A 115,343-nucleotide genomic window follows, 5' to 3' on the forward strand; every position below is an offset into this window, starting at 1 on the left:
GTTGATTAGTAGTTTCCGTACATTTTCATTTTAGACATCTAAAAAGAATGGTGTTTAGAATGAATAAAGCAACTTTATATAGAAAAACAGGAACTAGCTCATGTGTGATATATATTAAAGACAGCAATACATTCTAGCGATTTAAAATAGGTTGACGGATATACATCATAAAAAATGAGCAGTGCCTAGAAAAAGATACTCGTTTTTTGCTTAAAGATAAGCGATCAATGCCTCAACATACTTCTCAAGATAATGTTTATCGGTTTCGTCAAAGCGGTCTTTAATTGGGCTATCGATGTCCAGGACACCATATATTTCTCCGTTTCGTAAAATCGGAACAACGATCTCAGAATTACTCGCTGTGTCGCAAGCAATATGTCCAGGGAATGCATGGACGTCTGCAACGAGTTGGGTTTCTTTCTCCTTGATCGCCGTGCCACAAACTCCTTTACCATATGGAATTCGTACACAAGCCGGTAATCCTTGGAATGGTCCTAGTACGAGTTCATCGTTCTTCCAAAGGTAGAATCCGACCCAGTTCACTTGATCTAGAAACTGATTCAATAAGCTCGACGCATTAGCAAGCAGCGCAGTCTCGTCTTTCTCATCCTCAGAAAGTGCTTGAAGCTGTTTGATTAATAATTCATATGCTTTTATTCGATCTGTTGAATAAGTAAGTTGTTCAAACATCATAATCCCCCTCAATTTCTCGTTATTCTATTTGCCGATTGAATGGACTTGAGCTTTGCACTTCATTTCCAGTAAGATAGATGTATGTAACTATCAGTAGGTTTCGACATGGATGAAATTCCTGTCGAACGAAAGTTACAGGATTTCCAGCAAGTTTGTCGTATTGGATAGGTAAGGAGCTGAGTATATTGAAGAAAAATCTATCCAAACAAAAAGTAATCCATGCTGCTTCCTCCCTGTTTTTTCAAAAAGGCTTCCATGGCACGTCTGTGAGAGACATTGCCCAAAAAGCAAAAGTGAATGTATCTTCCGTCAGTTACTATTTTAACGGGAAACAAGGCTTGCTTGAATATGCCGTTACAAAATATTATGAAGAGTATCTGAAAACAATAGAGGCTACACTGGAAGCAGCGGAGAATTGGTCTGCTATCGATCGGCTAAACGAATTGATTTTCACAATTATACAATATAAACAGTCGAAACTTCAATTGACTTGTTTTATTCAGCGTGAACTAACTCTTGATTCAGTGTTCGTGCGGGAAATGGTAATCACCTATCTAGCGAAAGAAAACTTTCATATTCGTACGGCGTTTTATAATGTTCTAGCGGGAAAGAAATTGCCCGGGGATGAGAAGGATTATTTGCTCATGCAGCTGAAAGGGATGTTGATTACGCCATATATTTTACACAATGAATGGAAAGACCGGGTAATCGGTGACTATTCGCATGAAGTTTTTGTCAATAAATACGTAAAAACCATTCAAAACTGGCTAAAATTTATTGTCGAAAACTAGGATTTGACAGACAAATTTCACGGGGAATAATAAAAATTAGACAAAATTTTCTTTTTCTTAGCCAAAGTGACTGATTACATGCTATATTAATACTATATCATAACAGATTTAATGAAATATATTTAAATACATGTTAGAGGTTGTTCAAAAGTCGGTAAAAATGACACATCAAACTTCTGCGTTGGTTCGCTTTTCCGCTCCTATGTACCCATTGATGTACATTCCGGTGCGGAGAGCTTCGCCGCATTCGAATTCTTGCGCACAGGAAGTGCTCATGTCGGCGTTGTGATACGAATCGCGAATTTAGCCGACCTCGGTCCTTTTTATCCTCCTTTTTGAACACATACTGTTACTTGTATAAATCCTCTTGTTGAAATGGGGCTAGGAGGTACGCTATGGAATTATTCATTGGAATTATTTTGGCAATTATTGTGTTAATCGTCATCGGTTTAATATTACGGAAACGCGTGTACGATCAGGTGGATCGCTTGGAAGCGTGGAAGTTAGATATTATGGCGAGAAATGTAGCCGGTGAACTCAGTAAAATTAAAAATCTCACTTTATCCGGTGAGACACAAGAGAAATTTGAAACATGGAAGGAACGCTGGGATTATATCGTAGGCAAAGAACTTGCTGATATTGAAGAACACTTGCTGGATGCAGAAGATGCAGCGGATAAGTTCCGAGTTTCTAAAGCGAAGAAAGTGTTAAAGGAAACAGAAGAAATCCTTCAATCGATTGAGGGAAGTATCGACAATATCTTATCTGAACTTGAGGAATTACTCGAATCCGAGAAGTCGAGCAGAATGGAAGTGGAAGAAGTCGAGCCGGCAATTCGTGAATTACGCAGGCAAATATCACAAAACCGCTACCAATATGCAAAAGCGGATCGGTATTTCGATGCAGAGCTGGACAAACTGGAAGCAGCTTTAGAGAATTTCCATGAAGAAAGTGCTGCCGGTAACTATATGGAAGCGAAAAGAATCGTCGATGAGTTGAAAGTTGAGTTAAAAGAACTGGATGAGAAGATCCACGCATTTCCTGAAGTGTATAAGAAAGCGAAGCACGAACTTTCTTCCCAACTGGATCAACTGCTGTCCGGTATGAAAGAAATGAAACAAGATGGTTTTTATATCGAACATCTTGATTTTGAAAACGAAATACGTACATATCAGCAACGAATTATCGATGTGATGGCAACGCTTGAAGAAGGTAACCTAGAGGAAGGTACAAAGGTTCTCGATGAAATGGAAGAAAGAATCTCTGAAATGTATGAATTGCTTGAGGAAGAAGCTTTGGCGAAGAATTATCTGGACCAAAATGTTCCCTCTTACAAAGAGGCAATCATGACACTACATACATCCTTTACAGAAACAAAGGCAGAAGTAGAGGAACTAAAGAAGGCTTATTATGTAGAAGACGAAGAACTGGAAAAATTCCTTGCAGTTGATAAGAAAACACAAGCTTTAAATAAAGAATTGACAGAAGTGTTGGCAGGTCTTGAGGCGAATGATGTTGCACATAGTGAATTACGCGGTAGAGTTGAAGCGGCCTTGGGACAGATTGATGACTTGAAGGAAAAGCATGATACATTTAAAGAAGCGATTCAGACATTAAGGAAAGATGAGCTGCTGGCAAAAGATAAGTTGGCGGAAATGTATGGACAGATTAAAGAATTGCACCGCCGCTTGCGTAAAAGTAATATCCCGGGAGTGCCAACCTTTATCTGGACGAGCTTAGAAGAAACACAACAGAGAAATAAAAAAGTATTAGAGGCGCTGGAACAACATCCATTAGATACAGGTGCGGTCCACCGCTCATTGTTAGAAGCGGAGAGTGCAATCGAACAAGCTAAAGAAAAAATCGACATGATGCTTGATCAGGCTTATTTAACAGAGCGTGTGATTCAATATGCGAACCGTTACCGGAGTAAAAATCCAATGCTTGCTGCTGAATTAGTAGAGGCGGAGCGATTATTCCGCGCATATGAATATGAGCTTGCTTTAGAAAAGGCGGCAAAAGCGATTGAACAAGTTGAACCAGGTGCCTTAAAACGCATTGAAGAAACCCAACTAGTTGTGAATGATTAATATAAGCAAAAAGGCTGTATAAAAAGGATCTCCTTTTATACAGCCTTTCATTATGTAAAAGAATCACCCGCAAGAATCCACAAACCTAATATATGTCCCCATCTCGAACTTAAATGAACTACTTATTGCTTTCATTCAGCGTAAGTGTGTGCAACTTACTTCTGGGGGTCCGCAGTCCAGACACCTCTCGCACCTGCTGAGCGGCTGGTGAGCCTCCTCGGGCTTAGCACTAAGGGGTCTCACCTATGCCTATCGACTAACAGGAGGTTTTAATGCCGGCATTGGTCACAGGACGTGACCGTACTTAGCCGGCCTCCTGCTGGAGTCTCGAGGTGTCTGGACTGCTCCGAGGGGAAAAGCCAAATTTGGAACACTATTTATTAATTTAGGAATAGAACTCTCATCATGATGGGAAAATTTCCAATAATAATAACGCTCTCTACCAGTTCAGTTGCCCGGTGGACGGTGACTCCTGCGGGAATAGCACGAGTCTGGAGACCCCGCAGGGCGGTAGCCCGAGGAGGCTCCAGCTGTGCCCGCGGAAAGCATCCGTCCACCGGGCAACTGAACGGCGATTAGAGATCTAGCCAAGAGAACGTGCTAAACGTTTACGTTGAATGAAAGTGATTAATTGCTATAAGCGTTATGGACTGTGGGTTTTCTAAAATTCGTAACGGTATATTCCGATTGTGGATTCGGGAGGGCTTCTTTGAATTAACAAGCAAAGGGCTTGTTTTTTAAGACTGAATGCAGTAAGATTCTTAAGGAATTATTTGGCGTAAATCTAAATCAATATAGAATAAATAATAAGGAAGGGAGGAGTTTTTTGATGATTTATTTGGATAATAGCGCGACAACAATCCCGGATCCCTCCGTTGTCGAAAGCTACCAAAAAGCATCAGAGAAATTTTTTGCAAATCCATCATCAATCCATCAACTCGGAGGTGCAACCGAAAAACTTCTACAGACAGCAAAACAGCAAGCAGCATCAATCCTGCAAGTTGATGCAAATGAAATTATTTTCACGTCAGGTGGAACAGAAGGGAATAATATTGCGATTAAAGGCATTGCTTTAGAACATCAAAATCGCGGAAAACATATTATCACTACAGCGGTCGAACATCCATCTGTTGACGAGGCGTGTCAAAGTCTTGAAACCCTAGGTTTTGAAGTAACGGTTCTTCCAGTGGATGAGAAAGGGCTGGTCGACGTAAGAGATGTGAAAGAAGCGATTCGAGAGGATACGATTCTTGTAAGTATTATGCATGTGAACAATGAACTCGGTACCATCCAACCGATTGAGAAAATAGGAAAATTATTAAGCAATTATCCTAAATTATATTTCCATGTCGATGCGGTTCAAAGTCTTGGGAAAGTTCCGCTCGATATTCAGAAAGCCCAAATTGACCTTTGCAGTTTTTCCGGGCATAAAATCCACGGTCTAAAAGGGACGGGGATCCTATATGTAAGGAAGCAAGTCTCGCTTTTCCCGCTTTTCCATGGGGGAGGACAAGAGAACGGCCTTCGCTCCGGAACCGAGAACGTCGCTGGGGGTGTATCGATGGTTCGAGCATTGCGCTTGATAAAGGAAAAGCAGCAAAATCAAACGAACCATCTACAAGCGATGCATGACTATTTATGGGAGGAGCTAGAAAGTATAGAGGGTGTCCAGATCAATAGCCCTCATAACGGAGCACCACATATTCTTAACCTGTCCGTACCGGGGATTAAACCGGAAGTGATTATTCATATGCTTGGTGAAAAGGAGATTTATATCTCTACAAAATCAGCTTGTTCCTCAAAAGAGAAAGATGAGAGTAAAGTTCTTGCTGCTTGCGGGTTACCGAGAGAGATCACAATTTCTGGATTACGGATCAGCTTGTCCTATAACAATACCCAGGAAGAAATGGAACGTTTTGTTGCTTCATTTAAAGAAGCAATACATCAATTTAAGGAAGTTTTGAGGTAGATTACAATGCAATATGATCATATATTAATACGTTACGGGGAAATGGCATTAAAAGGAAAGAACATTCGGAGCTTTATCCAAGCACTTCAGGAAAACCTTCAAGTCAAACTGAAAGATTTCCCTAATGCAAAAGTAAAACGAACACAAGGTAGAATGTTTGTCCTCCTAAATGGCCATGAGCCGGAACCGATTATCGAGATTTGCAGAAAAGTATTTGGAATTCACAGCTTATCGCTTGCTCTTAAAGTGAAGAATGATGTGGAGGAGATTAAAGAAGCGGCGCTTGAAGCATTGAAGAAAGCGGACGCTCGTACATTTAAAGTAGCAGCAAAACGAGTGGATAAAAATTTCCCGCATGGTTCTTTAGAAATGAATCAGATAGTAGGCAGCCATCTGTTAGTGAATACAGAAGGTTATACCGTTGATGTTCATGAACCGGATGTGGAGATAAAGGTTGAAATACGTGAGGAAGCGACATACATTACATCGGAAAATATTTCCGGAGCTGGTGGATTGCCTGTAGGAACTGCAGGTAAATCGCTGCTGCTGCTCTCAGGGGGAATAGATAGTCCCGTTGCAGGATATCTCGCCATGAAGCGTGGTGTGCAACTTGAAGCCATTCATTTCCATTCACCTCCTTACACGAGTGAACGAGCAAGACAAAAAGTGCTTGACCTTACGAAGAAGTTAGTTGGTTACGGGAAGTCGATCAAGGTCCATATCGTACCATTTACAAAATTACAACAGGAAATTTTCCGTGAAATGCCGGATAGCTATGCGATGACGATCATGCGCCGGATGATGTTCCGAATAGCTGAAGCAGTTTGTGAACAAGAAAATATTCTATCCCTCACGACAGGGGAGAATCTTGGACAAGTTGCGAGTCAAACAATGGAGAGCATGCATGCAATTAATGAAGTAACCAATTATCCAGTTCTTCGTCCTTTGGTTGCGATGGATAAGGCAGAAGTCGTGGACATATCAAAAGAGATTGATACCTATGAGATTTCAATTCTTCCGTATGAAGATTGCTGTACAATTTTTGTACCGAAATCACCAAAGACGAGACCTCGCCGTGATAAAATTAATGCACTGGAAGCACGCCATGATTTTGGTCCGTCCATTGAAGAAGCAATTGCAGGCATTGAAACGATCCATATTACTGCAAAAAGTGAAGATACAGAGTTTGAAGATTTATTATAATGCAATTTTGTAAGCCTGAAATAGCTAGGTATACCTTTGTAAAAATTTATGAGAAACCGAGCATTACTATCATTTTAGCTTAAGTGCGGCTTCCGTCTGGACTGTTCTGAGGGAAGAACTAGGGCATTTACCAGGAACTGTTAATTTTAGTTGTGTATGATAATTCTCCAAGTAACACAATCTATAGTTACCAAGGAGGTGAGCTAACATGGCTAACAATAATTCAAATCAATTAGTAGTCCCTGGTGCACAACAAGCGTTAGATCAAATGAAATTTGAAATTGCTCAGGAGTTTGGTGTTTCACTTGGTGCAGACACGACTTCCCGTGCTAACGGTTCAGTTGGAGGCGAAATTACAAAACGTCTTGTAACAATAGCACAACAGCAATTTGGCGGTCAATAATTATATAGTTACGTGAAAAACAAAGCCTGTAAAAAGGCAAAAACAGGACGCAACTTGCATGCGTCCTGTTTTTATTAACGATAAGATTACAAGAATGTCCGTCTTACCCGGTCCCAGAAGGAATTATTTTTTAACTTCACCGTTTTGATGACCGTTTCGTCCATGTCAACTTCGAGTGAAGAAATTTTCGTTATTGGATGTGCTTCATTATCTAGACTAATAATCGGATGGTCATTGCCGGTTGGCTGAACATTTAGGGTTAGCTTCCGGTCTTTACTTAGAACAAAGGAAGAGCCTAGTGTACGATATTGATTATTATTTAACGAAGCAACTTCTGAGACTTGATAACTTGCAATGAGTGGATCAATAACTGCACCATAGGCAGATTTATTATATCCCGTACTTCCGGTCGGCGTAGAGACGATTAGTCCATCCCCACGGAATGTCTCAAAATATACATCATCAATCAAAACATCAATGACAATCGTTTTAACAATTGTGGAACGGATACTTACTTCGTTCAAACAATGATACTCCGTTCCATCATTGATTTGTGCTTTAATTACTGGAAATCTCCGCACTTCCAATTCTTCATGCATCAAACTATGTAGCATTTCATCGAAATTATCGAGGTCAAAATCACAATATAGGCCAGATTCCCCGGTCCGCGTAATTCCGACATAGATAGCATCCTGGCGGAAACCGCTTTTTCTTACAGCTTGGAGAAAAGCGCCATCACCACCGACGCTTACAATAATACTTGCGTTATTCGGATGACCTGCAATCTCAAAGCCATTATCCCTGGCAATCTTTCCTAACACATCTACTTTTGCATCTGTTTCGTCATCTTTTAAATAGAAGAAATATAATTGATTTCGTTGCACCAATGTATGCGCCTCCCGTTCTATCTTCATAATTTTATAATATCATCAGGCAATCGTATAATCCAATTATATTCCGAATGATGATTAAAAAAATAATAATCGAACAAGCTAAGAGTAATCACTGGAAAAGAAAAAGGAAGCATCCTTATGTTCTGGATTATACTATTCTCCTTGCTATTGTTTCTATTTACCCTTTTTTTACTCTTTATCACATGTTCAAAAATAAATATTGCATTTTCCTATCGATTCGAGTTGGCAGTTGTTCACAAACTCGATCTATTTCTGTCTGTCATGAACATCCGCATCTGGCAGCGAACGATTGACTTGCCACGTCTAGATCTAAATGGCACTACAGAATCGGCTAAGGTCCATTCGTTAGAAGTAGTCGATTGGAAACGAATCTTTCCATTTATAAAAAAGATAGAGGTGAAAAGATTTGACTGGGAGACGGGAATAGGTACTGGGGAAGCTCATATTACTGGGATGGTCGCCGGATGGCTTTGGGCAGGACAGGAACTTGTGGTAAAAGTGTTGGGGCAGTATTGCAAGCTCAATTCCGAGCCAATCGTTTCCGTACAAACCAATTATCAAGGAGAAGGGTTATATTCACGACTCGACTGTATTTTCCGTTTGCGCTTACACACCTTTTTAAAGATTTATCGGGTGATCAATAATCAAAAGTAAATAATTTGGAGGGACTTGTTATGGAAGAACATCCAATTCAGGGTTTAATGACAACGGCAATGGAAAGCCTGCAATCTTTAGTAGAAACAAATACAATCATTGGGGATTCAATTGAAACACCTGACGGGAGTACAATTATCCCCGTATCGAAAGTAGGATTTGGCTTTGCGGCTGGAGGAAGTGAATTTAGTCCCCAGTCGACGGAAGGAGACGCAACACTACCGTTTGGCGGCGGAAGTGGTGGAGGAGTTTCCTTAACTCCGATCGCCTTTCTTGTTGTGAAGAATGATGAGATAAAAATGGTGCGTCTCGATCAACATACACAGCTTTATGAAAAGTTCCTCGAAATGACACCGCAAGTCATCGACAAGGTAGAAAAAATCATGAAAGATAAGGGCTCTAAAAAAGATAAAAAGGAAAAAGTGAAAAAGACCAATCCGCTAAATTTTGACATATAGAACGAAAATTCATTCCGCGGAATGCTAGTTGAGTTAATCAGGGTGTTAGCGTCCGTTATCTCCCGCCTAATTATATTTGAAACTATTTGGGAACGGGAGGTTTACGGACGGTTGCACTGTGGGAGGAATGAAAACGGTAACGACAATTTTTATCGCTTTTTCCTAAGTGAAAGATTGGACAAGCGAACGAGGATTATTCATAATAGAGACAAGAGAACTAAATTGGGAGGAAGGATAATAGTGAAGCAAATTACATTCCATAATGATCCAGTAACTTTATTAGGAACAGAAGTGAAAGTTGGGGACGAGGCACCAAACTTTACAGTTCTAGCTAATGATTTGAAAGAAGTTTCCTTAGATGATTATAAAGGGAAAATCAAATTGATAAGTGTAGTGCCTTCCATTGATACAGGAGTATGCTCTGATCAGACGAAACGATTTAATGAAGAAGCGTCTAAGCTTGATAATGTACACGTGTTAACGATTAGCATGGACTTGCCTTTCGCTCAAACACGCTGGTGCGCTGCTGAAGGTGTTAAGAACTTGGACACATTATCTGATCATCGAGATGCTGACTTCGGTGAGAAGTACGGTGTCTTGATTAAAGAACTGCGTTTACTAGCAAGATCAATCTTTGTTGTCGATTCAAACGACAAAGTGACCTATGTAGAATATGTTGATGAAGTTTCAAACCATCCTGACTACGACGCTGCTTTAGAAGCTGTGAAACAAGCGAATTAATCGATATCTCTCTCTGGCGGGAGCCCGAGAGAGATTTTTCGTGTGAAATATATACTATACATGTATGGAGGAAGGGAATGGAAAAGTCAGCCGTAGAGAAACTCTTTGAATGGTTCGACGAGACAACCGAAATCATTCAAGCTCATGTGGATGAGCCGTATTTGAATAGTCTCACTGAAACAATGGATACTATTTTTTATGAAACGCCACATGAAGATTTTGATGATATTTTACGTAAAAAGTTGGACAAGAAAATAGATGAATTCAAGCATATCAATCATTCCAAGCAAGATTTGAAGAAAGCAATCCAGCTTGCAATCTTGAACGGAATGAAAGGATCGGTTCAGGAGCAGCATGTGATGACCCCAGAATCCATCGGTATGATTGTCGCTTATTTGGCAAGTCAATTGATGAAGAACAAAGAGAAAATTCGTCTCTTTGATCCGGCAAGTGGTTCAGGGAATTTGCTCCTTACCGTCATGGAACAATTAGAGCAAGAGTTGAAAGTTTATGCTAGTGAAGTGGATCCGACGCTTATTCAGCTTGCAGTGGGCAGCGCAAATCTTCTCCAGCAGGAAGTTGAATTTTTCCATCAGGACAGCCTCGCACCATTACTCCTCGATCCAGTTGATTTGGTCGTTGCTGATCTCCCGGTTGGATTTTATCCAGATGATATCCGGGCAGGAGATTATGAATTAAAAGCGGAAGAAGGACATTCCTATGCTCATCATTTATTCATTGAGCAAAGTATGAAGTATACGAAAGAAGCTGGATATCTTATTTTTGTTGTGCCTGATTTCGTATTTGAGAGTGATCAATCCGAACAATTGAACCGCTATTTGAAAGAGCATGCACATATTGTCAGTTTTCTTCGTTTACCGGAATCAAGTTTCAAATCATCACGGAATGTAAAAAGCATTTTAGTTCTTCAGAAAAAAGGGGTAAAGACTAATAGTCCGAAGCAGCCGTTATTAGTACAGTTGCCGTCGTTAACCAGTCATAATGCCATGGCAGACATACTTGGACAAATAAATCGTTGGTTTCAAACTTATAAAAATTAAACTTTATATGGTGGAGTGATGGTATGAAAAACGTATTGGCTATTAACGCTGGAAGCTCATCTCTTAAATTTCAATTGATTGAGATGCCTAAAGAAAAAGTATCTGCAATAGGAGTTGTCGAAAGAATCGGCTTGCCTGATTCTATTTTCCAAATAGAAGCCAATGGAAAAAAAGACAAAACGGTTCAAGATATTGTAAATCACGAAGTTGCAGTTAAAATGCTTTTAGAAGCGCTCATCAAAAAAGGAGTTATCCAATCATACGATGAAATCGATGCGGTCGGACACCGTGTTGTGCATGGCGGAGAATATTTCAGTGATTCTGTACTTATTACAGATGAAGTGATTGAAACGATTGAAAAGGTATCTGAACTTGCACCACTGCATAACCCGGCGAATTTAACCGGAATCCGTGCATTTAAGGAAATCTTACCAAATGTGCCGATGGTTGCTGTATTTGATACAGCCTTCCATCAAACAATGCCGAAATCATCTTATTTATATAGCTTGCCGGAGAATTATTATACAGATTACGGTATCCGTAAATATGGATTCCATGGCACATCCCATAAATATGTTTCTGAACGGGCAGCTGAATTAATCGGTGCACCACTTGAAAGCTTGCGGTTAATTTCTTGCCATATCGGTAATGGAGCGAGTGTTACTGCAATCCAAGGTGGAGAGTCGATTGATACATCAATGGGATTCACGCCACTTGCAGGTGTGACAATGGGAACCCGCTCAGGAGATATTGATCCTGCATTGATCCCATATATTATGGAAAAAACGGGGAAATCAGCGGATGAAGTGATTAATGTTTTAAATAAAGAAAGTGGAATGCTAGCATTATCCGGCTTCTCCAGTGACTTACGTGATATTGAGGAGCAGTCAGAGACAAATGAACGAGCAGCACTTGCGCTTACCGTTTTCGCGGAACGTATCCACAAATATCTTGGTTCATATGCTGCGAAAATGTCTGGTGTCGACGCGATCATCTTTACAGCAGGAGTCGGGGAAAACAGTGATACAATCAGAGAGAAGATCTTAACAGGACTTGAATTCATGGGTGTTTACTGGGATCCAAAGCGGAATGATGTACGTGGAAAAGAACAGTTCATCAACTACCCGCATTCCCCGGTAAAAGTAATCGTAATACCGACGAACGAAGAAGTAATGATTGCCCGCGATACAATCAGATTAAGCAGTAACTAAAAAAATGGGACGAGAGGATGAGAAAATCCTTTCGCCCTATTTTTTTACGTTTAAGAAATTATAAAATGAAAATACTGTTTTTGTTTCTTTTGTTTTTTTAAATTACCTAATCACTAATACGTCACATTTTGCATGTCTTGTGATGCTTTCTGAAACGCTACCGATGAGGAAACGTTCGACCGCGTTCATTCCTGTAGCGCCGCAGATGATTAAATCTGCTTTGAAATTCTCTGCAATATCACGCGGGACTTTTACTTTTGGAGAGCCGTATTCGATACATCTTACTAAATCAGTAAGCCCTTCATTTCTCGCTGTTTCAATGTAATTATCCAATAATTCCTTCGCATATTCCTCAGCACGCTCAGAAAGTGTACGGTCATATGCCTCAGCTGTTGCAAAAGTGCGGGAATCGATAACGTGTGCGATAACAAGGCGTGCATCATTGTTTTTAGCGATTTTGATTGCTTTCTTGAATGCTTTCTCAGCAGCTTCAGAACCATCTACAGCGATTACAATATTTTGATATTTCATAGTTATCTCTCCTCTCTACTTTAATTATATACCCTTTCTCGTAACGACACAATCAATAATTGCCAATAAAAATTACAACATTGTTACATTCTTTTGGGCAAGCTAGCAGTAAGGAGGTGATCTTTTTGGATAAAAAAAATAAACATCCGAAGCTGTACACCGATCCAAAAGGTATCGAAGCGGTCAAGAACCAGTTGAATGAAAGTTACCAAAGTGGTGTCATCGAAGACCAGCTCGAAAACAACCGGGGAATACACCATTTCAATAATAAAAGCAGATAAGCATGGATAAATTAATTTAAAACTAAACGAAAATGACTGCGATATAACTATTCTAGCAAGGATTAAATCCCTAACCAGCCCCGTATATTCTCGGGGCGATGTATGAATTTGGTTTGGATTACTTTTCTAGGAGGTTTTGTCGCAGTCATTTTCAAATTATTTTCTGTCTGTTTGATTATGTTAATGCTTTAAAACAATCTTTTTGATACAATTAAATTGTATTGAATAAGCTTACGCAGGAGGTTGCGGGGAATGAGAATCGGTATACCGAAAGAAGTACTTAATAATGAAAACAGAGTCGCTATGGCACCATCCGGCGTCTATTCCTTAATTCAGGCAGGACACCAAGTATTTATTCAACACGGTGCAGGAGAAGGTTCAAGCTTCACGGATGAAGCTTACAAAGAAGTAGGAGCAGTAATTGTTAATACTGCGGAAGAGGCTTGGACACAGGACATGGTGCTCAAGGTAAAAGAACCCCAAGAAAATGAATTTCAATACTTCCGTGAAGGACTCATTTTATTTACTTACTTACATTTAGCAAATGAACCTGAATTAACAAAAGCACTTACAGAGAAGAAAGTGACCGCGCTCGCATATGAAACTGTACAGCTCTCAAATGGTTCCTTGCCATTACTTACTCCGATGAGTGAAGTTGCTGGACGAATGGTTACCCAAGTCGGGATGCAATTCTTAGAAAAAATTAAAGGCGGAAAAGGGATTCTCCTTTCCGGGATTCCTGGAGTTGCTCGAGGAAAAGTTGCAATTATCGGTGGTGGGGTAGTGGGTACGAATGCTGCTAAAATTGCGACTGGCTTAGGTGCAAAAGTTACAATTATTGATTTAAATCCGGATCGATTACGCCAGCTGGATGATATTTTTGGAAATTCCATTACGACCTTAATTTCCAATCCACATAATATCCAAGAAGCAGTGAAAGAAGCAGATCTGGTCATTGGCTCCGTACTTATTCCCGGTGCAAAAGCTCCGGTTCTTGTCACAGAGCAGATGGTGAAGGAAATGACACCGGGTTCGGTCATGGTTGACGTCGCAATTGATCAGGGTGGGAACTTTGAAACGAGTGACCGGATCACGACACATGACGCCCCAACCTTTGTAAAACATGGAGTCGTTCATTATACAGTTGCAAACATGCCAGGAGCTGTTCCGCAAACAGCGACAGTAGGTCTTACGAACGCGACTTCGCCCTATGTACTGCAGATTGCCAATAAAGGATACAAACAAGCGGTGCAGGATAATGAAGCTCTTCGTAGGGGAGTAAACACACTCGGCGGCTATATCACGCACGAAGCTGTTGCCAAAGCCCATGGTATGGAATATAAAGATGTTCAAGAGGTTTTAGATAATTAAAGAAAAAGCACTGGATCCCCCAGTGCTTTTTCTTTAATCGATAATCTGTAAATTTTTCGGGTATGCTGTTAATATCTCGGCACCGTTTTTCGTCATGAACATCATATCTTCAATACGAACACCGCCAGTACCTGGAATATAGATTCCTGGTTCGATGGTGAAGCACATTCCTTCTCTCAAAGCGAGCGTATTATCACTGCTCATCGAAGGATATTCATGGACTTCAATTCCGAGTCCGTGACCAACCCGGTGATTGAAATATTTACCGTATCCTTTCGATTCAATATATTCACGTGCTGCTTGATCGACTTTATTTACTGGCGTTCCGAGCTTCGAAGCTTCAATAGCTTTTTCATTTGCTTGGAGCACCGTCTGATATATTTCTTCTTGTTCCGGTGTAACAGACTTATAGGCAACCGTACGTGTAATGTCTGAGCAATATCCATCAAAAATAACGCCGAGGTCGAATAAGACCATGTCACCTGCAGTTATTTTCTTCTGACCAGGTGTTCCGTGAGGGGAAGCGGTTTTCGCACCGGAGAGGCATGTCGTAGTAAATGACATCTCCTGGATACCTTGCTTTTTCATTTCATATTCAATTAAAGCGATGATATCCAGTTCCGTAGCACCCTCTGTAATAGCTTCTACACCCGTTTTAATGGCGAGATCGGCAAATTGTGCCGCTTGCTTCAACAGTGTATATTCTTTTTTACTTTTAATAACCCGAATATCAGCAAGTATGTTTTCCAAATCGAAGAATTCTACATTTTGGAAGCAAGACGTCAGATTATTGTATCGTTCCAACGTGAAATGGTTATGCTCGATGGCCATTGATGCCGGTAATTTTTCCTGCCCGCGGAGGAAATCATTTAATAACTGCCAAGGGTTTTCATGGTCATGATAACCGATGATCGTATCGTTCCAGCCGGCAGCTTTCGCGTCTTCTACTTCCATGGCAGGAACAACGATTATTGGGTCGATTGTTTCACTGACATATACTGCAATGACCCGCTCATGGGGATCCGTGTAATAATTGCTTAAATAATAGAAGTTAGCTGTAGAAGTTACCAAAGCACTATCAAAGTTATTCCGTTTTAGTTCTTTTATCAATTCTTCTATGCGTGTATTCAAGTAAATCACCTCAAGTAACATATATTACTATCTAGTATAGCACTCTGAATTATTTTTAGCATTTTATATTTTTCTTGAAACCTTTTTTATTCCAAACTCGTATTAATAAGCAAACAGTTCCATATGGATGTTGACCCAATTTGGCTATTCAATTTTAACAATATTTCAAGGAGGAGATTATATGTTTCAATTTTTCAAGCGAATGAAGACGGTAGTAAGTTCAGAACTGAATGCGATGATTGACCGGGCAGAGGATCCGGTTAAAATGCTCGATCAGTTCCTGCGTGATATGGGAGAAGATATCAGAGAAGCGGAGCAAGCTGTTGCCAAGCAGATTGCAAACGAAAAGATGTTAAAGCGGAAAGTAAATGATACACAAGCATTAGTGGACCGTCGTCAGGAACAAGCGGAAAAAGCAGTAGAAGCGGGGAATGACGACTTGGCCCGTCGTGCACTTCAGGATAGACGGGAGCATGAAGGAACACTCGCAACGCTCACCGAGTCTTGGGAAAAAGCCCAAGCAGATGTAGAGTCTCTACGTGATAAGCTTGACGAAATGAAGCGGGAATATAATGAAATGCGATTGAAGAAGGATTCCCTAAAAGCCCGTGCGGAATCTGCGAAAACAAGAACAAAAATGAATCGTACAATGTCATCCATCAGCAGTGATGATTCCCGTCAAGGATTTGAGCGTATGGAAGAGAAAGTATTACGTTTCGAAGCGGAAGCAGAAACGTCCGAAGACCTTTCTCAAGCAAGCCGTACTTTGGATGATGATTTCAGGGATTTAGTTACGAATGATGTAGATGATGAACTTGCAGCGCTGAAGCAGAAAATGGGTAAGGGCGACAGCGAAAAAGGTGAATAAGGAATAGAAGGCACCGTTTAATGCGGTGCTTTTCTTATGGATAACTTGTTATCGCTTAACATTCTTTAGACAGTATGTTTTAATTTTAGTATAGATAGAATTTTTTCTAAAAGGGAGAGATAGTAAATGAAAGTATCTTATCATGGTCATTCCGTCGTTAAAGTTGAAACAGGAAAACATACGCTATTAATCGATCCATTTATTACGGGAAATGAAGCTTGTGACTTAGATCCGAATACTGTAGAAGCAGATGCTATTTTACTAACTCACGCGCATAACGATCATGTAGGGGACACGCTTGAAATTGCTAAACGGACGGGAGCATTAGTCGTTGCCCCGAATGAACTCGCCGTATACTTAGGAACAAAAGGAATTGAAACCCATCCTATGCATATCGGTGGATCCCGGGAATTTGACTTCGGTAAGGTGAAATTTACCCAAGCATTCCACGGTTCGTCTTACACTGACAATGATGGTTCTATCATTTATGGCGGAATGCCAGGAGGAATTCTATTCACCGCAAACGGGAAAACAATTTATCATGTTGGAGATACAGCGCTATTTACCGATTTGAAGATGTATGGTGAAATGAATGATATTGAAGTTGCATTTATTCCAATCGGTGATAACTTTACGATGGGGCCGGAGGATGCACTTATTGCAGCGGATTGGATCAATGCAAAAGTAAGTGTGCCAGTCCATTACAATACGTTCCCGGTGATTGAACAAGACGCGGACGCTTGGGCAAGCAAGGTGAAAACTGGAGAAGGACGAGCCTTGAAGGTTGGAGAGTCTATAGAACTATAAACTTCTGAAAAATAGTAAACATAAAGACTATATAAATGCTCAGCATGCGTTTATATAGTCTTTTTTTATCACGCATTAACGATCTACAATACCCCCGCCTCTAAACAGGAGGTAAGCCTAACATGTGAAGGTGGGGGATATATAGTCCGCAAATCCCTGATTCTGTTCAACTAACATTCAGTGGCGGAGGTAAGGAAACCCCCACTGAATGAAGTTTCACTTTATGTTTTTTGCTAAATTTACTAATTAAGCTAACTATTTCTATGGATTGGTGCTATAATCACAGGCATAAAGGTTTATTTTTTTTATGATTTAGGGGAGTGCACATAATGGAGTTATTCTTATCAATTATATTTTTTCTGTTTGGTGCGACTTTCGGGTCGTTTTTTAATGTGGTAGGGATTCGCTCACCAAAAAGTGAAACGTTCGTTAATGATCGGTCTTACTGTCCGAAATGTAAGAAAACCTTGACGTGGTATGAACTAATCCCAATTATATCTTACCTATTACAACGAGGGAAATGCCGAAATTGTAATGAAAAGATATCCGTAATTTATCCTGTTGTAGAGAGTCTTACTGGTGCTCTGTTTGTACTTAGTTACCTAACGATAGGATGGAACGCTGAGCTTGTAACCGCACTGTTACTCGTCTCGATGCTGATGATTATCTTCGTCTCAGATATCCATTATATGATCATTCAAAATAAAATTTTGTTGTTTTTTCTTCCGCTGTTTATTATTTTGCGCTTTATTGTGCCACTCGACCCTTGGTGGTCACCGATTGCAGGAGCAGTTGTTGCTAGTGTACTCCTAGCATTGATTATTTTAGTTAGCAGGGGCGGAATGGGAGCAGGGGATATGAAGTTATTTGGGGTACTCGGGATTGTTTTAGGCTTACATAATGTGCTGCTCGCTTTCTTTTTAGCCTGTCTGATTGGAGCGATCGTTGGAAGTTTATTGATCGCTTTAAAGATTGTAAAGCGAAAACAACCGATTCCTTTTGGACCTTATATTGTGGTGGGAGCTTTGATTGCTTATTTTTATGGGGAAGAAATTATTCAACTATATACCAGCTTTTTCTAGTAGATGGATCCCTATAACAAGTGCATTCATAAAATATACTAAATTCTTGCTTCTGTTCTTTTAAATACTTAAACCTCATAAACTAATAGCAACGAAAGGAGGGGCCACACATGAAAAACCAACCAATCCTCCGACTTCTGCTTGCAGGTTTCATGCTTTATTTTGCCTGGCCGAAAATCCCACAAGCGACATCAACCCTTGAGATGACTTATTGGGCGATGTGGCTGTTGTTCTTTCTTGCAGTAGTTGGAGCTAATTTTGCAAATCTTTTACAAATGATACAACCACCAGTAATGGAACAGACAGTAGAGGAAAACAAAGTTCGTGACAAACATTGAGTTATTACGCCTTAAACTGTATAATTGAATTAAAACTTTGGTATAGTACAGATGAGGCGGTGTTAACAATGGCTACAAAGCACGAAATGATTTTACAACACATTTTATCGTTGGAAGTTGGCCAGAAAATCTCCGTACGTCAAATAGCGAAAGATCTGGATGTTAGTGATGGAACCGCATATCGGGCAATTAAAGAAGCGGAAAATCAAGGACTCGTAAGCACGATTGAGCGGGTAGGAACTATCCGTATTGAAAAGAAGAAAAAAGAAAATTTCGAGCGACTGACGTTTGCAGAGGTTGTTAATATAATTGATGGACAAGTTTTAGGTGGCAGGGAAGGGCTGCATAAAACACTTAGTAAGTTTATAATCGGTGCCATGCAGCTGGAGGATATGATGCGTTATACCGACGCAGGTTCCTTACTTATTATCGGGAACCGGGTGGAAGCGCATTATAGTGCGCTAAAAGCTGGAGCGGCTGTGTTAATAACTGGAGGATTTGATACAGACGAGAAGAATAAAAGGCTTGCGGATGAAACGGATTTACCAATCATCTCAACAAGCTATGATACGTTTACCGTAGCATCGATGATCAACCGAGCAATATATGACCAGCTCATTAAGAAAGAAATTATTTTTGTTGGAGATATTGCGACACCATTGGAAGAAACATTTTATCTTAAAACGAGTGACAAAGTGAAAGATTGGTATAAGCTGAATAAAGAGTCAACGCATACACGTTTCCCTGTTATTGATAGCAAAAAGCAAGTTGTCGGTATGGTTTCGTCTAAAGATATTGTTGGCCAAGACGAGAACTTGGGGATTAATAAATTGATGAGTAAGAAACCCCATGTTGTCCAGTCCAAGACATCACTTGCTTCAGCATCCCATACGATGGTCTGGGAAGGTATTGAGCTATTGCCTGTAGTGGATGAATCAAGGGAATTGACCGGTGTTGTATCACGGCAGGATGTGTTAAAGGCGATGCAGCAGATTCAGCGGCAGCCGCAAGTTGGGGAGACGATCAGTGATATTATTAATAGTAATATCGTCGCTAGTGAAGATAATCCCCATGTGTTTATTTCAAAGGTTGTCCCACAGATGACGAATCATCTCGGTACATTAGGTCATGGTGTATTTACCGCGCTAATTATTGAAGCGAGCAGCCGACTATTGATGGATACTCGGAAAGCAGATCTTTCCATTGAAAATATAACGGTTTACTTTACCAAGCCGGTACAAATCGATAGTGATTTAAGTATCCACCCAAAAATCCTTGAAATCGGCCGGTTGTATGCGAAGATTGATGTTGAAGTATATGATGATCGTATATTAATTGGTAAAGGGCTTTTGATGGCTCAACTCATCAGTCGATAAAACAATGCCGGAAGAAGCTTACGCAAGCAGTAAGCCATTTAGGCTATGCCAGGTGCAGATTGGACGTGGCTAGTACAGGCAACTTTAGTTAACCATAGCACCTTAATTATATAAATTTCTGAATGAAAAATGCCCCCACTTGCTGGGTGCACTTTTCATTCAGATGGATGGAGTCTGCGATATTCATTCTTGTAATGTTTCGATTCGTTATATCCACGGACAATTTGCATACCGCCCAAGATGGCGAAGACGATTCCGATGATTATGGAAAGTACACTTTCGTAAAAGAAATATTGGTTGATACCGAAAAGAAGAATGAACGCACCGAGACAGAGGCGGGATCTTCCATTAAAATATTTCTGCGTTAAGATATCTTTGCTTTTCACAATTGCAACCTTATAATAAACATATAAGACAATGGAAATAACAATACCGATAGGGAATATAATCATTCAATCTCTCCTATATATGCATTCTATGAAACCATACATTGCGATCACAAGTCTATTTTAACTTGTTTTCATTTATAATGCCAGTTCGTTCCGATTAAAAGAGAGAAGAATGCTTAACAAGATGGTAAGATTGGAGCTGTAGTATGGAGAAGCAAGCAATTATTAAAGAAATTAAACAAAATGACACGATAATTATCCACCGGCATGTTCGACCGGATCCGGATGCTTTAGGTTCGCAGGCGGGGTTGAAAGAAATCATTCAATCTTCTTTCCCGGAGAAAGAGGTTTATATCGTTGGGGAAAATGATCCTGAATTCGACTATCTTGTGAAAATGGATACTGTTCTTGATGCGACATATGAAGGGGCGCTTGTTATTGTTTGTGACACAGCGAATACACCGCGAGTTGATGACGGGCGTTACGTGAAAGGGAAAAAAATAATAAAAATCGATCATCATCCGAATGTTGATCATTATGGTGATATTCAGTGGGTAGATACAACAGCAAGTTCAACGAGTGAGATGATTTATGCGTTATACGAAGCAGGGAAAGAGGATGGACTTGTTTTAAATGATGAAGGAGCGCGAATGCTGTATGCAGGGATTGTCGGAGATACGGGCAGATTCCTTTTTCCAAGTACAACGAAGAAAACATTCCAATATGCTGCGGAACTCGTGACGTATCATTTCAACCGCTCGGAATTATATGAGAATCTCTATAGTGTAGAGACGCATATTCTCCGCTTGAGAGGATATATTTTAAAAGAATTTGAAATGTATGATTCAGGCCTTTGTGCTGTGAAATTAACGAAGGAGTTGCTTGAAGCGTTCCAAGTTTCACCAGATGAGACTGGGCAGCTTGTTCAAGTCTTCGGAGATGTAAAAGGGATTAAAGCATGGGTCATTTTTGTTGAAGAAGATGAATTGATTCGGGTTCGTCTCCGTTCGAAAGGACCGATCATTAATGATATCGCAGCTAAGTATGAAGGTGGAGGGCATCCGATGGCGTCTGGTGCAACCATTTATAATTGGGAAGATGCTGATCGGGTCATCCATGATCTAGATGAAGCTTGTAAAAATTATTCGAAATAACCCAGACTTCTTTACCGTCTGGGTTATTCCCAATTCTTTGGATCCTCACGTTGGGGGATAATCCAACAGCCAGCAGGAGTCTTATCAAACACCACATTCAAATTTTCCTTTGCAACATCCCGTTCGAGTAACCGAATAAGTTCTGGGGATTCAGCAAATGCATTTTCCCCGTTTTTCAACTGTTCAATTTTTTGATTTAATAATGACTTTGTAGGTATGACCATTGCGCTTATCCTCCTTTACCACGTATTAACGGTCTGTAATATCCCCACATCTAAACATGTGGGAACCCAAAATGTCAAGGTGGGGATAAACAGTCCGTAAATCCCTGATACTGTTCAACTAACATTCAGTGGGGAGGTAAGGAATTCCCCACTGTAATGAAGTTTCACTTTATCATTCATCCTATGGGCTTTTGACAAATAGGTTCCTATTCTTCTCGAAAAATGTTCAATTCGCTATACTAGCGTCAGCAACGATTCTAAGCTTCGGGGCAAAGATTAAGCGGGTAATGGAGAAATGGTACGTGACATTATCTATTGTGAAGGCTTTGTTCTCAATTGCCGAGATGAGCAATTCTTCATTAGAAGATACGATAAGAATATCAGTGCCAATTAGGTGGCTGATTTCTTCCTTGATTAATGTTTTCAGCTGGGAGACGAGCAAGCTGTCATTCTTCAACACATCCGGATTGGAAATCGTAATTTCAATTTCTTCTATCGCTAGTTCGGTGTCCTGATCTTCCTGGCTCTCAAGCAATACTTTATTCTGTTGCCTTAAGTCGATAATTTCCTCGCCTAACTGATAATTCTCTGCTAGTAAGTCTTCATACATGACACCGTACATATAAATTAAAACGAAATAACTAATAAGGCCGCCGGCAAGAACACCGATGAAGAATCGTTGCCATTCCGGGCGTTTATAATAAGGGGGGAAGTGCATTTACGACATCCCTTTCTCGGTAAGCCATTCAATAATTGTAATGCCAACCTTTACTCCTCCCATTGCTGAGATGATGAGGAGAACCTGTTTCACTAGGTCAAAAGTTGAACCATCGAGTAAACCTCTCTCTACATTCGCAATTGCATCGAACGTTCCACCGATTGCTGCTACAATCGCCCAAATACGCAGCCGGTCCGCGATTCTTGTCATGGATGATAACGGGGCTTCCCCGGTTGCAAAGTCGCCGATACTCCCGATAACCGAACCGCCAAGGATTACGCCAAGTGCGATGAAAAAACAATGGATAAATGCTGCGAAAAACCGTTCCTCCATGATGCGCTTCACTCCTTTTAGCATGTCCTTTAATATTTTATGTGCCGATTGTTGCGTTTATGAACCTCCTGAGAATAACGGGAGAAAAATACGTAAGCGTATGCTTGTTCTTATATTATTGTTATAATAGAAGTCAGTGAAAAGAAGGTGGGATTGTATGTCTTACATACATTTACAAGTTAGAAGCGGCTATAGCCTGATGAACAGTACAATTACCATTGAAAAGTTACTAAATAAAGCGAAAGAGCTACAATTTCCGGCACTTGCCCTCACGGATGAAGGAGTACTTTACGGCACGATTCCTTTTTACCGGGCATGTCAGAAGGCAGGAATTAAGCCGATCATTGGCTTGATTGTACCGGTTGCAACGGATGAACAAGGATCGGTTTCGAAGCTTACCTTACTTGCAAAGGATAATAATGGGTATCATCAGCTAATGCGTTTGAGTACATTTCTGCAAACGGGAGATAGAGCGGCACTCTCCTTGGAAGATCTAGCAAATCATTCGGCAGAACTTATAGGTATCCTACCACTTAAGGATACGGAACTTTCTTCTAAATTGAGTGAGAATAGTTTCCAGGATGTAAAAGAGTATTTGCATGCATTTGAAGGGTTATTTGGAGCGGAAGACTTTTACATTGGTATCGAAGAAGGTGGGAGATCCACTACGCTACTCAAGGCTTATGCTGATACATATCCAACCAACATTACAGCTATCACCGACGTCCATTATCTCGAGGAAAAGGATGTATACAGTTATGATTGTCTTCTTGCTATGAGAAGCAGCAGGCAGTGGGATATGCAATTGTCAACTCCGGCTTTACAGAATAAGCATTTACGCACTGTGCAGGAAGTAGAGCTAGAACTTGGAGAAATTTTCCCTGAAGCAATTCGTGAATCGGTAAAAATTGCAGAGAAATGTTCGGTTGAAATTGATTTTACGAAACGATTCCTTCCAACTTATCCGCTCAAAGAAGGGGTAGATGTACATACCTATTTAAAAGAACAATGCTATTTGAAACTAGAGGAAAAGTACGAGAAAACGACGCCAGAAATTAAAGAGCGTTTAAATTATGAACTAGCTATCATTAAGGCGATGGATTTTAGTGATTATTTCTTAATTACAGCTGATATTATTGCTTATGCCAAAGAAAAAGGAATCGTTGTCGGTCCAGGGCGGGGTTCTTCAGCAGGCTCCCTTGTTGCTTATACGCTCGGGATTACGGCTGTCGATCCTATAAAATATGATTTACTGTTTGAACGTTTCTTAAATCCGGAAAGGCAGACGATGCCAGACATTGATATCGACTTTTCCGACGAGAGACGTGATGAGGTCATTGCGTATGTCAGGGAAAAGTATGGTAAGGAGCATGTTGCCCAAATTATTACGTTTGGTACATTTGCAGCAAGATCATTAATTAGGGAATTGATAAAGACGCTTGACGTGGAACAACAAGATGCAAGATTTATTTTAAAGGAAATTGCCACCCAGCCGTCGAATTCTATAGTAGAGATGATGAAAGGTCTCCCGGAATTAACGGATTATATTAAGCAATCCACTAAGTTGAAGCTATTATTTTCTATAGCTGTCCGTTTGGAAGGTTTGCCACGTCACATCTCAACCCATGCGGCAGGTGTTGTTATAAGTGAACGGCCATTACGTGACCACGTCCCACTTACAACTGGATCAGGTGAAACTTATTTAACTCAGTTTGCCATGAATGATCTCGAAGCAGTTGGTCTTTTGAAGATGGACTTTCTCGGTCTAAGGAATCTGTCTTTACTTGAAAAAGTCATTCAATCGGTCAACTATACGCGGAAAGAACCACTCCGTTTAGAAGCAATCCCTGTCGAAGATGCAGAAACGTTTAAACTCCTGCAGGAAGGTCGGACGAATGGAGTTTTCCAATTGGAGTCAGCTGGGATGAAGCGAGTATTAAAAGAGTTACAGCCGACCGATTTTGAAGATATTGTTGCGGTCAATGCCCTTTACCGGCCAGGTCCAATGGATTTCATCCCGACTTATATCGCAAGGAAAAATGGACAGCAGACTGTCGAGTATCCCCACCAAGACTTAGAGCCAATCTTGGAATCGACCTATGGTGTGCTCGTTTATCAGGAGCAGATTATGCAAATCGCAAGCAGAATCGCTGGTTTCAATCTAGGGGAGGCAGATATTCTACGGCGGGCCGTCAGTAAGAAAATTTATGCAGTCATGGAAGAAGAGCGCCAGGCATTTATTGAAGGTTGCTTGAACAATGGTTATACAAAGCAAGTGGCTGAGGAAATATTCAGTTGGATTGTCCGTTTTTCCAATTACGGATTCCCGCGTAGTCATGCGGTTGCTTACAGTAAGATTTCATATCAATTAAGCTACTTAAAAGCAAATTATCCTGCAAGCTTTTTTGCCGAAATTCTAAGTGCAGCTCGGAATCAGCAGGATAAAATTCAGCTTTACTTAAAAGAGATGCATGAGATAGGTCTGGAACTTTTGCCACCATCGATTAATCAGAGTTTCGGTAAGTATTCAGTGGAAAAGGGGCGGATCCGGATGGGACTGCGCTCGATTAAAGGAATAGGTGGGGATGCAATTAGGGCTATTATCGAGACGAGGAGAAAGGCACGTTTTAAAGATTTGTTTGACTTTTGCCTAAGGGTGCCAAGCGAAACAGTGAAGCGTTCCACGATTGAAAACTTGATCCTTGCCGGCGCCTTTGATGACTTGTATGGCAACCGTGCAAGTTTACTTGCCTCCATTGATCAGGCGATGGAGCAAGGAGAATTATTCCGTGAATTTTATGACCAGCCCAATCTTTTTGAAAACCAACTTAGTCTAGAAGGAAATTATGTAGACATAGAAGATTTCACTGTCGCGAAGAAGCTTCAAGATGAGAAGGAATTGGTTGGGATGTATATTTCCAGTCACCCGCTGAAAAATTATCGTACCAGGCTTCGTGCGAGTGGTTACATGCAACTCGCTGCACTAAAGCATCTCTTAAGAAAGAATGATACGAAGATTGTTGTGATCATTCAGGAGATAAAGCAAATTCGAACGAAGCGCGGTGAACAGATGGCATTTCTTGTGATTGCGGATGAACAGGATACACTGGATGCTGTCATCTTCCCTGATACGTATAGGGAAGTAAAGCGCTGGCTTGAGGAGGAGCAGCTTGTAGCCATTACGGGTAGAGCGGAAGAAAGAAATGGTCGCTTACAATTTGTTGTGCAGAATATGGAACTTTTCAATGAAGAGAATCTTGAACAAAAGTCAGAAAAAATTATTTTCATCAAATCGACGAAAGAAACGAATCCGGATGCACTTAAAGTCATTGATCGAATTGCTAAAGAGCATCCAGGGGGTACAGCGATTATTTTATATAATGAAGCACAGAATCAATCATATAAATTAAAGGAAAATTATTTCCTCCATCCATCTAGCGCTACCTTGAACAAGTTACGGACTTATTTCGGAAAAGACAATGTCGTCATGAGAAAAGTCTAGTCTTGTACGAAGCTTTACAGAAGTTTCTCATTTGATATAATATAGAAGTTGCAGGTGGTCTGACCACTAAAACGAACCGTTAACCGTCTAAATATGGGAATATTTAAAGGGGAGATTATAATCATGGCAAGCCTAAGAGATGAAGCATTACATATGCACAAAGTGAATCAGGGTAAGTTATCGGTTGAGTCGAAAGTTCAGGTGAACGATGCAAAAGATTTAAGTCTCGCCTATTCACCAGGTGTAGCAGAGCCTTGTAAAGAAATTTACGATCGTACGTCTCGTGTATACGACTACACGATGAAAGGAAATATGGTTGCTGTCGTTAGTGATGGCTCAGCAGTGTTGGGGCTTGGTAATATCGGACCGGAAGCAGCACTTCCTGTTATGGAAGGGAAAGCTGTCTTGTTTAAGAGCTTCGCAGGGGTTGATGCGTTTCCGCTTTGTTTAGCAACTCAAGATGTGGATCAGATTGTGAATACAGTAAAACTGCTGGAGCCCACTTTCGGTGGTGTGAACCTGGAAGATATTGCTGCACCAAACTGCTTCATCATTGAGGAGCGCTTGAAGGATGAAACGAATATTCCGATTTTCCATGATGATCAACATGGAACAGCAATTGTTACGGTTGCAGGCTTAATTAATGCACTTAAACTTGTCGATAAGAAATTTAAAGACATTAAAGTCGTATTAAGCGGAGCAGGAGCCGCGGGGATTGCGATTGCCCGATTATTAGAGAGCTTTGGTGTACGCAATATGGTAATGACAGATTCCCGTGGGGCAATTTATGACGGCAGAAGCTATGGAATGAATGAGATTAAAGAAATGGTTGCCCAATTTACAAACCTTGACAAGGAGGAAGGCACGCTTGAAGACATGCTGAAAGATGCCGACGTATTTATTGGCGTTTCTGTTGCGGGTGCTCTTACAGAAGGAATGATTGCGAAGATGAATAAGAATCCAATCATCTTTGCTATGGCAAATCCAGAACCGGAAATAATGCCAGAGGAGGCAAAGAAAGCAGGCGCGAAAGTGATTGGCACTGGTCGCTCTGATTTCCCGAACCAGGTGAACAACGTATTGGCATTTCCGGGAATTTTTCGTGGGGCACTAGAAGTACGTGCAACAAGAATTAATGAAGAGATGAAAGTAGCTGCGGCAGAAGCAATTGCTTCTCTGATATCGGACGAAGATTTGAATGAGGACTATGTGATTCCTGCACCATTTGATGCACGTGTTGCTCCAATTGTAGCAAAAAGTGTTGCGAAAGCTGCAATGGAATCGGGTGTTGCCCGTATTCAGGTCGATCCGGAAGAAGTAGCAGAGAAGACGAGAGAACTAACAGGGAATTATGAATAAGAGATGAAGAAGCTTGAGAAGGGATAGATGTTTAAGGTGTCAAATCCTTCCAAACCAAAAGTATATCAAGGTGTGCTAGAGGAATTACGGGTCTATATTAAAGACAATCATCTATCACCTGGTGATAAACTGCCTTCGGAACGAGAATTAGCCGATAAATTACAGGCAGGCAGATCTTCCGTCAGAGAAGCATTACGTGCACTCGAATTATTAGGGCTGATTGAAACCCGTCGCGGTGAAGGTACATTTTTAAGATCCTATCAATCGTTACAGTCTGTGGAATTATTATCTTCATTTATTTTATTAGCAGATAGGACAAGAGATGAACTCCTTCAAGTAAAAACTATGATTGAAAAAGAAGCGGTGAAGTTAGCATGCCCGAATATGGATGAAGTTGCAAGGTCCAAGTTGAACGCTTCGATCAACCAGACAACTGTACTTGAGGAAAAACATACAATTTTTTTCACTTATTTACTTAAAAAAGCGAATAATCAATTATTGCTAAAAATCTGGATGCTGTTGGAAGAATTCTCAAGTTCCATCACAAAAGCTCATTATGATGAGCATTTTTATAACCAATTAATGGAACTCTTGGCAAAAAAGGATTACGATGCCATAGAAGAGTTATATAAACAGCAAGATCATCAATTATATGACTAAATCCGAATAGCTTACAAATTATGACAGTATTTTCTTCTTGGATAAGCTATGATGTGGAAGAGATATGCAAAGCACGCTGTTAGAAAGAAGGAGGTATGATCTTGCTAAAAGATATATTTGGCAAGCGCAGACGATATGCATCGATACCCAGTGAACAAGGGAAGATGGATGTTCCGGAAGGTCTCATGCAGAAATGTAGAGGATGTAATAAAATCTTTTACAGAAAAGAAGTGAAGAAATCCCTTCATGTCTGTACGAACTGCGGCTACCATCATCCACTTACCGCTTGGGAGCGGATTGATAGCCTCTTTGATGTAGACACATTTGTTGAATGGGATGCAGAGATCTCTTCTGCCAATCCGCTAAACTTCCCGGATTATATAGAAAAAATAGAAAAAGACCAAAAGAAAACGGGCTTAAATGAAGGGGTAGTAACTGGAAAAGGTTTAATTGACAGCCATCCAACTGCCTTTGCCGTAATGGACTCGAACTTCCGAATGGGAAGTATGGGTTCAGCAATTGGTGAGAAAATTGCCCGCGCGGTTGAAAATGCAAGAAAAGAAGAAATTCCGTTCATTATTTTCTCAGCATCAGGAGGCGCAAGAATGCAGGAAGGTGTTCTAAGCCTTATGCAAATGGCTAAGACGTCGATTGCTATCAAGCGATTCAGTGATGCAGGAGGATTAATGATTTCTGTTATGACCCATCCGACTACAGGAGGAGTGTCAGCAAGTTTCGCATCTATCGGTGATTATAATTTCGCTGAACCAGGTGCATTAATTGGCTTTGCAGGCAGAAGAATTATTGAACAAACAATCAGGGAAAAGCTTCCCCAGGATTTCCAGACCGCCGAATTCCAGCTGAAGCACGGACAATTGGATAAAGTAATCCACCGGAAAGAAATGCGTAATACGCTTGCCCAGTTGCTGAAGTTGCATGAGAAGGGTGGAGAATAAGAAATGAAGCACGTATTGGATTTTGAAAAACCGGTAGTCAATTTAAGAGAAAAAATTGCCGAGTTGAAAAAGATCACACAAGATAGCGAAATGGATTTAACGGATGAAATCTCAACCCTTGAAGAAAGATTAAAGGTGTTGGAAGATGATATATATGGGAATTTGAAACCGTGGGAACGGGTGCAGATGGCAAGACATGGCGAGCGTCCGACGACACTTGATTATATCGAACGTTTATTCACTGATTTCATCGAATTCCATGGAGACCGTTTATTTGGAGATGATGCCGCTATTGTCTCTGGTATTGCTTTTTATAAAGACAAGCCAGTTACCATCATCGGACACCAACGTGGTAAGGATACGAAGGAAAATATCCGTCGTAACTTTGGGATGCCACATCCAGAAGGGTACCGGAAGGCATTACGCCATATGAAACAAGCCGAGAAATTTAATCGGCCAATTATTTGTTTTATCGATACGAAGGGGGCTTACCCTGGAAAAGCAGCAGAAGAACGTGGGCAAAGTGAGGCAATCGCAAGAAATCTAATGGAAATGGCAGGTCTAACCGTCCCGATTGTATGTATTGTCATCGGGGAAGGCGGTAGTGGAGGAGCCCTTGCTCTTGGTGTTGGAGATTACATTCACATGCTTGAGAACTCAACCTATTCCGTTATCTCGCCTGAGGGAGCAGCGGCGCTCCTTTGGAAGGATGCTAGTTTAGCTAAACACGCGGCGGAAACGATGGGAATTACTTCCTACGATTTGAAGAAACTTCATGTCATAGATGAGATTATTCCGGAACCGCGGGGTGGTGCACATCGTGATGTCGATGAACAGGCAAAATTTATCGATACAGTCCTATCAAAATCCCTCAAGACACTAGCTACATACGATGAAGAGGAATTATTAGAAAAAAGATGGGAAAAATATAAACAAATTGGTGACTACATGAATCGATAAAAAATAGGCGGTGCTTTGTCTTTTTAGTGACAAGCGCCGCGTTTTTTGTTATTTTGGCGGTGAAATAATTGCTATTTTGCCGTTTTTTATTTATCTTTAATGTAGTGAGGTAAAATGATACAGGGTATACAAAATTAATAGTACAGTTTTTCCTTGCTTGAGAATAGATGTAAAAGTTGAACTCATGCTTGTACTCATAAAACCTATATTCGAGGTGAAGAAGATGAAACGAATTGGAATATTAACAAGTGGAGGCGACGCTCCGGGAATGAATGCAGCAATCCGGGCAGTCGTACGTAAAGGTATTTATCATGGACTGGAATTGTACGGCATTAAGTACGGTTACCAGGGATTGATGGAGGGACGAATCGAAAAAATGGAAATCGGCTCGGTTGGAGATATTATCCAGCGGGGTGGGACGATGCTTTATTCAGCCAGAAGCGATGAATTTAAAACTGATGCAGGCCAGGAAAAGGCAATTGAGCAGCTGAAGAAATTCAAAATTGATGGCCTCGTTATTATTGGCGGAGATGGAAGCTTCCTTGGTGCGGAGGCACTTACTAAAAAAGGCTTCCCTTGTATTGGAGTCCCTGCGACGATTGATAATGATATAAAGGGTACAGATTTTACAATCGGTTTTGATACAGCACTGAATACCGTTATTGAAGCAATTGATAAAATCCGTGATACAGCTACTTCGCATGAACGTACCTACATAATTGAGGTAATGGGTAGAGACGCGGGCGACCTTGCATTATGGGCAGGGCTAGCTGGTGGAGCAGAAAGTATCCTTATTCCTGAAAATAGGGAGGACTTCGATAGTATCGTTGATCGTTTGAAACGCGGCCACCAACGTGGGAAGCGTCATAGTATCATTCTCCTCGCTGAAGGAGTAGGTAGCGCTTTTGATTACGGTAAAAGAATTGAAAAGGCGACACAACTCGAAACACGGGTAACGGTTCTTGGCTATATTCAACGTGGAGGCTCGCCTACCGGAGCAGATCGTGTGCTTGCAAGTAGACTAGGAGCTCGCGCAATGGAGCTTTTAATGAATGGAAAAGCGGGTAGAATGGTTGGCATAGAGAATAATCATCTCGTTGACTATGCCATTCATGATATCTTTGACAAGCCAAGTACAGTTCATGAAGAAATGTACACTTTATCGAAAGAGTTGTCGATTTAGCATATACAAGGAGGAATTACATTGAGAAATACAAAGATAGTATGTACTATTGGTCCTGCTTCTGAATCGGTGGAAACATTAGAGCAATTGATGGATGCAGGTATGAACGTTGCAAGATTAAACTTCTCCCACGGTGACTATGAGGAACATGGTGCCCGTATTAAAAACATCCGTGAAGCAGCAGCGAATCGAAATAAAAATGTTGCAATTCTATTAGATACGAAGGGGCCAGAAATCCGTACAAACCGCTTCAAAGGTGGTAAGGCGGAAATACAATCTGGCAGCACTGTTTATATTGCAATGGATGAGGTCGAAGGAAATGCGGAACGGTTTTCTGTTTCTTATCCAGGATTGATCAATGACGTTTCAGTTGGTTCGAAGATTTTACTAGATGACGGTCTGATCGAGCTAGAAGTTGTTTCAATCGATAAAGAAAATAATGAAATTGCAACAAAAGCTCTAAACTCGGGAGAAATTAAAAATACAAAAGGTGTGAACGTACCAAACGTATCGTTGAACCTTCCGGGTATGACGGAAAAAGATAAAGAAGATATTATTTTCGGTATTAAAAACAATGTCGATTTCATTGCGCCATCCTTTATCCGCCGAGCATCTGATGTACTGGAAATTCGTCAAGTGCTGGAAGAACATCTTGGCAACAGGATCAACATCATTCCTAAGATTGAGAACCAAGAAGGTGTAGACCGCATTGAAGAAATTTTAGAAGTAAGTGACGGCCTCATGGTTGCGCGTGGGGACCTTGGTGTAGAGATTCCTGCTGAGGATGTGCCACTTGTACAGAAGGAATTAATTAAAAAATGTAATCTTGTAGGTAAACCAGTTATCACTGCTACACAAATGCTCGATTCAATGCAGCGTAACCCGCGACCTACACGTGCAGAAGCTTCAGACGTAGCAAATGCTATCTTTGACGGAACGGATGCAATCATGTTATCTGGTGAGACTGCAGCAGGTATGTATCCTGTTGAATCAGTCCAAACGATGAACAATATCGCACTAAAAACAGAATCTGCACTCCAGCATAAAAATATTTTAAGCGAGCGCTCGAAGCTTGTTGAAATGACAATTACAGAGGCAATTAGCCAGTCGGTAACTCATACGGCGATGAACTTAGATGTCCAAACAATTATTACTCCAACAGAAAGCGGTCATACCGCGCGTATGATTTCCAAGTATCGTCCGAAACAGACGATTTTAGCTGTTACGTTTAATGAACGTGTAAATCGCCAACTCGCACTTGTGTGGGGTGTACACCCAGTTCAAGGGGAGAAGACAGATTCCACTGACGAAATGCTAGATGTTGCGATTGAACGTGCATTATCAGCCGGTATTTGCAGTCATGGTAACCGTGTAATTATTACAGCTGGTGTTCCAGTAGGTGAAAGTGGTACGACGAACTTACTGAAAGTCCATATCATTGGAGATGTGCTTGCAAAAGGTCAAGGAATCGGCCGTCAAAGTGCTTACGGTAAAGCAGTAATTGCGCTTAACAAAGAAGAAGCTATTCAAAAGGTTTCTTCCGGCGATATTCTCGTTACTTATGGTACAGATCGTGATATGATGCCAGCAATTGAAAAAGCCGGCGGAATTATTACAGTAGAAGGTGGATTAACTTCACATGCTGCAGTAGTCGGTCTAAGTCTTGGCATTCCAGTCATCGTTGGAGTGGAAAATGCTTTAGAATTGCTGAAAGACGGTCAAGACATAACAATTGATGGTACAAAAGGCGATATTTATGATGGCCATGCAAGCGTACTGTAATTAAAGTGATAAGCAATGTTTTTCTAGTGAAGAGAAGCATTGCTTATTCTTCTATAATTAACTTCTACACAAAAAATCAAAATAGAACACTTTCACTCAGCATAAGTATTTTGTGCATTAAACAGTAATCCAAATCACGCCTTTCCTCGGAGCAGTCCAGACACCTCGAGACTCCTGCAGGAGGAAAGGCATAGGTGAGACCCCGCAGTACGCAAAGCGTACGAGGAGGCTCATCAGCCGCCTGCGGAAAGCGAGAGGTGTCTGGACTGCGGACCCCGGAAAGAGAGTTGCACTTACGCTGAATGAAAGTATAAACGATTCTGGATAAGTTCCATAAGGATTGGCTGGAAGGTTAAGGCTGTAAAAGCTGGTTCTATATCATAAAGTTAGCGTGAAAGGTTGTGAAGGATATGCGAAATTTTTTAATTGGCTTTCTTTTATTCAGCTTGCTCGAAATCGGTTTACTCGTTTGGGTAGGCAGCCATATTGGAGTCTGGTGGGTGTTGTTCCTAATTGTGGGCACAGCTGCACTTGGACTTATTTTTGGTAGAATACAAGGATTTGAAACATGGAATCGGGCGCTCCGTTCCATGGAGAGACAAGAAGTACCGACCTCCGAAGTTACGGATGGTCTCTGCATTATTATTGGAGCTATTTTGCTAATTACACCAGGCTTTATCTCAGATGTAATCGGGTTGATTCTACTTATACCATTCACAAGAAATTTTCTTAAACGCAAAATTGCGAACATCCTTAATAAAATGGTGCAAAAAGGGGTCATTATTTATAGGAGGTTCTAAGTTTTCCCATTGACATAATGGATCAGCCAGCGGAAAAATCCGGAATCATACATCCCTTTAAACAGCACGATAAAAATCGGTGCAAGGATCAATCCGGCAATCCCAAACATTTTAAGTCCGATAAAAGCGGCAATTAGCCAGGCGAGTGGATGGATTGCTAAATTCACCGAATAGACTTTCGGTTCGATTAATTGTCTTACAACGATTACGATGCCATAAACAACTGCAAGCCCAATCGTCAGACTATAATTTTCCGATAAAAAAGAATAGCCGATCCACGGAATGAATAAAAGGCCTGTCCCAACGAAAGGAACCAGCTCGACTAATATCATAAATAAGGCAATCGTTAAAGCATGCTCGACTCCGATTAATAATAATCCGAAGAAAATGATATGAAAAGAAATCGTAATTAGAATGATTTGTGCCTTCACATAACCTAATGTTGATCGTTTCATATAATAAACAAGATGCTGCAGCCATTCACTCCATTTTTTCGGAACATGCCCTGCAAAGAATTCTTTCACACGAGGGAAATCTGCTGATAATAGGAAACTTGCAAATAAGATGAAGAAAGCGATGGCTAGCGATTCTGGGATTATCGCAAGATTCCGCGGCACGGACAATAATAATTGTTGGAAGAAAACGCCAACGAGACTACCGAAATGTTGAAATAAATTGCTGAAATAATCTTGAATGAAGAGCTGGTCACTTGGGGAAAGTTCATTAAAAAATCGAAAGACCTGTTCATAAAGTGGTAAGATTGTCGTTTGGAAGTAATATTCCACAATCGTACCAAACTGATGAAACCGTTCTGGCAAAATTTCCGCTAGATAAGCAATCCCTTCATAAATCTCCGTTACAACAAGAAACAGTATTCCCACCAACAGAAACAATAAAATAAATAGAATAACGATACTAGCAAGCGGGCGAGGGAATTTAGCCTTTTGTTGTAGAAATTTTACAGCTGGTTCCATGGAAGATGTTAGCAAAAGAACGAGCGTGATCGGGAGAATGATTGAAAATGAGTAGCGGATAAGAAAAAAACCACCGATACAAACTAGTAAAATGATGCAGATTTTAAATATTTTTGTTAGTATTGACTTGTCCATAGAAATCCCCCAAATCATTCTTTCTTTAAGATACTATGCCAGCAGGTGAAAAAATAAAACTGCAAAACGAGGAATTTAATGGCGTTTTTAAGTATTTAAGCACTTTCAATTCACTTTAACCGGCAATTACTATATAATTAATCTGGGGAAGACAATATTATATCGAATCAGCAATAGATAGGGTTCGGAAGGACTAGCTAAGCAAAAGAAAGCCATTACATATAATATTGTCATGGAGTGTATGAATATATAGAAAAGGAGAGGTTTAAGTATGACAACTACAAAGGGGTTAGAAGGTGTAGTAGCAGCCGAATCATCAATTAGTTCTATTATTGATGACCAACTTACATATGTTGGTATTCCAATTGATGACCTAGCAGAAAATGTGATCTTTGAAGAAGTGGTTTATCTACTTTGGCATTTAAAACTACCAAATAAGTCAGAATTAGAAGAATTACGTAAAGAACTAGTCGAGCATATGAAAGTTCCTGAAGGCTTAATTAATCATTTTAAATCTTATGACTTGAAAGCTGTTCATCCAATGTCAGCGCTCCGAACGGCAATTTCTTACATGGCGCTCAGCGATCCGGATGCCGATCAAGTTGACGCGGAAGCAAATATGAAGAAAGCAATTCGTATCCAAGGGAACATGGGCGCAATTGTGACAGCGTTCGCAAGACTCCGTAAAGGGGAAGAACCTGTTCAGCCGAAACCGAAGTATACATTTGCTGAGAACTTTATTTACATGCTGAATGGAAGAGATCCGAAAGATATTGAAATAGAAGCAATTGACAAAGCGCTTGTTCTTCATGCTGACCATGAACTTAATGCATCGACATTTACAGCTCGTGTATGTGTGGCTACGCTATCTGACATGTATTCCGGTATCACTGCAGCAATTGGGGCACTAAAAGGACCACTTCACGGCGGAGCCAACGAAGCGGTAATGAAAATGCTAAGTGAAATCGGAGAAGTCGATAATGCGCTGCCGTATATTAAAGAAAAACTTGCTAACAAAGAAAAGATTATGGGAATGGGCCACCGTGTCTACCGTAACGGGGACCCTCGTGCAAAGTATTTGAAAGAAATGTCCAAACAGCTCACCGGATTAATCGGCGAAGAGAAATGGTATAAGATGAGCGTTAAAATAGAAGATTATATTAAAGAAGAAAAAGGATTGCCTGCGAACGTTGACTTCTACAGTGCATCCGTTTACCACAGTTTAGGGATAGACCATGATTTATTCACTCCGATTTTTGCAGTAAGCCGTACATCTGGATGGCTTGCACATATTCTAGAACAATATGAAAATAACCGCCTGATTCGCCCACGTGCAGATTATGTTGGTCCGAAGCATGCGAAGTTTATCCCACTTGAAAATCGCGAGTAATTAAGTTATAGATAGTTAATAGGAATAGCTGGATATCTTTCCAGCTATTCTTGATGAATACATATAGGAGGTTGTTGTAATGACACAGGGAGAAAAGATTGTAGTAGAGAACGGTGAATTAAAAGTACCGAATCAGCCGATTGTTCCATTTATCGAAGGAGACGGAACTGGTCCAGATATATGGGCAGCAGCGAGCCGTGTAATTGATGCTTCTGTAGAGAAAGCATATAACGGAGAAAAGAAGATCGAATGGATGGAAGTATACGCTGGGGAAAAAGCATACAATAAGTTTGGCGAGTGGCTTCCTCAAGACACACTTGATAAAATCGACGAATATAAAATTGCAATTAAAGGGCCATTAACAACACCAATTGGCGGAGGATTCCGTTCCTTAAACGTTGCTTTGCGTCAAGAATTAGATTTATATACATGCTTACGCCCAGTTCGTCACTTTAGCGGTGTTCCTTCACCTGTAAAACGACCTGAAGATGTAGATATGGTTGTGTTCCGTGAGAATACAGAAGATATTTATGCAGGTATCGAGTGGGAAAAAGGCACGGACGAAGTAAAGAAAATCATTGATTTCTTACAAAACGAAATGAGTGTTAAAAATATCCGTTTCCCGGAATCTTCCGGTATTGGAATCAAACCGGTTTCTGAAGAAGGGACAAAGCGCCTCGTTCGTTCTGCAATTGAGTATGCAATAAATGAAGGACGTAAGAGTGTTACGCTCGTCCACAAAGGTAATATTATGAAGTTTACAGAAGGTGCCTTCAAGCAGTGGGGTTATGAAGTAGCTGAAGAAGAGTTCGGCGATAAAGTATTCACTTGGGATGAATATGACCGCATTGTTGAGAAAGAAGGAAAGGATGCTGCAAACAAAGCGCAAGATGAAGCATTAGCTAGTGGCAAAATCTTGATTAAAGATGCAATAGCAGATATTTTCTTGCAACAAATTCTAACTCGCCCACGTGAATTTGATGTTGTAGCGACAATGAACCTGAACGGAGACTATGTTTCTGATGCGCTTGCTGCACAAGTAGGAGGAATCGGAATTGCTCCAGGAGCAAACATCAACTATGATACTGGCCACGCAATCTTTGAAGCAACACATGGTACAGCACCTAAGTATGCAGGCTTAGACAAGGTTAACCCTTCGTCCGTAATTCTATCCGCTGTTCTTATGTTAGAACACTTAGGATGGAGAGAAGCAGCAGACTTGATCACAGCTTCCATGGATAAAACAATCGAGTCCAAGGTTGTCACATATGACTTTGCACGTCTCATGGATGGCGCGACCGAAGTTAAATGTTCCGAGTTTGCTGATGAACTAATCAAAAACCTATAAAATTACTAATCCAAACCACCATTTTATATTTTCATAGAATGGTGGTTTTTTACGGACTCCTGGATAGGTAGTTATATTTTTATCATCATCCGCCCATACTAATTAAAGGTAAATTATGTTAAGATTTCTTAATAATATGTTATTTGATATACGGTATGCCACTGGAGATGGTATGATAGAAACGTATAGACAGATAATTAGTTGGTGGAGGAGACGAGAAATCAAAATGAGTCAAAAAATTCTTATCGTTGATGATGAAAAACCTATCGTAACATTATTAAAGTATAATCTGGAAAAGTCAGGGTTCACTACCGATGAAGCCTATGACGGCCCGGAAGCAGTTCGTAAGGCTGAAACGCAAGAATTTGATTTAATTGTTCTTGATTTAATGCTCCCAGAAATGGACGGAATTGAAGTTTGTAAATATTTGCGGAATAATAAAATTGATACACCAATCCTTATGCTTACGGCAAAGGATGAAGAATTTGATAAAGTTCTCGGACTTGAGCTTGGGGCGGATGATTATTTAACAAAACCATTTAGCCCGAAAGAGGTTATCGCGAGAATCAAAGCAATTTTAAGACGCACCATGAAAATGAACCACAATCATTTCAGCTCTATTACAATTGGCAATTTGGTTATTTATCCGGAACGATATGAAGCAGAACTTCATGGAGAAATGATCTCGTTCACTAGAAAAGAATTTGAACTACTTTATTATCTTGCCAAAAATAAAGAGAAAGTGATTTCACGTGATCAGTTATTGAGTGGTGTATGGGACTATGATTTTGTAGGAGATACTCGGATTGTCGATGTACACATCAGTCATTTACGAGATAAAATTGAACCAGATACAAAAAAACCGATTTATATTAAGACGATTCGGGGGCTAGGCTATAAAATGGAGGAGCCTGCTAAATGAATGGACCTTTTTCCAAAGTATTACTCTCTTACATTGTCGGTTTATTCATCATCGTTCTTATAGCAGGACTGATTATTTCCACCTTTGCCGAGAATATTATCTTCTTGATCGCAGTGCTTTTCATTGTGTTTTTTTCTGTTTGCCTTCTGTTTATCCGGATTTATAATAATTATATTTTACCAATTGAAAAGGCATCGAACACCATTAAAGAAATCGGTAAAGGGAATTACCAGGCAAGATTCCATTATACGAGAAATCCATTGCACAATGAGTTGAGCACTAATATTAATAAACTGGCTAGAGAATTGACAGAGTTTTCTCTTCAAGAACAAATCCAATCCGAACAGCTTTCGACCTTAATCGATAATATGGCAAGTGGTCTAGTGTTGCTGGATGAGAGAGGGTATATCCATCTTGTGAACCGTAAATTTATTGATTTGTTCGGTAAAACGGAGAAGGATTATGTCGGTTCATTGTATTATAATGTGTTGGAAGATGAGACGATCCAGGAGACAATCCAAAAGGTGTTCCTTTATGAGGGAAGAGTAAAAGATACGTTCAAGCATTATGTCGGGATTGAGAATATGTATTTTGAAATATCTGGAGCTCCGATCATTAATGAACGTAATATCCCTAAAGGAGTTGTACTCGTTCTTCATGATATAACAGAATTGAAGAAGCTCGAGAGCATGCGGAAAGACTTTGTCGCGAATGTCTCCCATGAACTCCGCACACCTATTACATCGATTAAGGGATTTTCAGAAACATTATTGGACGGTAATCTTGATGATAAGGAAGCGGTTAGTCAATTTTTGGAGATTATCTATCATGAGAGTAATCGAATTCAGATTTTAATCGAAGACCTGCTATCTTTATCGAGATTGGAAAGTGATAATTTCAAGCTCGTCCTGCATAAAATTAATGCTTCGGAATTGGTGGAATCGCTTATGCCAGCACTCGCTTATAAGGCAGAGCGGAAAGATATCTCATTTACAACAGAAGTGGAAGATATTCAGTTCAAAGCAGATAAGGATCGCATTACCCAGGTGATCATTAACCTTGTGAACAACGCCCTGAACTATACACCGGCAAGAGGGGATGTTTCCCTGCGAATCTACAAAGAAGATGAGTTGGTGAAAATCGAAGTCTGTGATACAGGTATTGGTATCCCTGAGAAAGATCTACCACGTGTATTCGAACGGTTTTACCGCGTGGACAAAGCGCGGGCAAGGGATTCTGGTGGAACTGGTCTTGGGCTTGCCATTGTAAAACATATCGTGGAAGTACATGAAGGGGAGATATTAATCGACAGTGAAGCGGATCAAGGTACAACGATTACAGTCTGTTTACCAGCATAAGCAACTAACTTATGCTTTTTTTAAATCAACCAGCGCCAGTCTGGGAATTTCGTTATTTTTTCCTTTATTAGCTTAGAGTGATAAAATGAATATAATGAGAATGTAAATTGGAGGAATCCGGATGGGAAATAAATTAGTACTTATCGATGGAAACAGTATTATTTACCGAGCATTTTTTGCGCTGCCTTTATTAAATAATGATAAAGGTGTATATACAAATGCTGTGTATGGTTTTACGACGATGTTATTAAGAATTTTGGAAGAAGAAAAGCCAACACATATGCTAGTTGCTTTTGATGCAGGTAAGACAACCTTCCGTCATGACACGTATAAAGAATATAAAGGAGGGAGACAGAAGACCCCACCTGAATTGTCCGAGCAATTCCCAGTTCTTAAAGAGTTGCTTGAAGCTTTTCAAATTCCGCATTATGAACTGGAGCAGTATGAAGCAGATGATATTATTGGAACTTTTTCCAAATTAGGGGATAACGATGATTGGGAAGTAACCGTCATTTCGGGAGATAAAGACCTTCTGCAGCTTGTGTCTGATCACGTGACTGTTCATGTGACTAAAAAAGGAATAAGTGAGATTGATAAATACACTCCTGCCTTTCTTAAGGAGAAAATCGGTATCTCACCCGATCAAATAATTGATTTCAAAGCTTTGATGGGTGATAGTTCCGATAATATTCCTGGGGTGCCAGGTGTTGGTGAAAAAACAGCATTAAAATTGTTGAAACAATACCCGACATTAGAAGAAGTATATGAGAACATTGATGCAATCGGTGGAAAGAAATTAAAAGAAAACCTCACAACTCATAAAGATGAAGCGTTTATGAGTAGAGAACTCGTTACAATTGACCGGGAATCTCCTGTAAGTATTTCCATTGATGATATTCAGTTTAATGGGTTTGACAAGAACCAAGTAATGAATATCTTTAAAGAACTCGGATTCAACTCACTTCTAAACAGATTTTCCGGAGAAGGTGAAGAGGCGGAAGAATCAGTGGAAATGGCAAAGCTTGATTACGAGATTGTTTCGGAAGTGGATGAAACAATTTTTAATGGAGCCAGTGCATTAGTAGTTGAAATCATTGAAGAAAATTATCATCAGGCTCCGATTATCGGATTTGGCCTAGTCAATGAATCAGGTAATTATTTTATCCCAACAGATCTAGCCCTTGAATCAGTTGCATTCAAAACATGGGCAGAAGATCCGGCACAGAAAAAAGCGGTATTTGATGCGAAAGAAACAGTTGTTGCTCTGCTTAGAAATGATATTGAAATAAAGGGAATTACCTTTGACATGCTATTAGCATCTTATCTCTTGAACCCGGCGGAGAACAATCATGATATCCCGTCGATTGGAAGCAGGTATGGCTATACGGATGTCCTCTTTGATGAAGAAGTGTACGGGAAAGGTGCCAAGATGAAGGTGCCTGAAGAGAGGATTACTGCAGAACATATTACAAGAAAAGCTCTTTCCTTATTTAAATTACAGACTCGTATGACGGAGCAATTGAAAGAAAATGAACAATATGAATTGCTTGCTGAACTGGAGATGCCGCTTGCTTTAATTCTTGGTGAGATGGAACATCAAGGCGTATTAGTTGATACAGACCGCCTTAAAGAAATGGAAGCGGATTTGAAAGCAAGATTGGATACGTTAATTCGTGAAATCCATGAGCTTGCAGGTGAAGAGTTCAATATTAATTCACCGAAACAGCTTGGCCCAATTCTGTTCGATAAATTAGGGCTCCCTGTTATTAAGAAGACGAAAACGGGATACTCGACTGCCGCAGACGTACTTGAACAGCTTCAAATGGAACATGAGATCATTCCGAAAATCTTGTTATATCGTCAACTCGGAAAGTTACAATCGACTTATATTGAAGGTTTATTAAAAGTCGTGGACAAAGATACAAGCAAGATTCATACCCGCTTCAACCAGGCGCTTACTCAAACAGGAAGACTTAGTTCGGTGGATCCTAATTTACAAAATATCCCAATACGACTGGAGGAAGGAAGAAAGATCCGGCGTGCATTCGTACCTTCAGAGAAGGACTGGATTATCTTTGCTGCGGATTACTCACAAATTGAATTAAGAGTGCTCGCTCACTTTGCAAAAGATGAGAAGCTGGTTGATGCTTTCCAGCATGACATGGATATTCATACAAGAACCGCAATGGATGTATTCCATGTCGAGGAAGATGCGGTCACAGTTAATATGCGTAGACAAGCTAAAGCGGTAAACTTTGGAATCGTCTATGGAATTAGTGATTACGGTCTTTCACAAAACCTAGGCATAACTCGGAAAGAAGCGAAACAATTTATTGAACGTTATTTCGAAAGTTTCCCAGGTGTAAAGGATTATATGGACAGTATTGTTCAATCAGCGAAACAACAAGGGTATGTAACGACAATCATGAACCGGAGAAGATATTTACCAGAGATTACGAGCCGTAATTTCAACAGAAGAAGCTTTGCGGAGCGGACCGCAATGAATACGCCGATTCAAGGAAGTGCAGCAGATATCATCAAGCAGGCGATGATCGACCTTCATCATAAATTAAAAGAAGAGAAACTTGAAGCCCGCATGCTGCTTCAAGTCCATGACGAACTGATTTTAGAAGCACCGAAGTCGGAATTGGACCGATTAATTGAAATTGTGCCAGCAACAATGGAAGAGACGATTGAAATACTCGTACCACTCAAAGTGGATTATGAGTATGGGGAAAGCTGGTTTGACGCTAAATAAGGAGATAGAAGAAATGCCAGAGTTACCAGAGGTAGAAACGATAAAGCGAACACTTGAACATTTAACCATTGGGAAGACAATTGAAACAGTAGAAGTTCATTGGGGAAAGATTATCAAGCATCCCGATGATGTGGAACAATTTAAACATTTGCTAGTCGGCCAAACGGTTCAACGGTTGGGTCGGAGAGGGAAGTTCCTCTTATTTTATTTGGATGATTACTGCCTCGTTTCCCATTTACGTATGGAAGGAAAATATAGAGTCCTACCGGAAGAAACAGAGAAGGATAAACATACGCATGTTATTTTCACATTTACAAACGGGGAAGCACTGCATTATCATGATGTGCGCAAATTTGGTACGATGCATCTCTATCCGATTGGGGATGAGATGACACACGATCCACTCCGTAAATTAGGGCCGGAGCCATTCGATTCGTCCTTTAGTTTTCCCTATTTTAAAGAGAAGCTGAACAAGACGGAACGATTGATTAAAGCAGTATTGCTTGATCAATCAGTCGTAACAGGGTTGGGTAATATTTATGTGGACGAGACATTGTATAAAGCGGGCGTACACCCGATGAGAAGGGCGAACACATTAAAAGACAGTGAGATTGAAAAAATTAAAGATGCTGCAATCATCACCTTGACAGAAGCGGTAGAAGCGGGAGGCACAACGATCCGTTCCTACGTGAATTCTGAAGGGGAAATGGGCATGTTCCAGCAGAAGCTGTTTGTCTACGGCCAGGAAAATGAACAATGCACAGACTGCGGACAAAAAATAGTAAAAATAAAAGTGGCTGGCAGAGGAACACATTTATGTACCAAGTGCCAGCCTCTCTAAGGGGTGAGATTTTTTGAGTTTAGTCATCGGATTAACCGGAAGTATAGCGACAGGAAAAAGTACCGTTGCCAAGATGTTTCGACAACTTGGCATCCCAGTTATCGATGCTGATATATTGGCAAGAGAAGTAGTGGAGCCAGGAGAAGACGCTTATAAAGAAGTGATTGAAACCTTTGGAGAGGATATCCTGCTCGAAGATAAGACGCTTAACCGGAAACAGCTCGGTGAAATTGTGTTTACCGACGAGACGAAGCGGAAACAATTAAACGGCATCGTCCACCCTGCCATTCGGAAAAAAATGCTTGAGAAAAGGGATCACTTCATCCGTGAGGGTAATCAATGTGTTGTTCTGGATATTCCATTACTGTTTGAGAGTAAGCTTCAAGAATTTGTAGATAAGGTTCTCGTCGTGTATGCCGATCAAGAGATTCAGTTACAGCGTTTAATGGCGAGAAATGAGTTTACAGAAGAAGAAGCAATGCAACGCATCCAGTCGCAAATGCCAGTAAAGGAAAAAGCAAGTCTTGCTGACGCGGTAATTAATAATAATAGCACGAAGGAAGAAACATATGAACAGCTGCGGCAGTTGCTAGAAAAGTGGCAAATACTTGAAGTTAATTGACTTAGCAGTGCCGTAATAAAATGGATTGCATAAGATACGAATAAGGTAACCAACTTTCTTAATATTAAAACATCTGGATTATGATGAAAATAGCACACATTCCAAGTTTAATGTGTTATACTAATTTCAGTAATACATAATAAAGTATAACTTATTGGGAGGAATGGGGTAAAGATGGGTAAAATTCGTATTGCAATTAATGGGTTTGGACGTATCGGGAGAATGGTGTTCCGCCAGGCTATGGTGGATGAACAATTTGAAGTTGTAGCAGTCAATGCAAGCTACCCGCCCGAAACGTTAGCGCATTTAATTAAATATGATAGTGTTCATGGTATTTTTGAAGGGGAAGTGAAAGCGCTTGACAATGCGCTGCAAATTAACGGTAAAGAAGTTAAGCTTGTCAGTTCCAGGGAGCCGGATAAGTTGCCTTGGAATGAACTTGATATAGATGTTGTTATTGAAGCAACAGGGAAGTTTAAGACAAATGAAACAGCAGGATTACATCTTCAGGCAGGTGCGAAAAAAGTTGTCATTACGGCACCTGGTAAAGAAATCGATAAAACTATCGTTATCGGTGTAAATGATGAAGAATATAACGGAGATATCCACCATATTGTATCAAACGCATCATGTACAACTAACTGTTTAGCACCAGTCGTAAAAGTCCTTGATGACCGTTTCAAAATTGTTAACGGATTAATGACTACAGTCCATGCATTCACAAACGATCAGAAGAACTTGGATAATCCTCACAAAGACCTTCGCCGTGCTCGTGGCTGTACACAATCCATTATTCCAACTTCTACAGGAGCCGCAAAAGCACTTGGCGAAGTATTACCACATTTGAATGGTAAATTGCATGGAATGGCTTTACGTGTTCCAACTCCAGACGTATCGCTCGTTGACCTAGTTGTTGATGTAGAAGAAAGCGTTACGGTGGAAGAAGTGAATGGTGCCTTTAAAGAAGCGGCTGCAAGGGACTATAACGGTATCATTAGCTATACGGAGGATCCGCTTGTGTCAATCGACTTTACAACTACCGATTCATCAGCTATCGTTGACGGATTATCAACGATTGTAATGGAGGATAAAAAGATTAAAGTCCTTGCTTGGTATGATAATGAATGGGGCTACTCTGCACGCGTCCTTGATTTGGCGAAACTAGTTGGTGAATCACTATTGTACAAACAAACTGCTAAAATTTCATAAAGTGAAACTCATTCAGTGGGGGTATTACAGACCGTTCATGCGTGATAAATCAAACTGCTATAAAGATGCATTTTCCGTTCCGGGGGCAGCCGAACGAAGATGCATCTTTTTATTGTATAAGAAACTAAAAAGTGAAACTTCATTCAGTGGGAAATTCCTTCTCTCCTGTTTAGATGTGGGGGGAATATAGACCGTTCATGCGTGATAATAAAAATGCTGTGATAACTTAGGTATCCAGGGCTGGCCATGTCCGGATTTTAATCGAATAGAAGATTTTACGGAAACATGTTAAAATAAAGGATATATTATTTTTTACATTTAGAAGTGTAGGCTTCTATCCTAATAAATGAAACTTGTTTGAAGGTAGAGAGGTGAGCGAAGTTGCGTTGTTCAAACTGTAATTATAAAAATACAAAAGTAACCGATTCCCGTCCGATAGAAGACGGAAGAGCGATTCGGCGCCGAAGAGAATGTGAACGATGTGGTCAGCGTTTCACAACATTTGAACGGATGGAGGAAGTTCCATTAATCGTCGTTAAAAAAGACGGTATGCGTCAAGAATTTTCTCGGGATAAGCTGACCCGCGGATTAATCCGTGCCTGTGAGAAACGACCAGTTCCGGTTGAAACGATGGAAGAGATTGCTCTTGAGGTTGAAAAAGGACTGAGGAATCTTGGTTCATCAGAAGTGGACTCGGAATTAATCGGGGAAATGGTGATGGAAAGACTCTCTAAGGTTGATGAAGTGGCCTATGTTCGCTTTGCCTCTGTCTATCGTCAATTCAAAGATGTTACTGTTTTTCTAGATGAATTGAAAGAATTGATTAATGCGGAAGAACAAGATGAAGCGGAAAAGGAAGAATAAAAAGGGTGAATATCCAGTGAAAAGCATAGGACAGCTATTACCTGTTGATGGGTATTTTGTTCGAATGGATAAAGCATTACCAGTTGATTATCTGCAATCTTTAACACATTTGTACCAACCGCTTATTGGTACAGAGCCACTTATGCTTTATTTAACCCTTACGAATGAAGTATCCTTGCAGGAAGAAGGAATACCGCAAACACATCATACGTTAATGAATTACATGATGCTGCCACTAGATAGAATTTATGATGCCCGTTTAAAGCTGGAAGCTATCGGCTTATTACGTACGTTTAAACAAGAAATGGACGAGTTTACAATTTACACGTATAACTTGCAATGTCCGTTTGATTCAAAAAGTTTCTTTGAAGAAGCAATGTGTTCATCCCTGCTTTATCATCACCTTGGTGAGCAGAAATTCAACCAGCTAAAAGATCTTTTCGCAAAAGACAGTGTACCGGAAGCTGGCGAGAATATTACTGCAGATTTCCAGGAAGTATTCCAGACTACCCCTAAAGAAGGAATGGTTCAAGTGACTGTTCATGAAGATGAAGCAGTAGCCGTTGAGGAAGACGGGACAGTAGACTTCCAGTGGCTGGAACAGATGCTGAAGCAACGGATGATCCCTGTTTATCGTGTTCTGACGAAAGAAAACCGTAAGTTGATTGCTCATATGCTCATTCTCTATGAATTGGAAAGCTTTGAGATCGATAAAGCCGTTAATTGGTCATTAAATGAGGAGAATTATCTCGACAGGGAAGAATTTAAACAGGCTTGCCATGACATTTATCGAGCAAAAAGCAATAGTCAGCCAATCCGTCTTGTGGAAAAGAAAGAACTTAATAAGCAAGTAATCAAAGCGGAAGAACCGGAAAAGCCACTTACAAGAGAAGATTTATTAATTCGTGAGTTAGAAACAATTACGCCGAAACAATTACTGGAAGATTTATCAAGTGGAAGTTCCGCTTCGGCTCAAGATCTGAAGCTGATCAGCGATGTGATGACGAATCAAGGGCTTCCGCCAGCTGTTATGAATGTTCTCATCCATTATGTGCTATTGCAGACAAACATGAAATTGTCCAGAGCTTATCTCGAGAAGATTGCAAGTCACTGGTCTCGGGCGAAATTACAGACAGCAAGGGAAGCTATGGAATTTGCGAAGAAGGAAAAGGCCAGTTATGAAGAAGCGAAGGCAAAGCGGGCGCGGAATCATCAAGGTAATTACGGGCGTGCGTCAAATAATGATATTGTTCCAGATTGGTATAAGTCAGGGAAACATAAAGAGAAAAAAGAAGAGAAAGAATCCCCTGCAATGAACAAGGAGCAATGGAAGGTCGCAAAGTTGCTGCAACAATATTCAGAAGGAAATTAAACCAGTCTTTAAAAGGGTGATTTTAGTGAAACCAATACAATCGAACTTAAAAGCGTGGATGAACAAAAGCGAAAGTTTTAAAGAAAATTATCAAAAAATGAAACAAGAGTTGCTTCAAGATCCAGAAATCAAAGAATTCCTCGCTATTCACCCGGAATTGGGGCAAGAAGAGATTGATAAAAACCTGATTAAACTATATGAGTTCAAATCCCAATCAAAGCAATGCGATCACTGTGCTTCTTTTGGTGAATGTAAAAACATGATTCAAGGATACTCGCCTATTCTGCAAGTGACAGGGGATGAAATTCATATCCGTTATGAGAAATGCCATAGCAGATTACTCGCTGAAAAGGAACAGGAGCAGAATAAATTAATTCAAAGTTTATACATGCCAAAAGAGATTTTGCAAGCGAGATTTTCCGATATTGATAATGATTCATCCAGGACGCAAGTGCTCCTAAAGATATTCGACTTCCTGGAACAAGCAAAATATGAGATTCCGAAGAAGGGAATATACTTACATGGAATCTTCGGTGTAGGGAAAACCTTCCTGCTAGGAGCTCTCGCGAATGAATTAAAAAAATACAATATATCATCAACGATTATTTATATGCCGGAATTCGTAAGAGAAATGAAAGCATCATTGAAAGATGATTCCGTCAACGAGAAGATGGATCTATTTAAAACGACGGATATTCTCATGCTAGATGATATAGGTGCTGAAATGCATTCCGCATGGTTTCGGGATGAAATTTTAAGTTCCATTCTGCAATACCGTATGATGGAAGGACTTCCTGTCTTTTTCACATCCAATTACAATTTGGAACAACTGCAAACACATCTTGCAACAACGCGAACAGGTGTTGAAACACTAAAGGCCGCAAGAATCATTGAACGAATCCAACAAGTAAGTGACATCATGCATGTTCAGGGCTATAACCGCAGAAAATAATGTACTTCCTTCTAGTAGAAACCGGACTTAATACTAGAAGGGAGTTTTTTGCATTTAATTATCTTACTTATACACCCCCTAAAATCAAACCCGCCGAACCATTTGCTTTCATACAGCGTAAGTATCTGTAACTCTCTTCTGGAGGTCCGCAGTCCAGACACCTCTCGCTTTCCGCAGGAGGCTCCAGCTGTGCCCGCGGAAAGCATCCGTCCACCGGGCAACTGAACGGCGATTAGAGCGTCTTAATTAGTGAAAGAGCAGACACTTACGCTGTATGAAAGGGGTTGGAGCTTTTTAAATTATATTAAGATATGTAGAATTGATTGGGCTTGTAAAAGTCGAGTAATTAGTTTCAATAGTTTTATCATTTTTTTCACGACCAGTCCATATAATATAGCAGTTTGGTTGTAAATGAGGGTGATGTGAAAAAAATGGATATTTTCTTTGAGTCGGACAAGGAGGTCATATGTTTTTGCGAACGATTATTTCAGCAAAACAAACAGATCGCCGTATATTGGCAAGTCAATGCAAAGCGGGGAAATCAGCTTACGATCAACGAGGAACCATTAAATGAAATCATCTTCCAGTCGATCGCAGTATCTTTAGTTGATGTCTATGTCACGCATCGGTTAAGAAGTATTATCAATGAAATCATTCAAGATACTTATTATTTTTCTGATGGACATGAAATCGAACAAATTTATGAGCTTGCGGAATGGATTGTAACTGGAGAAGATAAGGATTGTAAAATGCTCCGTAAAAATAAGCATCCCATCCAATTATTACGTGCAATTTTCCTTATGCATATCCGCAATGCGCAAGATGTACATTTCGATTGGATTGTTCAGACGGGGATGAAGGCATTCAAGCAAGATCTCATCCATTATGTTGGACTGGCCATTGATGAATTCAAGCGCGAAGAAGAGCATCAATCATTTATTAATACGTTAAGGGAATACATCATTAAGAAAGAACCTGCTGTTCCACTTATCCACGTTGTTGGAGGAAATACATTTAGTTATTATCACTTTACCGGTAAACCGTATTCTAAAGTTGAGCTGCGTTCTATTATGAAAAAAGTTCCCCTTTATTTGTTCGGATTACCTGAGGATGAATGGAATCTTACACCACTGATTGCGCTTGCCCCGCGGAAAATAAAATTGTATGTGGACGACTCATCCAGCCCGCGGACACAAACGGTACTGAATATTTTTCAAGAAAGGGTTGATATTCAATCATTTAAGGATTTTCCATATACCTATTTCACCTTTGGAAATAAATAGCGTATAGAAAAAAATATTCCGAGGCTTGATTTTCCAATAAACGGGCGTTATAATACAATTAATCATATAAATTCAGCAATGAAGAGGACATGATTATTTGTATCCCTGTATAGATAAGAGAAGAAAGCCTTGGCTGAAAGCTTTCCGTATGCAGTCAAATAATTACCACCTCCGAGCACTGCCGTGGAACAACAGTAAATGGTAGCGTCTAATCTGCGTTAAAGATCTGAAGCGATTTTTTATGAATCGGAAACTGGGTGGAACCACGTTATAGAGATATACCGTCCCTTTGCATGAATGCAGAGAGACGGTTTTTTTATTGTATTTTAATAAATTGGATATAGGAGATGACTTGTGATGGCAGAAGAAATTACTTTAGTCTTCCCAGATGGGAATAAGAAGGACTTCCCTAAAGGTACGACAGGGGAAGAAGTTGCGGCATCGATTTCACCAGGATTAAGAAAGCAGGCATTAGCGATTAAGCTTGATGGTGAACCATGGGATTTACGGCGTCCGATTGAAAATGGGGGAGAGATTCAAATCATAACATACCGGGATGATGAGGGTATTGATATCTTGCGTCATTCAACAGCACACTTACTTGCTCAAGCAATCAAGCGTCTCTACGGTGACGTGAAATTCGGAGTTGGTCCAGTCATTGAAGAAGGATTTTATTATGACATCGATATGGAACATGCCCTAACTCCAGAGGATTTGCCGAAAATCGAAAAAGAAATGCAACGTATTGTGGATGAGAACTTGGAAGTTAAGCGCATCGAGGTTTCAAGGGAAGAAGCGAAAAAACGTTTTGCGGAGATAGGCGATAATCTAAAACTTGAATTGATCGATGATATCCCTAAAGGGGAGCAGGTGACGATATATGAGCAAGGTGAATTTTTCGATCTATGCCGTGGTGTTCATGTACCGAGCACGAGTAAAATTAAAGTATTTAAACTGCTTAGTATTTCCGGTGCATACTGGAGAGGTGACAGTCAGAATCAACAGCTTCAACGAATTTATGGAACTGCTTTTGAAAAGAAATCTCAGCTTAAAGAGTATCTGAAAATCTTAGAAGAGAGAAAAGAAAGAGATCACCGTAAACTCGGCAAAGAACTCGATTTATTCACTGTTTCTCAAAAAGTCGGTCAAGGACTGCCCTTATGGTTGCCAAAAGGTGCGACAATCCGGAGAATTATCGAGCGTTATATCGTTGACCTTGAGGAAAAATTAGGCTATGACCACGTATATACACCGGTTCTTGGCAGTAAGGAACTTTATGAAACAAGTGGCCATTGGGATCACTATCAAGAAGACATGTTTCCATCCATGGATATGGATAACGAAACATTAGTGCTCCGGCCGATGAACTGTCCGCATCATATGATGGTTTTTAAAAATCAATTATGGAGTTACCGTCAATTGCCAGTGCGGATTGCTGAACTTGGCTTAATGCACCGTTATGAGATGAGCGGGGCGTTAGCGGGTTTACAACGTGTTCGGGGTATGACGCTAAATGATGCTCATATATTTGCTCGTCCTGATCAACTGAAAGAAGAGTTCAAACGGGTTGTTGAATTAATCCAACATGTTTATAAAGATTTTGGCATTGAAGATTATAGCTTCAGATTGTCTTACCGTGATCCGGAAGATAAGGAAAAATATATTGATGATGACACAATGTGGGAAATGACACAACGTCAATTAAAAGAAACGATGGAAGAGCTGGAGCTTGATTATGTGGAAGCAGAAGGGGAAGCGGCTTTCTATGGACCGAAGCTTGATATTCAAGTAAAAACGGCACTCGGTAAAGAAGAGACACTTTCGACCGTACAGCTTGACGTATTGCTGCCAGAGCGCTTTGATTTAACTTATATCGGGGAAGACGGAAAAGAACACCGACCGGTTGTTATTCACCGCGGTGTCGTTTCTACAATGGAACGCTTTGTTGCATTCTTAATTGAAGAATACAAAGGTGCATTCCCAACATGGCTAGCTCCTGTACAAGTGAAAGTAATCCCGGTATCTCCACAAGTACATTTTGATTACGCAAAACAAGTTGCTGAATCATTAACGCGAGAAGGAATCCGGGTCGAGTTGGATGAGCGTGATGAGAAAATTGGCTACAAAATCCGTCAAGCCCAAACCGAAAAAGTCCCATTCTCTCTCGTACTTGGAGACAAGGAAGTTGAAGAAAACACTGTTACCTACCGCCGCTACGGAGAAAAAGCAACAACAACTCTCTCGGGGGCTGCATTTAAAGATCTGCTAAGAGAAGAAATTGCTAATAAATCGGATCACGAATAAGATATAATTTGTTGTAATAAACCTAGGTATAACCTCAATGTATGGATTTTTCATCATAGTTTGGGGTTATACCTTCGTTTTATTTTCGGTTAAATGGTAACCCTGTCCTTAGATTGTAATAAATTATTCTCCCTTTTACCTAGCATGAATTTAAAAGATTTAGTATGATGGAATGAGCGAATGTTATTGGGGGATTAATTGGTATGACAGGATCGTTTAGTTTCGTATTAGATTATATCTTAGACAATTATGGCACGGACAATATTTTTTGGACGATGTATTTCATTAACCTTATACTTTCAGCAATCGCCTATAAGCTTGGTTTTGCAAGAAAGTTATCGGTGGGAAAAAATATATTCGTCTACTTCATGCTCGTTCTCGGTAATTATATTACGACTATATTCAGCATCATGAAGCTGCCGATGACAGAAAGCCTTGTTGTCATCTGTATTGTACTTATAATTTATCGTACAAGACTTCATATGCAAAGAAAAGCAAAAAACGCCTCATAAGGGCGTTTTTTTAAATATATTCATCTTCTTCCTTATTCTCTTCATAAAGCCGGAATTTACCTGTTGCATGTCTTGCTTTTGTTTTTATTTCAATCCGCTCATAACATTCGTCACATAGGTACATATACGTCCGGCGGTTTCTTAAACGTTTCGCTTTAAATGAGTCGTCAGGAAGTTCATTAATTTCATCGCATATTGTACATTTAACTTGCATCCTTTCACCTCATATATCCTGATGATGAAACAAGTATACCATAATAGGTAAATGCTAGGAAAATCTTTTTTACCAAAATCTTTTTTATCGAATAAAGGTTTTATTCTTTTTTATGGGGGAATATAAAGATAACTTCACGTTTGGAAAGGAAGGTAAAGTTGATGAAGAAGCGTAATATTATTACAGCTGTGGGTGCAGGTGTTATCGGGGCAGGCGCAGCAAGCTACTTTCTGCTGAATGACTCACAAAAATCAAAGATAAAAGAATCGGTAAATAATCTTCTTAATAACCAGATGGATCCAAGTGAATCGACGTTTGAAAAAGCTGGTCATCCAGACCAGACGGATATGAGGGATAACGCTGATTTGGAAAATGCTAAAATGGTATCGGAAGGGTCGCAATTTGGAGTTCAGTACTACAACGAAAAAAACGAAAAACAAGAAAATACACCACTTCAATAAACAAGTATACGGAGGCGTCCTTGAAAACAAGAACGCCTCCACTTTTCGTTATTCTTTTCTATTATGTGACTGTTCGTTTTCTATTTCTTCCAATTCATTTTTATCTTCTTCATCAAGCATTTCTTTATTATCATCTTGCTCTTGTGGCAGGTCATCCATTACAGGGAATTCAGGCATTGCCCTCCCGACAATTGCAGAAAGTTCATCGACAATACCTTGGATAGGATAGCCGGCTTGGATTTGCTCGCCCATCCCGCGCACTCTAGCCATCAAGTCGGCATCCGCGACTACTACTGCCGTTTTCCCCCAAGGGTCGTGATACAAGGCTTCAGAAACGGAGTATTTGATCGTCCCGACTCGTGAACGATCCATGTCTTCCTCGACATCAATAGCAACGACTGTGTAAGGACCGGCAACTAAGGCAGATGCTTCGTTAACTCCTGGTACATTGTTTGCAACGTTTGACAGATGCTCAGCTATTTCCGTATTCGTCAGCTGCACATCATCCGTATCATTCCTATTCTCCACTTGCATGAACCGGTTATTTGGCTGCGTTTCCTCTTGTGCTGCATTGTCTTTACCTTGACAACCGTAAAGGGCAGCAAGACATAAAATAAGAAAGCCCCATTTACGAATATTCATTATTCATACCTCCTCATAAAGCTTTGTTTATTTTTAGCAGAATAAATTAAAATATTCGTAGGACTTCCTGTCATATGAAAATAATTATCCAAAAGATTGCTATTTAAAATGAACCGCTGACACCGTTCGCTTTCCAAATTTGGCCTTTCCTCGGAGCAGTCCAGACACCTCGAGACTCCTGCAGGAGGAAAGGCATAAGGTGAGACCCCGCAGGGCGGCAGCCCGAGGAGGCTCACCAGCCGCCTGCGGAAAGCGAGAGGTGTCTGGACTGCGGACCTCCAGAAGTAAGTTGCACTTACGCTGAATGAAAGTAATTCGCTGTTTTAGACTGCGGGACTTGGGTTAGTTGATGATGATTTCGGTAACTCCTTTAATTGGATCGTCTTTATTCGTGCCATCACTGAAATAAATATGTACAGGACCGTCTTCTTTTAGTGGTTTGCCCTCAAAAGAAAACAAAAAGTAACTATTTGCAAGTTCTTCCAAGTCGAGCGTTATCTCATTACCGTCTGCTTGTACGATTGTAGCGCCGGTTGCTTCCTCGTTCGCTCCTGCATTTTCAAAAAAAGGTTTAAAAGGTATAACGTAAGTCGACTTTAAAATTTCGTCCGCATCTTTGCGGGGAATGGGTTTATTATCATTTGTTGCTTGAACTACTTCCCGGTTAAACCGTTCCTCTGAACTGAATGTATGCTCCTGTTCTTCGCGCGTATCATGCCTATCAGAAAATGCTTCATCAAATTTTATTCTTCTGTCATCAAAAATCCAGACACTTGGATCAAGTGTTATTGGAAACTTTACATTCCCCTTTATTGGAATAATCATTTTTGTGCCCCCATCTTTTATTAATTACCCTATGAATCTTTTTATTCATACCCGGCAATCGATACGTTATAATTCTATCAAATTGATTCAATATTTTCACCTAATCGAGATATTTACAAGAGAAGAGCAATTCTTTTCCGGGATATCCTTCAATTTTGTTTGCATTTTTTTTAAGCAACCGCTAATATATAAGAAAGAGTCTTTATTACTGGAGGGGATTATAATGGTTCCTGAGGTGACAGTTAATCATCGTGAAAAAGCCTACGCCCTTCTGAAGGCTGACGCTGACAAAATTTTACGATTAATAGAAGTTCAAATAGAAAATTTAACGATGCCACAGTGCCCGGTCTACGAAGAGGTGTTGGATACACAAATGTTCGGTCTCTCTAAAGAGATTGATTTTGCTGTTCGTTTGAACTTAATCAGCGAGAATGAAGGTAAAGCACTTCTGGAAAATTTGGAGAAGAAGCTTAATATTTTGCATGAAGCCTCACAAAATACGTTGTGAACGATTTGTGTATGTTGATTTTGCAGCAAAACTTTGCCTGAAAGAACTCGGCAAGGTTTTTTTGTTTTAGGTAAGTTAAAATAAAACTGTGGGTAAAAGAAAAACTTTTTATAAATAGTATGTACTATTTATTTAATTGTGTTATACTTTATAAAAAGTTTCTCGATATCCTTCCGCTAAAATCTATCAATCTGAGGAGAAGAAGGATGTTAAAAAAATTAAAATACTATGATTACACATTAATCATTACGCCATTGATATTAACAGCATTCGGCCTTGTGATGATCTATAGCGCCAGTATGGTGACCGCGGTAGTGGATGGGCTGGAGAGTACATATTATTTAAAACGGCAAGCAGTCTGGTTCGGTTTCGGCTTCATTGGATTTCTGGTTACTTGTATATTTCCTTATCAGTATTATCAGAAATTGATGAAGTTTATTGTTATAGGTGTTCTCATCATGCTAGTTAGTGTTATTTTATTTGGAACAAATGTAAATAACGCCCAATCGTGGCTTAAGATTGGACCAATGAGCTTACAACCTGCCGAGTTTGCCAAGATTGCGCTGATTATGTACCTTGCTTCCGTATATTCCAAGAAGCAAGCTTATATTGATAAATTTACGACCGGTGTACTCCCTCCGTTAATTTTAACCGGTGTATTCATCGGTTTAATTATTATCCAACCGGATATCGGTACATCTTCTATTATTTTCTTGATCGCCTGTTCTATAATCGTTAGTTCAGGTATCCGCTGGAAGCATTTAAGTATTTTAATAGCTTTTGGAATGGGACTTTTACTCCTTGTTGCACCGTCTATGGTGACAGATGAGAGGATTTCCCGCTTTACCGGAGCATACCAGCCATTTGAAACACCAGATTCAGATGGATACCAATTAATCCAATCTTATGTAGCGATTGGAGTTGGTGGGCTTACTGGAGAGGGACTTGGACAAAGTGTACAGAAATTGGGTTATTTAACACAGGCGCATACTGATTTTATCATGGCTATCATCGCCGAAGAACTTGGATTTATTGGTGTAGTTATCGTAATAGGCTTACTTGCTGTCATTGTACTTAGGGGCTTCTTTATTTCAAGAAAATGTACAGACAGCTTTGGTGCACTGCTTGCCATTGGTATTTCTTCGATGGTCGGAATCCAAGCTTTCATTAACCTAGGTGCTATTAGTGGGCTAATGCCGATTACTGGAGTTACCTTGCCATTTATTAGTTATGGTGGTACTTCATTGTTAGTATTGCTTATCTCCATGGGTGTTCTAAACAACATTGCAATGAATGTGAGAAGGAAGGAACATGAGACAGAGAGTCAACAAGATAATGCAGATAGAAAAATAAAACAACTAAACAGAGGTGGGAAACATGGTAAATTTAAAGCATATTAAGAAAGTCTTAGTAGCAAACCGAGGGGAAATAGCAATCAGGGTATTCCGGGCGTGTAATGAACTCGGAATACGAACGGTTGCTGTTTATTCAAAAGAAGACCTAGGTTCGCTTCACCGTTTTAAAGCAGATGAAGCATACTTAATCGGGGAAGATAAGAAGCCGATCGATGCGTACCTTGATATTGAAGGCATTATCGAACTTGCTAAAGAAAAAAATATCGATGCGATTCATCCGGGTTACGGTTTTTTATCCGAAAACATCGAATTCGCTAAACGTTGTGAAGAGGAAGGTATTATCTTCATTGGTCCGAAAAGCAAGCATTTGGACATGTTTGGGGATAAGGTGAAAGCTCGCGAACAGGCAGTGAACGCAGATATTCCTGTCATACCGGGAAGCGGAGCTGTACATAGTATAGAAGAAGTTCTTATCTTTGGTGAAAAATATGGTTACCCAATCATCATTAAAGCAACTCTTGGTGGTGGCGGTCGGGGAATGCGGGTCGTTAATAGCCCTGAAGAAGTTTCCGAGGCGTATGATCGCACGAAGTCTGAAGCGAAGACAGCATTTGGTGATGATGAGATTTATGTAGAAAAATTGTTAACGAATCCAAAACATATTGAAGTCCAGATTCTTGGAGATAGCCATGGTGATATCGTCCATCTTTATGAACGAGATTGTTCGATTCAGCGTAGACACCAAAAACTGATAGAAGTTGCTCCTAGTCTTACGTTATCAGATGAACTGCGCGAGGAAATTTGCGAGGCGGCAGTGAACCTAATGCGTAATGTAGATTACCTCAATGCCGGGACAGTCGAGTTCCTTGTTTCAGAAGGCGAGTTCTATTTCATTGAAGTAAATCCGCGTGTCCAAGTGGAACATACGATTACAGAGATGATTACTGGAATTGATATTGTGCAGACGCAAATCTTAATCGCGGATGGTTACGGCTTACATGGAGAAGAAATTCAAGTTCCAAAACAAGAAGATATTATTACGGATGGGTATGCGATCCAGTCAAGAGTCACAACAGAAGATCCGTTAAATAACTTTATGCCTGATACCGGAAAGATTCTTGCTTACCGGACAGGGGGCGGGTTTGGCGTAAGACTTGATGCAGGAAATGGTTTCTCAGGGGCAATCATTAGCCCGCATTATGATTCTCTACTAGTTAAGGTGTCGACATGGGCGAAATCATATGAACAAGCCATTAGGAAGATGGTACGTAACCTTAAAGAATTCCGAATTCGCGGAATAAAAACGAATGTACAGTTTTTGGAAAAAGTAATGCACCACAAACAATTTATCACGGGGGACTATGATACAACCTTTGTTGATAAAACACCGGAATTATTTGAATTCAGAAAATCAAGAGACCGTGCAACAAGAATGCTTACTTACATTGGGGATATCACAATCAATGGAGTAGACGGAGCAGCAAAAGTAGAAAAGCCGGAATTTTCTAAGCTGCTGATCCCTCAAGTCGATCATCACTCCCCATTCCCTGACGGCACAAAGCAAATATTAGATGAAAAAGGCCCTGAAGCGTTAGCGGACTGGGTGAAAGATCAGAAAGAAGTTCTCTTAACAGACACGACTTTCCGTGATGCCCACCAGTCATTACTAGCAACTCGGATTCGCACGAAGGATCTTGTACAAATCGCTGAACCAACAGCGAAAATTCAACCGAACTTATTTTCTGTTGAAATGTGGGGAGGAGCAACTTTTGACGTTGCCTATCGCTTCTTAAAAGAAGATCCTTGGGTACGCCTTGAGCAATTACGGGAACAAATGCCGAATGTTCTATTCCAGATGTTGCTGCGTGCAAGTAATGCAGTTGGTTATAAGAACTACCCGGATAATTTAATCCATGCATTTGTTGAGAAAAGTGCAGAAAAAGGTATAGATGTATTCCGTATTTTTGACAGTTTAAACTGGTTTGATGGGATGAAGCTCGCTATCGAATCGGTTCGGAACAATAATAAGATTGCAGAGGCTGCAATGTGCTACACCGGTAATATGCTAGATAAAGGTCGATCAAAGTACGACTTGGATTACTATGTGAGCTTGGCAAAACAGTTGGAAGATGCCGGTGCTCATATTCTAGCAATTAAAGATATGGCCGGACTATTGAAGCCTGAAGCAGCATATCAGTTAATTTCAACATTGAAAGAAAAGACAGATTTACCAATCCACTTACATACACACGATACAAGTGGAAATGGAATTTATATGTATGCACGAGCAGTAGATGCCGGCGTAGATATTGTTGATGTTGCGAATGGTCCGCTCGCAGGGATGACTTCGCAACCAAGTGGACAGACGCTTTATCATGCACTGGAAGGACATGTTCGTCAGCCTGAAATGAATATCGATGCAGTGGAAGAACTCTCGCATTATTGGGAAGGGATTCGGGAATATTATAGTGATTTTGAAAGCGGGATGAAGTCACCTCACACTGAAATCTATAACCATGAGATGCCTGGCGGGCAATATAGTAATTTACAGCAGCAGGCTAAAGCGGTTGGCCTTGGGGACCGCTGGAATGAAGTAAAGAAAACATTCCGTCTCGTTAACGATATGTTTGGTGATATCGTTAAAGTAACACCATCTTCTAAAATAGTTGGTGATATGGCACTATTCATGGTACAGAATGATCTCTCGGAACAAGATGTGTATGATAAAGGGCACCAGATTGACTTTCCGGAATCTGTCATTGAGTTTGCGGCCGGATATATCGGCCAGCCTTATCAAGGTTTCCCGGAAAAACTACAGAAAGTCATTTTAAAGGATAAGGAACCGATTTCTGTCCGTCCTGGAGAATTGCTTGAGCCCGTTGACTTTGAAGCTTTAAAAGAAGAATTGGAGGAAAAGCTAGAGCAATCAGTTACTGATCAAGACGTGATTGCATATGCACTTTATCCGAAAGTATTTCTTGACTATAAAGATTTCACGGATACTTATGGTGATATGTCTGTTCTCGATACACCGACATTTTTCTATGGTATGAAGCTTGGTGAAGTGATTGATGTGACAATTGAAGAAGGGAAAACATTGATTATTAATCTTGTTTCCATTTCTGAGCCGAAACCCGATGGTACCCGTGTGATCTATTTTGAACTAAATGGTCAGACTCGTGAAATTCAAATTAAAGATAAAAGTATTCGTTCATCCGTTGCCTTTAGACCAAAAGTGGAGAAAGGGAATGAGAAGCATATTGGTGCAACGATGCCTGGTACAGTTTTAAGTGTGAACTGTAAGAAGGGCGATCAGGTGAAGAAAGGCGACCATCTGCTTACAACAGAAGCAATGAAGATGGAAACAAGTATTCAAGCGCCGTTTGGTGGAACCATTAAAGATGTCTATGTAAAAGACGGCTCCGTCATTGAAGTTGACGATATTTTAATCGAATTTGAATAAAACAAAAAACATCGCTCCCAATCAAGAGCGATGTTTTTTGTTCTAAGAAATAACTGTATTTGTGTGGTTAGGCTGTTCATGCATTTCTCTTGTTGCGCTCCGGTTTGATAACAGAAGATAGTAACTCAGCATCCCGAAATAACAAGAGATGAATAGAGCGTGTGCAAGTGTTGCGAATAGACTGAGCATCGTAAAGACACTTAATGCACCAGACAGAGCTTGTAATACAATAAGCGAAAGTGCAATCGCCCAACCGCCTACCATGACTTTAGAGTGTTTATATTCTTTAATAATTTTAACGAACAACACAATCGTCCAAAGGAACAAAATGATTGCGCTCAAACGATGCCCCATTTGTACCCATTGCTGGAAGTTATAACTCGCAATACCGCCGGGATTATTATTGTAGCAGAAGGGGAAATCTGGACAAACGAGACTGGACTCAGTATGTCGGACAAGCGCCCCTGTATAGACGACAGCGAGTGTATAAATCGTAAGCGCAATAAACTCGATTCGATGCTTTTTCTTAATGGTGAGCGATTCCGTATCCCACTTCTTGTCGGTCTCAAAAATAAGTAGCGTAAGCAGGAATACAGTAGCAAACGAAATTAGTGAAATTCCGAAATGTAATGCAAGCACAAAGTCTGATTGTCCCCATACAACAGCAGCTGCACCGATCAGTGCTTGTAAAATGAGAAAGACAACTGAACTGATAGAAAGGAATTTAACTTCACGGATATGACCGATTTTTCTCCATGCTAGAATTGCTAATAATACAACGATAATTCCCATTGAACCGGATACTAAGCGGTGACTGAGTTCGATAATCATCTCGAAGTTGAATTCAGATGGTATTAATTGTCCTTCACAAAGCGGCCAGCTATCTCCACAGCCATCTGCTGAACCTGTCTTTGTAACAAGTGCACCACCTAAAAGTACAAAGATCATCCCGATTGTCGCAACAACGGATAACCATTTTAAAAGTTTCATGTTATTTTTAAGCCTCACTTCTTCTTAGTATATGTATACACTTTATAACGTTTATAATAATATTTTACGGGAACAATATCAAAGAAATATACCCTTAGTTGAAATTCGTCATTAATTTGTAACAGTATTCAACATAAAAGCAGTATTTACCATTCAAATAGTAAAAAATACTTGCAATGTGGGGCGTAGTTTGCTAGAAATAGTATGAGGGTCGAGTGGGTTATACTTCCGGAAGAGAGAAATTCTAAAATAATGATTTGATTTAATTATCCAAAATCATTCAATCAATAATTATTTTATTTAAATAGTAATTATTGGTTGGATAGAATTTTATTTGATTCCATGATACAATAAAAGTAATTATCGGCTATATTTGTCATGTGTAAAACTAGCTATGGTAATGAAAATCTTGGCTTTTTCGAAAAAAGGGGGGAAATGAGAATGAACAAGGTGGAAACGCCGTATACAGACGTAGTAAGTGACACCGCAATTCCTGCCAAAAATATGAGAAGTATGGTGCAAGCTGTTAAAGCTCTTATCAAAATCGGAATTGTCAATTCAAATTTAATAACTGTAATTGCTGGTTTTTGGTTGGCTATATACATACATGGTCTGACGTTCAGTGAACATATCGGTACGCTGATTATGACCTTAATCGGTAGTGGTTTAGTAATCGCCGGTGGGGCTATCCTAAATAACTGGTATGATGTTGATATAGATCCGAAAATGACCCGGACAAAGACACGGCCAACTGTAACAGGGCTATTTTCGCTTAGAGCAGTCCTGATATCTGGTATCGTCACGACGATTATTGGGTTAGGGATTCTTTTTCTGTTTACAAATGCTTATGCCGCATTATTTGCCTTTATCGGTTGGTTTGTTTACATTGTGTTATATACGATGTGGACGAAACGGAAGTATACATTAAATACGATAGTGGGTTGTATTTCAGGAGCAATGCCGCCACTGATTGGTTGGTTTGCAATTACTCCAGAGCTACATATTGTTCCGATTGGACTATTTTTAATCATGTTTATATGGCAGACACCGCATTTCCTTGCTCTTGCTATGAAGAAGATGGACGAATATAAAGAGGCTGGTGTTCCAATGCTTCCGGTCGTCTATGGATTTAACATAACGAAGCGGCAAATTATTGTATACATTGCGTGTCTATTACCGTTGCCATTATTGCTTACATCACTCGGTACGACATTTGTCGTTATCGCTACCGCACTAAATATTGGATGGTTAATTCTAGCTGTTTCAGGATTATTTGTTAAAGACGATTTGAAATGGGCAAATAGAATATTTGTTTATTCTTTGAATTATCTCGTCATCCTGTTCCCGCTTATGGTTATTGTAACGCTCCCAATATTTAATTAACTATTGTCCTTAAATATAAAATTAATATATAAGGAAACAACAACAAGAAGAAAGAGAGGTATGAACACATGAAAAGATGGATGGGAAAATTTAAAGCACTCATGCTTTTTACTTTCTTAGCAATCCTATTAGCAGGGTGTGGAAAAGAGAATTTAACTTCCCTTAATCCTAAGGGCTATGGGGCAGATATAACATTAGATCTAATTCTTTATATTACATTCATCATGATTGGTGTTTTTGTAGTTGTAATGGTGATCTATACGATTGTATTGATCCGTTACCGTAAAAAGAAGGGTCAAGAGAATGAAATTCCAGTACAGGTGGAAGGGAATACGAAGTTAGAGATTGTGTGGACTGTAATTCCAATCATTCTTGTTATTATTATCTTGGTCCCTACAATTTACTTCACCTTTGATCTAGCAGATACGTCAGAGGCAAGTTCATCAATTAATATTGATGTAACAGGTAACCAGTATTGGTGGCATTTTGAGTATCAAGATGAAGAAGTCTCGACAAGTCAGGACTTGTATATCCCAACTGGAGAAAAAGTATACTTGAATATGGTTTCATCAGACGTAATTCACTCGTTCTGGGTGCCATCAATATCTGGAAAAATGGACGTTAACCCGGAAAACGTGAATACAATGTTCATTGAAGCTTATGAAGAAGGAGTTTACTGGGGTAAATGTGCCGAACTTTGTGGACCATCCCACTCGCTGATGGACTTCAAAGTAATTGCAGTAAGTCCAGAAGAGTATGAACAGTGGATCACAGACATGCAAAACTTTGATCCTGAAGAGGTACCGGACGATGCAGTTGCACAGGAAGGTCAAGACCTATTCCAAAATAACTGTATGGGATGTCACGCGCTTGGATCTGCACCATCTGGTGTTGGACCAAACTTGACTAACTTTGGTGACCGTACACACTTTGTAGGATATCTTGAACCAACAAAAGAGAATCTTGTTAAGTGGATTACAGATCCAGAGTCAATTAAGCCTGGTAACCTAATGACGGGTACGTATGATGTGACAGAAGAAGAAGCTGATAAGATAGCAGAGTATTTAATGCAGCTTCAGCCATCTGAAATAACCCCTGAGAGTGCTGGGGGCCTTATCGACTAATAATATTAATTAAGGGATGGAAGACACAAGAGGGAGGTTAAAGCTTTGAGTACTACTACTCAAAAAAGAAGCTTGGGAACCGTGATTTGGGATTACATGACCACCGTTGACCATAAAAAGGTCGGAGTATTATATTTGCTTTTCGGTGGGATATTCTTCCTAATGGCCGGATTACAAGCATTAATTATTCGAACTCAGTTAATGACACCAGAAAACGACTTTGTTTCTGCTGGCTTATATAATGAATTGATTACGATGCATGGAACGAACATGTTATTCCTTGCAGCGATGCCGTTGTTCTTCGGCTTAATGAACTATGTTATGCCACTTCAAATTGGAGCTCGTGATTTGGCATTTCCTTTCTTGAACGGTTTAGGTGTTTGGCTATTTATCTTTGGTGGACTCTTAATGAACTCTAGTTGGTTTTTTGGAGGAGCACCAGATGCAGGGTGGACAAACTACGCACCACTTTCCGTACAATCACCTGGTCATGGTATAAACTTCTATGTATTGGGACTGCAGCTAGCAGGTGCAGGAACAATTATGACAGGGATTAACTTTATAGCAACGATTGTATTAATGCGTGGACCAGGGATGACATATATGAGAATGCCGTTATTTACATGGACAACATTAGTAACAAGTATTCTTATTTTATTCGCTTTCCCAGCATTTACAATTGCACTATTCTTAATGCAGTTTGACCGTATGTTTGATTCTGCTTTCTTTGATATTGCTTTAGGTGGTAACTCGGTTATCTGGCAACACTTATTCTGGATAATGGGTCATCCTGAAGTTTATATTTTGGTTCTTCCCGCATTCGGGATATTTAGTGAAGTCATCCCGACATTCTCGAAGAAACGACTATTTGGTTATACCGCGATGGTTTTCGCTACATTCCTAATCGCATTTTTAGGATTCATGGTTTGGGCGCACCATATGTTTACTGTAGGCCTAGGACCAGTAGCTAACGCTCTTTTCGCGATTGGTACGATGGCGATTGCCGTGCCAACGGGAATCAAGATATTCAACTGGCTCCTCACAATGTGGGGCGGTAGTATTAAAATAACTACTCCGATGCTTTATGCACTTGGATTTATTCCATCTTTCACAATTGGTGGGATGACAGGTGTTATGCTTGGTTCAACAGTTGCGGACTATCAGTTCCATGACACGTATTTCGTAGTTGCGCACTTCCACTACGTTATAATTGGTGGATCAGTATTTGGTATACTAGCGGCAGTACACTATTGGTGGCCGTTGATGTTCAACCGGATGTTAAGTGAGAAGTTAGGAAAACTTGAATTTTGGCTGTTCTTTTCTGGTTTCCATTTAACATTCTTCATTCAGCATTTCTTAGGACTAATGGGTATGCCACGTCGCTACTGGGTATTCCTAGAGAATCAGGAACTGGATTTAGGAAACTTAATCAGTACGTTAGGTTCTTACTTGATGGGTCTAGCAGTAATTGTGTTATTAATTAATGTTGTGACCTCATACTTCAAAGGTCCAGCACCAAGAGACCCATGGGATGGAAGATCATTAGAGTGGTCAGTACCGAATCCAACGCCTTACTATAACTTTAAATACACACCATTAACTCGTGGATTAGATCCATTTTGGATTGAAAAAATGGAAGGTGATGGTAAGATAAAACCTGCTGAACCATTACATGACATTCATATGCCACATGGTTCAATACTTCCATTTCTAATCAGTCTTGGACTTACAGTTGCATCGTTTGGTTTTATTTACCAGTTAGATGGTCCACATGGCAGGATATTAATTTACATCGGTATGGCATTTGCTATCGGTTGTATGATTGTTCGGTCATTGAAAGATGACTACGGCTATAACATCCCCAAAGAAGAACTTGAAAAGGAGGATGATTAAGATGAGTCACCAGGAAGCAATTGGCAGGAATGCACATAAAATAGATCCAAATAATATTCCTGCAGAGCCTGCGAGGGTTACAGCAGAGGGTAAACATAAACACCTTGGTATATGGATTTTTCTTGGAAGTGAAACGGTTCTTTTTGCCAGTTTGTTCGGGACATATATCGCGCTTAAAAACTCTACTGCTGGCGGACCGACGACACAAGAATTATATGGTCTTGAACTTGTATTCTTAATGACACTTCTTTTACTTACAAGTTCTTTAACGAGTGTTTATGCAATTTACCATATGAAGAATAACAACTTTAAGAAAATGCAATTATGGATGGGTATCACTGGGTTACTAGGACTCGCATTCTTAGGTTGTGAAATTTATGAGTTCGCTCATTATATTACAGATTACGGCTTTACTTTCCGCTCTTCTGCGTTTGGTTCAGCTTTCTATGCGTTAGTCGGCTTCCACGGAGGACACGTTATTTTCGGTTTGAGCTGGTTAATCGTATTGATGGCACGTAATGCAAAACGCGGACTGGACACATATAACGCTCCGAAGTACAATACATTTGCATTGTACTGGCATTTTATTGACGTTGTATGGGTGTTCATCTTTACAGTCGTATATCTAATGGGGATGGTGGGTTAAAATGACAGAAAATACTACGCCTAACAAACTCGATTCTTACCGTAAACAAGAAAGTAAAGATGAGATGAAAATCCAAGTAATTAGCTTTGTTTCAATGATTGTATTTACCGTCATTGCATTCGCTCTTGTTGGAACGCAGTTAATGACTGGTTCGTATTTAAGTATCTTGCTAGTTGTCCTAGCAATTGTGCAGGCGATGTTCCAATTCTTATATTTTATGCATTTGAAAGATAAGGGTCATGGACCAGCTTCTGCATCAATCTACGGAGGAATGTTAATTGCATTTCTAACTATCCTTGGATTAGGAGTTATTACTTGGTGGTAAAATTTAAAAAGATCGGGAGAGTATTCCCGATCTTTTTTTGCGAATTTCGTCACATTTTTATTAAATTCTCACGAAAATATGGTATATAATAAGTGAATAAACCTTTTTATGGAGTGACTATATATGTGGTTAGAATTACAAATCTTCGGCTTTAGAGCTTTGTGGAGTCCATATTTCTTTACATTCTGTGTACTGCTAGGAGTTATTTATTATTTAGCAACTGGCCCTTACCGCCATAAATTCGGTGGAACAGAAAAGCCTACGGTTAAGCAACATGTTTTGATGTATACAGCGTTATTTCTTTTATATGTAGCTAAAGGTTCGCCAATTGATTTATTATCCCATATAATGTTTAGTGCGCATATGATACAGATGGTAGTATTTCTGCTTATCTTTCCAATCCTTGTCATTAAAGGACTTCCATTATGGGTTTGGGAAAGGGTTCTAAGAAACAATATCTTAGGTCCAATTATTCGACTACTCACAAAGCCGATTATTTCTTTGCTTTTATTTAATGGATTGTTTTCTATCTACCATATACCAGTTGTCTTTGATTTTTCAAAGTCGGCTCCAGTATGGCATTTCGTTATTCATAGTATTTTATTGATTGCTGCCTTTATCGTGTTTATTCCACTGTTATTACCATTTAAGGAAATAAATACGATGACTCCTTTATTGAAAGTCGGCTATATCTTTGCTAATGGTGTATTGATAACTCCGGCTTGTGTATTGATTATCTTTACAAAAACACCTGCTTATGAAGCTTATTTGGCAGGGGGTGCATGGTTACAATCATTAGCAATCTGTGTGCCTGGTGATGTACTTGACGGAATTGAATTAGCTCTTTCCGGGCCTGAAATGTTTTCACCATTAAGTACGATAAACGACCAGCAATTCGGTGGTGTTATTATGAAAACACTTCAGGAAGTCGTTTATTTATCATTAATGATACGAGTATTCTTTGGTTGGTTCCGGGAGAAATCAAGAGACGTCGATCCAGTTAGTGTAGAAGTAAATTAAATTATATTAAATCACACAGTAGTGCGATTTTAAAAAAATCAGGTCAACTATTTTGATAGCTGACCTGATTTTTTAATTACCTTTTTCTTGAGCGAGTGGTTTTAATTCATTGGCTAAGTTTGTTAGCAATGTTTGCGCACGTTCCACGAGTGATTCTGGGAAGTTCTCTTCTTCACCATACTCGATTCCATGTGGATAGTAATGCTTACCGAGTAATGGAGTTAATAGCTTGATCACCGCATCTCTGCGATCTACATCTCCACTTGTCGCATAACCTTGAACACGGATATAATATGTAATATTTTTTTCATTGGAACCAATTTTGTAATCATATGTTACTCGTTCATAGTCCCACTGTCCAGCACGGATAAAGGCATGCTGCCCCGTAATTTTATCAAGCGGTTTCAAGTCCATTACTAAATCGTCAATTCCAGTGTTTTCAATTCTCATTTTTTTCACCCCTAATAATTGTCCACTTTATTTAATCATAGTATGAATAGAAATAATTTGCAATGAAAACCTGTTCGGTTAAAAAGGATTATAATTAGAATTAATAGGGAAAACATTGAATGTATCATACTATATCTTCATAGACTGTAATATATCATAATAGAGGGGCTGTATCGATGCGTATATTACGAAGTTTAGTACTACTTACTATCGTTGTTATTCTTGCTTTTTATTGGATAGAACAAGACGAACTGAATAGTCAAGAAAAAGTGGAGTCACAAGTAGTTGAAAAAGCCCTTATGCTGCAAGCAAAGTCAACACCTGTCCTTACAGCGAGTAAACAAGTGTTACAAGGGGATTTATACCATTGGATTGGAAAACCCATAGAAGAGCTCGAACAGGAGATGGGCGAGCCTGTACGAAAGGATTTGAGCGCTTACGGGTACATATGGTGGGTTTACACGAACGAAAGTGATTACTATATCCAATTCGGAATAGAAGATGACCATGTGCAAACCATTTATGCTATTGGGAATGGTTTATCATTAGAGCCGATTCAACTTGGGGCATCTTATGAATCAATTAGAGAAGAGTTTCCATTCAAGGAAGAAGTCGGTTATACAGACGGTTACGCTACTTATACATTCCGTATGACAGCAGAAGATATGATCCAGCGACCTTTAGTAAAGGTTTCCGACGATTTATTCATGCAATTTTACTTTGATACGTTTACAAATGAGTTGTCATCTGTTCGTCTTATGGAAGCGGACGTCTTATTACGCCATCAACCATATGAAGTTGTCTACCGCGGTCCGCTTCCAGCTAAACCAGATCTTACGGATAATGAATGGAGTCAAGTGGAAAAGGGGATGGAACAACAAATATTCAATATAAGTAACGTGTTAAGGAACCGTTTTGATAAATCTACATTGGAATGGGAAGAAGATGTAAGTGGTGTGGCATACAATCATAGTAAAGATATGAATGATAATAATTATTTTTCTCATTATAGTTTGAATGGGGATGGATTGAAAGAAAGGCTAGAAATTACAGGGTTACTTTATATATCTGCTGGGGAAAATATTGCAGCACAATACCCGGATGCCCCAGCTGCAGTTGAAGGTTGGTTAAATAGTGATGACCACCGGGAAGCACTGCTTCAGGAAGAATATACTCACCTAGGAGTAGGAGTTTATCGCTTTTACTATACACAGAACTTTTTAGCAAAGCCGATGTAACTCGGCTTTTTCTTTTTGTCTCCATTAAACAGTATGCTTTTTTCAGCGTAAGTGACTTGCTCGTCCTCCAGACTGGCTCTCTAATCGCCGTTCAGTTGCCCGGTGGAGTGGATTAATATTAATGGAAAATATTCCACCATTATCTCACCATAAAGCTTACGAGGAGTAACCCGGCCGCCTGCGGACTTCCTGATGATAGGTGCACACCTAAGCTGACTGAAAGTATACGGCAGTTATTACATGGTGCAGGCGTTCTTAACTAGCTCAGATTGCAATAGTTGAGTTGATTATAAGCTTTTGAACAGTTCATGCCTATTTGCATATTTTAATAATATGCGAATATCTAATTGCAAATGAGGTGAGTGATGATGGCAGAAGAATCTAATGTGGAGCTTAAACGGTTCAAATCATTTATAAACAGCCACCCAAAATTAGTCCGTAAAATACGTAAAGATGGGAAAAGCTGGCAAGAAATCTATGAGCAATGGGTTCTGCTCGGTGAAGATGACATCCACTGGGAACAATATAAAGAAGAAACAGATGAAAAAAGTAAAAGCGGTGAAGAGAAGAAACAGACATTTTCTAAACTTGACTTAAAACCTGACTTTGTAAAGCAAATTTTAAAATATACAGAAACGGTAGATGTAAATAAGCTTCAAGAACAGGTACAGCAACTAAGTGATACAATTGCAACGGTACAAGAAATTGTCGATATATACAAAAAACCACCGGCACAAGAGAATAGAACTAGACAGCCTTTTGATTGGTTTAGAGACTAGGGGGGAAGAACATGGAACAGGCAGTTTACCTCTATTTACGTGAGCAGCCGAAATTGCTTGAGTTTATCAGACGACAACCAATCTGGTATCGATATTTACTTAGGGAGGGAGCAAAGTTACTTCCAGAACTTGAGAAGGAAGCTAAAGTGTTCTATGGTCAAACTTTCTCCGGCAGGTTAAATCGTGTGAGTGATCAAGTTCAAATGGCTTCCATGTTGATCAATGTTGCTAACATTTTAAAAGATTAGTGCCGTTTTATTTTCATAAATCCAATTAAATGTTAAAATCAGGGTGGAGGTGTTAAAATGATTGCGACAATGGAGTATGTAACAATTTTAGATGATGCGGAAGAGCTTGGAAAAGTAGTTTTCGATTCGGATGTAATGCGAGACTATCTTGAGAAAAAAGCATCATTAGAACAAGATAAAGAAGCGCAAAAGCTAGTAAAAGCTTTTAACGATATAAAAGAACATTATGATGATATACAACGATTCGGACGTTATCATCCTGATTATCAAGAAATAATGAAGAAAGTCCGCTCAACAAAACGGGCGATGGATATGCATGAAAGTGTTGCCGCTTTTAAAGTGGCTGAACGGAATGTGCAAAGTTTATTAGATGAAATTAGCGAAGTGATCGCCTTTAGCGTCAGCAATCAAATAAAAGTACCGAAAGATGGAGCACTTCTAACCGATAGTGGCTGTAGTTCTTGTGGAAGTGGCGGCAGTTGTGGCTGCGCGTCTTAATGATAAATTTACTTTTCATTATTTCCTTTTATCACGTATCAACGTTCTGTAATCTTCTCACCTCTAAACATGAGGGAAGCCCAACATGTTAAGGTGGGGGATAAACAGTTCGTAAATACCTGATTCTGTTCAACTAACATTCAGTGGGGAGGTAAGGAATTCCCCACTGAATGAAGTTTCACTTTATAAATATGGAGTAGGTGAAAATCTTGATCCCAAAGCGACAAGGGTTGATTGTATGGTTCCAACATATGAAAAACCTGAAGCATATTAAACGATATGGTAATCTCATCCATGCCTCTAAAATACATAAATATGCCGTAGTCTATGTTAATCAAGAGGATATTGAAACGATTGAGAAAAAGCTTCTCCGGCATTCCTTCGTATCCAAAGTAGACCGGTCGTACAAACCTTTTGTCCGCACAGACTACGAGAATACGAAGCCTGACGAAGCGAAAAAATTTGATTATAAAATGGGTATTTAAGAACAAAGGCGGAAGCGCCCGTTTAGCAACGTACAAACTAGAGCACTCTGGAATGAGATAAAGGAAACACAACGAACGATAGTGAGTTGATGTTGACTTATCGATTGGAGGAGTGTGAAGTTTGATAGTTGTTGGGCGCTGGAGCCGGACGTGGCTAACCCTGAATAACTAAGTTATCACAGCATTTTTATTTTATAGTACTACAACACGAAAAAAAACCTGCAGAACAAACATCTGCAGGTTCTTTTTGTTTTCATGATGAAAACAAAAAGACAAAGGGAGAGGAGAAACCAGAGTAAAACCTACGGGGAAGAATAAGTATACTCTGTTTGAATCAACCAACTAACGTTTAGTTGAATCATTATGCTAGTATGTACAAACAAATAAAAATTATACAATATGAAAAAAATAACCTATCTATCCACCCCCTCGGAATAGAGGTTATTTAATTAATGATGTCTAGGTACATACGTTAAAGACTTTCGAACCCCGGCTAAAGTTATGTTATACTTGCAAGATACAAATTCACTAATTGTTAATCGTAAGTAAACATAAGTTTAATTATTTTTGGTTTTGTGGTAGGATAATGTCGAATCGTCGAATTGGAGTGACCGCCATGAGAGTAATAGCCGGAAAACGAAAAGGACAGGCATTAAAAGCTGTCCCCGGTAATGAAACTAGACCAACAACAGATAAAATCAAAGAAGCGATCTTCCAATCCATCGGCCCGTTTTTTGACGGGGGACGTGTATTGGATTTATTTGCCGGCAGTGGCTCCCTCGGAATCGAAGCGCTCAGCCGTGGAATGGACCAAGCGATCTTTGTTGATAAGCAAGGAAAAGCAATACATACAATCAAAGAAAACTTAAAAACGGTGAAAATGGCTAACCAAGCAGAAGTATATCGGGCTGATGCAAAGCGCGCCTTGAAGGCAGCAGCAAAGCGCGGAATTGTCTTTGACTTAATCCTGCTTGACCCGCCGTACGGAAAGGTAAATCTAATCTCTCTTATTCAAGAGATTATCGAATATGAGCTTATCAGGAAAAATGGTTTACTATACTGTGAACACGATCCACGTGATAAACTGCCGGAAGAAACAGCAAATTTGACGATACAAAAACAAGAAGTTTACAGCAGTACAATTGCAGTAACTATCTACCGTTTTAAATAGGAAGGGGTTAGATCATGACTAAGCTAGCTATTGTTCCTGGCAGTTTTGATCCATTTACAAATGGACATTTAGATATTGTTGAGCGAGGGGCAAAAATTTTTGATGAAATTCTTGTAACGGTTTTTAATAACCAAGCAAAATCACCGTTGTTCACTGTGGAGGAACGTGTGAATTTAATTAAAGAATCGACAAAACATTTGCCGAACGTAAAAGTAGATTCTTCCGACTTTCTACTTATGGACTATGCTACCGAAAAAAACGCAAATGCGGTCATTCGTGGTTTACGGGCAATTAGTGATTTTGAGTATGAAATGCAGATTACTTCGATGAACCGGAAATTAAATAAAGATATTGAAACGTTTTTTATAATGACTAATAATCAATTTTCCTTTTTGAGCTCGAGCATGATTAAAGAAGTTGCCCAGTATAATGGTAATATTACCGGGCTTGTACCGGAGATTGTTGAATTGGAATTAAAAAAGAAATTTAATTTTACATAATGCTTGAGGGCTAACATTCGGGTAAAGTGAACAGAATGTTAGCTCTCATTTTTACTATTCTTGATAAACAAGAGGAAACCTACCCATAGGAAAAGAATTGTAATAAATGGTCCAATATTTGTAAGCTGCTGAAGTGTATAGGAAAAGAAGGTATCTGTAGGTTGAGTTGCTACTGTAATTTCGCTATACATTGTTTGGTAATCCAAATAAAGTGGCTTGTAGAATATAATGGTCAAGATACTTGCAATGATTCCGTGTAAAACGCGGGCAAATACATAAGGTGAAAAGCGTATGTCTGTTTTAGCAAGGATACTGGCGACTTGCGCTTGAACGGAAAAGCCATTAAAACCGAGTATGAAGCTCACGAGAATTACTTTCGGGAGTAAGGAGTCAGTTGTGATTTCGGATATCAATGTTGCGCCAAGCGTAATTTCAAAAAGTCCTGAAAAAAACGGAACTGCAAGTGTACCGGGAATGCCAAGCAAGAAGAATATACCTTCAAATAGTTTACTGAATAATATAGTGAAATTTACAAGGTGAAGCAGTTGAACGATAACGGAAAATAAAATAATAAATCCACCGACCATGACGAGAGTTTTAATTGATTGTAAAACTGCATCTCCAAGTATTTCTCCAAGCGGCCTAGGGTCTCTACTGCGTGTCCGGTGCATTTGTTTTACTGCTTGAATAAGAATCGGGCTATTATTTTTTTTCTTTGCCTTATTAATTATCGGCTTCTCTTCGCGTATTTTATAAAACCGCATGAGTATCCCGACAACCATGTTGCTTCCATAGTGAGCTGCCGCAAGTAACGCGCCAAGCGCAGCATTATGGAATAAACCGACTGAAATAGCTCCAAAAATAAATAATGGGCTCGAATTATTTGTGAAGGATACGAGCCTTTCTGCTTCAATTTGGGTTAATTGTTTCTCTTCTCTAAGTCTTGCCGCTATTTTCGCGCCTGTTGGGTACCCACTTGCCATTCCCATCATCCATCCGAAACTACCGGCACCTGGCACATTAAATAGCGGTCGCATGATCGGCTCAAATAAGACGCCGAGAAATTTAACAACACCGAAAGCAAGTAATAATTCTGCAGTAATAAAAAATGGCAGAAGAGAAGGGAAAACTACTTCTGCCCACATGTTCAACCCACGTAAGCTAGCGGCTAATGCTTCGTCGGGAAAATATATAAGTAATATCGTTAAACAAATCGTAATTGCTGCTAATAAAATAGTTTTCACAAATGGATTCAAGTTAAAGCCCCCTAATACACGAGCATGTTCTGTACAACCAATTTTAGAAGGTGTAAAATAAACACGAGAATAATTGCGCGAATTAAGTACAAGCTATATATTCTCTATCAATATACGCAGCTTAGGGCTTTGAATATGACTACTATTTACAGAATATAGTTATTCGAAAGGAAGGTGTTGACTGGAAGATGAAATTCTCAAAGAAAAAAATACTGTTTTATTTAATTTTTTTCATCGCTTTATACTTTTTTGCTACATATCAATTACCATATTATATTCAAAAACCTGGGAATACCGAGCCATTAAATCCAATTGTGGAAGTGGCTGATGCATACGAAAGTGAAGGAGAAATGTACTTAGTGACGGTTAGCGGACTACAGGCTACACCACTCCATTATATCCTTGCAAAAATACTTCCACATAACGAGATTAAACCTCTCCATGAAGTAATTCCAGAAGGGATAAGCACAGATGATTATATGCATGCACAACTTCAAGTGATGGAAAGCTCCCAGGAAGCCTCTCTCGTAGTCGCTTACGAGGCAGCTGGTCGTGATATTAAGATCGATTATGCAGGTGTGTATGTCGTAAGCGTTGTCGAGGATATGCCGTCTTTTGGAAAGCTTGAGATGGGAGATTTAATAACTCGAATTGATGGGATCGAAATCACTGAATCCACTGATTTAATCAATTATGTTGAGGAAAAGGCTGCTGGTGAAACAATTACGGTTGAATTATTGAGAGAAGATGAGCAACTAACGGAAGAAATAACGTTGGATTACTTTCCAGATGATGAGACTCGAGTAGGAATGGGAATCAGTTTGGTAACCGATCGGGAAGTGACGGTGAATCCTGAAGTCGAGTTCTCCAGTGGTCAAATTGGTGGTCCAAGTGCCGGGTTAATGTTCGCTTTAGAAATTTACGATCAATTGACCGAGGAAGATATTACAAAAGGTTATGAAATTGCCGGTACAGGAGAAATCGATTATGAAGGAAATGTATACCGAATCGGTGGAATAGACAAAAAGGTTGTCTCTGCTGACAGGGAGGGAATTGATATTTTCTTCGCCCCACATGAGGAAGGAAGAGAGGATTCCAATTATGTCGTTGCTAAAGAAAAAGCAGAAGAAATCGGCACAGCGATGGAAATTGTACCAGTTGATACGTTTAATGATGCATTAGAGTATTTAGAAGCACTACCTGAAAAATAATAAAGCTTGCGGGCAGAGTAATTAATCGTAACGTTACCCTGCTGCAAGCTTTTTTTAATCACGCATTAACGGTCTGTAATACCCCCACCGCTAAACATGAAGGAAGCCCAACATGTGAAGGTGGGGGATATACAGTCCGTAAATCATTCTAACATTCAGTGGGGGGAGGTACGGAAACCTCCACTGAATGAAGTTTCACTCTATCTAACGATTCGGATTGGCCCTTTTAATTCTTGGTTAAATAGCACTTTTCTGGTGGAGGGCTCAAGGATACTGTAATAGGAAAGGCTCGCTTTTTCTTCTAGTTGCATTAAGGGATGCATGTTTTTACGGTAGCTAGATAGAACAGGAATTTTGATTGCTTTTTTTACATGGTTTAAATATTTTTGTCCTTGCTCGGTGATGCCGAGAACTCGCACATATGGAAGTTTAGAATCCTCGGCCAAAAATGGGGCTAGTTCATCTTTAGTCGTATTCGTTAACAGATGAGTAAAGATCCGCTGAATTCTCGTCCATGTATACCGTTTGGTTTTGATTTTGCGGAACCAATCTTCCATATTTTCCACTTGGTTAGCAGTATTTTTCAAGCGATATTCGATTCCCTCTGTTACTCCGTGGATTTGCCGGAGTTCCTGGGGAGTCATTGTTTGCACCCGGTAATTCACAAGTTGAAAATAATGTTCCCAGTGATGCCAATGAGAAGTTGTTTGTTTATATTGTTGGAGCATTTCAGCAGTGATCGCTGGAAGTGCTACGCGAGCCTGTGATGTTACGTTCTGATGCTCAATGATTTCTTTTCGAATACTCGTCGCACTTGCAATTTCTCCTGCAATGTCGGGATCATGAAACTCATTGTTTAATCGTTTGATTGTATGAATATCCATCGGCAAATCCTGTTCAAGGATTGTATTTACATAACCCATGCCGAGAATGTTATTCGGTTGGGATAGATCGAATTGTTGATTTACAAGTCCAATTGCTTCATACGCTTTCATGCTCGCTTCTGGAAAAGACAGACCTTGATGTAAGTGTGCTTTTAACTCGATTTCATACTCTTTTTTCCGTTCTTTCTGTACCAGGTTAGCTGATATAAACGGTTCTGCAGTACCAGCTTCACTCCCGAAACAAATACTTGAAGCTCCTAGCTCATGAAGCAATTGTACAGCCCCTCTTGCAAAATAATCACTATTTTGCACCGCGTAAGCATATGGTAACTCTAATACGATGTCAACACCGGAGGAAAGGGCGGCTCTTGTCCGGTGAAATTTATCGATGATTGCAGGCTCCCCGCGTTGTAGGAAGTTACCGCTCATAACTGCAATTACGGAATCAGCCTGTGATACTTCTTTAGCTTTTTGGACATGATATGCATGACCATTGTGAAAGGGATTATATTCGACAACGACGCCACAAGCTTTCATTTATTTCAACTCCCAGCATTAATGTGCTATTATTGTAACAAATAAAGGAAGAGAATTTCAGCTAAAAGCAGAAAAAAGATTTTATTAGTTAGCTGTAAAGAAAAGATATTGACAAAACATCAATTTTCTTTTAAAATAACTCTTGTTGCCTAGAGGTGATGAACATGAAAATTTCTGTCTCACAGATTCAGAGAGGGAGCTTTAATGCGCCCCTTGAAGTGGAAGAAACAGTTGATGTTTCGGAATTGGAAACGATGAATAATGATATTCGCCGAATTGGACCTGCACAGGTTAAAGCTTTATTGACAATGGACCAGAATGAAGAAATAATTGCTTCTTTAACCATTAAAGGTGAAATGACTTTACCATGTGCAAGAACACTTGTGGATGTTCCTTATTCGTACGACATTTCGGTTGATGAAGTATTCTCTACTTCTCCATTTATCACCGAAGATGAGTTGGAAGAAGAAATTCATCCGGTTGAAGGAGAAGTGCTTGACTTAAAGCCGTATATCATGGAAAATATTCTATTGGACATCCCATTTCGAGTGTTCTCAGAGGAATCCAATCCGGAAGGCGCAGCACCTAAAGATGGTGCCGGCTGGAGTTTTGTTCAAGAGGAAGAACCAAAGGAACAAACTATTGATCCGCGTTTAAAAAAATTGGCGTCTTTACTTGAAAATAATAAGAAGGAAAATGAATAGTGAATAACGTTCTTTTCATTTGAAGGAGGTGTAGGTCATGGCAGTACCTAAGCGTAAAACATCGAAAAAAGTAAGAAACCAACGTCGTACTCATAAAAAACTACATGTACCTGGCATGGTAGAATGTTCTAATTGTGGTGAATTGACGAAGCCGCACCATGTATGTAAAGCATGTGGACATTATGATGGAAGAGAAGTTGTTCGCAACTAATTGTTAGACAACAGCGAGGAGCAGATCACAATCACGTGGTCTGTTTTTTATTTTTTTCTTGTATAATAACTTGGAGACTAGAAGAAAGAATGAAAAGGGGCGAATTTTCTTGGGAGAAGTAATCAACTATGAAATAAATGACGAAGGTTATGGAACAATCCGTTTGAACCGACCGGAGAAGCAAAATGCAATTTCGTTACATATGGCAGAACAGTTACAAGAAAAACTAGTTGAAGCAAGAGAGGCTAATTTGAAATTTTTAATTCTTACAGGGGTAGAGAATCGAATGTTCTCCGCTGGTGGGGATTTAAATGATTTACACGGAGAACTGTCAACTAGTGAAGCATTCGCCAGATTAAAGCCAATGATGGATGTATTGCAGATGGTCCTTCATTTCCCTGTACCGGTAATTGCCCTGTTGAACGGGAATGCGTTAGGTGGAGGATGTGAACTTGCGACAGCTTGCGACATCCGGATTGCTAAAGCGAATACAAAATTCGGATTTATCCAGTCGACCATTGGTATCCTACCCGGCTGGGGCGGTGGTACGATACTTTATAAAAAAGTGCAACCAGATTTTGCACTGGATTGGATTGCAAGGGGAGCTATATTAGACGCCTGTGAACTCGAAGAAAAAGGGTGGATTCACCATGTAATCGACGACAAGGATTGGGACGATGCCATTTATCTAGAAAACTATATAGCAAAGTCGGAAGAACAGATGCGTCTATTAAAAAAGCAATTCACAATCAATATCGCAGCAGATGAACTTTCTAGGCTGATGGTGGAAGAGGTGAAAAGCGCTGCTAGTTTATGGGAATCTGAAGCTCATAAGCAGGCAATTGAAAAATTTTCTAAAAAGAAATAGCTAAACATGATTCTATCAACCCTCACTTCTGCATACATTGATAGCAAAGTAATGAAGGAGGATTGCGATGAAAGAAACTAGACAGGATGCATGGACGAAAGAAGAAGATGTTTTACTAGCAGAAACCGTCCTGCAATATATTAAAAATGGTAATACCCAGTTGGAAGCGTTTAAAGAAGTGGCTGCTAAACTTGCAAGAACACCGGCAGCTTGTGGTTTCCGTTGGAATGCGACAATTCGGAAGCAGTATGATTCAGCGATCCGCAAAGCGAAAGAAGAGCGAAAAAAGGTGAGTAGCCAAGCATTGCGTGCGCTCCAGGCGAATGAGGGTGCTCTTGAAATGAATGCAATTGAGTCTGCAATACAACTTCTAGAACAATTGAAAAGTAAAGGCTCTGAAGCCGAGAATAATGAACAAGTGCAATTGATTGAGAGGCTTAAACAGGAGAATGAGCAACTGAATCAACAAATCGAACGGTATAAAAATGCTTGGAGCGAGATGGAAAAGTTATGGAATTGGGTGGATGGAAACAGTGAACGTAATCTCGGTGTTTAAAAAAACCACGTGAAGTTCGTTCACTAACTTCACGTGGAAATTTTTCATTCATCGTCTTGATTAGGGTGTGCGGCCTTTTCCTGGACACCTTGAGGTAGCCAAATCAATGGATTCTCCCCAAGGTCCCGTTCGAGATCATATTGGGCTTTTTGGAAACCCATCTTTTCCCAGAAGCCTTGTGAATTGATCCGTGGACTTGTTTTAATTGGTAAATCAAAGCTCTTTGCATAGTCCACCATCAATTTTCCATACCCTTGCCCTTGGTAGTCTGGTAATACTTCCAGCTTCCAGAGTGCTAAATAATCCTGTGGTGGGTCAAAATAGTTATCATATTTTTCTTTTATTCTGTATAAACTCATTCTCGCTATTAAGTTCTCCCCGATATAAACCCCGTAAAAAGGTGATTCACTATTGTTTTCAATCAAGTTGTTCTGTAAGTCCTCGAGCATAGAGAGTTCTTGGTTGCCATATTCTTTGAAGCGTTTAAATTTCTCAAGTGTTTTGTAGTTGATTAATAAGTTTTCCACCTTCACTTTATTCATACTTACATCCCCCTTAGTTTATCATGGATATTCATTCATGAAACATTAAATGATCAAAGCATGTTAGATGTATTCTTTCTCTTTATAATTATACATTAATTAATAGTTTTTTTAAATCTTGAGGTTGTGTAACATTGTTATTTCGAATATAGTAGAATCAAAATAGTGCAATCTTGAATGCCAATTTTTATACACTCAACTTACTTGAGTAGATCACTTCCATTCAGCGTAAGTGTTTAGCACGTTCTCCTGGCTAGATTTCTAATCGCCGTTCAGTTGCCCGGTGGACGGATGCTTTCCGCGGGCACAGCCGAAGCCTCGACGCACAGGACGTGCTAATGCAGACGTTGCCACAGGACGTGGCGTACTTAGTCTGCCTCGGGCTGAGCACTAAGGGGTCTCCGGACTCGTGCTATTCCCGCAGGAGCCACCGTCCACCGGGCAACTGAACTGGTTGGGAAGATTATTTTGATTGGAGGTTATTCCATCAAAATGATAGTTGTACTTCCCGAATAACAAATCGTGTTACAAATTGGATCTTTCCTCTCAGCAGGTGCGAGAGGTGTCTGGACTGCGAACCTCCAGAAGAAAGTTGCACTTATGCTGAATGAAAGTAATTTATTATTTGGTTTGTGAAAGTTAGGTTATACAGGGAAAATTGGTAAATCACATAAGGAGAAAATACGGAATGCTAGATTTTATTGTTTATATTCTATCGTTTTTTATTACGATTCCGCTGCTTGCCAGTTTTCTTGTTTATATTATTCGTATGATTCGTGAGCGGAATAAGTTAAAAGCGTTTCATGCTGCAGTGAATTGGACGACACTTTTATATATTATCGCTGTGACGATTATGCTTGGGATTGTATTTGACCGGAGCTTTGTTGGGATTGTTTTAATCTTCCTGCTTTTATCCCTGTCATTGATTGTATTTATCCAGTGGAGGATGGGGCAAGATGTACAAATTAAGAAAGCGGCCAAATTATTATGGAGAATATCTTTTCTTCTATTCTTTCTCCTTTACGGGTGCTTAATGATTGTCGGGATTATTAAATATTTGACAGCATAAACAGAAAGAGTGAAATTTCTGTTCGGATTAGATACAATACAACTTGGACTTATTCATAAAGGAGTAGAATCAGATGCGAATCGACGCGGTAAACATACGGAATCAAGGTCAGTTGATCGCTGATTATAAAAGCAATAGATCGGTTATGAAATTTTTTGATTATCATCCTTTTGAATCGGTGGATGAAAGGGTGGAGGAGTTAAGTAATAGATCATTCAAACGTGAGGAATTGGCGGCGATTCTAGCGGAGCGTAATACAGCCTGGGGTGCAGGGGAAGCAACATTAAAAAATATAAAAAAGTTTCATAACCCGGAAAGTGTTGTCGTCGTAGGTGGGCAGCAAGCGGGACTCCTCACAGGACCGCTCTATACGATTAATAAAATAATTTCGATCCTTCAATATGCAAAGGAGCAGGAAAAAAGATTAGATATACCCGTTTTACCCGTCTTCTGGATAGCAGGAGAAGACCATGATTTTGAGGAAGTCAATCATGTATTCTTCCCGCATGGAAAGGGGCTGAACAAGTTTCCGCTCAAGCAATCCCATTATAAAAAACTTCCCGTAACGGATATTGCATTGGACCAAAAGGTTGCAGCCAAATGGGTGGACGAACTTTTCTCCAAGCTTCCGGAAACTATACATACGAGAGATATTTATCAGTTGGTAACGGATGCGTTACGCCAATCTGTAAGTTTCACCGATTTTTTTGCCGTTGTCATTCATAAACTCTTCCAAGAAGAAGGGATTATCTTGATGGATGCAGCTGATGAGAGGATTCGTAATATCGAACAGGATTATTTTATCCGCTTGATTGAGAATCAGCCAAAGATCAGCCGAGGTGTATTTGATATTGCAAAAGAACTGGAAAACTGTGGATACACGGCTGCTCTCGAACTAGACCCAACTGATGGTCATTTATTCTATCACTTAGATGGGGAACGTATTTTATTAAGTCGGACAGAGCAAGGGACTTGGAAGGGCAAGCAAGATGAGATTGAGCTAACGACAGAGGATTTATTAAAGCTTGCGGAAACAAATCCAGAGAAGCTAAGTAATAATGTCGTCACCCGTCCAGTTATGCAGGAACTTCTCCTGCCTACGTTAGCATTCATAGGGGGACCAGGAGAAATTAGTTATTGGGCACTCCTGAAGCCTGCGTTTCATGCATTAGATTTGAAGATGCCTCCAGTTATCCAAAGGCTTTCATTTACTTATCTCCCTGAAACAATTAATAAAGCTCTCGCTGCAACAGGTTTAACTGTCGAGGAGGCAATCAACGAAGGAAGTTCCGTCAAAAGAGAGCAATGGCTCTTAGCGAAACAAGAGCCACCGATTGATGAGCTTGCTAAGAACTTGAAAGAAACAATTAAAGAAGCCCATAAGCCACTCCGAGAGACGGCAGAAGCAATCCGGGATGATGTAGGAGCACTTGCAGAGAAAAACCTTCATTACTTGCAAAGGGAAATCGAATTTTTGCAATACCGAATGAAACTAGCTTTAGAGGAGAAGTATGCAAAAGATATCAAACAATTTGATGAGATTCAATTACTGCTTCGCCCGGGAGAAGGATTACAAGAGCGGATGTGGAATGTTTTACCGTTTCTGAATGAATACGGAAGAGAGTTTATTTCAAAAATAGCTCGTTCTACCTGTTCTTTCCAAAACTCGCATTACGTTGTTTATTTATAATCCACTTTGGGAACATTTACCACCACTATCCACCACGTTTAAAAAGAATAGAGAAAAGCTGTTAAACATTGATATGACAGCTTTTCTCTTTTTTTGTTTCTATTACTTTTCTCCAGGCAAGCGAAAATATGAAAAAATATCGAAAAAGAAGTGGAGGATAGTGGAGGGTTGTGGTAATATAATATTACGAAAGTGGGGAGAAGAATATGTTCATGGGGGAATACAAGCATAATGTTGATACGAAGGGCAGAATGATTGTACCCGCCAAGTTTCGTGAAGAACTTGGGGATACGTTTGTTGTGACCCGCGGTCTTGATAAATGTTTGTTCGCTTACCCGATGAACGAATGGAAGATTATTGAAGATAAATTAAAACAACTCCCACTAACAAAGAAAGATGCCAGAGCCTTCACCCGATTCTTCTTTTCAGGTGCCGTTGAATGTGAAGTGGATAAACAGGGAAGAATAAATATTCCTTCCACACTAAGGACATATGCCGCACTGGAAAAGGAATGTGTTGTCATCGGGGTCTCTGATCGAGTAGAGATTTGGGCAGGAGAGAAATGGGAAGAATACGTGGAAGAATCGGAGGAATCTTTCTCCGAGATCGCGGAAAATCTATTGGATTTTGATATTTAAAACAAAAGCGGAAGCGACTGTTTAGCGGCGTGCAGACTGTGCCCCGTACAGAGCCAATTGGCATGTCTTTATACAGCACGGATGTGCAAAAAGTCCGCTAGTCGCTGATGGAAGTAATTGAAGCAGGTGATCACTTGTTTGAACATTATAGTGTATTGAAACAGGAAACAATAAAAGGCTTGAATATAGTGCCAAATGGTACATACGTAGACTGCACAGTTGGCGGCGGAGGCCACTCAGAAGAAATAGCATCGAGATTGAATAAGGATGGACTCCTAATTGCTTTTGATCAGGACATTGATGCGCTAGAAGCAGCCAAAAAAAGATTAGCGCCTTATGAGGACCGGATCCAATTTATCCATGCGAATTTTCGTGAAATCAGTGAGGAACTAGAGAAGCTCGATAGGGATCGAATTGATGGTATCTTATTTGATCTCGGAGTTTCCTCTCCGCAGCTAGACCGTGGGGAAAGAGGATTTAGTTATCACCAGGAAGCCGAACTCGATATGCGTATGAATCAGGAAAGTGATTTGACAGCAAAGGAAATAGTGAATGATTGGCCTTATGAAAAGTTAGTAGGCATCTTTTTCCAATATGGTGAAGAGAAATTCTCGAAGCAAATCGCAAGAAAAATCGAAGACTATCGCAGGACAACTACGATAGAGACAACCTCCGAACTTGTAGAGATCATCAAAGAAGCAATTCCCGCTCCTGCAAGAAGAAAGGGGGGGCACCCTGCAAAACGGATTTTTCAAGCATTACGGATTGCAGTAAATGATGAATTGGCCGCTTTCAATGATGCACTGCATCAAGCAGCAGAACTTGTAAGTATTGATGGAAGAGTTGTCGTAATCACTTTCCATTCTTTAGAAGACCGTTTATGTAAGCAGGCCTTTAAAAAATGGAGTACAGCGAAAGAAACACCACGAAATTTACCAATCATACCGAAAGAGCATGAAGCGCCGTTTCGGTTAATTACGAGAAAACCAATTATAGCAAAGGAGAGTGAACTCGAGGAAAATCGCAGGTCACGCTCTGCTAAATTAAGAATTGTAGAAAAAAGAAAAAAATGGGATAAAGCATTTATATACGAGGAAGGGTGGAGAAAATAATGAGCGCAAATCAAGCGAGGAGCTGGAACGCGAATCCATCTCCTAGTCCAAATCACGAACCAAAAAAGGTATCTGTAAAGGTTAAGAAACAGGGTTGGATTACCAAAGGTGAAAAAGTCATTTATTCAATGATTGCTGCTGGTTTAATTATTGCTGGTATATTCATGGTTTCTTTATCTTCCGAGACAGATGCCTTAAACCGGGAGTTACAACAACTTGAACGCACCGTCCAACAACAACAAATCACAAATGAAGGCCTCGCTTTCGAAGTGAAAGAATTATCCCGTCCGGAACGTATTATCTCCATTGCCGAATCACATGGATTAACTATTCAAAATGCTGAGGTAAAACAAGCGCAAGCAGTAGAACAGGATTAAGAGGTTATCGTATGAGGAAAAACAAGACGACACATATGATGGCGGGTATACTAATCATCTTTTTTGTAGCGATTTTTATCGTGCTAACCGGCAGATTTATTTACATCCAGGCAACTGGAGAAGTAAATAATATTTCATTGGAAGAATGGGCGAAACAAAAACGTACCTCTTCCTACACGCTCCCGGCAGAACGTGGCAAAATCCTAGATAAGAACGGTATGATCCTCGCCTATGACCGGCCGACATACCGTGTATTTGCCATTCTCGATGACGCATACTCGGAAGATCCTAAGAAACCGCGGCACGTTGTGGATATTGACAAGACTGCCGAAGCCCTTGCTCCAATATTGGATGTGGAAGCAAGTGACATCCGTAATTCTTTACAAGCGGGTCTGGATGCGGATCCGCCGCGATTCCAAGTGGAATTCGGTAATGCTGGCCGGCAACTTAGTCAGAAGCAGAAAGAAGAAATCGAAGAACTTAAATTACCAGGAATTTACTTTGATGAAGAGGCGATGCGCTTTTATCCAAATGGCATGTTCGCATCGCACATCATCGGGTTTGCAAGGGAAACAGAATTTGAAGACGAGAATGGAGAAATCAAGTCTGAAATTTCGGGTGTAACTGGTATGGAAAAGCAGATGGATGAACTGCTTCGAGGGCAAGATGGCTATATTTCTTACCAGCGGGACTTGTATAATTCAAAACTGTTGAATCCGAATGAAGTCATTAAAGAACCAGAAGATGGAAATGATGTCTACTTAACCCTAGATCAAAAAATCCAAACATTGTTGGACGAAGCATTGTCTACGGTAGAGACTTCCTATAGCCCGGAACGGATGACGGCTGTAGTGATGCATGCGAAGACCGGGGAAGTCCTAGCGATGAGTAGTCGACCAAGCTATAATCCGAACAATCCCGCAGACGTACAGAATTGGTATAATGACGTTATCTCCACGCCAATTGAGCCGGGCTCTACTGTGAAGATGTTTACTTGGGCCGCTGCGATTGAGGAAGGCGTATATAACGGCGATGAGACATACTTATCTGGAACATATAATGTAAATGAGAAAATCATCCCGATCCGAGATGTAAACGAAGGGAAAGGTTGGGGAACAATAACCTTTGATGAAGGATTTGAACGTTCTTCAAACGTGGCAGCTTCGAAGCTCGTTTGGGAAAAGTTAGGAACAGAGAAGTTTTTAGATTATCTCCATGCATTTGATATGGATAAAACGACAGAAATCGATTTGCCAGGGGAGATTACCGGTGAGATTTTATATAATTGGCCTCGTGAAAAACTTACTACCTCTTTTGGTCAAGGAAGCACGGTTACGCCAATTCAGATGATGAAAGCAGCAACTGCAATTGCAAATGATGGAAAAATGGTGAAACCATATGTCATCAATAAAATTGTTGACTCATCAACTTCTGAGGTAATTGATCAAAATGAACCGGAAGTTGTTTCCGAACCAATATCCCCGGAAACCGCAGAACAAGTACGCGGTTTATTACAGCGGGTTGTTGAAGGGAAAAATGGTACGGGAAGACAATTCCGCCTTGAAGATTACTCGATCGGCGGGAAGACTGGTACAGCTCAAATCCCTAGCGCGGATGGAGGCGGGTATTTAAAAGGCAGAGAAAATATGATCTTTTCATTTTTAGGAATGGCCCCGATTGAAGATCCGGAATTGGTCATGTTCGTCTCTGTGCAGCAGCCAAAGCTTGAAGCTGGTGAACATGGATCTCAACCTGTTTCTTTTATAGTGAAAAGCGTAATGGAAAACAGTTTACATTATTTAAATATCGATCCAGATGGTGAAGATATCGAGGAAATTGAACGAGTTGAAATCCCTGAACTTACAGGAAAAAATCCAGAGAAAATCGCTGCTCAACTTGAAGAAAAAGGATTTAACGTAACTACAGTTGGTAGTGGAAAACAAGTGACGGAAGCTAATGTGACAGCGGGAGAAAAAATCCTACCGACAAAACATATTATTCTTGTCACGGATGAACCAGCAATGCCAGACATAATGGGATGGTCTCAACGCCAAGTTGTCGAGCTGGCAGATATGCTGGATTTACAGCTTGAAAGTTTCGGAAATGGCTATGTTGTAATGCAAAGCGTTGAGCCGGGCACTTCGTTAAAAGAAGGTTCTTATCTTGGTATAGAACTGCTCCCTCCTGGGGAAGAAAGGGAAGAAGTTCAAGAAGACGAAGAGCAACAAGAAGAAACATCAGCAGATGATGAACAAGCGGAAGAAATAGATGTAGAACAAGAGGAAACAAACGAATAAAGACAAGGAAAACAGTGTTCTATTCGTTTTTTGAAGCTCATATAGTGGATACAAGCCTATCTATGAAGAGGAGTGCAGGTATGAAACGCGTATCCACGATTACAGTCAAAAAACGAATTGTCACTGTTTTTCTTTTTTCCTTATTTATTTTACTTATCATCATCTTCAGATTGGCCTATGTCCAATTTGTAATGGGGGACAAATTGTTTGAAGAAGCGAATGAACTTTGGACAAGAGATATCCAATTTGCTCCAGAGCGTGGGAAAATACTGGATATGACCGGTACACCGCTTGCTGAAAATGTCACTGCTCCGAGCGTGACAATCGTACCGAGGCAGGTAACGGATGCCGAAACGACTGCGAAAGAGTTAGCAGCAGTGTTAGAAGCCCCGGTGGATAAAGTATATGAAACGATCACAAAACCAGCATCAAGTGTGACGATCCGGCCAGAAGGAATTAAGATTTCAGATGAAGAGGAGCGGGCTATTCGTACATTAAACCTTCCCGGGGTCTATTTGGCCAAAGATTCGAAGCGCCATTATCCTTATGAAACATCCCTTTCCCATGTGCTTGGATTTACAGGTATCGATAATCAGGGATTAATGGGCCTAGAGCAATACTATGATGAAAAGTTAAAAGGGTCGGTAGGTAGCTTATCTTTCTTTTCGGACGCGCGTGGCAACCGGTTAGATACACTTGCTGACGTATATACCCCGCCGAGGGATGGATTGCATTTAAAAACGACAATTCACTCTCAAGTACAAGCAATATTAGAACGCGAAATGGACTTAGCAGCTTTAAAATATAACCCTGACGGTGCAATGGCTATTGCAGTCAATCCGAAAACTGGTGGCATCCTCGGAATGACGACGAGACCAAATTTTCACCCGGAATATTATCAGGAAGCAGATGCGGAAGTATTTGACCGGAATCTGCCGATTTGGAGCACGTATGAACCAGGATCTACTTTTAAAATAATTACGCTTGCTGCCGCCTTGGAAGAAAAGGTAATTGATCTTCATGACGGTCATTTCCATGATGATGGAGATATTAATGTCTCAGGAACCCATATTCGCTGCTGGAAAAGGGGAGGGCACGGTCACCAAAGTTATCTTGAAGTTGTACAGAATTCCTGTAACCCCGGATTTGTAAACTTGGGGCAACTGCTCGGAACGGAGAGACTGTTTTCTTATATTGATGCGTTTGGTTTTGGTAAGAAAACAGGGATCGATTTGGAAGGGGAAGGAAATGGAATCCTTTTTAATCCCGAGAATGTAGGACCAATCGAACTTGCTACGACAGCTTTCGGGCAAGGTGTATCTGTTACACCTATTCAACAGGTCATGGCTGTAGCAGCTGCTGTAAATGGCGGATTTTTATATGAGCCTTATATAGCTTCTGAGTGGCTTGATCCCGTTACGGAAGAAGTTGTCGAACGGATTGAACCGACAATTAAGCACCAGGTGATTGCCGAGGAAACGTCAGAAGAATTACGTTATGCCCTTGAATCTGTAGTTGCACAGGGGACGGGCCGACCTGCATATGTTGAAGGGTACCGAGTGGGAGGAAAGACAGGAACCGCACAAAAAGTAGGTCCGGATGGTCGCTATATGCAAAATAACTATATTGTTTCTTTTATCGGTTTCGCACCGGCGGATGACCCGGAAATCGTCGTCTATGTAGCTGTCGATAACCCGAAGAATACAGTTCAATTTGGAGGAGTTGTTGCAGCGCCGATTGTCGGAAAAATTATCGGGGATAGTTTACCGGTCATGGGAGTGGAAAAGCGTTCAGATGGATTAGAGAAAGAATATCAATGGCCGGAAGAGCCGCTTGTAGAAGTACCCGATTTAATTGGGCTGAAGCCAGAAGAACTTTCGGAGTACATGCTGAATTTATCCGTGGATGTAAGCGGAAGTGGCGGAAAGATTATTGATCAAGCTCCGCGCCCAGGTGAAAAAGTAGAACAAGGAGCAAAAATCCGGATATTCTTAAGTGAATAATAGATTGATAGATGATTGATTGTCATCCTTTTCCCATCGGTATAGTTCTTTGGAGAAGGGTGAACCGATGAAATTAAGCGAATTGATTCAGACGCTGCCTTTTATAAGTTTGACTGAAGAAGCTGGGGAAATAGAGATAACTGCTATCCATGCAGATTCCCGCCAGGTGACGCCAGGGAGTTTATTCATCTGTATTGAAGGCTTTCAGACAGATGGGCATCTCTATGTTCAAGATGCGATTGAAAAGGGCGCGCGTGTCATTATTGCAGAAAAAGAAGTCGAGAGCAAAGTTCCGGTTATTTATGTGAATGATTCGGTACGGGCTCTTGCAATAATAGCGAGTGCATTTTATGACAGTCCAACAACAGCGCTCCCTTTAATTGGAATTACAGGAACAAATGGGAAAACGACGGTCAGCTATCTTCTCGATGCAATATACAACCATTTTGGAAAGAAAACTGGTGTGATCGGGACAATTCATAATAAAGTTGGGGAGCGCCTTAAGGAAACGAATAATACGACGCCAGACGCGCTCATCCTTCAACAGCTTTTTCACGACATGAGGAATTCAGGGGTTGAACAGGTGATTATGGAAGTATCTTCACACGGTCTTGATTTAGGAAGAGTATATGGCTGTGATTTTGATACGGTAATATTTACCAATTTAAGTCAGGACCATTTGGATTATCATAAGTATGAGTTCAATTATATCTTTGCTAAAAGTCAATTATTCTCACGGCTCGGGAACACCTATGACGGGAGAAGAAAGTATTCCATCATCAATGCAGACGATAAATATGTAGGATTGCTGAAAAAAACGAGTGCATTTCCTACTATAACCTATGGGATCGATAGTGAAGCAGACGTAATGGCTGATGAAATTGAGCTTTCACAAGACTGTACGATATTTCAATTGAAAACACCAGTCGGAACGGTTAAAATTACGAGTAGGCTTACCGGCAAGTTTAATATTTATAATATGCTTGCAGCGGCCTCTGCTGCGCTGATTAACGATATTCCGCTGCATATCATTAAAGATACACTTCAGGTTGTTCCACCAATTCCTGGACGATTCGAGACGGTCGATTTCGGGCAACCGTTCGGAGTAATTGTGGACTATGCCCATACGCCGCATGCGGTGAAAAATATTCTTGAAACATGCAAGGAACTTAAAACGGGGAAGCTTTATTGTGTGCTTGGTTGTGGCGGAGACCGCGACCCGGCGAAACGCCCGCTTATGGCGCAGGAAGCCGTTTGGCATGCAGATTATGCAATTTTCACTTCAGATAATCCCCGAACCGAAGATCCGCGAGCGATTATCGATGATATGGTGCAGGCATTGGATGGATATGAGCAAACTTATGAGATAATCATCGACCGGAAAGCTGCAATCGAGAAAGTCATGTCTATAGCCGAAGCTGACGACCTTGTCGTAATAGCAGGGAAAGGGCATGAAACATATCAGGAAATTGCCGGTGAGAGATATCCATTTGACGACCGGATTGTAGCTAAAAACGCGTTTTTAAATAAGGAGTTTTAACGATGTTATTTACAGTGAAAGAATTAAAATACGTATTTACGAACCATCATGAATCACTTGATGATTCTCTTGCAATCAATCGAATTACAACAGATAGTCGGTTGAAAACAGATCATGCTTTATTTATTCCGATTATCGGGGATCAGCTTAATGGCCATGATTACGTAGAACAAGCGATAGAAAATGGCGCGGTTGCAATTGTATGGGATGAGAAGGAGGAGTTGCCTCCTTCTATCCCGCGTGATTTTCCAGTTTTTTTCACAGAAGATACAACAGCAGGCTTACAACAGCTGGCCGCATACTATCGAGAAGAGATTAATCCGATTGTCATCGGGATTACCGGATCAAATGGGAAGACGACGACGAAGGACCTTGTAGCTGCAATTATGAAGACAACTTACAATACACATGCCACATTAGGAAATTTGAACAATCATATCGGCTTACCATTAACGATTCTTAGTATGCCCCGTGATACGGAAGTGCTTGTACTCGAGCTTGGAATGAGCGGTTTCGGTGAAATTGATGTACTAACAAAGATTGCAAAGCCTGATTATGCAGTTATTACGAATATCGGGGAATCACATATTGAATACCTTGGTTCAAGGGAAGGGATTGCAAAAGCCAAGCTTGAAATAATCAATGGGCTAAAAGAAGGCGGCACATTAATTGTTGATGGTGATGAATCGCTTCTGCAAGACATACATACGGACGATTCAGTGGATATTATCCGCTGTGGTTTTAATGCGGATAATGAATTCCGACTTAGTGACGTAGATATTACAGTGGATGGGACAGCTTTCACGGATGCACATGGCCGCCACTTTCAGGTTCCTCTACTTGGTAAACATCACGCAAAAAATGCTGGGTTTGCTCTTCAAATTGCCGAGTTACTCCATATCTCTGAGGAGAAACGAGAAGCGGGCTTACAAGCTCTGGCACATTCGGCGATGCGTTTTGAATTATTGAAGTCAAAACATCAGGCAACCGTTGTGAACGATTCGTACAACGCCTCACCAACATCGATGAAAGCAGCAATTGAAGTAATTAAACAGATGGAAGGCTTCGATACGAAAATACTTGTCCTCGGTGATGTTCTTGAACTTGGGGAATACGCAGACGCGTTGCACCGCTCGATAGCGGACGTGATTACTTCTCCAATCACCCACTTGTATACATATGGGGAAAAAGCAAAATTGATTACTGAAAATGTCCAGGACAGTGAAATTCAATGTAAACATTTCGGGACAAAGGAAGCATTAATGAGCGAATTAAATCAGCACCTTACAGAGATGAGTCTTGTTTTGTTTAAAGCATCACGCGGCCTTCAGTTTGAAACAATGGTTGAAGACATCGTGATCGAGCAAGAAGATAAGGAGCAGTAATTGAGGGGGAACTTGACATGAATATAACTACTTTAATAATGACGATAGGGATATCATTTTTAATTACTGTTCTTTTTTCGCCGCTTTTCATTCCATTTTTAAGAAGATTAAAGTTTGGACAAAGTATTCGCGAAGAAGGACCAGAATCACATCAAAAAAAGAGCGGTACGCCAACGATGGGCGGTATTATGATCGTACTAAGCATTATAATCACCTCGCTGATCATGGTGTGGAAAGTGAGCGGAACAATCGGATACGAAGTTTGGTTATTGCTACTCGTCATATTTGGTTACGGACTTGTAGGCTTTCTTGACGATTTCATCAAAGTTGTCATGAAGCGGAACCTTGGTCTAACTTCCCTGCAGAAGTTAATCGGCCAAATCGTAATTGCACTTCTATTCTTTTTTGTTTTACAGGCGAATGATTTTTCAACCTATATCCAAATTCCGGGGACGAATATCCAATGGGAACTTGGTTGGTTTTATGCAATCTTAGTAATTTTTATGCTCGTAGGCTCTTCCAATGCGGTCAACTTGACGGATGGATTGGATGGACTGCTTGCAGGTACAGCAGCCATTGCATTTGGGGCATTTGCAATATTAGCAGTATATGGAATGCCGCAGAACGATATCGCGGTCTTTTCACTGGCATCAGCAGGGGCGCTGCTGGGCTTTCTCGTGTTCAATGCCCATCCTGCTAAAGTGTTCATGGGTGACACTGGATCCCTTGCACTGGGCGGAGCAATAGCTGCTGTAGCAATTCTTACAAAAATGGAAATCCTCCTAGTTATTATTGGTGGTGTTTTTGTTATTGAGACACTATCCGTGATAATCCAGGTGATTTCCTTTAAAACAACTGGTAAACGTGTCTTTAAAATGAGCCCATTGCATCATCACTATGAACTGATGGGTTGGTCGGAATGGCGTGTCGTTACCACATTCTGGCTAGTAGGATTCGTGTTTGCCGCATTAGGGATTTTTATTGAGGTGGGCTTAAATTGAGAAAACTAGAGGCTTTTCCATATCATCATGTGCTTGTTCTCGGCTTGGCCAGAAGTGGAACAGCAGCTGCAAAAACATTACTTAAAAACGGTAAACAGGTAAGGGTGAATGACCAGCAATTGACGACCAAGTCAACGGTCGTTCAAGACCTTGTGGCGCTCGGTGCTGAAATCGTACTGGGTTCCCATCCATTATCTGTTTTAGAAGGAATTGAAATCATCGTTAAAAATCCGGGTATTTCTTATGATAATCCCGTACTGATCGAAGCGGTGAAGCGGAATATCCCAATTGTGACGGAGATAGAAATTGCCTATCAACTCGTTCCTGGTACATTAATTGGAATTACCGGTTCAAACGGAAAGACAACAACGACGACTCTTACAACTAAAATATTAAAGGAAAGCAAGCAACAGGTTAAAGTAGCTGGTAATATCGGTATCGTAGCTACAGAGGTTGCAGAAAGTTTAACAGATGATGAAACATTAGTATTAGAACTGTCTTCTTTCCAGCTTCAAGGAACGATAGATTTCCGGCCAAATATCGCGGTTATCTTAAATATCTATCAAGCACATCTTGATTATCACAAATCACTCGAAAATTATAAACAAGCGAAATATAATATATTCCGCAACCAGACGGAAGATGACTATTTAATCTATAATGCGGACGATTCGGATATCACGACAGCAATAGCTGATACGCGAGCAAGACGAATCCCATTTTCTACTACAAGGGAAGTTCAAAATGGTGCCTGGTCCGATGGAGAAGCGATTTATTTCCTAAATGAGAAGATTATGGACGTAGAAAAAATTGTTCTTGTTGGTGATCACCATTTAGAGAATATCCTTGCAGCGATTTGTGCAGCAAAATTGGCAGGTGCAACGAATGAAGGGATTGAAAGAGTATTAACAACCTTCGCTGGTGTAGAGCACCGTCTTCAATATGTAACAAATTTGCAGGGTCGATACTTTTACAACGATTCGAAAGCGACGAATATGCTCGCAACCGAAAAAGCTTTAGCTTCCTTTAAACAACCAACTATTCTACTTGCAGGTGGCCTCGATCGTGGCGATGATCTTAAAGGGCTCATCCCTCATCTGAAAAATGTGAAAGGCCTCGTAAGCTTTGGAGAGACGAAGGAAAAGTTTAATGAAGTAGCAAAACAAGCAGGTATTCCTCATGTTTTAACAGCGGAAAACGTAGAAGATGCTGTTCAAAAGGGTTACGGAATCTCAGAAGAGAATGATGTGATCCTCTTGTCGCCAGCATGTGCAAGCTGGGATCAGTATCGGACATTTGAAGAAAGAGGAGACATGTTTATCCAAGCCGTGCATAAACTGTTATAGGGGCTTGGACAACATTGAACGGACTGCAATATAGTTGAATTGCCCCTATTCTTGGAAGAAAGGGGTTTTTTCATGCTTAGGAATCTCACGAAGGCTGAGAACCGACCAGACATTTTGCTGCTCACCGTTATTGTCGCACTCTTAATTGTTGGGATCATTATGGTATATAGTGCTTCACATGTATGGTCGCTTTATAAATTTGGAGATGAGTTCTATTATTTAAAAAGGCAACTGCTGTTTGCCGGTGTCGGTTTTATCGCGATGCTCTTTTTTATGCTGATCCCTTATACGACTTGGAAGAAATATTCTAATTTTATTCTGCTTGGCTGTTTCATTTTGCTTATCCTCGTTCTAATCCCGGGAATTGGAATGATTCGGGGAGGGGCGCGCAGCTGGATTGGTGTCGGAGCATTTAGTATTCAGCCGTCTGAATTTATGAAACTTGGTCTGATTGTTTTCCTTGCCGCTCTTTTATCGGAAAAACAGAAATATATCACTTCTTTTACGAAAGGATTTTTGCCTTCCCTGCTTCTCATTTTTACGGCCTTCGGTTTAATTATGTTACAACCGGATTTAGGCACAGGTCTCGTTTTAGTACTTACTTGCGTCATCATGCTTTTTATTGCGGGTGCCAGAATCTCCCATTTTGTAGGGTTAGGCTTAGTTGGTTTGATTGGATTTGCTTTTTTAATCATATCGGCTCCATACCGGATAAATCGAATTGTTGCCTTTCTAAACCCTTGGGAAGACCCTCTCGGTGATGGTTTTCAAATTATCCAATCTTTGTATGCGATTGGGCCAGGCGGGCTGATGGGGCTTGGAATGGGTAATAGCTTACAAAAATACTTTTACTTACCGGAACCGCAGACTGATTTTATCTTTGCAATTCTTGCAGAAGAGCTAGGTTTCATTGGCGGAGTAGGCTTGATTCTATTGTTTTTCCTCATGCTTTGGCGAGGGATTAAAATAGCTTTAGAATCCATTGATCCTTTTGCAAGGTATTTGGCTTTAGGAATCGTTGCGATGTTGATTATACAAGTGATGATAAACATCAGTGTCGTCATCGGTCTTATACCAGTCACAGGAATCACACTTCCATTCCTAAGTTACGGAGGCTCATCCCTAACTCTCACCCTCTGCTCCGTGGGCATCCTCCTAAACATCAGCATCCACTCGAAAATATAGCATTTAATACAATTAGATAAAAACTGCTTCTTTCCAAGATCATCCGCATCCTTCATACGCCTCTCGCTTTCCACGGGCTAACCAGCCACCTGCGGAAAGTGAGAGGTATCGGGACTGCGGACTTTGGTAGTGGAACTGTATTTTTAAAAAACAAGTTTGATCCGGCATGAATTTTCATCACGTATTAACGGTCTGTAATACCCCCACTTTTAAACATGAGGGAAGCCTAACATGTGAAGGTGGGGGAGGTAAGGAAATCCCCACTGAATGAAGTTTCACTTTATGAAATTGATGGTTTACTTGTTTTACCAGTAAAAACTTTCAAATCTATGACAAGTAAACTATCGATTACATACTAATCTATGATATAATTCTAATAACCTGATAACAAAGTTGAATTTCTATACAATTACGTTATCAGCGGTAAAAAGTGAAAATAAAAAGATTTAGTATGCTGACAAAGGAAGAAATGGAGATGAATAAAAACAATAAGAATATTGTTTCCATTGAGGACCGTATTCCAAAATTAAAAGAAGCCCGTAAGAAAAAAGCGAATCGGCGTTTAGTTTTTTATATGACAATCTTTTTCTTCCTAATCTCGATTATTGTTTATCTCCAATCACCATTAAGTGAGGTAAAACAAGTAACAGTTCATAATAACTCGTTTATACCAGATGAAGAGATTGTGGAAATCAGCGGTCTATCTGAGAAGCAAAACATTTGGGCAATTGATTTTGCAGCAATTGAGGAATCCTTGGAGAATAGTCCGATAATAGACAAGGTGACGGTGGACAGGAAACTGCCAAATACGGTTGCGATCACCGTACAGGAAAAAGAAATTATCGGTATCCTTGAAGATGAAGAAGGAATCTATTTTCCGGTGCTTGAAAGCGGGGAACTTCTGGAAACCATAGAGCATCAATCATTTACAGGCGAAGCTCCGTTATTAATCGGATTTACAGATAAAGAATATTTGGCTAAAGCTGCTAATGAATTGAATAAATTACCAAAAGATATTCTAGACTTAATTTCTGAGATGTACTGGCAACCAACAGAAGATAATAAGAACAATGTATTATTTTATATGAGCGATGGTTTTATCGTGCAAAGTTCGATCCGAGACTTTGCAGAAGGTATGACTACTTACCCTTCTGTCGTTTCCCAGCTTGACCCAGAAGTAAAAGGTGTTATACATATGGGTGTCGGGGTCTATTTTGAGGCTTTCGAAGCGGAGGATGATGAAGATGCCGCTAATGAAGAAGAGCCGATGGATGAGTCTGAAACGGAGGAATCTGAAGAATAAAGCGAATGAACCTTTAATAATCAGGTAAAAACGTCAAAAAACGAATGAATCACACGAAAAGTATAGAAGGTGACAAGATTATTTTCTTATTTTAAAGGAAATCATCTTTGTCATGTTGAATTAATAATTAACAAGACTTAGAAAAATACGAAACTTTAAGATAAAATGATCTGTTCATGTTCTTGAACGATTATGCTGAATGAGGGGGTGCCTTTTCTTGAATAATAGCGAAATTCTAGTAAGTTTAGATATTGGAACAACGAAAATCAAAGTTATTATTGGAGAAGTATTGAATGATTCATTAAATATAATCGGGGTTGGCACTGCCAAGTCCCTAGGTATGAAAAAAGGTGCGATTGTCGATATCGATCAGACGGTGCAATCTATTCGGAATGCGGTTGAGCAAGCGGAAAGAATGGTAGGCATGGAAATTAATCGTGTCGTAGTTGGAATTAACGGGAATCATATTTGGCTGCAGCCATGTCATGGTGTAGTTGCTGTCCAAAGCGAAGACAGAGAAATTACGGATGAAGATGTTACAAGAGTGTTAGACGGAGCACAGGTGGTTTCAATTCCTCCAGAAAGGGAAATTATCGATGTGGTTCCTGAACAGTTTATTGTAGATGGCTTGGATGGCATTACGGATCCACGCGGAATGATTGGTGTTCGTCTTGAGATGGAAGGGACACTAATCACCTGTTCGAAGACTGTCTTACATAATACATTGAAATGTGTAGAGCGGGCAGGGCTTGAGGTTTCAGATATCTGTCTCTCACCGCTCGCAGCAGGTGCTGTGGCATTATCTGATGACGAGAAAAATATGGGTGTCGCCCTTATTGATGTAGGTGGCGGTTGCACAACAGTATCCATCTATGAAAATGATTATCTCGTAGCGACAAGTACGATTGCGCTTGGCGGCGACAATATTACGAAAGATTTGTCCATTGGCCTTCGCACTTCAACAGAGGAAGCCGAAGATATTAAGCTTAACTATGGTTATGCTTATTACGATGAAGCGAACGAAGAAGAAACTTTTGAAGTGTCAATAATTGGCAGTGATAAGAGACAAACGTATAATCAGCTGCAGATTTCTGATATGATTGAAGCAAGAATGGAAGAAATATTTGAGTTTGCCGATCGTGAAATCAGACGGATGGGCTTCCATGAGTTACCGGGCGGATTTGTTTTAACCGGCGGAACAATGGCGATGCCAGGGGTTTTAGAGCTTGCTCAAAGCTTATTCTATTCAAATGTCCGCATTGCAATTCCGGATTACATAGGTGTAAGGGAACCGCTCTATACAACAGGTGTTGGTATATTGCAATTTGCATACCGTAATGCGAAAATCCAAGGGAAACAGTTATACCCAGCTGTTACCGAAGTGGAACACGAACCAAACGTAAAACGGAATCCGAAACAAGTAAAACCGAAAGAACCAAAAGAGAAAAAGAAAAAGAAAGAATCTGGAATTGCTAATCTGTTTAAATATTTCTTTGATTGATTCAAAGATTAAGATGAATCAGCTTTTTAAACATCTGTAATTTTGCATATTAGGAGGAACGAAGTATGTTGGAATTTGATACAAATATGGAGGAGTTAGCGAAAATAAAAGTTGTCGGTGCTGGTGGCGGCGGGAACAACGCAGTTAACCGCATGATTGAGCACGGAGTAGAAGGCGTGGAATTTATCGCTGTTAATACAGATGCTCAAGCTTTAAATTTATCCAAGGCAGAAGTTAAAGTTCAGATCGGAGCGAAACTAACTCGTGGTCTTGGAGCAGGTGCGAACCCGGAAGTTGGAAAAAAAGCAGCAGAGGAAAGTAAAGAACAATTAGAAGAAGTACTTTCAGGAGCTGATATGATTTTCGTAACTGCAGGAATGGGTGGGGGGACAGGTACAGGTGCTGCGCCGGTAATCGCGCAAATCGCGAAAGAGCTAGGCGCATTAACCGTTGGTGTTGTAACTCGTCCATTTTCCTTCGAAGGCAGGCGTCGAGCAAATCAGGCCATAGCCGGGATTGAAACATTAAAGAGTAATGTAGATACATTAATTGTAATTCCGAATGATCGTTTACTTGAAATAGTCGATAAAAATACGCCAATGCTGGAAGCGTTCCGTGAAGCAGATAATATTTTACGACAAGGGGTCCAAGGGATCTCTGACTTAATTGCGAAGCCGGGTCTGATTAACGTTGACTTTGCTGACGTTAAAACAATTATGTTTGACAAAGGGTCTGCACTAATGGGAATCGGAATTGCGACAGGAGAAACTAGAGCAACAGAAGCAGCGAAGAAAGCTATTTCTAGCCCGCTTCTTGAAACATCCGTTGATGGTGCTCACGGTATTCTAATGAATATCACCGGTGGAACGAGCTTGAGTCTGTATGAAGTGCAGGAAGCAGCTGATCTCGTAACGAATGCAGCCGATGAAGAAGTGAACGTAATATTCGGTTCAGTTATTAATGAGAATCTGAATGATGAGATCGTCGTTACTGTGATCGCAACAGGTTTTGATGAGAACGCCCAGAAGTCGAATAAACCGAAACGGGATACGCGACCATCGATTGCGGAAAGACAACAAGCAGCTACCCGCGAACCGGAAGAACAGCCGCAAAGGGAAATGAAACCAAATAATCCTCGCCCGAAAGTGGAGGAAGATGAACTGGATATCCCGACATTCTTAAGGAACCGTAATCGCAATCGTTAATGCAAACATTGAATCTGATTAAAAAAGCCGAGGCATAACTTACTAACAAGTTATGCCTCGGCTTTTTTCTGTTACTTATTTTTTCTATTGTCTCGTTCCGACAAACCCCGGAAGGTTTAGTGAAAAGAAGTTGTTTATCGCATACAAGAACTGACAGACTTTTCATAGTGGCTGGTCTATACTTCAATTTACATCAAGTATAAACCCATCACGAATCAAATCGGGAGAAAGGGAGAGTGTATTGGCAATCTATCTTGACGCGGTATGGCTACTTAACTTCCTGCTGGATTACATGCTGCTGTTACTGACAGACAAATTAGCAAAATTACATACGAGTCGTTACCGCTTGGCTTTTGGTGCATTTGTCGCCTCTTTGATAGTACCATTATCCATTTATTATTCGAACTCCTTTTTTACGAGTGTAATCGGCAAAGTCATTTTCTCCATCATTATTATTTTAAGCAGTTTTGGTTTTAAAACAATTTATCGGCTGGTGAAACTGGTCACTTTATTTTACTTGATGAGTTTCGCTGTCGGCGGGGGATTGATTGCCCTCCACTTCCTTATCCAGCAACCAATCACCGTTTCTGAAACAGGGTTTGTCACGTATAACAAAGGGTTCGGTGATCCATTAAGCTGGTTGTTCATTGTTGTTTGCTTTCCGCTTGTTTGGATTTTTACGAAACAGCGTATGGACAAGCACGTACAAGATAAGATCCGTTATGATGCGACAATCCCAGTGACATTAAAAATCAACGGGGTGAGTCATTCCACGGAAAGTTTTATTGATAGCGGAAATCAGCTTGTCGACCCATTTACAAAAAAACCTGTCATCATATGTGACGAAACATTTTTATCTCCCTGGTTTGATAAGAAAGATTGGGAACAGCTTATGATTGCCCATGAAACATTGGATATGGATAAGATTCCAAAGCAATGGGTCGACCAATTACGGATTATTCCATATCAAGGGGTTGAAGGGGGGAACGGTTTTTTATTCACGATTATACCTGATGATATTACGATTTATTACGATAACAAAGAAATTTACACGACGGATTTTCTCGTCGGAATTCAATTTGGCAATTTAACCGGAGATGGAAGCTATCACTGTTTGTTACAGCCCGAACTGATCAAAACGGCTATTCACTATTCTGCATAATAGAAAGGGTAGATGGACATGTGGAAATTACGTTTGCGAATTTTATGGTATCGTTTATTATTTAAGCTGAAAATAAAATCAAGTGAAATTTATTATATCGGCGGTAAAGAAGCTTTACCTCCGCCCTTGAATAAAGAAGAGGAAGCGGAACTCTTGAAATTATTAACGAAAGGGGATCAATCGGCAAGAGCAGTATTGATTGAACGGAATTTACGCCTTGTCGTATATATTGCTCGTAAATTCGAGAATACTGGTATTAATATTGAGGATTTAATCAGCATCGGAACGATTGGACTTATTAAAGCAGTTAATACATTTAAACCGGAAAAGAAGATTAAATTGGCAACATATGCTTCCCGTTGTATTGAAAATGAAATTTTAATGTATTTGCGGCGTACAAACAAATTGAAATCAGAGATATCTTTTGACGAGCCCTTAAATATTGATTGGGATGGAAATGAATTATTGTTATCCGATGTACTCGGAACAGAGGAAGATATTATAACGAAGAACCTTGAGTCTACAGTTGATAAAAATTTATTACGGGATGCATTGTCCCAGCTTAACAAACGGGAACAGCAAATCATGATGCTGCGCTTTGGTCTTCAAGGCCAAGAAGAAAAAACCCAGAAAGATGTAGCCGATATGTTAGGCATTTCGCAATCATATATTTCTAGATTGGAGAAGAAGATTATTCGTAGACTTCAAAAAGAATTTAATAAAATGATGTAACCACATAGCTTACTTGACTTTGCTATGATTTCCCAATTTCTTACTTTTATCAGCCTGCATAAAAATCCTTTTAGAGGGAGATACTGACCTTGAACAGCATCGACATCTGGGAGGGTTGAACAGAAATGGCTAGACATAAAGTAGAGATTTGTGGTGTGGATACATCGAAACTACCTGTACTAACAAATGAAGAAATGAAAAAGTTGTTCATAAGGCTTCAGGAAAAGGATGATCTCTCGGCGCGGGAAGAGTTAGTAAATGGAAATTTACGACTTGTATTGAGCGTCATTCAGCGCTTTAATAACCGCGGAGAATATGTTGATGATTTATTTCAAGTCGGTTGTATTGGACTAATGAAATCGATTGATAACTTTGACTTAGGTCATAATGTGCGCTTCTCCACTTATGCGGTACCGATGATTATCGGTGAAATCCGTCGTTATCTCAGAGATAATAATCCAATCCGTGTATCCCGTTCACTCCGGGATATCGCTTATAAGTCCCTGCAAGCGAGGGAACTCTTGATGAGTAAAACTTCAAGAGAACCGACACATAAAGAGATTGCCGAAGAAACGGGAATCCCTGAAGAAGACATTGTATTTGCCCTTGATGCAATTCAAGAACCAGTCTCCTTGTTTGAACCGATTTATAATGATGGGGGTGACCCGATTTATGTTGTCGATCAAATTAGTGATGAGAAAGACAAGGCGACTAACTGGGATGATAAAATATCGCTCAAGGAAGGTATCGTACAATTAAATGAACGGGAAAAGATGATTGTTAACAAACGATTTTTCCAAGGAAAGACGCAAATGGAAGTCGCTGAAGAAATCGGAATCTCACAAGCGCAAGTATCAAGATTAGAGAAAGCGGCTATTAAGCAAATGAATAAACGAATGTTTGAATAGTACTTATAGATCATAGGCTTCCCTAAGAATAAAAAGCAGGTTCCCCTGCTTTTTTCTTTTGTCTTAAAATGAGATGCATCCGGCATATAGTATAATAAGAGGGGTGAAATTTTATGATACGGTTATCTGAACTGCAAATGAAGGAAGTTATTTCCGTTGTGGACGGAAGAAGATTAGGTTTTATTATTGATTTGGAAATTGATGTACGGACAGGTAAAATTATTGCACTCATTCTTGCAGACCGCGATACAAAGGGTGGTTTCTTTGGAAAGGCTGAGGAGGTTCAAGTACTATGGAAGCAAATTTTACGAATCGGAACAGACGTTATTCTAGTGAAAGAGTCCGCCGATCAGCGGAAATTAATGCTCCCATAAAAAAAGAAGTACATCTTTAAGTGTTATCTATTAGACAAAATATGATAAAATGAAGCAAAGTAGAGGGGGCGTGCTTGGAGATGGAACCTTTTATTATTAAAGAAAAGCAATTATTACGCTTAATTAACTGGAAAGGGTTATCACCGTCACTCGTTGGCGGGATTACTACAAAAAATGGTGGTGTCAGTCAAGGAGATTTCTCAAGCTTTAATTGTGGTCTCCATGTTCAAGATGTTACAGAAGATGTATTAGAGAATCGGAGCACTCTTGCGGCATTAACCGGTTTTCCCTTGGAAAGCTGGGTTGTCAGCGAGCAAGTTCACGGAAATAAGGTACAACTTGTAACTGCCTCGGATAAAGGTAAAGGAGCGGCATCAACAGCCTCCGCGCTAAAGAATACAGATGGCATTCTGACTAAAGAAAAAGGTCTCTTACTCACTGCTTTTTATGCAGATTGTATCCCCTTGTTCTTCTATGATCCGGAAGCAGAAATAATTGGGATCGCCCATGCGGGTTGGAAAGGTACCGTAAAGGAAATAGCAAAAGAAATGGTTACACAATTTGAGAAAAATGGCTCTATACGGGAGAATATTCTTGTGACGATTGGACCTGGCATCTCACCGGAACATTATGAGGTGGATGAATATGTCGCATCCCAAATTGCTACAGATGTTCGTGAGAAGGTGCTTACTGATAAAGGTGGCGGGCGCTATTCATTGGACCTGAAAGAGTTGAATAGGGAAATCCTTTTACATTGTGGCATATTAAGGCATAATATAGATATAACAAATTATTGTACGTATCGGGAGCATGATCTATTTTTCTCTCATCGACGCGACCAGGGACGAACCGGTCGAATGCTCGGATTTATTGGCATGTTGGAATAATGTTATGAAGGAGATTGTTATGAAAAATGGTTGTAGCAACGAATCTTGAGGAGATTACAAATCATATTGCAGAAGCTTGTGAGCGCAGCAATCGAAAAAAGGAAGATATTTCATTAATTGCCGTAACGAAATATGTTACAATTGAACGAAATAAAGAATTAGTTGCAGCAGGAATTAAAGATTTTGGGGAAAATCGAACGGAAGGATTTTTAGAAAAATATGAAGCAGTTGGGGAAGGCGCGAATTGGCATTTCATTGGTACGCTGCAGTCAAGGAAAGTAAAGGATATCATTGACAAAGTCGATATGATCCATTCACTCGACAGGATATCACTCGCTAAAGAAATAAATAAGCGCGCAACAGAGCCAATCGATTGCTTCATACAAGTTAATGTAAGTGAAGAAGAGACGAAGCACGGTCTCAAAGTAGAAGAAGTAGAAGATTTTATTAAAGAAATTGAAAAATATGACAAGGTTAGAGTTGTCGGCTTGATGACGATGGCCCCGCACGTGGAAGATAAAGAACTAATTCGCCGTGTCTTCCGCGAACTAGCAACTTTACGTGATACAATAAGAGATAAAAAATATACTCATGCGCCGTGCCATTATTTATCCATGGGAATGAGTAATGACTATGAGATTGCAATTGAAGAAGGAGCAACCCACATTCGGATCGGTTCGAAGCTAGTCGGTGAATAAACCTACCCGTTAAGAAGAGGTGAGAAAATGAGTTTTAAAAATAAGATTAAAAACTACTTTACAATGGACGATGAGTATGAATACGAGTATATTGAAGAGGACAACTTGCCGGATAAAGTAACGCCTAAGCAAAAGTCTCAGAATGTCGTGAATCTGCAAAGTGTACAGCAGCCTGCTCAGAGAGTTGTCCTCTGTGAGCCAAGATCCTATAATGAGGCACAAGAAATAGCTGATAATATCGTCAATAAGCGGTCCGTTGTAATCAATTTGCAAAGAGTGGAAAGCCACCAGGCAAAACGGATTGTGGACTTCTTAAGCGGTACTGTTTATGCCTTAAACGGTGACATACAGAAGCTTGGCGCAGAGACATTCCTCTGTACCCCTGAAAGTGTTGACGTAACAGGATCGATTTCTGAGTCCTATTTGTATGAAGACGAATTATAAAAAGAAAGGTAGTTTTTGATGAATCAACTCTTAAGTCTCTTTAGTTTTGCAATCTATATCTATTCTTGGATATTGATTATCTATATTTTAATGTCTTGGTTTCCGGGAGCACGGGAATCTTCATTTGGAGAATTAATTGGAAGAATCGCAGAACCATACTTAGAAATATTCAGACGCTTCATTCCGCCGTTAGGGATGATTGATGTTTCCCCGATTGTAGCGATCATCGTTCTGCGTTTCGCGGGAATGGGATTAGAAACATTCTTCCGGATGTTCTTCTAAAGTAATGAAATTAAAGGAAGTATGAAATGGATATTTATCAGCATTTTCGTAATGAGGAAGCCCCGTTCATTGACCAGGTCCTTTCCTGGAAAGAGCAAGTAGAACGGAGTTATATTCCGAAGCTCACTGATTTCTTAGATCCGCGTGAGCAGCAAATTGTTGAAACAATTATCGGTACGGGGAATGAAGAACTGCAAATCGAAGCGTTCGGGGGTTCCCCGCATACAGAAAGAAAAAGAATGATTATTGCACCATTCTATGAAGAAATAACCGAGGAGAGTTTTCAATTAACACTTCTCGAGGCAACCTATCAGGAAAAATTTGTCACACTGACACACCGAGATGCGATGGGTGCCTTTCTATCTTCTGGTGTGAAGCGTGAAAAGCTTGGGGATATCTTTGTTGCAGATGGAACGATTCAAATTATCGTTGCGGCTGAAATTAGTCCTTATATTGTGATGAATCTTACATCGGTGAAACATGCGAAGATCAAACTGGCGGAAAAAGAACTGGCAAGTGTCCGCATCCCTCGTCCGAATTGGGTCGAGTCTAATAAGACGGTATCTTCACTCCGATTGGATACTGTGCTAAAAGAAATTTACCGTATGTCACGGAAGGATGCCCAACAAGCGATAGACCGGCAATTAGTTAAAGTGAATCATAAAGTAGTTCAAGATACAAAATATCCCCTTGGAGCGGGTGATTTATTGTCTTTTCGAGGTAAGGGACGAAGCAAAGTTGTTCAGATCGAAGGACAGACAAGAAAAGAGAAATGGCGGATTACTACTGCGACATTGGAATAAAAAAATATCTGTTTATGCAGGATTTTTTTATTTTCTGTCGAATTATATAAAGAGGGTCATATTAAAATAAATGAATAGGATTTCTTATACTTAGGGAGGTGGCCTTTGTGCCGTTAACACCGTTAGATATTCATAATAAAGAGTTTTCAAGTAAGTTCCGTGGTTATGATGAAGATGAGGTCAATGAATTCCTTGATCAAGTCGTGAAAGATTATGAAATGGTCATAAGGGAAAAGAAGAATTTAGAAGAGAAAGTTGACCTGCTTGAAGAAAAGTTAGGTCATTTCACGAATATTGAAGAGACCTTAAATAGATCAATCCTTGTTGCACAGGAAACTGCTGAGGAAGTGAAGGGCAACGCAACGAAAGAATCTAAGCTAATCATTAAAGAAGCTGAAAAGAATGCAGATCGCATCATTAACGAAGCATTAAGCAAATCAAGACGAATTGCAATGGATGTGGAGGAATTGAAGAAACAAGCGAAAGTATTCCGCACCCGCCTGAAAGCAATTGTCGAAGCACAGCTTGATATGATTGAAACGAACGATTGGGACGAGCTTTTCGAAGCTGAAATTGGTGATGAGGATGAATTATTAAAAAATAACGCGTAGTAGGCTTGACGACGAAGGAATTTTTACATATAATTCATACAAGTAAACATTATGTGATAGATACAGTGACGGAGACAGTATAAAAGTATATGTCTGATAAGCGAGTCAGGGAAAGGTGGAAGCCTGATACAGATAGCTTTTAGAACATCACTCCTGATGTATCCACTATGAAATGATAGTAATAGTGGACGGCTCATCACCGTTAAGAGATTCTTGAGTGAATTTAAATATGTCATTTAAATTTATAAGGGTGGTACCGCGAGTCTTCTCGTCCCTTTTGGGATAGAGAGGACTTTTTTGTTACCACTCAACTTTCATACTAAAACCAATTGCTTTCATTCATTTTATTGGCGTTCTAATTACCGTTCAGTTGCCCGGCGGACGGATGCGCATCCTAAGGCACAGCCGAAGCCTCGACGCACAGGACGTTAATGTCAGACGTTGCCACATACGAGAGCGTTCTTAGTCTGCCTCGGAAGAAAACCGCTTCCTGCGGGGTCTCCGGACTCGTGCTATTCCCGCAGGAGTCACCGTCCACCGGGCAACTGAACTGGTAGAGAGGGTTATTATTAACGGAAACTATCCCACTATGATGAGAGTTCTATTCCTTAAATGAAAAATAGTGTTCCAAATTCGGCCTTCCCTGGGAGCAGTCCAGACACCTCGAGACTCCTGCGGGAGGATAGGCCTAGGTGAGACCCCACAGGGCGTTAGCCCGAGGAGGCTCACCAGCCGCCCGCGGAAAGCGAGAGGTGTCTGGACTGCGGACCCCGGAAAGAGAGTTGCGCACTTACGCTGAATGAAAGGAATAATTAGTTGTTTCAGACGGTGAAAGTTGAGTTATGATGATTTGTTTATAAATTATGCCGAAAAGAATTTGAAGGAGGAAATGCATGATGGATTATAAAGAAACCTTAATGATGCCGAAAACAAAGTTCCCAATGCGTGGAAACTTACCAAATAAAGAACCCGTACGCCGTGAACAATGGGAAGAAGATAATATTTATGAAAAAGTGCAGGAACGTACGAAAGGTCGCCCATTATTTATTCTTCATGATGGACCACCATATGCGAATGGAGATTTGCATATCGGGCATGCCTTAAACAAAATATTAAAAGACTTCATCATTCGTTATAAGTCGATGACCGGTTACCATGCACCATATATTCCTGGTTGGGATACGCACGGATTACCGATTGAAACGGCACTCACAAAGAAAAAGAAGATTAACCGAAAGGAAATCCCTGTACCGGAATTCCGTAAGCTCTGTGAAGAGTATGCATTAGAGCAAATTGACAATCAACGGACGCAGTTTAAATCATTAGGTGTCCGCGGTGACTGGGATAATCCTTATATCACACTCACAAAAGACTTTGAAGCTGCACAAATTAAAGTATTCGGTGAAATGGCGAAAAAAGGCTACATTTATAAAGGATTAAAGCCAGTTAATTGGTCTCCTTCGTCTGAGTCAGCACTTGCTGAAGCGGAAATTGAATACTATGACAAACGCTCCCCATCCATTTATGTTACGTTCGAAGTAAAAGATGGAAAAGATGTGTTAACTGAAGGAGAAAAAATTGTTATCTGGACAACAACACCATGGACACTTCCAGCTAACCTTGGAATCAGTGTTCACCCGGACCTCGAATATGTCGTAGCAGAAGTCGAGAACGAAAAATATGTAGTTGCTGAATCATTGCTTGAGACGGTGGCTGAAGAGCTAGGGTGGAGCAATCCACAGGTTGTTAAACAGTTTAAAGGACAAGAAATTGATAAAGTTGTCGCAAGCCACCCATTCTATGACCGTGATTCACTTGTCATGCTTGGGGACCATGTAACGACAGAAGCTGGTACTGGTTGTGTCCATACTGCACCAGGACACGGGGAAGATGATTTCTATGTAGCTCAGAGTTATGGACTTGACGCACTTTCTCCAATTGATGACCGTGGAGTATTTACAGACGAAGCACCAGGTTTTGAAGGAATGTTCTATGATAAAGCGAATAAAGCAATAACAGAGAAGTTAGAGGAAGTCGGTGCATTATTAAAACTTACCTTCATTACGCATTCCTATCCTCATGACTGGCGGACAAAGAAACCGACTATTTTCCGTGCAACACCACAATGGTTTGCATCGATTAAAGATTTCCGTCAAGATATTCTTGAAGAAATTAAAAATGTCGAATGGTTCCCGAAATGGGGAGAAACCCGCCTGTATAACATGGTAAGAGACCGTGAAGACTGGGTCATTTCAAGACAACGAACTTGGGGCGTACCAATTCCAGTTTTTTACGCGGAGGATAATACACCAATCATTACAGAAGAAACGATTAGTCATGTATCTGAACTATTTAGAGAGCATGGTTCTAATATCTGGTTTGAAAAAGAAGCGAAAGATCTATTGCCGGAAGGATTTACTTCTCCGCATAGTCCAAATGGAGAGTTTACGAAAGAAACCGACATTATGGACGTATGGTTTGACTCCGGTTCAACCCATGAAGGAGTATTAATGAATCGTAAAGATCACCGCCGCCCAGCTGATATTTATTTAGAAGGTAGTGACCAGTATCGTGGTTGGTTCAACTCATCCATCTCTACAGCAGTTGCTGTAACAGGTAAAGCGCCTTATAAATCAATTGTCAGTCACGGATTTGTCCTTGATGGAGATGGCAGGAAAATGAGTAAATCATTAGGAAACGTCATCGTTCCAGGTAAAGTATTGAAACAATTAGGTGCAGACATTTTGCGTCTTTGGGTTGCATCAGTCGATTACCAGGCTGACGTTAGAATTTCTGATGATATTCTAAAACAAACCTCAGAAGCATACCGGAAGATTAGAAATACATTCCGCTTCATGTTGGCAAACTTAGCTGATTTTAACCCTGCAACGGATCAGGTACCTGAGTCAGAGATGGAAGAAATTGATCTATTCATGCTTAATCGTTTGCAGGAAGTATTGGCTGATGCACGTAATTCTTACGAGGTTTATGAATACTCGCCAATCTTCCACGAAGTTCATAACTTCTGTTCCGTAGATTTAAGTTCCTTCTACTTGGACTTTGCGAAAGATATTCTCTATATCGAGAAACCGGACGATAGACGCAGACGTAGTATCCAAACCGCATTTTATGAAATCTTGACAACACTTGTTAAGCTGCTTACACCTATTATTCCGCATACGGCTGAAGAAGTATGGGAATACATTCCGGGGGTCGAAGAGAAGTATGTCCAATTGACAGATATCCCGGAACCAAGAGGAATAAAAGGATTAGACAAAGCGAAATGGGATCAATTCATGAACGTTCGCGATGATGTATTGAAAGCATTAGAAGAAGCCAGAAATGACAAATTGATCGGTAAACCATTAGAAGCTAAAGTGACATTGGTTCCCCGCGATGAAGAAACGAAGAAAGTATTGGAATCAATGGAATATCTCCATCAATACTTAATTGTTTCAGAGGCAGTAATTAAAGGTGAAGAACCAAAAGCGAAAGAATACCGCTATGTAAACGTACTTGTCGAGGTACATCCTGGTGAAAAATGTGAACGTTGCTGGGTATCATCCGAAACAGTCGGAGAGGACCAAGATCATCCAACCCTTTGTACCCGCTGTGCATCTGTTGTTAAGGAATATTACGAAGCTTAATAACAAGACTGCTCTTTCTACTTGAAGGAGCAGTCTTTTCATTTGATAACTCATGTTTATCACGCATTAACGGTCTGTCTACCCCTACTTCTAAACAGGAGGAAAGCCCAACATGTGAAGGTGGGGGCTATACAGTCCGTAAATACCTGATTCTGTTCAACTAACATTCAATAGGGGGAAGGATTCCCCACTGAATGAAGTTTCACTTTACGAATAAACCAAGAACACTCGTGTTTTCAGGCATGAGAGGTTCTGTCTTGTGTTTCATATCTGTACAGTATAAGATAAATAAAGGAAAAAAATTAATCGAAGCATTTTTCGGAGGTTGCTGCATGCTGACATATTATCTCATCGCCTTAGCGATTATTGCACTGGATCAAATTACGAAATGGCTGGTTATTATTAATATGGAACTTGGAGAAAGCATTCCTATCATTGATGGATTCTTTCATTTAACTTCACACCGTAATAGTGGAGCAGCCTGGGGGATTTTAGAAGGACAAATGATTTTCTTTTATATCATTACCCTCGTATTTATTGCCGCAGCCGTTTACTATATGCATAAATATGCCCATGATAATAAACTACTCGGAATCTCCTTAGGTATTATTATTGGGGGAGCAATTGGTAACTTTATCGATCGATTGTTCAGACATGAAGTAGTGGATTTTGCTGATTTTACTATTTTTAATTATAATTTCCCCATCTTTAATGTTGCGGACTCGGCACTGACAATCGGTGTAATCTTAATTATTATTGTAACAATTATTGAGGAACGAAATGAAAAAAGGAAGGAAAAGGAAAAAGCATGAGTTTTCAAACCCATACTGTAACACCGGAACAAAATCAAATAAGGATAGATAAGCTGTTATCTGAAATAAATCCCGACCGCTCCCGGTCCCAAATTCAGACATGGATTGCGGAGGGCTACGTGGAGGTGAATGAACGACAAGTTAAAGCAAATTATAAATGCGAAGAAGGGGACGTCATTGAGTGGCAAATTCCGGAAGTGAAAGCTCTTGAAATTACAGCGGAAAATATTCCACTTGATATTATGTATGAGGACAGTGACCTGCTTGTCGTGAATAAACCGCGAGGAATGGTCGTACACCCGTCAGCTGGACATGGCTCAGGAACTTTAGTGAATGCACTCCTTTACCACTGTAACGATCTTTCAGGTATTAATGGTGTAGAGCGGCCAGGGATTGTCCACCGATTAGATAAGGATACGAGCGGATTATTAGTTGTTGCGAAACACGATCAAGCACATATCGGCTTATCAGAGCAATTTGCAAACCGGGAAGTGGAAAGGAAGTATATTGCGCTTGTTCATGGAGAAATCCCTCATGAAACAGGGATAATTGACGCTCCAATCGGAAGAGATCCGAAGAATAGACAACGGATGGCTGTCGTTGATAATGGCAAGTCAGCTGTTACCAATTTTCATGTATTGAAACATTTCCCTGATTATTCATTTATTGAATGTAAGCTGGAGACTGGAAGAACGCACCAAATCCGTGTGCATATGAGATATATCGGTTATCCGCTTGTTGGAGATCCATTATATGGTCCTAGAAAGACGATTGATTTGGGTGGTCAAGCGCTCCATGCCAAAAAGGTTAGTTTCACCCATCCGATCACAGGAAAATGGCTGGAATTCGAATCAGCCATCCCGACCTATTTCAATGATGCGTTAAAAATAATTGAGAAAATGTATTGACATATGAATCAAAGTTTGAAATAATATATGAAATAAGAAGACCTTTAATCATAGTCCCGTGAGGCTAAAAAGGATCGGTAAAAATGCTGTCATTTTATGAATCCCTTTTTCCTCGTGTGAAAAAGGGATTATTTATATGGAGAACATAGGAGGAAATCAAGCGAATGAAGAAGAAAGCAACCGTTCTTGATGCCCCAGCAATGAACCGGGCGCTAACGCGGATGGCTCATGAAATACTTGAAAAAAATAAAGGAGCAGATGACCTGATCCTTGTCGGAATCAAAACGCGTGGGGTACCACTTGCAAACCGTCTCCAGCAAAAAATTAAACAAATTGAAAATATTACCGTTCCCACGGGTGAACTGGACATTACACTATACCGTGACGACCTGGAAAAGGTGACGAGTACTGATGAACCCGAACTGAAATCTTCTAGTATCAATGTAGATGTTAGTGGGAAACTTGTTGTCCTAGTAGATGATGTGCTGTATACCGGACGAACGGTCCGTGCAGCGATGGATGCAGTAATTGACCTTGGGAGACCATCCCAGATTCAGCTCGGTGTGTTGATAGACCGGGGACATCGTGAATTACCGATTCGTGCAGATTATGTAGGAAAGAACATACCTACATCAGAGAAGGAAATTATTGTCGTTCAGTTAGATGAAGTAGATGAAGATGACCATGTTTCCATTTATGAAAAATGAATAACGAAACAACTTTTAACTAAATCCAGAGAGATTTAAAAGGTTGCGATTTTACATGTCTGATACACGGGACATGTCTATCTTCTTGCAGCCTTATTGCAAGAAGATTTTTTTATGCCAATTTAAGCTATTCGAAAAAATGGAGGGAGAAAGATGAGACATTTTATTTCAGTAGACCAATTGACAACCGAGGAGATTTATTCCATTTTACAGGATGCAGAGAAACTTCGAAACAACGATTACAAACTGGAACGGCAACTATTTGCGGCTAATCTGTTCTTTGAACCGAGCACAAGAACGAAAATGAGTTTCGTAGTAGCGGAGAGAAAATTAGGGATAGAAAATCTGGATTTCCACTCGCAAAACTCATCAGTATTGAAAGGGGAATCCCTCTATGATACGGCAAAGACCTTTGAAGCAATCGGAGCCGACTTCTTAGTTGTCCGCCACGAAGAAGACGATTGGTATAAAGAATTGGAAGCAAAAATGTCGATTCCGTTAATTAATGGTGGAGCAGGGACGAAAGAGCATCCGACTCAAACGATGCTTGATTTACTAACGATTTATCAAGAATTTAAAACATTTGAAGGCTTGAAAATCGCGATCGCAGGAGATGTCAAGCATAGCAGAGTAGCAAGGTCAAATGCTGTTTGTTTACAGAAACTTGGGGCGGAAGTATATTTAAGTGCGGCACAGGGGATGGAAAGAGATGTATTAGAATTTCCTTATCTTCCAATTGATGAAGCGGTTGAAGTGTGTGATGTTGTCATGCTTTTACGGATTCAGCATGAGCGCCACGAACATTCGGTGAATACGTATGACTATTTAGAGCAATACGGATTAACAAAAGAGAGGGAAAGCAGAATGAAAGATAACGCAATCATTATGCATCCGGCTCCGATTAACCGCGGCGTGGAGATTGATACGGAACTCGTGGAATGTGAACGGTCACGAATCTTTAAACAGATGAACAACGGAGTTTACGTAAGAATGGCAATCATCATCAATGTATTGAATGAATGGGGGATTTTAAGTGAAAAAGCTACTGAAAAATATCAAACTGCTATCTGAGACAGGTGAAATGATCCAAAAAGAAATATTAATAGAGTATAATAAGATATCGGAAATTGCCGATAAAGTAAATGTCAGTGCGGAAGAAGTAATCGATGGACAAGGAAAACTCGCCTTACCAGGTTTCATCGATGTCCACATTCATTTAAGAGAACCTGGCGGAGAACATAAGGAGACGATTCAAACGGGGACAATGGCAGCTGCTAGAGGAGGCTTTACGACAGTTGCTGCCATGCCGAATACAAATCCTGTCCCAGACAATCGTGAAAAAATAGATAATTTACTAGCAAAGATTGAAGAGGATGCAATTATACGTGTCCTTCCATATGCTTCTATTACAAAAGGACTCGAAGGAAAAGAACTTACAGATTTAGAAAGTCTCGGGGAAGCTTTTGCCTACACGGATGATGGGGTCGGTGTCCAGACTGCTGACCTCATGCTGCAAGCAATGAAGCGGGCCGTAAAGCTTGGTAAAGCGATTGTCGCTCACTGTGAGGATAATTCGATTGTCTATAATGGAGTTGTTCATGACGGGGAAGTGAGTGAACGCCTTAATTTGCCAGGTCTACCCGGAATCAGTGAATCTGTGCAGATTGCAAGGGACGTCCTGTTAGCTGAAGCAGCAGGCTGTCATTATCATGTATGCCATGTCAGTACGAAAGAATCTGTTCGAGTTATTCGGGATGCGAAGCGGGCGGGGATTAACGTAACAGCTGAAGTGACACCACATCATTTAATACTAAATGAACAAGATATTTTATCAAACGACGCTAACTTTAAGATGAATCCACCATTACGGGCAAAAGAAGACCAGGAAGCATTACTTGAAGGGTTACTTGATGGTACGATTGATCTAATTGCGACTGACCATGCACCTCATGCTGAAGATGAGAAAGCCCTTGGTTTCTTACAAGCACCATTTGGGATTACTGGACTCGAAACAGCATTCCCACTACTTTACACCCATTTAGTAAAGACAGGAAAATTAAGCTTGAAGCTGCTTGTCGACTATCTGACGGTTAAGCCGGCGGAAGTTTTTGGACTGCCATATGGTCGGCTTGAGGTTGCTGAGTTTGCAGATATCACTCTAATCGATTTAACCGAAGAATGGACGATTGATAAACATACGTTTTATTCCAAGGGGAAAAATACACCATTTAACGGTTGGACCGTATTTGGAAAACCGGTACTCACAATCGCAGGTGGGAAAGTTGTATACGAAGACGAATCCGTCTTCCTTCAGCTATGAACAATACAGAAAATGAGGGCTGGAAAAATATGCGTAAAGTCAAAATGAAACTTTTAGAAATACGAGAAATTGCCAAAGATACGATTGAAATGAAGCTTACGGATAATTATATAACGGAAGTGGCAAAACCAGGTCAATTTATCTCGATCGCCTTACCAAACCATACGTTGCCCCGACCGATTTCCATTGCAAATATTGATCGGAACAAGCAGGAATTAACTCTATTATTTAAAATTATGGGAAAAGGAACAGATGAACTTGCTGGATTTATCCCTGGAGCAGAAATTGACTGTTTCGGTCCGAATGGTAATAGTTTTCCTCTAAGGTCAGGAGAAATGACTAAAGTGTTATTAATTGGCGGGGGAATTGGTGTGCCGCCATTATACTATCTTGGTAAACAATTAAAGAAGCAAGGAGGAATTAAGATTGTTTCCATTCTTGGCTTTCAATCCAGTGAATATGTTTTCTATGAAAAGGAATTCGCAAGTTTAGGAGAGACGTTTATTGTAACGGATGACGGCTCTTATGGAATGAAAGGATTTGTGACAGATGCAGTGACTGGCGTTCCTAGT

Annotated in this window: 111 protein-coding genes and 1 other annotated feature (1 of these 112 running past the window's edge); of the genes, 94 read left to right on the top strand and 17 right to left on the bottom strand. The window is 40.2% G+C overall.

What is annotated here, in order from left to right:
* Positions 1-210: 210 nt before the first annotated feature.
* Entirely contained in the window at positions 211-690 is a 480-nt protein-coding gene (locus WKU33_RS06680; RefSeq protein WP_156857726.1) for a GAF domain-containing protein, read from the bottom strand.
* Positions 691-878: 188 nt separating this feature from the next.
* Between WKU33_RS06680 and refZ the strand changes: the two genes are divergently transcribed.
* The 5 genes from refZ to WKU33_RS06705 all read left to right on the top strand — a co-directional run bounded on the left by refZ (position 879) and on the right by WKU33_RS06705 (position 7,149).
* Positions 879-1,484: a forespore capture DNA-binding protein RefZ gene (gene refZ, locus WKU33_RS06685; RefSeq protein ID WP_156857725.1), complete on the top strand. Its 606-nt coding sequence runs from the start codon at positions 879-881 to the stop codon at positions 1,482-1,484.
* Positions 1,485-1,879: 395 nt separating this feature from the next.
* The gene (gene ezrA, locus WKU33_RS06690) at positions 1,880-3,574 is read left to right on the top strand and encodes a septation ring formation regulator EzrA (protein WP_340453837.1); all 1,695 of its coding nucleotides are present in this window, start codon (positions 1,880-1,882) and stop codon (positions 3,572-3,574) included.
* Positions 3,575-4,403: 829 nt separating this feature from the next.
* Positions 4,404-5,543, top strand: coding sequence for a cysteine desulfurase family protein (locus tag WKU33_RS06695; protein WP_340453839.1), 1,140 nt, complete (start codon positions 4,404-4,406; stop codon positions 5,541-5,543).
* A gap of 6 nt (positions 5,544-5,549) precedes the next feature.
* Positions 5,550-6,746 (top strand): tRNA uracil 4-sulfurtransferase ThiI, encoded by a 1,197-nt coding sequence (thiI, locus tag WKU33_RS06700; RefSeq protein WP_340453841.1) that lies wholly within the window; start codon positions 5,550-5,552, stop codon positions 6,744-6,746.
* Positions 6,747-6,954: 208 nt separating this feature from the next.
* The gene (locus WKU33_RS06705) at positions 6,955-7,149 is read left to right on the top strand and encodes an alpha/beta-type small acid-soluble spore protein (RefSeq protein WP_156857721.1); all 195 of its coding nucleotides are present in this window, start codon (positions 6,955-6,957) and stop codon (positions 7,147-7,149) included.
* 86 nt (positions 7,150-7,235) lie between these two features.
* Here the strand turns inward: WKU33_RS06705 and WKU33_RS06710 are convergent, their stop codons facing one another.
* The gene (locus tag WKU33_RS06710) at positions 7,236-8,036 is read right to left on the bottom strand and encodes an NAD kinase (RefSeq protein ID WP_340453843.1); all 801 of its coding nucleotides are present in this window, start codon (positions 8,034-8,036) and stop codon (positions 7,236-7,238) included.
* 144 nt (positions 8,037-8,180) lie between these two features.
* Here WKU33_RS06710 and WKU33_RS06715 point away from each other — a divergent pair, with 144 nt between their 5' ends.
* From WKU33_RS06715 to WKU33_RS06735, 5 genes are all read left to right on the top strand, one after another.
* On the top strand, positions 8,181-8,717 hold the full coding sequence (locus WKU33_RS06715; RefSeq protein ID WP_340453845.1) for a DUF2953 domain-containing protein: 537 nt from the start codon (positions 8,181-8,183) through the stop codon (positions 8,715-8,717).
* Positions 8,718-8,737: 20 nt separating this feature from the next.
* Positions 8,738-9,175, top strand: a complete 438-nt coding sequence (gene ytfJ / locus WKU33_RS06720) for a GerW family sporulation protein (RefSeq protein WP_156857718.1) — start codon at positions 8,738-8,740, stop codon at positions 9,173-9,175.
* Positions 9,176-9,415: 240 nt separating this feature from the next.
* Positions 9,416-9,916 (top strand): thiol peroxidase, encoded by a 501-nt coding sequence (gene tpx, locus WKU33_RS06725; protein WP_188855569.1) that lies wholly within the window; start codon positions 9,416-9,418, stop codon positions 9,914-9,916.
* A 77-nt stretch (positions 9,917-9,993) separates the two neighbouring features.
* The gene (locus tag WKU33_RS06730; RefSeq protein ID WP_340453849.1) at positions 9,994-10,977 is read left to right on the top strand and encodes a class I SAM-dependent methyltransferase; all 984 of its coding nucleotides are present in this window, start codon (positions 9,994-9,996) and stop codon (positions 10,975-10,977) included.
* Positions 10,978-11,000: 23 nt separating this feature from the next.
* Complete coding sequence (locus tag WKU33_RS06735) at positions 11,001-12,188, top strand: acetate kinase (protein ID WP_340453851.1); 1,188 nt, start codon at positions 11,001-11,003, stop codon at positions 12,186-12,188.
* Positions 12,189-12,290: 102 nt separating this feature from the next.
* On the opposite strand, the gene WKU33_RS06740 is transcribed toward WKU33_RS06735, so the two are convergent.
* Positions 12,291-12,719 carry a universal stress protein gene (locus WKU33_RS06740; protein ID WP_188855572.1) on the bottom strand — a complete coding sequence of 143 codons (429 nt, stop codon included), beginning with the start codon at positions 12,717-12,719 and terminating at the stop codon, positions 12,291-12,293.
* 125 nt (positions 12,720-12,844) lie between these two features.
* Between WKU33_RS06740 and WKU33_RS06745 the strand changes: the two genes are divergently transcribed.
* Both WKU33_RS06745 and ald read left to right on the top strand, forming a co-directional pair.
* Entirely contained in the window at positions 12,845-13,000 is a 156-nt protein-coding gene (locus WKU33_RS06745) for a hypothetical protein (protein WP_188855573.1), read from the top strand.
* A 252-nt stretch (positions 13,001-13,252) separates the two neighbouring features.
* Positions 13,253-14,371: an alanine dehydrogenase gene (gene ald / locus WKU33_RS06750; RefSeq protein WP_340453853.1), complete on the top strand. Its 1,119-nt coding sequence runs from the start codon at positions 13,253-13,255 to the stop codon at positions 14,369-14,371.
* 33 nt (positions 14,372-14,404) lie between these two features.
* Here ald and WKU33_RS06755 read toward each other — a convergent pair whose 3' ends face one another.
* Complete coding sequence (locus WKU33_RS06755) at positions 14,405-15,502, bottom strand: M24 family metallopeptidase (RefSeq protein ID WP_229782511.1); 1,098 nt, start codon at positions 15,500-15,502, stop codon at positions 14,405-14,407.
* Positions 15,503-15,683: 181 nt separating this feature from the next.
* Here WKU33_RS06755 and WKU33_RS06760 point away from each other — a divergent pair, with 181 nt between their 5' ends.
* From WKU33_RS06760 to WKU33_RS06780, 5 genes are all read left to right on the top strand, one after another.
* Complete coding sequence (locus WKU33_RS06760; protein ID WP_188855575.1) at positions 15,684-16,370, top strand: PspA/IM30 family protein; 687 nt, start codon at positions 15,684-15,686, stop codon at positions 16,368-16,370.
* Positions 16,371-16,496: 126 nt separating this feature from the next.
* Complete coding sequence (locus WKU33_RS06765) at positions 16,497-17,177, top strand: metal-dependent hydrolase (protein ID WP_340453855.1); 681 nt, start codon at positions 16,497-16,499, stop codon at positions 17,175-17,177.
* A gap of 329 nt (positions 17,178-17,506) precedes the next feature.
* Positions 17,507-18,259 (top strand): prepilin peptidase, encoded by a 753-nt coding sequence (locus WKU33_RS06770; protein WP_156857709.1) that lies wholly within the window; start codon positions 17,507-17,509, stop codon positions 18,257-18,259.
* Positions 18,260-18,369: 110 nt separating this feature from the next.
* Positions 18,370-18,597, top strand: coding sequence for a hypothetical protein (locus WKU33_RS06775; protein WP_156857708.1), 228 nt, complete (start codon positions 18,370-18,372; stop codon positions 18,595-18,597).
* A 68-nt stretch (positions 18,598-18,665) separates the two neighbouring features.
* On the top strand, positions 18,666-19,973 hold the full coding sequence (locus tag WKU33_RS06780; RefSeq protein ID WP_340453858.1) for a DRTGG domain-containing protein: 1,308 nt from the start codon (positions 18,666-18,668) through the stop codon (positions 19,971-19,973).
* Between the two features lie 155 nt (positions 19,974-20,128).
* Here the strand turns inward: WKU33_RS06780 and WKU33_RS06785 are convergent, their stop codons facing one another.
* Positions 20,129-20,425, bottom strand: a complete 297-nt coding sequence (locus tag WKU33_RS06785; RefSeq protein WP_156857706.1) for a YtpI family protein — start codon at positions 20,423-20,425, stop codon at positions 20,129-20,131.
* A gap of 143 nt (positions 20,426-20,568) precedes the next feature.
* On the opposite strand from WKU33_RS06785, the gene WKU33_RS06790 reads away from it, so the two are divergent.
* A complete protein-coding gene (locus WKU33_RS06790; RefSeq protein WP_340453860.1) occupies positions 20,569-21,516 on the top strand; it encodes a DHH family phosphoesterase in 948 nt (315 codons plus the stop codon).
* 23 nt (positions 21,517-21,539) lie between these two features.
* Here the strand turns inward: WKU33_RS06790 and WKU33_RS06795 are convergent, their stop codons facing one another.
* The 3 genes from WKU33_RS06795 to WKU33_RS06805 all read right to left on the bottom strand — a co-directional run bounded on the left by WKU33_RS06795 (position 21,540) and on the right by WKU33_RS06805 (position 22,791).
* The gene (locus WKU33_RS06795; RefSeq protein ID WP_188855592.1) at positions 21,540-21,740 is read right to left on the bottom strand and encodes a hypothetical protein; all 201 of its coding nucleotides are present in this window, start codon (positions 21,738-21,740) and stop codon (positions 21,540-21,542) included.
* Positions 21,741-21,966: 226 nt separating this feature from the next.
* Positions 21,967-22,458, bottom strand: a complete 492-nt coding sequence (gene ytrI / locus WKU33_RS06800; RefSeq protein ID WP_340453862.1) for a sporulation membrane protein YtrI — start codon at positions 22,456-22,458, stop codon at positions 21,967-21,969.
* Complete coding sequence (locus WKU33_RS06805; RefSeq protein ID WP_188855594.1) at positions 22,459-22,791, bottom strand: YtrH family sporulation protein; 333 nt, start codon at positions 22,789-22,791, stop codon at positions 22,459-22,461.
* 157 nt (positions 22,792-22,948) lie between these two features.
* Here WKU33_RS06805 and dnaE point away from each other — a divergent pair, with 157 nt between their 5' ends.
* From dnaE to WKU33_RS06845, 8 genes are all read left to right on the top strand, one after another.
* Positions 22,949-26,293 (top strand): DNA polymerase III subunit alpha, encoded by a 3,345-nt coding sequence (gene dnaE / locus WKU33_RS06810; RefSeq protein WP_340453865.1) that lies wholly within the window; start codon positions 22,949-22,951, stop codon positions 26,291-26,293.
* A gap of 123 nt (positions 26,294-26,416) precedes the next feature.
* Positions 26,417-27,652 (top strand): NAD(P)-dependent malic enzyme, encoded by a 1,236-nt coding sequence (locus WKU33_RS06815; protein ID WP_336251582.1) that lies wholly within the window; start codon positions 26,417-26,419, stop codon positions 27,650-27,652.
* A gap of 27 nt (positions 27,653-27,679) precedes the next feature.
* Positions 27,680-28,312, top strand: coding sequence for a FadR/GntR family transcriptional regulator (locus WKU33_RS06820; RefSeq protein WP_232334474.1), 633 nt, complete (start codon positions 27,680-27,682; stop codon positions 28,310-28,312).
* Between the two features lie 101 nt (positions 28,313-28,413).
* The gene (gene accD / locus WKU33_RS06825; RefSeq protein WP_336251583.1) at positions 28,414-29,268 is read left to right on the top strand and encodes an acetyl-CoA carboxylase, carboxyltransferase subunit beta; all 855 of its coding nucleotides are present in this window, start codon (positions 28,414-28,416) and stop codon (positions 29,266-29,268) included.
* A gap of 3 nt (positions 29,269-29,271) precedes the next feature.
* Positions 29,272-30,228: an acetyl-CoA carboxylase carboxyl transferase subunit alpha gene (gene accA, locus WKU33_RS06830; RefSeq protein ID WP_156857698.1), complete on the top strand. Its 957-nt coding sequence runs from the start codon at positions 29,272-29,274 to the stop codon at positions 30,226-30,228.
* A gap of 223 nt (positions 30,229-30,451) precedes the next feature.
* Positions 30,452-31,411: a 6-phosphofructokinase gene (gene pfkA / locus WKU33_RS06835; protein WP_336251584.1), complete on the top strand. Its 960-nt coding sequence runs from the start codon at positions 30,452-30,454 to the stop codon at positions 31,409-31,411.
* A 21-nt stretch (positions 31,412-31,432) separates the two neighbouring features.
* Positions 31,433-33,193 (top strand): pyruvate kinase, encoded by a 1,761-nt coding sequence (pyk, locus tag WKU33_RS06840; protein WP_336253584.1) that lies wholly within the window; start codon positions 31,433-31,435, stop codon positions 33,191-33,193.
* Positions 33,194-33,603: 410 nt separating this feature from the next.
* Positions 33,604-33,993, top strand: a complete 390-nt coding sequence (locus tag WKU33_RS06845; RefSeq protein WP_156857579.1) for an FxsA family protein — start codon at positions 33,604-33,606, stop codon at positions 33,991-33,993.
* On the opposite strand, the gene ytvI is transcribed toward WKU33_RS06845, so the two are convergent.
* The gene (gene ytvI / locus WKU33_RS06850) at positions 33,990-35,102 is read right to left on the bottom strand and encodes a sporulation integral membrane protein YtvI (RefSeq protein ID WP_336251586.1); all 1,113 of its coding nucleotides are present in this window, start codon (positions 35,100-35,102) and stop codon (positions 33,990-33,992) included. The genes WKU33_RS06845 and ytvI overlap by 4 nt on opposite strands.
* A gap of 271 nt (positions 35,103-35,373) precedes the next feature.
* On the opposite strand from ytvI, the gene citZ reads away from it, so the two are divergent.
* The 14 genes from citZ (at position 35,374) to WKU33_RS06920 (ending at position 52,837) form a co-directional block, all read left to right on the top strand.
* Positions 35,374-36,492, top strand: a complete 1,119-nt coding sequence (citZ, locus tag WKU33_RS06855) for a citrate synthase (protein WP_336251587.1) — start codon at positions 35,374-35,376, stop codon at positions 36,490-36,492.
* Between the two features lie 79 nt (positions 36,493-36,571).
* Entirely contained in the window at positions 36,572-37,840 is a 1,269-nt protein-coding gene (gene icd / locus WKU33_RS06860) for an NADP-dependent isocitrate dehydrogenase (protein ID WP_188855605.1), read from the top strand.
* 226 nt (positions 37,841-38,066) lie between these two features.
* Positions 38,067-38,762 carry a response regulator transcription factor gene (locus tag WKU33_RS06865; protein ID WP_336251588.1) on the top strand — a complete coding sequence of 232 codons (696 nt, stop codon included), beginning with the start codon at positions 38,067-38,069 and terminating at the stop codon, positions 38,760-38,762.
* Positions 38,759-40,120 carry a two-component system histidine kinase PnpS gene (pnpS, locus tag WKU33_RS06870; protein ID WP_336251589.1) on the top strand — a complete coding sequence of 454 codons (1,362 nt, stop codon included), beginning with the start codon at positions 38,759-38,761 and terminating at the stop codon, positions 40,118-40,120. The genes WKU33_RS06865 and pnpS overlap by 4 nt, the downstream gene beginning before the upstream one ends.
* Before the next feature lie 121 nt (positions 40,121-40,241).
* Positions 40,242-42,878, top strand: a complete 2,637-nt coding sequence (polA, locus tag WKU33_RS06875) for a DNA polymerase I (RefSeq protein WP_156857585.1) — start codon at positions 40,242-40,244, stop codon at positions 42,876-42,878.
* Between the two features lie 13 nt (positions 42,879-42,891).
* Positions 42,892-43,719, top strand: coding sequence for a DNA-formamidopyrimidine glycosylase (gene mutM, locus WKU33_RS06880; protein WP_156857616.1), 828 nt, complete (start codon positions 42,892-42,894; stop codon positions 43,717-43,719).
* 13 nt (positions 43,720-43,732) lie between these two features.
* The gene (gene coaE, locus WKU33_RS06885; protein ID WP_156857586.1) at positions 43,733-44,341 is read left to right on the top strand and encodes a dephospho-CoA kinase; all 609 of its coding nucleotides are present in this window, start codon (positions 43,733-43,735) and stop codon (positions 44,339-44,341) included.
* Between the two features lie 174 nt (positions 44,342-44,515).
* Positions 44,516-45,550 (top strand): glyceraldehyde-3-phosphate dehydrogenase, encoded by a 1,035-nt coding sequence (locus WKU33_RS06890; protein WP_336251590.1) that lies wholly within the window; start codon positions 44,516-44,518, stop codon positions 45,548-45,550.
* Between the two features lie 381 nt (positions 45,551-45,931).
* Positions 45,932-46,414, top strand: a complete 483-nt coding sequence (gene nrdR, locus WKU33_RS06895) for a transcriptional regulator NrdR (RefSeq protein ID WP_188855612.1) — start codon at positions 45,932-45,934, stop codon at positions 46,412-46,414.
* Complete coding sequence (locus WKU33_RS06900) at positions 46,392-47,786, top strand: replication initiation and membrane attachment family protein (RefSeq protein ID WP_340453874.1); 1,395 nt, start codon at positions 46,392-46,394, stop codon at positions 47,784-47,786. Before nrdR ends, WKU33_RS06900 begins: the two co-directional genes overlap by 23 nt.
* A gap of 25 nt (positions 47,787-47,811) precedes the next feature.
* Positions 47,812-48,738, top strand: coding sequence for a primosomal protein DnaI (dnaI, locus tag WKU33_RS06905; RefSeq protein WP_336251592.1), 927 nt, complete (start codon positions 47,812-47,814; stop codon positions 48,736-48,738).
* A 431-nt stretch (positions 48,739-49,169) separates the two neighbouring features.
* On the top strand, positions 49,170-50,021 hold the full coding sequence (ytxC, locus tag WKU33_RS06910; protein ID WP_156857617.1) for a sporulation protein YtxC: 852 nt from the start codon (positions 49,170-49,172) through the stop codon (positions 50,019-50,021).
* A 357-nt stretch (positions 50,022-50,378) separates the two neighbouring features.
* Complete coding sequence (gene thrS / locus WKU33_RS06915) at positions 50,379-52,325, top strand: threonine--tRNA ligase (RefSeq protein ID WP_336251593.1); 1,947 nt, start codon at positions 50,379-50,381, stop codon at positions 52,323-52,325.
* Positions 52,326-52,528: 203 nt separating this feature from the next.
* The gene (locus tag WKU33_RS06920; RefSeq protein WP_156857592.1) at positions 52,529-52,837 is read left to right on the top strand and encodes a YlaH-like family protein; all 309 of its coding nucleotides are present in this window, start codon (positions 52,529-52,531) and stop codon (positions 52,835-52,837) included.
* Positions 52,838-52,847: 10 nt separating this feature from the next.
* Here WKU33_RS06920 and WKU33_RS06925 read toward each other — a convergent pair whose 3' ends face one another.
* On the bottom strand, positions 52,848-53,051 hold the full coding sequence (locus WKU33_RS06925; protein ID WP_156857593.1) for a YlaI family protein: 204 nt from the start codon (positions 53,049-53,051) through the stop codon (positions 52,848-52,850).
* A gap of 161 nt (positions 53,052-53,212) precedes the next feature.
* On the opposite strand from WKU33_RS06925, the gene WKU33_RS06930 reads away from it, so the two are divergent.
* Positions 53,213-53,512: a hypothetical protein gene (locus WKU33_RS06930; protein ID WP_340453877.1), complete on the top strand. Its 300-nt coding sequence runs from the start codon at positions 53,213-53,215 to the stop codon at positions 53,510-53,512.
* Positions 53,513-53,560: 48 nt separating this feature from the next.
* Here WKU33_RS06930 and WKU33_RS06935 read toward each other — a convergent pair whose 3' ends face one another.
* Both WKU33_RS06935 and WKU33_RS06940 read right to left on the bottom strand, forming a co-directional pair.
* Positions 53,561-54,154: a YhcN/YlaJ family sporulation lipoprotein gene (locus tag WKU33_RS06935; protein ID WP_336251595.1), complete on the bottom strand. Its 594-nt coding sequence runs from the start codon at positions 54,152-54,154 to the stop codon at positions 53,561-53,563.
* A gap of 342 nt (positions 54,155-54,496) precedes the next feature.
* Positions 54,497-54,979 (bottom strand): hypothetical protein, encoded by a 483-nt coding sequence (locus WKU33_RS06940; protein ID WP_336251596.1) that lies wholly within the window; start codon positions 54,977-54,979, stop codon positions 54,497-54,499.
* Positions 54,980-55,202: 223 nt separating this feature from the next.
* On the opposite strand from WKU33_RS06940, the gene WKU33_RS06945 reads away from it, so the two are divergent.
* The 3 genes from WKU33_RS06945 to pyc all read left to right on the top strand — a co-directional run bounded on the left by WKU33_RS06945 (position 55,203) and on the right by pyc (position 60,305).
* The gene (locus WKU33_RS06945; RefSeq protein WP_156857597.1) at positions 55,203-55,487 is read left to right on the top strand and encodes a YlaN family protein; all 285 of its coding nucleotides are present in this window, start codon (positions 55,203-55,205) and stop codon (positions 55,485-55,487) included.
* Between the two features lie 206 nt (positions 55,488-55,693).
* A complete protein-coding gene (gene ftsW / locus WKU33_RS06950) occupies positions 55,694-56,887 on the top strand; it encodes a putative lipid II flippase FtsW (RefSeq protein WP_336251597.1) in 1,194 nt (397 codons plus the stop codon).
* Positions 56,865-60,305: a pyruvate carboxylase gene (gene pyc, locus WKU33_RS06955; RefSeq protein WP_336251598.1), complete on the top strand. Its 3,441-nt coding sequence runs from the start codon at positions 56,865-56,867 to the stop codon at positions 60,303-60,305. Before ftsW ends, pyc begins: the two co-directional genes overlap by 23 nt.
* Positions 60,306-60,347: 42 nt before the next feature.
* Here the strand turns inward: pyc and WKU33_RS06960 are convergent, their stop codons facing one another.
* The gene (locus WKU33_RS06960; protein ID WP_156857600.1) at positions 60,348-61,295 is read right to left on the bottom strand and encodes a COX15/CtaA family protein; all 948 of its coding nucleotides are present in this window, start codon (positions 61,293-61,295) and stop codon (positions 60,348-60,350) included.
* Between the two features lie 441 nt (positions 61,296-61,736).
* On the opposite strand from WKU33_RS06960, the gene cyoE reads away from it, so the two are divergent.
* The 6 genes from cyoE (at position 61,737) to ctaG (ending at position 67,686) form a co-directional block, all read left to right on the top strand.
* Positions 61,737-62,678, top strand: a complete 942-nt coding sequence (cyoE, locus tag WKU33_RS06965; RefSeq protein WP_156857601.1) for a heme o synthase — start codon at positions 61,737-61,739, stop codon at positions 62,676-62,678.
* Between the two features lie 68 nt (positions 62,679-62,746).
* Positions 62,747-63,802 (top strand): cytochrome c oxidase subunit II, encoded by a 1,056-nt coding sequence (gene coxB, locus WKU33_RS06970; protein ID WP_336251599.1) that lies wholly within the window; start codon positions 62,747-62,749, stop codon positions 63,800-63,802.
* Positions 63,803-63,898: 96 nt separating this feature from the next.
* A complete protein-coding gene (locus WKU33_RS06975) occupies positions 63,899-65,695 on the top strand; it encodes a cytochrome c oxidase subunit I (RefSeq protein ID WP_156857618.1) in 1,797 nt (598 codons plus the stop codon).
* Position 65,696: 1 nt separating this feature from the next.
* Positions 65,697-66,341, top strand: coding sequence for a cytochrome c oxidase subunit 3 (locus tag WKU33_RS06980; protein WP_156857603.1), 645 nt, complete (start codon positions 65,697-65,699; stop codon positions 66,339-66,341).
* 1 nt (position 66,342) lies between these two features.
* Positions 66,343-66,666: a cytochrome C oxidase subunit IV family protein gene (locus tag WKU33_RS06985; RefSeq protein WP_156857604.1), complete on the top strand. Its 324-nt coding sequence runs from the start codon at positions 66,343-66,345 to the stop codon at positions 66,664-66,666.
* 123 nt (positions 66,667-66,789) lie between these two features.
* Complete coding sequence (ctaG, locus tag WKU33_RS06990; protein WP_156857605.1) at positions 66,790-67,686, top strand: cytochrome c oxidase assembly factor CtaG; 897 nt, start codon at positions 66,790-66,792, stop codon at positions 67,684-67,686.
* 72 nt (positions 67,687-67,758) lie between these two features.
* Here ctaG and WKU33_RS06995 read toward each other — a convergent pair whose 3' ends face one another.
* Positions 67,759-68,136, bottom strand: coding sequence for a YugN family protein (locus WKU33_RS06995; RefSeq protein WP_156857606.1), 378 nt, complete (start codon positions 68,134-68,136; stop codon positions 67,759-67,761).
* A 176-nt stretch (positions 68,137-68,312) separates the two neighbouring features.
* On the opposite strand from WKU33_RS06995, the gene WKU33_RS07000 reads away from it, so the two are divergent.
* The 7 genes from WKU33_RS07000 to coaD all read left to right on the top strand — a co-directional run bounded on the left by WKU33_RS07000 (position 68,313) and on the right by coaD (position 73,055).
* A complete protein-coding gene (locus WKU33_RS07000; protein ID WP_340453883.1) occupies positions 68,313-69,374 on the top strand; it encodes a CAP domain-containing protein in 1,062 nt (353 codons plus the stop codon).
* Between the two features lie 368 nt (positions 69,375-69,742).
* A complete protein-coding gene (ylbD, locus tag WKU33_RS07005; protein WP_336251601.1) occupies positions 69,743-70,153 on the top strand; it encodes a spore coat protein YlbD in 411 nt (136 codons plus the stop codon).
* Positions 70,154-70,164: 11 nt separating this feature from the next.
* Positions 70,165-70,401, top strand: coding sequence for a YlbE-like family protein (locus WKU33_RS07010; RefSeq protein WP_156857608.1), 237 nt, complete (start codon positions 70,165-70,167; stop codon positions 70,399-70,401).
* 57 nt (positions 70,402-70,458) lie between these two features.
* Complete coding sequence (locus WKU33_RS07015; protein WP_156857609.1) at positions 70,459-70,899, top strand: YlbF family regulator; 441 nt, start codon at positions 70,459-70,461, stop codon at positions 70,897-70,899.
* Between the two features lie 209 nt (positions 70,900-71,108).
* Positions 71,109-71,384: a YlbG family protein gene (locus WKU33_RS07020; protein WP_336251679.1), complete on the top strand. Its 276-nt coding sequence runs from the start codon at positions 71,109-71,111 to the stop codon at positions 71,382-71,384.
* Positions 71,385-72,000: 616 nt separating this feature from the next.
* Positions 72,001-72,555, top strand: coding sequence for a 16S rRNA (guanine(966)-N(2))-methyltransferase RsmD (rsmD, locus tag WKU33_RS07025; protein WP_232334464.1), 555 nt, complete (start codon positions 72,001-72,003; stop codon positions 72,553-72,555).
* Between the two features lie 14 nt (positions 72,556-72,569).
* Complete coding sequence (gene coaD / locus WKU33_RS07030; protein ID WP_156857612.1) at positions 72,570-73,055, top strand: pantetheine-phosphate adenylyltransferase; 486 nt, start codon at positions 72,570-72,572, stop codon at positions 73,053-73,055.
* Positions 73,056-73,093: 38 nt separating this feature from the next.
* On the opposite strand, the gene ylbJ is transcribed toward coaD, so the two are convergent.
* Positions 73,094-74,311, bottom strand: a complete 1,218-nt coding sequence (gene ylbJ, locus WKU33_RS07035) for a sporulation integral membrane protein YlbJ (RefSeq protein WP_336251603.1) — start codon at positions 74,309-74,311, stop codon at positions 73,094-73,096.
* 188 nt (positions 74,312-74,499) lie between these two features.
* Between ylbJ and WKU33_RS07040 the strand changes: the two genes are divergently transcribed.
* A complete protein-coding gene (locus WKU33_RS07040) occupies positions 74,500-75,522 on the top strand; it encodes a SepM family pheromone-processing serine protease (RefSeq protein ID WP_336251604.1) in 1,023 nt (340 codons plus the stop codon).
* A gap of 200 nt (positions 75,523-75,722) precedes the next feature.
* On the opposite strand, the gene WKU33_RS07045 is transcribed toward WKU33_RS07040, so the two are convergent.
* The gene (locus WKU33_RS07045; protein ID WP_336251605.1) at positions 75,723-76,943 is read right to left on the bottom strand and encodes a nucleotidyltransferase; all 1,221 of its coding nucleotides are present in this window, start codon (positions 76,941-76,943) and stop codon (positions 75,723-75,725) included.
* Positions 76,944-77,107: 164 nt separating this feature from the next.
* On the opposite strand from WKU33_RS07045, the gene WKU33_RS07050 reads away from it, so the two are divergent.
* From WKU33_RS07050 to WKU33_RS07065, 4 genes are all read left to right on the top strand, one after another.
* Positions 77,108-77,647 carry a YceD family protein gene (locus WKU33_RS07050; RefSeq protein WP_336251606.1) on the top strand — a complete coding sequence of 180 codons (540 nt, stop codon included), beginning with the start codon at positions 77,108-77,110 and terminating at the stop codon, positions 77,645-77,647.
* A 37-nt stretch (positions 77,648-77,684) separates the two neighbouring features.
* Entirely contained in the window at positions 77,685-77,858 is a 174-nt protein-coding gene (rpmF, locus tag WKU33_RS07055) for a 50S ribosomal protein L32 (RefSeq protein WP_336251607.1), read from the top strand.
* A gap of 109 nt (positions 77,859-77,967) precedes the next feature.
* On the top strand, positions 77,968-78,726 hold the full coding sequence (locus WKU33_RS07060; protein WP_336251608.1) for an enoyl-CoA hydratase/isomerase family protein: 759 nt from the start codon (positions 77,968-77,970) through the stop codon (positions 78,724-78,726).
* Between the two features lie 67 nt (positions 78,727-78,793).
* Positions 78,794-79,282: an RsfA family transcriptional regulator gene (locus WKU33_RS07065; protein ID WP_336251609.1), complete on the top strand. Its 489-nt coding sequence runs from the start codon at positions 78,794-78,796 to the stop codon at positions 79,280-79,282.
* A gap of 44 nt (positions 79,283-79,326) precedes the next feature.
* Here WKU33_RS07065 and WKU33_RS07070 read toward each other — a convergent pair whose 3' ends face one another.
* Positions 79,327-79,824 carry an N-acetyltransferase gene (locus tag WKU33_RS07070; RefSeq protein ID WP_156855545.1) on the bottom strand — a complete coding sequence of 166 codons (498 nt, stop codon included), beginning with the start codon at positions 79,822-79,824 and terminating at the stop codon, positions 79,327-79,329.
* A gap of 688 nt (positions 79,825-80,512) precedes the next feature.
* Between WKU33_RS07070 and WKU33_RS07075 the strand changes: the two genes are divergently transcribed.
* The 32 genes from WKU33_RS07075 to WKU33_RS07230 form a co-directional block, all read left to right on the top strand.
* Complete coding sequence (locus tag WKU33_RS07075; protein WP_156855544.1) at positions 80,513-80,893, top strand: DUF3397 domain-containing protein; 381 nt, start codon at positions 80,513-80,515, stop codon at positions 80,891-80,893.
* Between the two features lie 73 nt (positions 80,894-80,966).
* Positions 80,967-82,583, top strand: a complete 1,617-nt coding sequence (gene bshC, locus WKU33_RS07080; protein ID WP_336251610.1) for a bacillithiol biosynthesis cysteine-adding enzyme BshC — start codon at positions 80,967-80,969, stop codon at positions 82,581-82,583.
* A gap of 206 nt (positions 82,584-82,789) precedes the next feature.
* Complete coding sequence (gene mraZ / locus WKU33_RS07085; RefSeq protein ID WP_156855542.1) at positions 82,790-83,221, top strand: division/cell wall cluster transcriptional repressor MraZ; 432 nt, start codon at positions 82,790-82,792, stop codon at positions 83,219-83,221.
* A 134-nt stretch (positions 83,222-83,355) separates the two neighbouring features.
* Positions 83,356-84,333, top strand: coding sequence for a 16S rRNA (cytosine(1402)-N(4))-methyltransferase RsmH (gene rsmH / locus WKU33_RS07090; protein WP_340453908.1), 978 nt, complete (start codon positions 83,356-83,358; stop codon positions 84,331-84,333).
* Positions 84,333-84,710, top strand: coding sequence for a cell division protein FtsL (gene ftsL, locus WKU33_RS07095; protein WP_156855540.1), 378 nt, complete (start codon positions 84,333-84,335; stop codon positions 84,708-84,710). The genes rsmH and ftsL overlap by 1 nt, the downstream gene beginning before the upstream one ends.
* Before the next feature lie 11 nt (positions 84,711-84,721).
* Positions 84,722-87,007 carry a penicillin-binding protein gene (locus WKU33_RS07100; protein WP_336251611.1) on the top strand — a complete coding sequence of 762 codons (2,286 nt, stop codon included), beginning with the start codon at positions 84,722-84,724 and terminating at the stop codon, positions 87,005-87,007.
* 80 nt (positions 87,008-87,087) lie between these two features.
* On the top strand, positions 87,088-89,010 hold the full coding sequence (locus WKU33_RS07105) for a stage V sporulation protein D (protein ID WP_156855538.1): 1,923 nt from the start codon (positions 87,088-87,090) through the stop codon (positions 89,008-89,010).
* Positions 89,011-89,077: 67 nt separating this feature from the next.
* On the top strand, positions 89,078-90,550 hold the full coding sequence (locus WKU33_RS07110; protein ID WP_336251612.1) for a UDP-N-acetylmuramoyl-L-alanyl-D-glutamate--2,6-diaminopimelate ligase: 1,473 nt from the start codon (positions 89,078-89,080) through the stop codon (positions 90,548-90,550).
* A gap of 2 nt (positions 90,551-90,552) precedes the next feature.
* Positions 90,553-91,935: a UDP-N-acetylmuramoyl-tripeptide--D-alanyl-D-alanine ligase gene (locus tag WKU33_RS07115; RefSeq protein ID WP_340453889.1), complete on the top strand. Its 1,383-nt coding sequence runs from the start codon at positions 90,553-90,555 to the stop codon at positions 91,933-91,935.
* Positions 91,936-91,952: 17 nt separating this feature from the next.
* Entirely contained in the window at positions 91,953-92,936 is a 984-nt protein-coding gene (mraY, locus tag WKU33_RS07120) for a phospho-N-acetylmuramoyl-pentapeptide-transferase (RefSeq protein WP_156855535.1), read from the top strand.
* The gene (gene murD, locus WKU33_RS07125; RefSeq protein ID WP_340453892.1) at positions 92,933-94,282 is read left to right on the top strand and encodes a UDP-N-acetylmuramoyl-L-alanine--D-glutamate ligase; all 1,350 of its coding nucleotides are present in this window, start codon (positions 92,933-92,935) and stop codon (positions 94,280-94,282) included. The genes mraY and murD overlap by 4 nt, the downstream gene beginning before the upstream one ends.
* Positions 94,283-94,354: 72 nt before the next feature.
* Positions 94,355-95,467: a stage V sporulation protein E gene (gene spoVE / locus WKU33_RS07130; protein WP_336251615.1), complete on the top strand. Its 1,113-nt coding sequence runs from the start codon at positions 94,355-94,357 to the stop codon at positions 95,465-95,467.
* Positions 95,468-95,918: 451 nt separating this feature from the next.
* Positions 95,919-96,770, top strand: a complete 852-nt coding sequence (locus tag WKU33_RS07135) for a cell division protein FtsQ/DivIB (RefSeq protein ID WP_340453895.1) — start codon at positions 95,919-95,921, stop codon at positions 96,768-96,770.
* A 217-nt stretch (positions 96,771-96,987) separates the two neighbouring features.
* Entirely contained in the window at positions 96,988-98,271 is a 1,284-nt protein-coding gene (gene ftsA / locus WKU33_RS07140) for a cell division protein FtsA (RefSeq protein ID WP_156855532.1), read from the top strand.
* A gap of 65 nt (positions 98,272-98,336) precedes the next feature.
* A complete protein-coding gene (gene ftsZ / locus WKU33_RS07145) occupies positions 98,337-99,476 on the top strand; it encodes a cell division protein FtsZ (protein ID WP_156855531.1) in 1,140 nt (379 codons plus the stop codon).
* 241 nt (positions 99,477-99,717) lie between these two features.
* Positions 99,718-100,638, top strand: a complete 921-nt coding sequence (spoIIGA, locus tag WKU33_RS07150) for a sigma-E processing peptidase SpoIIGA (RefSeq protein WP_340453897.1) — start codon at positions 99,718-99,720, stop codon at positions 100,636-100,638.
* A 12-nt stretch (positions 100,639-100,650) separates the two neighbouring features.
* Complete coding sequence (gene sigE / locus WKU33_RS07155; RefSeq protein WP_156855529.1) at positions 100,651-101,370, top strand: RNA polymerase sporulation sigma factor SigE; 720 nt, start codon at positions 100,651-100,653, stop codon at positions 101,368-101,370.
* Between the two features lie 125 nt (positions 101,371-101,495).
* The gene (sigG, locus tag WKU33_RS07160) at positions 101,496-102,278 is read left to right on the top strand and encodes an RNA polymerase sporulation sigma factor SigG (protein WP_156855528.1); all 783 of its coding nucleotides are present in this window, start codon (positions 101,496-101,498) and stop codon (positions 102,276-102,278) included.
* Between the two features lie 113 nt (positions 102,279-102,391).
* Positions 102,392-102,652, top strand: a complete 261-nt coding sequence (locus tag WKU33_RS07165; RefSeq protein ID WP_156855527.1) for a YlmC/YmxH family sporulation protein — start codon at positions 102,392-102,394, stop codon at positions 102,650-102,652.
* Between the two features lie 80 nt (positions 102,653-102,732).
* Entirely contained in the window at positions 102,733-103,539 is an 807-nt protein-coding gene (gene pgeF, locus WKU33_RS07170; RefSeq protein WP_340453898.1) for a peptidoglycan editing factor PgeF, read from the top strand.
* Between the two features lie 26 nt (positions 103,540-103,565).
* Entirely contained in the window at positions 103,566-104,237 is a 672-nt protein-coding gene (locus tag WKU33_RS07175) for a YggS family pyridoxal phosphate-dependent enzyme (RefSeq protein WP_156855526.1), read from the top strand.
* A gap of 27 nt (positions 104,238-104,264) precedes the next feature.
* Positions 104,265-104,681 carry a cell division protein SepF gene (locus WKU33_RS07180; protein WP_156855525.1) on the top strand — a complete coding sequence of 139 codons (417 nt, stop codon included), beginning with the start codon at positions 104,265-104,267 and terminating at the stop codon, positions 104,679-104,681.
* Positions 104,682-104,699: 18 nt separating this feature from the next.
* Positions 104,700-104,963, top strand: a complete 264-nt coding sequence (locus tag WKU33_RS07185) for a YggT family protein (protein ID WP_156855524.1) — start codon at positions 104,700-104,702, stop codon at positions 104,961-104,963.
* 26 nt (positions 104,964-104,989) lie between these two features.
* Complete coding sequence (locus WKU33_RS07190; RefSeq protein ID WP_156855523.1) at positions 104,990-105,766, top strand: YlmH family RNA-binding protein; 777 nt, start codon at positions 104,990-104,992, stop codon at positions 105,764-105,766.
* 107 nt (positions 105,767-105,873) lie between these two features.
* Complete coding sequence (locus WKU33_RS07195) at positions 105,874-106,377, top strand: DivIVA domain-containing protein (RefSeq protein ID WP_156855522.1); 504 nt, start codon at positions 105,874-105,876, stop codon at positions 106,375-106,377.
* 56 nt (positions 106,378-106,433) lie between these two features.
* Positions 106,434-106,656: a binding site (T-box leader), on the top strand.
* A 617-nt stretch (positions 106,657-107,273) separates the two neighbouring features.
* Positions 107,274-110,024, top strand: a complete 2,751-nt coding sequence (gene ileS / locus WKU33_RS07200; protein ID WP_156855557.1) for an isoleucine--tRNA ligase — start codon at positions 107,274-107,276, stop codon at positions 110,022-110,024.
* Between the two features lie 332 nt (positions 110,025-110,356).
* Positions 110,357-110,836: a signal peptidase II gene (lspA, locus tag WKU33_RS07205; protein ID WP_340453901.1), complete on the top strand. Its 480-nt coding sequence runs from the start codon at positions 110,357-110,359 to the stop codon at positions 110,834-110,836.
* Positions 110,833-111,744, top strand: a complete 912-nt coding sequence (locus WKU33_RS07210) for an RluA family pseudouridine synthase (protein WP_340453903.1) — start codon at positions 110,833-110,835, stop codon at positions 111,742-111,744. Before lspA ends, WKU33_RS07210 begins: the two co-directional genes overlap by 4 nt.
* Positions 111,745-111,908: 164 nt before the next feature.
* Positions 111,909-112,451: a bifunctional pyr operon transcriptional regulator/uracil phosphoribosyltransferase PyrR gene (pyrR, locus tag WKU33_RS07215; protein ID WP_340453904.1), complete on the top strand. Its 543-nt coding sequence runs from the start codon at positions 111,909-111,911 to the stop codon at positions 112,449-112,451.
* Positions 112,452-112,604: 153 nt separating this feature from the next.
* On the top strand, positions 112,605-113,522 hold the full coding sequence (locus WKU33_RS07220; RefSeq protein WP_336251622.1) for an aspartate carbamoyltransferase catalytic subunit: 918 nt from the start codon (positions 112,605-112,607) through the stop codon (positions 113,520-113,522).
* Between the two features lie 10 nt (positions 113,523-113,532).
* Entirely contained in the window at positions 113,533-114,771 is a 1,239-nt protein-coding gene (locus tag WKU33_RS07225; protein WP_305080910.1) for a dihydroorotase, read from the top strand.
* Positions 114,768-115,343, top strand: partial view of a dihydroorotate dehydrogenase electron transfer subunit gene (locus WKU33_RS07230; RefSeq protein WP_232334331.1) — the 5' portion only. It continues 210 nt past the right edge of the window; 576 of the gene's 786 nt are visible here — the first part of the coding sequence; the start codon lies at positions 114,768-114,770; its stop codon lies beyond the right edge, outside the window. Before WKU33_RS07225 ends, WKU33_RS07230 begins: the two co-directional genes overlap by 4 nt.

The sequence above is a fragment of the Oceanobacillus sp. HCA-5259 genome (assembly GCF_037892815.1).
Classification (GTDB): domain Bacteria; phylum Bacillota; class Bacilli; order Bacillales; family Amphibacillaceae; genus Oceanobacillus; species Oceanobacillus indicireducens.

Excerpts from the sequence above, each read along its gene's own strand:
- WKU33_RS06680 (WP_156857726.1), bottom strand. The coding sequence starts at position 690 with ATGTTTGAACAACTTACTTATTCAACAGATCGAATAAAAGCATATGAA.
- ezrA (WP_340453837.1), top strand. The coding sequence starts at position 1,880 with ATGGAATTATTCATTGGAATTATTTTGGCAATTATTGTGTTAATCGTC.
- WKU33_RS06695 (WP_340453839.1), top strand. The coding sequence starts at position 4,404 with ATGATTTATTTGGATAATAGCGCGACAACAATCCCGGATCCCTCCGTT.
- thiI (WP_340453841.1), top strand. The coding sequence starts at position 5,550 with ATGCAATATGATCATATATTAATACGTTACGGGGAAATGGCATTAAAA.
- WKU33_RS06705 (WP_156857721.1), top strand. The coding sequence starts at position 6,955 with ATGGCTAACAATAATTCAAATCAATTAGTAGTCCCTGGTGCACAACAA.
- WKU33_RS06715 (WP_340453845.1), top strand. The coding sequence starts at position 8,181 with ATGTTCTGGATTATACTATTCTCCTTGCTATTGTTTCTATTTACCCTT.
- ytfJ (WP_156857718.1), top strand. The coding sequence starts at position 8,738 with ATGGAAGAACATCCAATTCAGGGTTTAATGACAACGGCAATGGAAAGC.
- WKU33_RS06730 (WP_340453849.1), top strand. The coding sequence starts at position 9,994 with ATGGAAAAGTCAGCCGTAGAGAAACTCTTTGAATGGTTCGACGAGACA.
- WKU33_RS06735 (WP_340453851.1), top strand. The coding sequence starts at position 11,001 with ATGAAAAACGTATTGGCTATTAACGCTGGAAGCTCATCTCTTAAATTT.
- WKU33_RS06740 (WP_188855572.1), bottom strand. The coding sequence starts at position 12,719 with ATGAAATATCAAAATATTGTAATCGCTGTAGATGGTTCTGAAGCTGCT.
- ald (WP_340453853.1), top strand. The coding sequence starts at position 13,253 with ATGAGAATCGGTATACCGAAAGAAGTACTTAATAATGAAAACAGAGTC.
- WKU33_RS06760 (WP_188855575.1), top strand. The coding sequence starts at position 15,684 with ATGTTTCAATTTTTCAAGCGAATGAAGACGGTAGTAAGTTCAGAACTG.
- WKU33_RS06765 (WP_340453855.1), top strand. The coding sequence starts at position 16,497 with ATGAAAGTATCTTATCATGGTCATTCCGTCGTTAAAGTTGAAACAGGA.
- WKU33_RS06770 (WP_156857709.1), top strand. The coding sequence starts at position 17,507 with ATGGAGTTATTCTTATCAATTATATTTTTTCTGTTTGGTGCGACTTTC.
- WKU33_RS06775 (WP_156857708.1), top strand. The coding sequence starts at position 18,370 with ATGAAAAACCAACCAATCCTCCGACTTCTGCTTGCAGGTTTCATGCTT.
- WKU33_RS06780 (WP_340453858.1), top strand. The coding sequence starts at position 18,666 with ATGGCTACAAAGCACGAAATGATTTTACAACACATTTTATCGTTGGAA.
- WKU33_RS06785 (WP_156857706.1), bottom strand. The coding sequence starts at position 20,425 with ATGATTATATTCCCTATCGGTATTGTTATTTCCATTGTCTTATATGTT.
- WKU33_RS06790 (WP_340453860.1), top strand. The coding sequence starts at position 20,569 with ATGGAGAAGCAAGCAATTATTAAAGAAATTAAACAAAATGACACGATA.
- WKU33_RS06795 (WP_188855592.1), bottom strand. The coding sequence starts at position 21,740 with ATGGTCATACCTACAAAGTCATTATTAAATCAAAAAATTGAACAGTTG.
- ytrI (WP_340453862.1), bottom strand. The coding sequence starts at position 22,458 with ATGCACTTCCCCCCTTATTATAAACGCCCGGAATGGCAACGATTCTTC.
- WKU33_RS06805 (WP_188855594.1), bottom strand. The coding sequence starts at position 22,791 with ATGGAGGAACGGTTTTTCGCAGCATTTATCCATTGTTTTTTCATCGCA.
- dnaE (WP_340453865.1), top strand. The coding sequence starts at position 22,949 with ATGTCTTACATACATTTACAAGTTAGAAGCGGCTATAGCCTGATGAAC.
- WKU33_RS06815 (WP_336251582.1), top strand. The coding sequence starts at position 26,417 with ATGGCAAGCCTAAGAGATGAAGCATTACATATGCACAAAGTGAATCAG.
- WKU33_RS06820 (WP_232334474.1), top strand. The coding sequence starts at position 27,680 with ATGTTTAAGGTGTCAAATCCTTCCAAACCAAAAGTATATCAAGGTGTG.
- accA (WP_156857698.1), top strand. The coding sequence starts at position 29,272 with ATGAAGCACGTATTGGATTTTGAAAAACCGGTAGTCAATTTAAGAGAA.
- pfkA (WP_336251584.1), top strand. The coding sequence starts at position 30,452 with ATGAAACGAATTGGAATATTAACAAGTGGAGGCGACGCTCCGGGAATG.
- WKU33_RS06845 (WP_156857579.1), top strand. The coding sequence starts at position 33,604 with ATGCGAAATTTTTTAATTGGCTTTCTTTTATTCAGCTTGCTCGAAATC.
- ytvI (WP_336251586.1), bottom strand. The coding sequence starts at position 35,102 with ATGGACAAGTCAATACTAACAAAAATATTTAAAATCTGCATCATTTTA.
- citZ (WP_336251587.1), top strand. The coding sequence starts at position 35,374 with ATGACAACTACAAAGGGGTTAGAAGGTGTAGTAGCAGCCGAATCATCA.
- icd (WP_188855605.1), top strand. The coding sequence starts at position 36,572 with ATGACACAGGGAGAAAAGATTGTAGTAGAGAACGGTGAATTAAAAGTA.
- WKU33_RS06865 (WP_336251588.1), top strand. The coding sequence starts at position 38,067 with ATGAGTCAAAAAATTCTTATCGTTGATGATGAAAAACCTATCGTAACA.
- pnpS (WP_336251589.1), top strand. The coding sequence starts at position 38,759 with ATGAATGGACCTTTTTCCAAAGTATTACTCTCTTACATTGTCGGTTTA.
- polA (WP_156857585.1), top strand. The coding sequence starts at position 40,242 with ATGGGAAATAAATTAGTACTTATCGATGGAAACAGTATTATTTACCGA.
- mutM (WP_156857616.1), top strand. The coding sequence starts at position 42,892 with ATGCCAGAGTTACCAGAGGTAGAAACGATAAAGCGAACACTTGAACAT.
- WKU33_RS06890 (WP_336251590.1), top strand. The coding sequence starts at position 44,516 with ATGGGTAAAATTCGTATTGCAATTAATGGGTTTGGACGTATCGGGAGA.
- WKU33_RS06900 (WP_340453874.1), top strand. The coding sequence starts at position 46,392 with ATGAAGCGGAAAAGGAAGAATAAAAAGGGTGAATATCCAGTGAAAAGC.
- ytxC (WP_156857617.1), top strand. The coding sequence starts at position 49,170 with ATGGATATTTTCTTTGAGTCGGACAAGGAGGTCATATGTTTTTGCGAA.
- thrS (WP_336251593.1), top strand. The coding sequence starts at position 50,379 with ATGGCAGAAGAAATTACTTTAGTCTTCCCAGATGGGAATAAGAAGGAC.
- WKU33_RS06920 (WP_156857592.1), top strand. The coding sequence starts at position 52,529 with ATGACAGGATCGTTTAGTTTCGTATTAGATTATATCTTAGACAATTAT.
- WKU33_RS06925 (WP_156857593.1), bottom strand. The coding sequence starts at position 53,051 with ATGCAAGTTAAATGTACAATATGCGATGAAATTAATGAACTTCCTGAC.
- WKU33_RS06930 (WP_340453877.1), top strand. The coding sequence starts at position 53,213 with ATGAAGAAGCGTAATATTATTACAGCTGTGGGTGCAGGTGTTATCGGG.
- WKU33_RS06935 (WP_336251595.1), bottom strand. The coding sequence starts at position 54,154 with ATGAATATTCGTAAATGGGGCTTTCTTATTTTATGTCTTGCTGCCCTT.
- WKU33_RS06940 (WP_336251596.1), bottom strand. The coding sequence starts at position 54,979 with ATGATTATTCCAATAAAGGGGAATGTAAAGTTTCCAATAACACTTGAT.
- WKU33_RS06945 (WP_156857597.1), top strand. The coding sequence starts at position 55,203 with ATGGTTCCTGAGGTGACAGTTAATCATCGTGAAAAAGCCTACGCCCTT.
- ftsW (WP_336251597.1), top strand. The coding sequence starts at position 55,694 with ATGTTAAAAAAATTAAAATACTATGATTACACATTAATCATTACGCCA.
- pyc (WP_336251598.1), top strand. The coding sequence starts at position 56,865 with ATGGTAAATTTAAAGCATATTAAGAAAGTCTTAGTAGCAAACCGAGGG.
- WKU33_RS06960 (WP_156857600.1), bottom strand. The coding sequence starts at position 61,295 with ATGAAACTTTTAAAATGGTTATCCGTTGTTGCGACAATCGGGATGATC.
- cyoE (WP_156857601.1), top strand. The coding sequence starts at position 61,737 with ATGAACAAGGTGGAAACGCCGTATACAGACGTAGTAAGTGACACCGCA.
- coxB (WP_336251599.1), top strand. The coding sequence starts at position 62,747 with ATGAAAAGATGGATGGGAAAATTTAAAGCACTCATGCTTTTTACTTTC.
- WKU33_RS06975 (WP_156857618.1), top strand. The coding sequence starts at position 63,899 with ATGACCACCGTTGACCATAAAAAGGTCGGAGTATTATATTTGCTTTTC.
- WKU33_RS06980 (WP_156857603.1), top strand. The coding sequence starts at position 65,697 with ATGAGTCACCAGGAAGCAATTGGCAGGAATGCACATAAAATAGATCCA.
- WKU33_RS06985 (WP_156857604.1), top strand. The coding sequence starts at position 66,343 with ATGACAGAAAATACTACGCCTAACAAACTCGATTCTTACCGTAAACAA.
- ctaG (WP_156857605.1), top strand. The coding sequence starts at position 66,790 with ATGTGGTTAGAATTACAAATCTTCGGCTTTAGAGCTTTGTGGAGTCCA.
- WKU33_RS06995 (WP_156857606.1), bottom strand. The coding sequence starts at position 68,136 with ATGAGAATTGAAAACACTGGAATTGACGATTTAGTAATGGACTTGAAA.
- WKU33_RS07000 (WP_340453883.1), top strand. The coding sequence starts at position 68,313 with ATGCGTATATTACGAAGTTTAGTACTACTTACTATCGTTGTTATTCTT.
- ylbD (WP_336251601.1), top strand. The coding sequence starts at position 69,743 with ATGGCAGAAGAATCTAATGTGGAGCTTAAACGGTTCAAATCATTTATA.
- WKU33_RS07010 (WP_156857608.1), top strand. The coding sequence starts at position 70,165 with ATGGAACAGGCAGTTTACCTCTATTTACGTGAGCAGCCGAAATTGCTT.
- WKU33_RS07015 (WP_156857609.1), top strand. The coding sequence starts at position 70,459 with ATGATTGCGACAATGGAGTATGTAACAATTTTAGATGATGCGGAAGAG.
- rsmD (WP_232334464.1), top strand. The coding sequence starts at position 72,001 with ATGAGAGTAATAGCCGGAAAACGAAAAGGACAGGCATTAAAAGCTGTC.
- coaD (WP_156857612.1), top strand. The coding sequence starts at position 72,570 with ATGACTAAGCTAGCTATTGTTCCTGGCAGTTTTGATCCATTTACAAAT.
- WKU33_RS07040 (WP_336251604.1), top strand. The coding sequence starts at position 74,500 with ATGAAATTCTCAAAGAAAAAAATACTGTTTTATTTAATTTTTTTCATC.
- WKU33_RS07045 (WP_336251605.1), bottom strand. The coding sequence starts at position 76,943 with ATGAAAGCTTGTGGCGTCGTTGTCGAATATAATCCCTTTCACAATGGT.
- WKU33_RS07050 (WP_336251606.1), top strand. The coding sequence starts at position 77,108 with ATGAAAATTTCTGTCTCACAGATTCAGAGAGGGAGCTTTAATGCGCCC.
- rpmF (WP_336251607.1), top strand. The coding sequence starts at position 77,685 with ATGGCAGTACCTAAGCGTAAAACATCGAAAAAAGTAAGAAACCAACGT.
- WKU33_RS07065 (WP_336251609.1), top strand. The coding sequence starts at position 78,794 with ATGAAAGAAACTAGACAGGATGCATGGACGAAAGAAGAAGATGTTTTA.
- WKU33_RS07070 (WP_156855545.1), bottom strand. The coding sequence starts at position 79,824 with ATGAATAAAGTGAAGGTGGAAAACTTATTAATCAACTACAAAACACTT.
- WKU33_RS07075 (WP_156855544.1), top strand. The coding sequence starts at position 80,513 with ATGCTAGATTTTATTGTTTATATTCTATCGTTTTTTATTACGATTCCG.
- bshC (WP_336251610.1), top strand. The coding sequence starts at position 80,967 with ATGCGAATCGACGCGGTAAACATACGGAATCAAGGTCAGTTGATCGCT.
- mraZ (WP_156855542.1), top strand. The coding sequence starts at position 82,790 with ATGTTCATGGGGGAATACAAGCATAATGTTGATACGAAGGGCAGAATG.
- ftsL (WP_156855540.1), top strand. The coding sequence starts at position 84,333 with ATGAGCGCAAATCAAGCGAGGAGCTGGAACGCGAATCCATCTCCTAGT.
- WKU33_RS07100 (WP_336251611.1), top strand. The coding sequence starts at position 84,722 with ATGAGGAAAAACAAGACGACACATATGATGGCGGGTATACTAATCATC.
- WKU33_RS07105 (WP_156855538.1), top strand. The coding sequence starts at position 87,088 with ATGAAACGCGTATCCACGATTACAGTCAAAAAACGAATTGTCACTGTT.
- WKU33_RS07110 (WP_336251612.1), top strand. The coding sequence starts at position 89,078 with ATGAAATTAAGCGAATTGATTCAGACGCTGCCTTTTATAAGTTTGACT.
- WKU33_RS07115 (WP_340453889.1), top strand. The coding sequence starts at position 90,553 with ATGTTATTTACAGTGAAAGAATTAAAATACGTATTTACGAACCATCAT.
- mraY (WP_156855535.1), top strand. The coding sequence starts at position 91,953 with ATGAATATAACTACTTTAATAATGACGATAGGGATATCATTTTTAATT.
- spoVE (WP_336251615.1), top strand. The coding sequence starts at position 94,355 with ATGCTTAGGAATCTCACGAAGGCTGAGAACCGACCAGACATTTTGCTG.
- WKU33_RS07135 (WP_340453895.1), top strand. The coding sequence starts at position 95,919 with ATGCTGACAAAGGAAGAAATGGAGATGAATAAAAACAATAAGAATATT.
- ftsZ (WP_156855531.1), top strand. The coding sequence starts at position 98,337 with ATGTTGGAATTTGATACAAATATGGAGGAGTTAGCGAAAATAAAAGTT.
- sigE (WP_156855529.1), top strand. The coding sequence starts at position 100,651 with ATGGACATGTGGAAATTACGTTTGCGAATTTTATGGTATCGTTTATTA.
- sigG (WP_156855528.1), top strand. The coding sequence starts at position 101,496 with ATGGCTAGACATAAAGTAGAGATTTGTGGTGTGGATACATCGAAACTA.
- WKU33_RS07165 (WP_156855527.1), top strand. The coding sequence starts at position 102,392 with ATGATACGGTTATCTGAACTGCAAATGAAGGAAGTTATTTCCGTTGTG.
- pgeF (WP_340453898.1), top strand. The coding sequence starts at position 102,733 with ATGGAACCTTTTATTATTAAAGAAAAGCAATTATTACGCTTAATTAAC.
- WKU33_RS07175 (WP_156855526.1), top strand. The coding sequence starts at position 103,566 with ATGGTTGTAGCAACGAATCTTGAGGAGATTACAAATCATATTGCAGAA.
- WKU33_RS07180 (WP_156855525.1), top strand. The coding sequence starts at position 104,265 with ATGAGTTTTAAAAATAAGATTAAAAACTACTTTACAATGGACGATGAG.
- WKU33_RS07185 (WP_156855524.1), top strand. The coding sequence starts at position 104,700 with ATGAATCAACTCTTAAGTCTCTTTAGTTTTGCAATCTATATCTATTCT.
- WKU33_RS07190 (WP_156855523.1), top strand. The coding sequence starts at position 104,990 with ATGGATATTTATCAGCATTTTCGTAATGAGGAAGCCCCGTTCATTGAC.
- ileS (WP_156855557.1), top strand. The coding sequence starts at position 107,274 with ATGGATTATAAAGAAACCTTAATGATGCCGAAAACAAAGTTCCCAATG.
- lspA (WP_340453901.1), top strand. The coding sequence starts at position 110,357 with ATGCTGACATATTATCTCATCGCCTTAGCGATTATTGCACTGGATCAA.
- WKU33_RS07210 (WP_340453903.1), top strand. The coding sequence starts at position 110,833 with ATGAGTTTTCAAACCCATACTGTAACACCGGAACAAAATCAAATAAGG.
- pyrR (WP_340453904.1), top strand. The coding sequence starts at position 111,909 with ATGAAGAAGAAAGCAACCGTTCTTGATGCCCCAGCAATGAACCGGGCG.
- WKU33_RS07220 (WP_336251622.1), top strand. The coding sequence starts at position 112,605 with ATGAGACATTTTATTTCAGTAGACCAATTGACAACCGAGGAGATTTAT.
- WKU33_RS07225 (WP_305080910.1), top strand. The coding sequence starts at position 113,533 with ATGATCCAAAAAGAAATATTAATAGAGTATAATAAGATATCGGAAATT.